The organism is Mycobacteroides salmoniphilum, assembly GCF_004924335.1.
GTDB lineage: Bacteria > Actinomycetota > Actinomycetes > Mycobacteriales > Mycobacteriaceae > Mycobacterium > Mycobacterium salmoniphilum.
The window spans coordinates 1815433-1930775 of sequence record NZ_CP024633.1; the positions used below are offsets into that span (position 1 = coordinate 1815433).

A 115343-nucleotide genomic window follows, 5' to 3' on the forward strand; every position below is an offset into this window, starting at 1 on the left:
TGAAATAGGTGCGGTACACCCGATTCCCGTCACGGATGAACGCGTTGGTGCCATGCCACTCGTGGACATCGACGTCACGGTCGAAGGAGCTGTCCGCAGCGATGGTGTACCAGGGGTGATGCCAGCCCATCCGCGCCTTGATGCGTTCCAGGTCCGCCTGCGATCCGCGCGAGGCGTAGACGAGTGAGGTGTCGCGCGCGTGCAGATGGACCAGATTGCCAATGTGGTCGGCCATCAGTGAGCACCCGGTGCACCCGTGTTCGGGCCAGTCGCCGGTGCCGGGGTCGACGAAGGCGCGATAGACGATGAGTTGGCGACGACCCTGAAACAGGTCGAGGAGGGTCGCCGGACCATCCGGTCCCTCGAACCGGTAGGACGCGTCCACCTCAGTCCAGGGCATGCGCCGACGTTTGGCGGCCAGTACGTCCCCGGCCCGGGTGAACGCCTTTTCCTCAGTGAGCAGCTGCCGGTGAGCGATCTCCCAATCCTGCGCCGACACGATCGGGGGAGTCCTCATGACTATCTCCATCGTTTCCTCCTATTCAGTGGGTGTGGCAGGTCTGTGGTCACGCCCGGTTTTCTCGATGGCCTCGGCGATCTGCTTGATCCGCGCCAACCGTCGATCCCATGCGGCTCCCACCGCGGTGAGCTGCTCAGCGATGCGGGCGACCTGTTCGGCGTTGGCGCGATACTGCTTCTCCCGCCCGTTGGGGGTTACGTGGACCAGACCTGCCTTGTCGAGGACCGTCAGGTGTTTGGTCACGGCCTGGCGGGTGACCGGAAGGCGATCGCTCAGCGTCGTGGCTGTGGCCATGCCGTCGGTGAGGATGAGGTCGAAGACCCGCCGACGGGTCGGATCGCCGACCGCCGCCCACAGATCGTCGTCGACGACAGCCGTCATGGCCGGCCCGCCAGCTCGCGCACACAGGGAGCGAGGCGGGGGAGATGCTGCGCCCAGCCCTGCTCGTGCGCCTCGTACTGCTCGATGACGTCGGCCTCAGTTCGGCCCTGGTCCCGGAAGCCGACCTCAGTCATGCGTACCCGGGTGCCCGTCCCCGCCGGCGTGAGATCAAATGTCACCAGTAGCGAATTTCCAACGTTCGCCACGTGCCCCTCGGGATAACACCAACGGAACGAGAACCGCCGCGGCGGATCGACGTCGACAAGCGTGAGCCCGAAGATGTGGACCTCGCCGGGTTCCTCGCCACTGAAGGTGATCTCGCCCCGCGCGCCCGGAGTCGGGGCGAACTCGGCGTCGTCCGGCCACCACTGCTTCATATGTTCGGGGCGGCTGATGACAGAGAAGACCACCTCCGGTGCCGCGTCGATGTGGAGCTCTCGCTCGATGCATTCGTATGACATGTCTCTCCCAACTCGCAACAATCGGTTGCGTTTTACGGTAGCGCTCGAAAGAGTGATGCGCAACCACAAGTTGCGAATAGTGAGGCCCGGTGGCTCGGTCCAGGGGTTTCGTCGTGTGACGGGCGGTCCGATGGGGCCTGCCGGTAGGCTGAGGCTGCTGTTACACGAAGCCCGCGCGTGGTTGTTTACGCTTGGCCGATGAGGGGTCCCTTGGCACTGTTCTTTGAGATCATTGGCTACGCGCTTCTGCTCTTCTGTTTGCTGCTGTTTGCGCGCATAGTGATCGAGACCATTCAGTCCATTAGCCGCGATTGGCACCCGCGAGGCGCCACTGTGGTGATTCTGGAGCTCATCTTCACCATCACTGACCCTCCTGTGCGGTTATTGCGCCGTCTCATTCCGCCGCTCTCCCTTGGCGCGGTGCGATTCGATCTGTCCATTACTTTGCTGCTTTTGGTCGGATTCTTTGGCATGCGGGTGGCGTTCCTGATGGCTGCTGGCTAAGCCTCCAGCGACGCTGAATTTCGGTATTCAACTCACATCGATCTGGATACGAATGCGCGTCATATCCAAAGCCTCAGAGTATTTTTATGCACGTCAGAGGGATACTTAACGCGCTCTGCTGCGACCGGCGGGTCGGATGTGACAGGATGGACGCCAGTTACAGTGACACTGCATGTTCGCTTTACACTGCAATACGATTCCAGACGTCGAGACTTGATAGGGGCAGGCAATGCCGCTTACACCAGCTGATGTACATAACGTCGCGTTCAGTAAGCCACCCATCGGTAAGCGCGGATACAACGAGGACGAGGTTGACGCCTTCCTCGACCTGGTGGAGAACGAGCTGGCCCGCCTGATCGAGGAGAACTCGGACCTGCGTCAGCGAGTTCAGGAGTTGGACCAAGAGTTGGTTGAGGCCCGCAAGGGTGGCGGCGCGGCTCCTGTCTACGAGGCCCCCAAGCCCGAGAAGAAGCCGGAGCCCGCTAAGCCTGAGCCCACGCCGGCGCCCGTCGTGGCGGCTGCTCCCGTCGCGGCATCGACCGAGGAACATCACGTCCGTGCGGCCAAGATTCTGGGCCTGGCACAGGACACCGCGGACCGCCTGACCGGGAACGCCAAGTCCGAGTCGGAAAAGTTGTTGTCCGATGCTCGCGCAAATGCGGACCAGATCGTCAGCGAGGCTCGCGCCACCGCCGACAAGACGGTCACCGACGCACGGGCCAAGGCCGAGGCGCTACTCTCGGATGCCCAGACCCGTTCCGAGACCCAGCTGCGCCAGGCGCAGGAGAAGGCCGATGCCCTGCAATCCGATGCCGAGCGCAAGCACTCGGAGATCATGGGCACCATCAACCAGCAGCGCACGGTGCTGGAAGGGCGTCTGGAGCAGTTGCGTACATTCGAGCGCGAGTACCGCACCCGGCTCAAGACTTACCTCGAGTCTCAGCTCGAGGAGCTTGGCCAGCGCGGTTCCGCAGCGCCCGTCGATGCGGGTGCTTCGAATGAAAACGCATCCAAGGAAGCCGGTTTCGGCCAGTTCAACCGTGGGAACAACTACTGATTTAGATCGGTCTATGCTCGCGGCACGTATGAGGAGTGATTCGCGATGCTGATCGTCGCATTGGTGCTGGCCGCTGTCGGTCTGGCGTCCCTGGTGGCCGCAGTGGTCACCAGTAATGAAGTTCTTGCCTTCGTGTGTATCGCCGCGGCCGCCATCGGCGTGGTTCTCATGATCGTCGACGCGATTCGAGACCGGCATGCCGGTGCGCTGGGTGCCGATGAGGAGTCCGACGCGGACACCGAGGGCGATGATGAGTCCGAGGCACAGGGTCCCGACGAGTCCGTCGCCGCTTCAGCCGATCATCCCGATGGTGACTCGGTAACCGATGTGGCGGAAGCTGATTCGACCAAGACATCGGTGATCCCGGCGGTACGCGAGGGCTCGGCCCCCGCCGCTGTCAGCCTCAAGGAGGCCGCCACCGCGGCCCATGTCCATCCGTCTGCCGAAGAGACCTACGAGCAGTTCGATGTCGACGACGAAGACGAGGACGAGCCGCACCGGTCTTGACGGGATTCCTCGCCAGATGTCACGTAGCGCATTCATGAGTGTGGCCGCTGTTGCGGCGCTCGCCCTGTCGGCATGCCAGTCCGCCGAACCGGCCGCGGGCAGTCACCCGGCGGCCGTGGCCACCATCGTGCTGGTGACGGCTCAGACGACCGTCCCCCCGCCGTCGACGCCCAGCACGCTCGGTGAGGAGCCTGACGGAGGCGCACTTTCGGCTCCAGTCAGCCCATTCGATACCTCGTCCTTGGCGGTCATCAGGCTGGACCCTCCGCTGCTGCGCGCTGTCCAGGATGCCGCCAATAGCGCGGCGGTCGACGGTGTCACACTTGTGATCACGTCGGGCTGGCGGTCGCGGGCTTTCCAGCAGCAGTTACTCGACGATGCCGTGCAGACGTACGGGAGCCTGGCGGTGGCCCGGCAGTGGGTGGCCACTCCCGACGAGTCGCAGCACGTCCAGGGCAAGGCCGTCGATATCGGCCCCGCGTCGGCCTACGACTGGATGCTGAGGCACAGTACACAATTCGGCCTGTGCCAGGTCTTCGCCAACGAGAAGTGGCATTACGAACTCACCGCGGATGCTGAAGGGCAATGCCCGGCGCTGCGTATCAACGCGGCGGGTTGACCGGGGATAGCCTTGTCCTGACGCAAACAAAGCCAGGAACCGACACCATCGGCTGCGAAACGAATGCGAGCCTTCACTTCGCTCGCTTCAGTCGTGGTGTCCGAGGGGGGACTTGAACCCCCACGCCCGTTAATAGGGCACTAGCACCTCAAGCTAGCGCGTCTGCCATTCCGCCACTCGGACAATCATGCTGCGATCGGGCCATCAGGCCCGTTGGCTGCCGTCATAGGCTAGCGGAAACACTGTACCGAGCCCAAACCGGTTCCCGGCGCGTTGGCCGCAGTTGATACATGCGGATACCCGGCGGGCGGTGCACAGCGTCCGACGATGGTAGGAAAGGTAGTTGTGACTTCTGAGAATCCGGCGCCCGAGGACGAGGTCGTCGAACTGGTCAGCACGCTGATCCGCTTCGATACCTCCAACACCGGAGAGCTGGAAACCACCAAGGGCGAGGCCGAATGCGCCCGCTGGATCCAGCAGCAGCTGGAAGAGGTCGGGTACAGCTGTGAGTACGTCGAGGCAGGCGCGCCCGGACGCGGAAACCTGTTCGCACGCCTGGCCGGGGCCGACAGCGCGCGCGGCGCGCTGCTCGTGCATGGCCACCTGGACGTCGTTCCCGCCGAGGCCGCCGACTGGAGCGTGCACCCCTTCTCGGGGGCAGTGACCGACGGCTACGTGTGGGGCCGCGGCGCGGTCGACATGAAGGACATGGTCGGGATGATGGTCGCGATCGCCCGGTGGTTCAAACAATCCGGGACGGTCCCCCCGCGCGATCTGGTCTGGGCATTTGTCTCGGACGAGGAGAACGGTGGCAAGTGGGGCTCTCAGTGGCTCGTCGACAACCGTCCCGACCTGTTCGAGGGTGTCATCGAGGCCATCGGCGAGGTGGGCGGTTTCTCGCTCACGGTGCCGCGCAAGGAGGGCGGCGAGCGGCGTCTGTATCTGCTGGAGACGGCCGAGAAGGGCATCGCGTGGATGAAGTTGACCGCCAAGGCGCGAGCCGGCCACGGCTCCATGGTGCATGAGGATAACGCCGTCACGGCGGTCGCCGAGGCTGTCGCCAAACTGGGCCGGCACCGGTTTCCGTTGGTGCTGACCGAAGCGGTGACTCAGTTCCTTGCCGCGGTCGCCGAGGAGACCGGCTACGACTTCGACCCGGACTCACCGGATCTGGAAGGTACGGTCGCCAAGTTGGGATCGATCGGCAAGATCGTCGGCGCGACCCTGCGCGATACCGCGAACCCCACCATGCTCAAGGCCGGGTACAAGGCCAATGTCATTCCGGCGACCGCCGAGGCCGTGATCGACTGCCGGGTGCTGCCGGGGCGGCTGGAGGCCTTCGAGCGTGAGGTCGACGAGATCATCGGCCCCGATGTCGAACGCGAATGGGTGCAGTTGCTCCCGGCCTACGAGACAACGTTCGACGGAGACCTTGTCGATGCGATGAACGCCGCGGTGCTGGAGTTCGATCCCGAGGCCCGCACCGTGCCGTACATGCTTTCCGGCGGCACCGATGCAAAGGCGTTCGCCCGGTTGGGCATTCGGTGCTTCGGCTTCGCGCCCTTGAAGCTGCCGCCCGAGCTCGACTTCGCCGCACTGTTCCATGGCGTGGACGAGCGCGTGCCGGTCGACGCATTGACGTTCGGTACCAAGGTTCTTCAGCACTTCCTGCTCAACCACTGATCACACCCCGACTGAAAGGACGCCCACATGGCCTCTCCCTACGACTCCCTGCCGCAGTTGCCGACCTTCACCCTGACATCTGCCAGCGTCACCGATGGACAGCCGCTCGGCATTGAGCAGGTGAGCGGAATCATGGGTGCTGGGGGACAGGACGTCTCGCCCGAGCTGAGCTGGTCCGGATTCCCCGAGGAAACGCAGAGCTTCGCCGTCACGGTGTACGACCCCGACGCGCCTACCGCGTCGGGCTTTTGGCACTGGGCGGTGGCGAACCTGCCCGCCACCACGACGCAGCTGCCCGCCGGCGTGGGCAACGGAAGCGACTTGCCGGGGGATGCGATCACGCTGGCCAATGACGCGAGCCTCAAGCGGTACATCGGGGCTGCACCGCCGGCCGGTCACGGACCGCACCGGTATTACATCGCCGTGCACGCCGTGAGCGTGCCGAAGCTGGAGCTGCCGGAGAGCGCCACCCCGGCATACCTGGGCTTCAACTTGTTTGGGCATGCGATTGCCCGCGCCGTCATTCACGGCACCTACGAGCAGCACTAGCTGCCTCGGGGTCGGCTAGGAGGCGGAGCCAACCGCCTCTTGCAGGCTGCTGAACCCGCCGTCACGTAGGTGTTGGGCGATACCGTCGTGAATCCGCTTGGCGTAGAAGCCGCCCCGGTAGATGAAACCGGTATAGCCCTGCAGCAGTGAGGCCCCGGCGGTGATCCGTGCCCAGGCGTCGTCGGCATCCTCGATGCCGCCGACGCTGATGAGTACCAGGCGGTCTCCCACTCGCCGATGTAGCCGTCGCAGCACCTCGAGTGATCGGGTGGCCACCGGTGGACCGGAGATGCCCCCGGCGCCCAGGTCTTCGACATCGGGCGTCTTCAAGCCGGCGCGGCTGATGGTGGTGTTGGTGGCGACGATCCCGGCGAGGCCCAGTTCGGCTGCCAGATCTGCGATCTCGTCGATATCGGCATCGGAGAGATCCGGGGCGATCTTCACGAGCACCGGTGCGGTGGTCTCCTCGAGAACCGCGGAGAGGATCTTGCGCAGCTCGCCGATGGCTTGAAGGTCGCGTAGCCCAGGGGTGTTGGGGGAGCTCACATTCACCACCAGGAAGTCGGCGGCCAGCCCTACCAAGCGCGCGCTCACCCGGTAGTCGGAGGACGCGAACGCGGCCTCGACGATCTTCGACTTGCCGATGTTGGCGCCAATGGGCACCGTGGACTTTCGCGTCGCCAACCGGGGCGCGAGCGCTGCCGCGCCGTGGTTGTTGAAGCCCATCCGGTTGAGCAGGCCGCGGTCGGCCGAGAGCCGGAACAGTCGGGGCTTCGGGTTGCCGGGCTGCGCGATGGCGGTCACCGTGCCCACCTCGGCATAGCCGAACCCGAGCGGACCCCACACCTTGAGCCCCTCACCGTCCTTGTCGAATCCGGCGGCCAACCCCAGCGGGGCGGGGAAGCGCACCCCGAACACCTCGCTGGCCAGGATGGGATCGGTCGGGGCGCACAGTCGATTCATCAGCCACCGCGTCGGCGCTAAGGCGGCCGCGGCGCGCAGAGAAGCGAAGACCAGGGTGTGTGCACGTTCGGGCGGCACCACAAAAAACAGCCGCAGCAAGATGGCGTACAGCATCAGATCACCGGGACGGTAAACGGCCCGCCAGCCAGGTTGCCGCGGAGTTTCTTGCGGCGCAATAAGACTCGACGGCTTCCGTCGGTATAGACCCGGACCCGGGTCAGCTCCCACCCGCCGAACTCGGCCTGAATCGAGAGTCGGAGCGATGCGGTGATCCTGGTGATTTCCGGAGGAAGTCGCAGTGGGTAGTAGTCGTACTCGTCATCGGGTTCGCTTTCCCAGCCCGACGGAAAGCTGCTGCGTGCGGCGCGGCTCACCCGATACTCCTGATGTCGATCGCCTGTATTCCGTCGCCCGTACCGGATGCCACAAACAACGTGGATCCGTCGCTGACCAGTGAATTAGGTTGCCGCACAGTCGCGAATCGGGACCTTTCCTCGGGGATGCCGGTAGACAAATCGTAGCCAATAACCGTGTTGGACGCCGTCTGCGACACCCAGGTGAGCTTGGTCGAGTACGCCAGCCCGTACGGGGCGGCGGGCACCGGGTATCGCTGCCGCAGGATGAGCGAGTCGGCCAGCCCGAATGCCAGCAGGGCGCCCCCGCGGGTATCGGCTACCAATAGGCGTCCCTTGTCGTCGGCAAGCATCGTGGTCGCCCCCTCGCCGGCTCGAAGGGCATGCGCGGTGCCGTCGCCGGCCTCGGTCAGGGTGGTCACCGAACTCTGCGCACGATCCAGAACGGCGACGGTATTACCCTGGTACGCAAGGGAATCAATGTGGGCGAAACCGTTTGCGCGGGCCGCGACCTGGTTCTGGGCGTCGAGAGTGAAGACGGTGCCGTCGGTGTTTCCCAGTACGACACGGCCGTCTGGGCGGCGGGTGACGGCTGAGAATTCGGTGTTTTCGTGGCCCGAGATATCGACCTTGTTCGCGCGCCCCGAGGCGATGTCGACGGTGAAGTAGCCGCCCGTGGTGGACAGGTACACCGTGCCGTGTCCATCGCCGACGGCCGCGGTCGCCGGCGAGGAGAGCGCGACAGTGTGACGTGGCACGTCGAGGTTGTCCCGCGTGAACAACGTCACTGTTCGGCCGTCATCGGTCAGAACTGACACCGTGTTGGTCGAGGTGTCGAACAACACTGCGCTGGACCGGCCGGTGAACCGGTGCACCGTTCCGGCCGGTGCCGTCGTCACCGGGGGTGACTGTGCGGCGGAAGCCGGCGTGATGACGGCTGGGTCGGCGGGGCTACCGGTATCACTGCCCGTTGAGCAGCCCGAAGCCACCGCGATGACGGCTGCTAGTGCGGCGATAGTGCCTCTTATACCGCGCACATCGCGGCCCGGTAAAGGATTCATCCCGTCCATCATCGCAATCGACCTGGAATTGCTGAGCAGGAGATGACTTTCTCGGCGCGTTCGGTGCTAGCAGTCGGTAGCTGGGGGCTATCGTGAGTGCCATGACGCTTGCCGACAGTCCGGTCTTCACCGTCGAGGTCCTCGTGACGGGCGTGCACGCGAATGGATTTGGTGAGGTGGGCGATGGTCGTAGCTTCGCTTTCCGCATCGAGGATTCGTTGCTGCGTGTCGAGATCTACCGAGCCTTCCTTACCGAGTTAGTTCCCGATGTCAGCGATGTGGTGGCCGTCGGAACCCGGCCGATCACCGACATCGATGTCACCGACGAACGCAGCATTGTTGCCGCGGTGCGTGATCTGGTCACCGACGCGCAGCCGGTGAGCATCAGCCGCCTCGCCCGGCTGCTGGCCGGCTAGGGCAATCTGCCGACGCGTCCAGTACGGTCGCTGTCGTGGATTCGGCAGTGGCGGCAATGTCCTGGTTGCAAGTGATCGTGCTGGCGGTGGTCCAAGGACTTACCGAATTCCTGCCGATCTCGTCATCGGGCCATCTGGCCATCGTGTCGCGGGTGTTCTTCGATGAAGATGCGGGCGCGTCCTTTACCGCGGTCTCCCAGTTGGGCACCGAGGCGGCGGTTTTGCTCTACTTCGCCAAGGACATCTGGCGCATCCTTCGGGCGTGGTTCGGCGGGCTGTTCGTCAAGGCGCACAGAACTTTTGACTACTGGATGGGCTGGTACGTCATTGTTGGCACCATGCCCATCGGGTTGTTGGGCCTGGCCTTCAAAGATCAAATCCGTTCGGGTGCAAGAAATTTGTGGCTCATCTCGGCCTCGCTCATCGTGTTCGCACTGGTCATCGCCGCCGCCGAGTATTACGGGCGTCAGGTGCGCCACACCGAACAGCTCACCATGAAAGACGCCGTGATCGTCGGCAGTGCACAGGCTTTGGCCCTGATTCCCGGTGTATCCCGGTCGGGTGCCACCATCAGCGCCGGCCTGTTCCTCGGACTGGACCGGCCCGCCTCCGCCCGATTCGGATTTCTGCTGGCGATACCGGCGGTGCTGGCCTCGGGGCTGTTCTCCCTGCCCGATGCGTTCCACCCCGTGACTGAGGGCATGAGTGCGACGGGTCCGCAGCTGCTGGTGGCCACCCTGATCGCCTTCGTCATCGGTTACGCGGCAGTCGCCTGGTTGCTCCGCTTCATCAGCAGCCACAGCATGTACTGGTTCGTCGGATACCGCGTGGTCCTGGGACTGACGGTGATGGGCCTGCTGGCCGCCGGGGTAGTGAGTGCGTCATGACGGTCGTCCTCTTGCGCCATGGGCGGTCCACCTCGAATGTCGCGCACACCCTGGCCGGCCGCAGCCCGGGTGTTGAGCTCGACGAGAAGGGACAAGTCCAGGCGCGTGGGGTCGTTGACCGTCTGGGCGCGGTGACGGTCCAGGCGATCGTCACGTCCCCGCTGCTGCGGTGCGAGCAGACCGTGGCGCCGTTGGCGGCGGAGTTGAATCTGACGCCTGTCGTCGAGGACCGGCTCGCCGAGGTGGACTACGGGCAGTGGACTGGCCGCGCGATTGCCGAGTTGCTCACCGAACCCTTGTGGAAGGTCGTCCAGCAGCAGCCCAGTGCCGCACAGTTCCCGGGTGGTGAGGGGCTTGCGCAGGTCCAGGCACGGGCGGTGGCGGCGATCCGTGAGCACGACCGGCGGCTATCGGAGGAACATGGCGGTGACTGCGTCTGGGTGGCATGCACGCACGGAGATGTCATCAAGTCGGTACTGGCCGACGCGCTCGGCACGCACCTGGATGCGTTCCAGCGCATTGTCGCCGATCCGGCCTCGATGAGCGTGGTGCGCTACACCGAGCTGCGACCCTTTGTCATGCACATGAATCACACCGGCCCCGACCTGTCCAGTGCGCTGAGCGCCCGGCCGCCCGAGAAGCCCGCCGGGGCGGCTTCTGATGCCCCTGTGGGCGGCACAACCGATTAGACCCTTCGCGCGAGGGGTTCATCGACCGGTAGTTTTGGAGACACCATGCCCCGATCGATTCACGTATTCCGCAGCCCGGACCGTTTCGTCGCCGGAACGGTCGGGGAGCCGGGCAACCGTACGTTCTATCTGCAGGCCGTCCACGAGAGCCGGATCGTCAGCGTGATGCTGGAGAAGCAGCAGGTGTCTGTGCTGGCCGAGCGCATCGGAACGCTGCTGTCGGAGGTCCATCGCCGGTTCGGAACCGAGATCCCGCCCGAGCCCGAGGTTATCGAGGATCTCAGCCCGCTGGTGATGCCCGTCGACGCCGAGTTCCGGGTTGGAACCATGGGGCTCGGCTGGGACGCCGAGGCCAACTCGGTGGTTGTCGAACTCCTCGCGGTGAGCGAGCAGGAGTTCGATGCATCCGTGGTGCTCGACGACTCCGAGGACGGCCCGGATGCCGTTCGCGTGTTCCTGTCTCTGGAGGCGGCCCGGCAGTTCGCAACACGCTCCACCCGGGTCGTTTCCGCGGGCCGTCCTCCCTGCCCGCTGTGCGAGGAGCCGCTCGATCCGGCTGGCCACATCTGCGTCCGCACCAACGGCTATCGCCGGGGGACGGTGCCCGGAGCGGCAGATGATGACGCCGAGTCCTGACGGCTCGGGCCCCGGCGGCAGTCCCGAGGATCACGCCGCCATCCGTGACGGTGAGCTTACGGTCATCGGTCGTATCCGATCCGCGAGCAATGCCACGTTTCTCTGCGAGGTCGAAAGTGGCCTGCATTGTGTCTACAAACCAGTACGGGGGGAGCGACCGCTCTGGGATTTCCCGGACGGCACCTTGGCGGGGCGTGAGGTGGCAACCTACCTGATCTCGGCGGAACTGGGCTGGAATGTGGTGCCGTATACGGTATTTCGAGACGGTCCGGCGGGTGTTGGCATGGTGCAGCGTTGGATCCACGAGCCGGAGCTCGCCGAGGGCGCCCTCGACCTGGTCGATATCTGTCTGCCGCAGGCCGTGCCGCAGGATTACCTGCCGATCCTGCGCGCTCTCGACGCCGACGGCGCGGAAATCGTGCTGGTTCACGCCGATGACGCCCTGCTGCGCCGGATGGCGGTGTTCGACACCCTGGTGAACAACGCCGACCGCAAGGGTGGCCATATCCTGCGGGGCGCCGACGGCGTCTACGGCGTCGATCACGGGATATGCCTGCATGCCGAGGACAAGCTGCGAACCGTGCTGTGGGGATGGGCGGGCAAGCCCGTGGAGCCAGAATTGCTTGACGATGTGATGCGCCTCGGGGAGGCATTGCGGGGAGATTTGGGCGCCGCACTGTCGGTCCACATCACTACGGAGGAAGTGGCGGCTTTGCGTCAACGCGCTGCGATGACGCTGGATGAGCCGGTGATGCCGATCCCTGATCGCAACAGACCCGTACCGTGGCCCGCCTTTTGATGGGTGATCGTCTAGCCTGGTCGGCACAGCGTGATATTCCGGGTGGGGACGGGCACGAGGGGGTGCTGAGGTGACGGGACCACATGACCCGTATCAGCAGGGACCAGCGGGGCAGTGGGGCGCACCCGAGGGGCCGACTCAGGAGCACTGGCAGGCGCCGCCGCCGACGGCTCCGTACGGTTATGCGCCATCGGACTACCCGGACGATTCGATCGGCCGCCTGTATGACGGAATTCCACAGGGCTATGCGGTCCCCCCGATGTATCCGGGGCTCCCGGGGCAGGACCCCTTCGGGCCGCGGAAACAGTCCAAGCCGTGGATTCTGATCGCTTCGATCACCGCGGCGGTCGTCGTCGTGCTCGCGGTGGTGTTGGTGGTGATCCTCAACCGGGACACAGATCCGCGCCAATCGGTCAGCCCGCCGACCACCACGGTGTCCTACGCGAACCCCGAATTGCCCACAGTCAGTGGCGCACCGACGTATCTGACACCTACTGCGCAGCCGCCTAGTGCGCCGATGCCCCAGATGCCTGTTCCGCCTCCGGCGCCGACGGGTCCGCCCAAGGCCCCGGGGCAGGTGGCCGCAGTCGGTGACTGTATCGCGTTGGCCGCTCCCTCGGACTACAAGGCGGTGGCGTGTACGGACCCCAAGGCTGCGTGGCGCGTGATCGAGGTCGTTCCCGGCGGCAAGTGCCGGCAGACGTACACCGGATTCACGGCCGGTGATTTCTCGTATTGCATTGCCCCGCAACTGCGTGTCGGCTCGTGCTATCAGACGGCAGTGGTGATGGGCAGCACGGTGTTCGTGGCCGCGGATTCCTGCCAGGCGCCGAAGGCCTTCGTCGTGTTGTTCGTGATTCCGGGGACGAAGGAGGCTGCGCAATGCAAGGGCAAGCCCGGGGTGGTTCATTCCTTCGCGTTCCCCGATCCGCCGATGGCTATCTGTACGAGCGAGTTCGCTCCCTGATCGTGAAAACTGGGACCGGTCAACTTACGGAAAAACGCTTCCGACCAGTCGCTATCGCGCAATAGGATCGTCTCCTCATCAGAGGGGACATCATGATCACAAACTTCCGCCGGTTTTGGGCTGCCGGAATTCTCGCCGGGGCGGTCGCTGGGGCAGTCGGCCTTGCCGGACCGGCACATGCCGATGGCGAGGGAGAGTTCTTGCAGCTCATCAACGACAACATTCCCGGGGCAAACCCCTATAACGCGGGCAACGCCGCGATGTACGTGCACGCCGGGAACATGGCCTGTGGGGTGCTGGGCAACGGCGGAACGAAGGACGAGGCCATTGCGGCCGCCACATTGCTCCCGTGGTCTCCGAAGTGGGCGTCGAAGGCGGTGGTCGAGTACGCCCCCCAGACCATGTGTCCTGACGTCAAACACTGACGCCTAGCGCGGCGGCCCCTTTTCGATCCGCCTGCGCAACGCTCCGAGGGGATCGTCGTGCTCGGTGTGCCAGTCCGAGTCCAGGTACCAGGTGTAGCCGGCCTCGTGCAGCGTGGCGATCTTCTCACGTGTGGCAGTGAGGTTGTCGAAGTCGGTCGCTGCTTCGTACACCACGTCGTAACTGCCGGTGTAGCCCAATTCGCTTCGTAGTGAATGAATTTCACGTGCGGCCTCGAGCCATCGCGGCAGCGGCGGGCTGAAGTCGAACTGTCCGTCGGCCGTGGTGATGTTGGGCAGCAGCCCGTCGCAACGTGCGGCGCGGGACAAGGACTTGCGTGAGCCACTCACACCCACACACCAGGTGGTGATGCGCGGCTTCTGTGCCGGTGGGGCAGGCGCCATATGCGTCGTGGGCGTCACCTGGTAATGCGTTCCCTGGTAGCTGAAGGGCTGGCCTTCCCATAGCCCGAACAGGACGTCAAGTCCCTCGTCGAGTAGCCCGGCGCGTGCCTTGCGGCCCTGGTCGCGTTCGAAGGCCAGCCAATTGTCATGCAGTGCACCCATTCCCACCGATAAGATGACCCGGCCACCGGAGAGTCGATCCAGCGTCGCGGTGGTGGATGCCAGATCCCACGGCTTGCGGCGTGATAGCGGCGTGAGCATGGTCCCGAGCTTGATTCGGGTGGTGCGCATGGCCGCCGCCGTCAACGCCACCCATGCGTCGACACCCCACACGGGCTCCCAACCGAAGACGGCGTCCCAGCCCGTCTCCTCGGCCAGCGCGGCCAGCTCCGCGACGTCAGCGGCGTCTCCCGTCGTCAGGACGATTCCGTACTGGATGCCGGCGGTCATGTGCGCGAGTATGCCGACGGGGTGTGACAAATCCTTATCGGGTAATACTGACCGGGTGACTCTTTCCGATGCCGCACTGGCCGCAGAACTTGCCCACGAAGCCGGACAGCTGTTGTTGCAAGTGCGTGCCGAGCTCGGGTTCGACGACGCCAAGGCGCTCGGCGCGGCCGGCGACAAGCGTGCGAACACGCTGCTGCTGGAACGGCTGGCCGTCGAACGTCCCACGGACGCGGTGCTCTCGGAGGAGGCGGTCGACGATAAGGTCCGCCTCGGCGCGCAGCGGGTGTGGATCATCGACCCGCTCGATGGCACCCGCGAGTTCGGGATTCAGGGCCGCGACGACTGGGCGGTGCATGTCGCGCTGTGGCAGGCGGACCCGGAGGGACAACACAGCGGGGGGGCGATCACCGATGCCGCCGTCGCGCTGCCCGGATTGGGCACCGTGTTTCGCACCGACGAGACCCGGGTGACTCCTTCGGCGCGCGCTGAATCGGATCCGATCCGGGTTGTCGTGAGTGCCAGCAGGCCCCCGAAGCTGCTGACCGAAATGGCAGAACGGCACAACATCGAACTGATCCCGATGGGTTCGGCCGGGGCCAAGGCGATGGCGGTGGTGCGTGGCGAGGCCGACGCGTATCTGCACGGCGGCGGCCAGTGGGAGTGGGATTCCGCCGCACCTGCGGGTGTGGTGCTCGCGGCCGGGCTGCATGCCTCGCGCCTCGATGGATCCCCGCTGCGGTACAACCAACCGCACCCGTACCTGCCGGACCTGATCATGTGCCGCTCCGATCTGGCGCGGCTGCTCCTGGATGCGGTGGCCGAGCTCGCCTGAGCACCTCATACAGTGGTGCCATGCAGTCGTGGGCGTCGGCGCCGGTTCCTGAACTCGACGGTCGTGGTCCGCAGCTGCGGCTGTACGACACCGCCGATCGTCAGGTGCGGCCTGTCACGCCGTCGTCCGGTCCGGGATCCAGCGCGACGATGTACGTGTGTGGCATCACTCCCTATGACGCCACCCATCTGGGCCACGCCGCAACGTATCTCACGTTCGACCTGATCTATCGGCAGTGGCTCGACGCGGGTCTGGACGTGCATTACGTGCAGAACGTCACCGATATCGACGACCCGCTCTTCGAACGTGCCGACCGTGACGGCATCGATTGGCGTGAGCTGGGGGACCGGGAAACCGACCTGTTCCGGGGCGATATGACGGCACTGCGGGTGTTACCACCGCGGGAGTACGTGCGCGCCACCGAGTCGATCGCTTGCATCATCGAACTCGTCGAGAAGATGCTCGCCTCAGGCGCCGCGTATGTGGTGGACGATCGCGAGTATCCGGACGTCTACTTCCGTGTCGACGCCACCGAGCAGTTCGGCTATGAGTCGGGGTACGACATCGAGACCATGTCGCGGCTGTTCGCCGAACGCGGAGGTGATCCGGCCCGCCCCGGCAAGGCCAATGAGCTCGACGCCCTGCTGTGGCGTTCCGCGCGACCGGGGGAGCCCAGCTGGGAGGCGTCGTTCGGGCCGGGCCGGCCGGGTTGGCATGTGGAGTGCTCAGCGATCGTGCTGCGCGAGCTTGGTGCCGGTATCGACATCCAGGGCGGCGGCAGCGACCTTATTTTTCCGCATCACGAATACAGTGCCGCGCACGCCGAAGCCGTTACGGCGCAACGCCGTTTCGCACGGCACTATGTGCACGCCGGGATGATCGGGTGGGACGGGCACAAGATGTCCAAGAGCCGCGGGAACCTGGTGAAGGTCTCGGGATTGACGGCCGATGGTGTGGATCCCGCGGCGATCAGGCTCGGGCTATTGGCCGGCCATTATCGCGCCGATCGGTCCTGGAGTGACGCCGTGCTTTCCGAGGCGCAGGGCCGTGTGGCACGCTGGCGACACGCGGTGGCACTGCCTACCGCACCGAGTGCCCGCGACGTGGTGTCCCGGGTGCGGCGCTATCTCGCCGATGATCTTGATACACCGAAAGCTCTTGCAGCCCTAGATAACTGGGTTACCGATGCGTTGGCATACGGCGGCCACGACACCGAGGCCGGAACCCATGTGCGTCATGCGGTGGATGCCCTGCTGGGAGTGCGGCTGTAGCGTCGGACCATGGGTTCAACGCCGAACAGCATCGCTGGTAAGACCGTCATGATCACCGGCGGTGCCGGTGGAATCGGAGTGGAAGTCGCCCGCAGGCTGTGTGCCAAGGGTGCCAACCTCGTGCTCACCGATCTGGACGAGACCAAGCTTGCCGCGGTTGCCGACGAGCTGGGTCGCGATCGGGTGCTGGTCGTGGTCGCCGATGTCTGCGACCTGGCGGCCATGGAGAAGGCCGTCGCACAGGCCGCGCAGCGGTTCGGCGGGATTGACGTGGTGCTCGCGAACGCCGGCCTGCTGGCCTTCGGCTCGGTGCTGCAGATCGACCCTGCCACCTTCAAAAAGTTGATCGATGTCAACGTGCTCGGGGTGTTTCATACGGTGCGCGCGGCCCTGCCCTCGGTGATCGAACGACAGGGGTACGTGCTCATCGTGTCCTCCCTGGCCGCGTATGCCGCCGCACCGGGGGTCACGGCGTACAACGCCTCCAAGGCGGCCGTTGAGCACTTCGCCAACGCGCTGCGCCTGGAGGTCGCACACCGGGGCGTCGATGTCGGTTCGGCGCATATGTCGTGGATCGACACCTCGATGGTGAACGACCAGAAGGCCAACCTGTCGGCGTTCTCGGAGATGTTGACCCGCCTGCCACCGCCGTTGGGCACTGTCACCTCGGTAGAGGCCTGCGGCAAGGCCTTTGTGAAGGGCATCGAGCGCCGCCGTCGGCGGATCAACTGCCCCGGCTGGGTGGGTGTGACGCACTGGCTTAAGCCCGTGCTGTCGACGCCGGTCGGCGAGATCCCGGTCCGGGGCATGATTCCCGAGATCCTGCCGCGTATCGATGCCGAGGTGGCCGCCTTGCAACGCGCTGCCCATGACGAGGTGGAGCCGGCCTAACGGCGCCATATACCCACTACGGGTATGGGGTGTATGTGTATCGTGGGGTGATGGCCCTCGGCGGTGAACGCGCAGCGCGACGCGGGGGCCTCACCGTGGCATCGGTGCTGCTGCGGGCCCTGCTGATCATCGCGGTCGTACTGATGCCGTTGTTGACGTGTCCCGCGGCGTGCGATGCGGCGCCCGGAATTATTGGCACGTCGGCCAGGTCGGTGGGTGCCGACAAGGTGCCACACGTGCTCGCCAATCTGGTGGGCGCTGACGATCATCACGAGTGCCACGTGTTGCCCGTGTTCAGCGCCGCCTCTGCCGCTGCCGTCACGCTCTCCGGGTGGGCTGTGGCCGTCGTGGCGGTGACGGTCACGGTGCTGGCGGTGTGTGCGATGTGGCGCCCGAGCACGCACGGTCCGCCCCGGGTGCGGCCCTACTGGTTGTTGAGCAACGGTCATAAGCGTCTCGTGCATTTTTGCGTGATGCGGCGCTGACGGGTTTCGGCTGCCCTGTCGGCCGCGGCGGTGCCTCAATGTCTCACACGTGGACGGCGATGCGCGTCGGGTGGCCCAATCACTCATGGCTTCAACATCTTTTAGACAAGGACACGATCACCGTGGCTATCTCGTTTTTGGCTGGGCTGTGTGCTGTCACCGGTCGCATTGGCGGATCGGCGTTGGTGGCGGGGATCGCTGCCGTCGTATGGGCAGCCCCCGCCTACGCCGGTCCGACGCAACCAGGTCCGCAGGCGCCAGGTAATGCCGAGTCCGTGATCACCGCACTCAAGCTCCGCGGGGATCAGGTCGTCATCAACCGCAACGGCCCCAAGAAGCCGCTGTCGGAGTGCACCGCCACTTCGGTGCGAGTCGGTCGGCACATCTATCGGTATGCGCCGCAGCGCAAAGGTCCTCCTACGCGCTCGCTGGACTCCCACGTCATGTACGTCACCGTTCAGTGTTAGGCGGGTGCCAATTCCTTGACTGATACCCCTGGGGGGTATTTAATCGGGAGTATGAGTTCGCACATGGATCACCCCGACCATCCGTCGTCTCACCCGCCTGCCGGACCGTGCGAATCGGATGATCACGGCCATGGTCACCATCACGACCATGCGGGTGATGGCAGCGGCCACGGAGGCCACGGAGGCCATGGTGACCATGTCGGGCAGTTCCGCAGGTTGTTTTGGATCATGCTGGGGCTCTCCGTACCGGTGGTGGCGTTCAACGACATGTTCGCGATGGTCATCGGCTACCAATTGCCGACCACCGGCTGGGTTCCGTGGATCTCGCCGGTTCTCGGCACCGTCATCTACTTCTGGGGCGGCAAACCCTTCCTGGCCGGTGCGGTCGCTGAGGTGCGGAGTCGCAAGCCGGGAATGATGCTGTTGATCGGGCTGGCGATTACGGTGGCCTTCGTCGCCTCCTGGGGTGCGAGCCTCGGCCTGATTGACCACCAGCTCAATTTCTGGTGGGAGCTGGCGCTTCTGGTGGTGATCATGCTGCTTGGGCACTGGATCGAGATGCGGTCGCTGGCGCAGACCACATCGGCCCTCGACTCCTTGGCAGCGCTGCTGCCCGATAGTGCCGAACGTGTCGAGGGAGACGCGGTGGTGTCTGTCGCACCCGCCGATCTTCGGGTGGGTGACGTCGTTGTGGTGCGCCCGGGCGGCTCGGTGCCCGCGGACGGTCGAATCACCGAGGGCAGCGCCCATCTGGACGAGTCGATGGTGACGGGGGAGTCACGCGCGGTCCGACGTCAGGCCGGCGATCAGGTGGTCGCCGGCACCGTGGCCACCGATTCCGGCCTGCGCGTGGAAGTCACGGCGGTCGGCGACGACACCACACTCGCTGGTATCCAGCGTCTGGTCGCCGATGCTCAGGCGTCCAGCTCGCGGGCGCAGCGGATCGCCGATACCGCCGCGGGCTGGTTGTTCTGGTTCGCGCTCGGCGCCGCGGCGTTGACGGCTGTGGCCTGGACGATTCTGGGGGAGCCCGACACCGCGGTGGTTCGCGTCATCACGGTGCTGGTGATTGCCTGTCCGCATGCGTTGGGTCTGGCCATTCCACTGGTCGTTTCCATCGCCACCGAGCGCGCGGCCCGGGGCGGGGTCTTAGTGAAAGACCGCTTGGCCCTTGAGCAGATGCGCACCGTCGACGTCGTGCTGTTCGACAAGACTGGAACGCTGACCAAGGGTGCGCCCACGGTGACGGGTGTCGAACCCGTCGACGGACGCGATGCCGATGCCGTGCTGGCGCTGGCCGCCGCGGCCGAGGCCGACAGTGAGCACCCGCTGGCACGCGCCATTGTGGAAGCCGCTCGCGGCCGGGGACTGCGTGTCACTGCCGCCAGTGGCTTTTCTTCCGAGCCCGCGCTGGGGGTCACCGCGGAGGTCGCGGGTGTCCAGGTCGCGGTCGGTGGGCCTGCGTTGCTGAAAAGGCATGGTGCACAAGAGCTACCGATCGCCGAAGGATGGCGTACCGAGGGCGCGATCATCCTGCATGTGTTGATGGATGGGCAGGTCGCGGGCGCACTGCGGTTGGCCGATGACATCCGGCCGGAGTCCCGGGATACCGTCGAGGCGCTGCACAGACTGGGGGTATCGGTGGTCATGATCACCGGTGACGCGCATGCTGTGGCCAACACGGTGGCGGCCGAGCTCGGTGTGGATCGGGTGTTCGCTGAGGTGCGGCCCGAGGATAAGGCTTCTGCGGTGGCGCAGTTGCAATCCGAAGGACACACCGTGGCGATGGTCGGTGACGGTGTCAACGACGCTCCCGCGCTGGCGCAAGCGGATGTGGGGATTGCGATCGGAGCGGGAACCGATGTCGCGATCGCTTCCGCCGGTGTCATTCTGGGGAGCTCGGATCCACGGTCGGTGCTCTCGGTCATCGAGTTGTCGCGAGCCAGCTATCGCAAGATGAAGCAAAACCTGTGGTGGGCAGCCGGATACAACCTGATCTCGGTTCCGTTGGCGGCCGGGGTACTCGCCCCGATCGGATTCGTGCTCCCGATGAGCGTAGGGGCCATCTTGATGTCGGCATCCACCGTGGTGGTCGCGCTCAACGCACAGTTGCTGCGCCGCTTGGATCTTCGCCCGGAACAATCCGTGCGGCGAATCCTCGCGCGTTAGTTGCGTTCCGCAACGATGATCCGCTGATCCAGCATGTGCAACGGGTGACCGGCTTCGGGCAGCACCATCAGCGGCCGGAACCCAGCCTGCGATAGTTCATCGTTCCACTCGCCTTCGGTCAGGAAAATGCGCTCGCCCGCGCGGATATCGGATTGCCCTGGATGCGTCTGGCCGGGTGCTGCAGACATGAGGAACTTCAGGGACGTCAGCACCTGGTAGTTCGCGTTGCACGTCTCGATGAACACGATGGCGCCATCGGGATTGATGACGTCGTGAAGCTGGCGCAGGCTGTGCCCGATGTGCGTGGCGTTGTGGATGACATTCGCCCCCAACACGATGTCGTACCGTTCAGCGCCCGACAGGTCGGTGTTGAGGTTCATCAACCCGTAACGCAGCTGCGGGTTATTGGCGAACCGTTCCTGCGCCGCCGCGAGGAAGAACGTCGACACGTCGGTGAAGTGGTAGTCCACGGGAAGCCCGGATAGACCGGCGATTACCTCATCAGTTGTGCCGCCGATACCCGCGCCAAGCTCGAGGATCCGCACCGGTGAGCGGTCGCGCTGTAGGCGGGCCACCATGTTCGAGACGGTCTCGCGGGCAGCGAGATTGAGATAGCGGCTAATGAGATTCTCGCGATAGCCGGCTTCAGCGGTCAGCATATCCCCGTCGGGGAACAGCAGTTCTTGTACGCGCGCGCGGTCTTGTCCGAGTTCCAGGAGGCGGTTGTTGCATTTCTCCATGAACTCGACCAGCTCGCTTCGGTAACCGAGATCCTGGCACACATCCAGCAGTCGCGCCCGAGTTGGTGCGGGAAGAGGACGGTCGAGTCGGTATCCATGATCGGGGTGGTGACTCAGGTGTCCATGCGAGGTGAGCACTTCAAGCCATCGGTTGAGAAGCCACCGATGGCGTGGGGTGAAGCTCAGCCGGTCGGCGATATCGGCCGCCGAATGAGCAGCACCGTCCTGCAGCGCCGGCCTCAACACGGCCATCATCGCGTGCATCCCGAACAGGTCTAGATCATCACGGGCAGAGTGCATAACATCCAGATTCAGGACGCTTGGCATTGCCTTCTCGGCGGTGGCCCGGGCGCGCTGGGTGATGTCATCGAGGGTAATCGGCTCCGCCGGACGCGCGCTGGCCCGCTGTCCTGCGGGTGGGGAAGCTTTCTGCTCAAGTGTCGCGATGATGTCGTTAATCGACGCCCCGCCGAGTAGATCGGAAACCTCCAGTTCGTAGTCGAACTCAGCCTTGACGCGGCGACGGAACTCCAATGCCTGCAATGAATCAACGCCCAGGGCAACCATCGCTGCGGTGGTGTCGATGGTGTCGGCCTGGTCGGCGCCGATGACCTCGGCAAGTAGCGAAATCAGGTCGCGAGGTGGTCGGCCGCCGCTGGAAGCATGGTGAGTGGGTGCTTCTGGTGTGGCCTCTGTGATGTTCTGCGCCAGCTCGGACAGCGCAGATCCGTGTCCAAACGCATTGAGTGTCGCGTATCCGCGCGCCCAGTCGAAGTCGGCGACGATGGCGTTCTGCCGTAGTCCATTCATTCCTAAACGGATGGCTTCGGCGGAATTCATTGGGCGGTAGCCCAACCCGCCTAGGCGTTCAAGATCTGAGGAATCCCGGCCCTCGAATACGTCCCACTGGCCCCACTGCACCGAAACACAGTCGACACCTGCCGCGCGGTACCTGGTGGCAAGGCTATCGATCATCCGGTTGGCCGCGGCGTACAGTAGCATGCCGCGCCCGCCAAGCGTCGCCGCCAATGACGAGAACAACACCACGCGGCAACTGCTTTCGCGGGCGAAGGAACTCAGTAGGTTCGGTAGCCCGAGGACTTTGCCTCGGAATGCCTCGACGACGGTCTCGGCCTTGATGGCGCGCAGATCCAATTCAACGGTGCTCGAAAAATCTGCGGCCGCATGTGCGATGAGGTCAACCGGGTGGGCGAGTTCGTCGGCGAGGCGAGCCATTGCGGCAGCGTCGCCGACATCGCAGGTGGCGACGGTGACAACACACGTCGACGCCTTTCTGATCAGTGCGAGACGCTCTGTGATGGAAGGGGTTTCGCCCGACCTACTCAACAAGGTGATGTGCTGGGCGCCGGCTTGAGAGTAGTGCTCGCACAGTTCCAGTCCGAGTGCCCCGGTGCCTCCGGTGATGAGAACATGCGCTGGGTTCCCGGCGGCGTCGAACTCTAAAGGATCGGCCAGACGCAGACGTTTGACATGAAGTACCCCGTCCCGTAGGGCAAGTTCGGATTCCCCTCCAGTCATCAGCGCCATGAAGACGGCACGGGCGGTACCGCCTTGCGCGTCGTCGTGGCCAAGATCCAGATGCCGGAACGTCACGCTCGGATGATCCATGGCGAGGGTGCGGTACCCGGCGCTGATCGCCGCATGCACCGGGTTCGGCGGGAGATCGCTGGAGGTGACGGACTCGCCTCCCACCGTAACGATCCAGCAATCGCTCACCAATTTCGAGAGCGGTGGCAGCCAGCTACCACCTGCGAAGAACTTTGATACCGCTGTGACAGAATCTATTTCATCCGTCTCCGGCATAGCGGGAACGACTATCACCAAGGACTGCGTATCCTCGGCGACCTCGCCAGCGACAACCAGATGCAGCGGCACTCCCTGGTCCTCCGCTTCGACCTGCAATGCAGATACGAGTTGTGCGCAGTCACCGGTGGGGTCGACCACACTGAAGGGCCGAGCAGGCCGAAGTGAGCGCTGCGTCAGCCGAACCCACTCTTCCAGGACTACCTGCGCGCCAGGTTCGCGGCGCGGCTCCGCGTGTACCGGTATGGATTGTGTAGACGACGCCACCTGTTCTGCACGGTTATTTCTAGTTTCGTTGTAGGGCAACCACAACCGGATGTCATTGGTAGGGGCGTTCGGGAAATCCCGGAGAGGGAGCGCGAACTTAACCGGTGGTTCTGCGCGCAGGTTTTCCCATCCGTATCCGGGGGTGTTCACCGCAATGGCGGCGAGGTTCATGGTGAACTCGTCAAGGTTGGTGGCGGCGCGGGTTGAGGTTCCGACTACCGACGTGACCCGGTCGCCGGCTGCCGCAGCGCAGTTCTCTTGAACCGCAAGCTGCAATGTGGGGTGTTCGGCCAGTTCGACGAAGGTGTCGACGCCCTGGGCAAGGGCAGCCGTGATGGCCCGGTCAAACCTGACCGGATTTCGCAGATTTAAGAACCAGTACTGGTCCTGCGGCAAGTCGGGTGTGATCGCCTCGCCGAGGGTGGCGCCGAAACAGTCGATGGGGGAGTCCTGGAATCTGGCATCGCCGAGGCTGTCTCGTAGCTCTTGACGGACCTTGTCGCCGATGGTATTCATCAGGCTGGTATGAGCCGGGTATCGAACCGGAATCACCCGGCTGAAAATACCTTTGGCCGTGAGGTGTTCGACTATTTCGTGGATGGTTTCCCGGTCTCCGGAAATCCCGGCCATGGAGGCGGAGTTGAGCACTGAGACCTCGGCCCAGCCTGATCGGCGGGCAATGATGTCTTCACAGGCGTCACGGTCGATCGCCGCGACCGCCATCGCGTAATCGCTGGATCCGAAGGTGTCGACGATCCCGGCACGGATACCAACGACCGCGACGGCATCGGTCAGGGGCACAGTGCCTGACACGTATGCGGCCGCTATTTCACCCTGGCTGTGACCGATCGTGACATCCGGTGTGACACCGGACGAACGCCACATTGCCGCGAGTGCGGCCATCTGGGTGAACAGCGCGGGCTGAACGGTGCTTGCGCCGGCATCTGCCGGCACACTGTCGTCGAGGAGATAGCTCAGGGGTGACTGCCCGAACCGCGTCTCGAAAAGCGCGGCACACCGGTCGGCTTCGGTCCGGTACGCCTCGACTGCGTCATAGAAGACGCGGCCCATACCGGGACGCTGACCGCCTTGTCCGGGGAACACAAAACCAACGCGTTGAGCATCGGCGCTCAGTGCGCCATGTACGACCGCGGGGTGGTTGCGGTCATCGGCGACCGCACGTAGCGCTGACAGCAGACCTTCGTGATCGCTGACGGCCAGGATGGTTCGGTGGCGTCTGGGCACCCGGGTGCGAAAGAGCATGTCCGCGAACCGCGCTGGTGGCACTGTTGGGTGCTCTAGTGCGTATGCCAAGAGTCCGGCGGCTTCGGCCCGGACCAGTTCGGCGCTTTCGCTTGTCAGCAGGATCGGGATCGCGCCATTGGGAAATCGGTGACTAGAAATCGTCGCCGTCCTCTCTCTCGTTGGCCTCTGCAGGCATCGCGATGATGGCGTGTGCGTTGGCTCCACCGGCCCCGAATGATGAGACCGCGCCGTAGCGGATGCCATTCGTGGGCTCCCAGGGGTGCAGTTTGGTGGCAAGGCGCAGGCCGGTAAGGCTCCAGTCGACCTTGGTGGAAGGGTTGTCCGCGAAGAGTGTTGGGGGGATATGTCCGTATTGCCCGGACAGCAGGAGCTTGATCAGACCGACCATCCCTGCGGCGGCTTGGGCATGCCCAATGTTCGACTTGGAAGAACCCAGCAGTGCGTGAGATCCCCCGGCGCCATATGTGCTTTGAAGTGCCATGAGCTCCAACGGATCTCCGGCGCGGGTGGCGGTGCCGTGCCCTTCGACCATGCCGATCAGGGCTGGGTCGACTCCAGCGGCGGCGATAGTGGCGGCAACGAGTTTGGCTTGGGCGCGGCCACGTGGCACCAGGATGGGCTTGCCTTTCCCGTTGTGATTCGTGCGGATGGCCAGGATTCGGCCATAAATGTGGTGTCCCAGTGCACGAGCGCGCGACTCCTTCTCTACCACAACGACTCCGACGGCTTCACCCCATAGGGTTCCACTGGCGTCATCCGCGTAGGAACGGCAGTGTCCGTCGGATGACAGCGCGTGCAGCTTGGCGAATTCGTAGAACCCGCCTGGTGACCCCATGACACACACCCCGCCGGCCAAGGCCCATTCGCACTCATCGGCGCGCACCGCCGACGCGGCGAGGTGCAATGCCGACAACGACGATGCGCACGCTGAATCGACACACATGGAGGGGCCGGTCAACCCGAGTAGGTGCGATACGCGCCCCGCCACACCAAGTTGTCCGAGCCCGACGATGCGATGGCCGCTGTGCGCGTTCACCTCACCAGCCCTGGGGCCATATTCGTTGGGGGATACCCCGATGAAAACCGCGGCTTCCTCGCCGTCGATCAAACCAGGGTTGATGCCGGCGTTCTCGAGGGCTTTCCACGCGACGCGCATTCCGACGCGTTGCTGTGGGTCCATGGCGATGGCCTCGCGCTGGGTGATGCCGAAGAATCCGGGATCGAATGATGCCGCGTCCGTGAGAAATCCGCCGGCATCGCATATGTCTCCCCACCCGTCGAGCTGCGATACCGATAGCAAATCCTCGAGAGGCCAGCCGCGGTCACGGGGGAACGGGCCGACGAGCTCTCGACCGTCGGCCAACGCGGTCCAGAAAGCGGCGGGCGTGGTGATGCCTTGCGGCGCCTCGATCGCGATTCCGGATATGACGATGGGATCAGTTTCCGCAGATTCTGTGCGATGACGCGGTGTCGTCACGGCGTCGCTCATTCGTGGACTCGCGGCTCTCGACTGGCACCGGCCGTCACGAGCTCGGTGACGGCGGCCAGGTGTGAGTTGATGAAGAAGTGTCCACCCTCGAAGAGGGTCACTTGCAGATCCTCGGCGTGTTTGTCCCAGTCGTACAGGTCGCGCATGTTGACGATCGGATCGTTGTCGCCGCCGATCACATGGACTCGTGCGGCCACCTTCACGCCCGGGTCACACGAGTAGGTCTCAGAAGCTCTGTGATCGCTCTTGACGACTGGCAGCGTGAGCTTCAGCATGTCTCGGTTCGTGAAGATATCGCTGCTGGTTCCCTCGAGTGCGGCGAGGTGTTGGAGGAGTTCCTCGTCGTCCTCAGGAAAGCCAGGCTTGTTGCTGGCTCGGCTAGGAGCGACAGCCGCTGAGACCGTGAGCTGGCGTACATCGACACCGGCCGCTTCGGCGAGCCTGACGAACTCGAACGAGACAATCGCGCCCATGCTGTGCCCAAACGTATAGATCGGGATGTTGCGATTCCTGGGAGAGGTCTGGAACTCGTCGAATGCGCCCGCAGCAATGTCCTGGAGAGTGGTGAGCGCAGGTTCGCTGGCCCTGTCCTGCCGGCCCGGGTACTGGAAGACGATGACGTCGAAGTTCGAGCTGAGAGCTTTCGATAGGGCGCGGTAGGCGGATGCGCCGGCGCCGGCGTGGGGAAAGACCAGCAAGGGCGGCGAATCGGGCCTCTCTGGCTTGTGAAACTGCCTGATCCATCCAAGGCTCTGACTCACGTGCGGCAACCCTTCGAACTTTGTTGGTAGTTAGATAAGCCTAACGTAACCTCGAGTCCCGTTGTGCGCTCGTACCGGCGGTTGCGGCGACGGCCCGGCGCACACGCTCGGCTGCGATAGGGAGGTCCGTCCGTCCTGCAGGCAGGTATTAAGGTAAGGCTAGGCATAGTCCCTCCAAAATTACTGTCGAGGTGTTTCTTTTTCATGTTGTTGTTCCTATGGGGTGGCCGTTGTGGCCGGTGATCAGGTGTCGGCGATGGATCGGCGTAGGGAGTTGTTGCGCCAGCGCCTCACGCAAAGCGGTGTAACAGAACAGGCCGCACCGTCGGTACCGCGGATTCTGGCGGGCACGCGGCGCCCATTGAGCGCGGGGCAGCGGCGCATGTGGTTCGTGCAGACCAAGGATCCTGCGGACGCAGCACTGAATATCGGTGTCGCGCATCAGCTGCGCGGGCTCCTGGACGAGACGCGGCTTCGTGAGGCATTTGACGGCGTTCTCGCTCGCCACGACATCCTGCGGACCACTTATCGTGTCGGCTCAGATGGTGAGCCATATCAGGAGTTTTCCGATCAGGTCGAGCTCCCCTGGAAAACGGTGGATCTCAGATCCGTCGCGGAGGACGTCCGCGACGCGGAGATTGAGAGGCTGGCTCGCGGCGAGTTCGGGCTTGCGTTCGATCTCGCGATTGACGTGCCGCTCCGGGTGACGCTGATCCGTACGGAAGAGGCGGCATGGGTAGTGCTGCTTGTGGTGCACCACATCTGTTGGGACGACAACTCCTGGGAGGTCTTCTTCGCCGACCTCAACGGTCAGTACAACAGTGGCCAAGCGCCTGGTGTGCCACCGCAATTCATGGTTGTCGGACTGGATGGCGAACCATCCTCCGACACCGGTCTCGATTTCTGGTGCGATGCCCTGACTCCGTTGCCCGAACCGCTGGAGCTTCCCGGAACAGGGGTCCGTTCCCCTTCGCGCGCAGCGGAGCAGCGGCAGCGGCCGCTGTCCCACGGTGTGGCCGCTCGCGTTGAGGAGTTCGCGCGCACACAGTCGGCCACGCCATTCATGGTGTTCTTGGCCGCGTTTGGAGTGTTGATCCGCCGATACACCTCGGCGTCGGACTTCCTGGTCGCCATCCCGGTTACGGAACGCAAAGCCGCCGCGGAAAACGCTATCGGGTACTTCGGCAACACGCTCCTGCTGCGGGCCCCGATCGATCCCGCTGACACCTTTGCCTCGTACGTCGCGACAGTGCGCGAGGTCTGCCTGAACGCCTTCGGCCACCAGGATGTCGGAATCGACCGCGTCGTACGTGAGGTCAACCCGTACCGGGCCGTCGGCCGCGACGGGTTGGATGAGCTGGTCAGGCTCGGTTTCAGCTTGCGCAGAGACTCCAGCGGCTACGGCCTAACGGGCATCGAGGCCACCCAGCTCGAGCTGGGAGCGGTCTCCGCACAGCTGCCGCTGTCCCTGGCCATTGTCGCGGACACCGCGGGCACGGCGGTTGAGTTCGAGTACCAGACCGACATGCTGCCGCAATGGCTGGTCGACCAATTGCTTGGGCATTTCGAGGGATTACTCGATATTGCGCTGGCCGATCCGCATAGGCGGGTGGCGATGCTAGATCCTATCGGCGCACCGGAGCGCCGCGCGATCATGAGGCAGTCGCGCGGTGTGCTGAGCGCCGAACCAGCCGCGACGATCGTTGCGGTGCTCGAGACCGCCGGCGACCATGCACCCGATGCCATTGCGCTGATCTCTGACGACGTCAAACTGTCGTATCGCGAACTGCATCAACGCGCAAACCGACTAGCGCGGTGGTTGATTGGGCAGGGAATTGGCACCGAGGACATCGTCGCGCTCAGGATGACCACCTCGGTCGAATTCATTGTCGCGATGCTCGCAGTGCTGAAATCTGGAGCGGGATACTTTCCGATTGACCCCGGCCTGCCCGAGGAGCGGATCGAGTTCCTGTTAGCCGACGCCCGGCCGCAGATGGTGCTGGGTCCGGCGGAGTGTGGCGCAGCCGAACTCGAATGTGCAGGGTTTACTGGTACGAATCTCACCGACTCCGAACGTCTGCGGCCGCTATTGCCGGGGAACCTGGCCTACGTGATCTATACCTCGGGATCTACCGGGCGGCCCAAAGGTGTGGCGGTTGCCCATGCGGCGATCGCCGAACACGTCGTGTCCTTCACCGCTGAGTGGGACATGACACCGCAGGACCGGATGCTGCAATCAACCTCGGTGAGCTTCGATGCTTCGCTGGCAGACATCCTGTGCCCGCTGTCCCTAGGCGCGGGGCTGGTTATTCCTCGTCCAAATCCGTTCTCGGACATAGGCTATCTCGCAGACCTCGTGCAACGTCACGGCGTAACGGTGGTTCACATGGTCCCTTCTCTGCTGGGTTCGGTGCTGCTGACTGCCGAAGCCGATCAGTTGCGTGGTCTTCGGCATGTTCCCGTCGGCGGGGAAGCGCTGCCCGGCGAGGTGGCCGACAAATTCGCAACGATGTTCGACGGCACGCTCCGAAATCATTACGGTCCCACCGAGGCGGTGGTGTGTTCTACTCACATGTCAGTCGTTGGTCCACAAGGAAATTCGGTGGTGCCGATCGGCCGACCCAACCGCAATGTGTCTGCCTACGTGCTTGACGAGACACTGTCACTGGCGCCAACGGGCGTGGTCGGTGAGTTGTATCTGGGCGGCGCACAGCTGGCGCGCGGGTATCTCAGTCGTCCGGCGCTATCCGCCCAGCGGTTTGTCGCCGATCCCTTTAGTGTCGGAGGGCGCCTCTACCGCACGGGAGATCTCGTTCGCCGAAATGCCTCCGGCGAACTGGAATTCATCGGGCGAGCGGACGAGCAGGTCAAGGTACGGGGCTATCGGATTGAACTCGGTGAGATAGAAGCTGCGATTAGCGCCGACCCTCGGGTCTGCCACTGTGTCGTCATCGTCGCCGAAGATGCTCAGGTAGGCCCTATGTTGGCGGCCTATGTGGTTCCCGCAACGGTGGACGGCGCTGCTGCCGAGGTCGACCTGGACGGGTTGCGCAGTCGTGTGAAGGAGGAGTTGCCGGCCTACATGGTGCCGAGCACGTTCACGGTGATTCCAGGCATCCCGCTGACTTCCAGCGGCAAGCTCGACAAGAGGTCGCTGCCAAAACCTGATCCATTGGTGGACAGGTTGTTACGTGAGCCATCGACGCCGACAGAGCGCCGCATGTGCGCCATCTTCGCTCAGCTCTTCGGTCGTGATCGGGTCGGCGTTGACGACTCCTTCTTTGAACTCGGCGGGCATTCCTTGCTCGCTGCGCGATTGACCGCGAAAATACGGGCTCAGTTCGGGATCGATCTCACGGTGCGTGTCATCTTCGATTCGCCGACGCCAGCGGCACTGGCTGAGTGCCTCGTAGCACACTTTTGGTCCGAGTTCGAGATCAAACTTGATGAGTTGGAACTCGATGATTCCTTGGAAGAGGTGGATATCGCGCCACGTGACGGCCGGCCGGAGTTGGTGAGATTCGATCGGCCGAACAGGATTCCGCTGTCCTACTCGCAGTCGGCCATGTGGTTCGAATACCAGATGGAAGGCGCGGGCAACTTCGTCAACATGCCGTTTGTTCTCCAGATTGACGGTCCGCTCGACACCGTGGCGCTCGCGGCAGCCATCAACGACGTAGTAGCAAGGCAGGAGGCGTTGCGCGTTCGCTTTGGGGTGGATGAGGGTATGCCGTATCAGTGGGTGGAACCCTCGGTGGAGCTGTCCCTGCCGACAGTCAGCATTCAGCCCGGTGAACTCGATGACACCCTGAACCGGTTGCGGTACCACGCTTTTGATCTACAGAATGAGCCGCCCATCCTGCCGACGTTGTTGACGCTGGGTGCTCAGCGGCATGTGCTGTGTCTCTTGCTGGATCACATCATCGCCGATCACACCTCACTGGGGGTGATTCTCACCGACCTCATCGAGGCATACCGGGCGCGGTTGGGCGGCGGTGCTCCCGGTTGGGAACCGATACTTGTGGGATATCTGGATTACGTCCTGTGGCACCGCCAGGCGTTCGCGGCGGGGAGCGAATTCGGTGAGACTGAGATGGCGCACTGGCGTGAGCACCTCGCGGGTGTGCCCGATCAGATCTCGGTTGCCCACGATCGCGCGCGTCCGCAGATTCTCGGGAAGCAAAGCGAAATGCATGAATTCGTTATGTCCGCAGAACGGCGCGCGGCGTTGGTGAAGCTCGCCGAGAGGTCGGCGGTCACAGAGTTCATGGTCTATCAGGCGGCGCTGGCCGTCGTGCTACACCGGCTTGGCGGAGGCAACGACATCGTGATGGGTAGCCCCATCGCGTGCCGGACTCATCCCGCCGCATCAAATCTTGTTGGTCTGTTCGCCAACATGGTGGCTCTGCGCAACGACTTCTCTGACGACCCAACACTGCGGACGGTGCTATCACGCAGCCGTGAAACCATTGTGAATGCGCAAGCGCACCAAGAACTCCCATTCGAGCGGCTGGTCGAGGCGATCAATCCACGCCGGTCGAGGTCATGGAATGCGGTGTTCCAAACCATGATCAGCTTCCGGGGTGCGGACTGGTCACTACTCGACTCCGATCTCACGGGGAGCGGCGAAACTTCTGTGCACTCGGTGCAGATGGGTGGGCGAGTCTCGTACGTAGATCTGAACGTGGGGCTGATCGTCAATCCCGACGGCGGGATGGATGTGTCACTGGTGGCCAACGCCGACCTCTATGACGCCGCCACGACGCGTCAGATTGCGCACGCGTTTGAGGCGATATGTGACTCCTTGGCCACCAACCAGGATCAGGCTGTGTCGGCCATTTCCATACTCCCAGATGATGTTATGGAGCGTCTATTGGCGCCGCCGGCGCCGCCGGCCGAGTCATCCGGCCAACAGATCCCGGCTGGCTCGCCGGAAACTATGCGCGCGCTGATCGAGATCTTGGAGGAGCTCCTCGAGATCACAGATGTCCAGGCCGACGACAACTTTTTCGCGCTGGGTGGCGACAGCGTCATCTCGATCCAGTGGTCCGCGCGCGCCGTGGAGCGTGGGTTGGCTCTGACCCCTCAGATGGTGTTTGAGCACATGACGATCAGTGAGCTTGCTGGTGCTGTCGATTGGGTGACGGCTAATCCACCGGACGAAGTTGAGGCCCGGCCAGAAGAGGCAGAGGTGGACAGTGCGCCGATGAGCGCATCGGGTCTTGACGCCGACGCATTGGCCTCCCTGGCCGCATCGTGGCAGGCACAGTCGTGACGGGCGTGGGCCAGGTGGCGCCGAAGATTGAGGATGTGCTGGCGTTAAGCCCTTTGCAGGAAGGCTTTTTCGCCCTCGCTCAATTGGCCGACGAGAGTGTGGACCTGTACTCCATGCAGTTCGTGGTCGACATCGAAGGCGCCTTGGATGTCGACTTGCTGCACCGCAGTGCGCAGGCGATGCTTACCCGGTATCCGAATCTACGCGCATCGTTTTGGGATCAAGGGGTGCCGAAACCAGTTCAGATCGTGCCGGTCCATGCTGAACTTCCCTGGGAAGAGCTCAGCGCCCGGCCGGCGGACTTGGACGCCATCGCACGCCAGGAACGGCTTCGTCCGTTTGATCTCAGCAAGGGGCCTGCGGTCCGCAGCGTGGTGGTGTCGGTGCTCGGCGAGTCGCGTCACCGTTTGATCGTGACGGCCCATCACATTCTGATGGACGGTTGGTCATTCGGCGTCTACTTCTCCGAACTGTTAGCCGCCTATCAGGCCGGTGGCTCCATCGACGGATTGCCGGCCGTCCGCTCCTACCGTGATTACATCGCGTGGCTCGCGACACAGGACACCACGGCGGCCGCCGCACAATGGGCCACGTACCTGGACAAGGCCTCCGGGCCGCTGATGCTCGCCAACGGCGGCGTGTCGGCACACGATGGTGTGCCAGAGAAGCACCGGTTCGAGCTATCGCCGCAGGAGACGTCGGCCTTGCGAAAGTGGGCTGGCAGTAACGGATTTACGCTGAACACTGCTGTCATGTTCGCGTGGTCGCTGGTGCTGGGGCGGTTAAGCGACCGTCGCGACGTGGTGTTCGGCACCATTGTCTCTGGAAGGCCCGCGCATCTGGCGGGAGTGGAGAAGATGGTCGGTCTGTTCATCAACGCCGTCCCGGTGGTTCACGTCGTAGACCCTGCAGTCTCCGTTGTGGAGCAATGTGGCCGATTGCAACGGGAGACGTCGGCCATGCGCGATGTCGGGTACTTGAGCTTGTCGGCTTTGCAGCGCGCCCAAGGTGGGGCGGCGCTATTCGACACCATGTTCGTGTTTGAGAATGCTCCGCTTGACGACGCGGTTAATGAGGTCGTGACTGCCGACGGTGTGCGATTCCGGCCGGTGGAGGGGGAGAGTCTGGCGCACTACCCGTTGACGGTGGTGTCGCATATGTACGGTGAGTCACTCTTAGTGGTGATTGAAGCTATTGCCGAAGCGCTGCCGTACTTTTCGGCTGAGGATATCGGGGAGCGCCTAGTCTCCGTGCTGCGTCAGCTACCGAACATCGGAACCCGGACCGCCGGCAGCATTGACGTCCTTACTCCACGGGAACGAGCCCATGTTGGCGCTGTGTACCGCGATTTCACTGAATTGCCACAGTCGGTCTGGGAGCTATTCGAGCATCAAGTCAGTCGGGAGCCCTCGGCGACCGCTCTGACCGCAGAGGCCGGGCAAGGGCTCACCTACGCACAGTTGCACGAGCGGGCCTGCCGTCTGGCCGCTGAGCTGGCCGAGCACGGTGTGGGTCCGGAAGTGTCAGTGGCACTGCTCCTTCCGCGTTCGGTTGATTCAATCATCGCCGTCCTCGCGGTGCTGGCAGCAGGTGGCGCTTACGTCCCGGTAGATATTTCATTGCCCGCTGCCCGTATCGAATCGATTATCCAACAGTCGAACCCGGCGGTTGTCATCACCAATTTGGGATGTCAGGAAAAAGTGCAGTTCGCCTGTCGGGCGGTTGTGCTCGATGATCCTGTCGCCGTGGAGCGAGTTTCCATGCGGCGCGCGATCGCCCCCAATGTCCGTCGACATCGGGATCAAATTGCCTACATGATCTTCACGTCAGGTTCCACCGGCGTGCCGAAGGGGGTTATCGGGACTCATCGTGCGCTGCTGAGCTACTTCGCCGACCACCGCGACCGGGTGTACGGCCCGGCGACCGCTCGTCTGGGCCGCCGCCTGCGAATCGCGCACGCGTGGTCACTGAGTTTCGATGCTTCCTGGCAGCCGATGATGGGCCTGTTCGATGGCCACGCGGTGCACCTTTTCGGAGCGGAGGAGATGCGGGATGCGCGCCGCTTGGTGCAAGGCATGCTCGATCACGACGTCGACATGATCGACACCACGCCGTCCATGCTGGCACAGCTGTCTTCGGCAGGACTTCTCGACCGTTCAATCCCGGTGCTCGCGCTCGGCGGTGAGGCAATTGATACGGCGCTGTGGAACCGGTTGAGAGCACTGGCTGGCACTGATGTCTATAACTGCTACGGGCCCACCGAAACAACAGTTGAAGCAGTGGTGGCAGAAGTGAAGAATTTCTTATCGCCGACTATCGGGACACCGAACAAGGGTATGGCCGGCTATGTCCTTGATTCGGCGCTACGTCCGCTGCCAGACGGCGCGGTCGGTGAGCTGTATCTGGCGGGACCACAGCTTGCGCGGGGCTACGCGGGTAAGCCTGCATTGACCGCCGGCGCCTTCGTGGCTGACCCCTTGCAGCCTGGACATCGGATGTACCGAACGGGCGATCTGGTGCGGCGGCTGCCGCACGGTGGATTCGCCTATCTGGGCCGTGCCGATAGTCAGGTGAAGATCCGTGGGTATCGCGTGGAGGTTGGCGAGATCGAATCGGCGCTGCGCTGCCTGCCGGGTGTGGAGACCGCCGCGGTGAGTGTGGTGCGTCGCGCGGGAGGCGCCAGCCTCGTTGGTTTTGTTGTGCACCAACACGATACGTTTGAGCCCGAGCGTGCGATGCTCGCGCTCGCGGATCGCCTGCCCTCCTACATGCTTCCTGCTCGCCTCGTCGTGTTGTCTCAACTGCCCGTTACGGTGAACGGCAAACTGGATGCCGATGTTATTGACCGGCTGGCCGCTGATGCACTGGCAGGCGCCGCGGGGGACGGTGAATCGGCTCCGCCGACAACCGTCACTGAGCACACGCTGAGCGAGTGCTTCGCCGAGCTATTTGACGGCACGCCACCGGGTATCGACGCCGACTTCTTCTCGCTCGGCGTGGACAGCATCGTGGCGATTTCACTGGTCAACAAGGCTCGCAAGCGTGAGGTGCCGATTACCCCACGCATGGTGCTCGCTGCCCCCACGATCCGCCAGCTGGCCGCTCTTGTTGATTCCCGCGGGCGCCTGGAATCGATTGCGGGGAAGGCCGATTATGGGCCTGTACCACCGCTGCCAATTGTTTCATGGCTACATGAGAGCGGGGAGTACCGCCGGTTTGCCCTATCGGTGTTGGTGCGTCTTCCGGACGGCATCGACCGAGAGTCAATAGCACAGGTTTTGCAGCCGATACTGGACGGGCACGACATGCTGCGGTCGCTATTGGTTGACACCCCGGAGGGCCCACGTATCGTGACGCGCGAGCCCGGGGTAGTGCGCGCCGACAGCGTTATCACGCGTGTGGAGCTGCCTGCGGACGAGCAGGCCGTGACTCTCGCGGTGACGGCGGCTGCACGCGCTGCGCTCGACGACTTGGACCCCTACTCGGGCTCCATGTTCCGGGCGGTGTGGCTTGTCACTCCGGGCATGGATGATGCGCTACTGCTATGCGCTCACCACCTTGCCGTTGATGTCGTTTCCTGGCATATCCTGCTTGCCAATCTTGCCGACGCGTGGCGTACTGCCCAAGCGGGCGGAGTTCCAAAGGCTCCGGTGGAATTCACGTCGTACCGCCATTGGAGCCAGTTGATGGCCGAGCGCGCGGCTGGCGATGAGGTTCAGGAGCAATATGGTTACTGGGCAGCGCAAGTCGCGGGTACGGACCCTGCTTTGGGCTCGCGGCATCCGGATCGCGACTGCGACACCTGGGCGACCTTGCGAAACATGATGGTGACCACGCCCGTGGATATCACCGCGCGCCTGCTTGCCGCGATGGGGAAGAACGACGGTGTGTACGGATTCCTGATTGCCGCGCTGGCCGTGACCGTGGCGAGCTGGAGAATTGAGCGTGGCCAGGACGCCGGTGCGGGCACGTTGATCGCTGTCGAAAGACACGGCCGAATGGACGATGAGTTGGAAGCTGACACCACGGGCACGGTTGGTTGGTTCACCTCAATGTTCCCCGCTCGCGTTGGCGCCGGGAGCCTGGGGGTCGGCGTCGGCGAGGCGGAACGCGACTATGACGCGGCGCGGGCCGTGCTGGCTAGCGTTGCGCAGCACCTCGCGGAGATTCCCAACCAGGGAATGGATTACGGCCTGTTGCGCTATGCAGATGGGCGTGGTGTTCTCAGTGACGCGCCTGACCCTCAGATTCAGTTCAACTATTTGGGGCGTATGGACAGGAGCGGCATCACCGACGAAGCGTGGTCCCTGGTGACTGACGTGCGGCATCTCGCGTTGCCCGCCGATTCCGAACCGAACCTCGCATTGCGATTTGCGACCAATATCTCTGTTGCGGTGATGTCGACGCCGGAGGGTCCGCAGTTACTTGCAAATTGGCAGTGGAGCTCGGCACTTTTCACGCAGAACGACGCTGATCGGCTAGCGGAGCTATGGCAACGCAGCGTCGCTGCGCTCGCGGTCGCGGCTGAGCTATAGCAAGGACGACAACATGGATATCAGCAGGGATGAGATCAGGTCGACGATTGCCGAGCTCGTCGGGCTTATGCCCGCGGAGATCTCGGATGCAGATGACCTCATTATGTTGGGGCTCGACTCGATCCGGATGATGACGCTGGCAGGCGGCTGGCGTAAGCGCGGTAGTGGTATCACCTTCGCGCAGCTAGCTGCATCCCCCTCGGTCGCATCGTGGCATGAGTTGCTCGATGGTGGAGAAACAGGGCCCACCGTCGAGGCCGTCCAGCCTGGACTGGCCGTGTCTGACGTGGAAGAAGCCCCTTTCCCATTGGCCACGATGCAGCACGCGTACTGGATCGGCCGTTCGGAGGATCAGGAGCTCGGTGGCGTCGCGGCGCACCTGTACGTCGAGTTCGATGGTGGAGCAATCGATGCCGAGCGGCTACGGCTGGCGGTCGACCGGCTTGTGGCGGCACACCCCATGCTGCGCACCAGGTTTCTGCCCGACGGCACCCAACAGACCTTGTCCATCCCGGGGCGCGATGTGTTCAGTGTGGTGGACCTGCGTGGACATGCGGGTGCGGAGGTTGAGGCGGCACTGACCGAGCTCCGTGAGCGCAAGACGCATCAGCGCCTGGCGATCGAGGACGGTCAGGTGCTCGACGTCACGCTGACCTTGCGCGACGAGACGAGTAGCCGGCTGCATCTGGACGTGGACATGCTGGCCGGGGATGCGATGAGCTACCGGGTGCTGGTGTCCGATCTGGCTGATCTGTATCACGGTGCCGCACAACCGGAATTGGGATACACCTACCGGCGGTATCGCACCGAGGAGCGCGGCGATGAGCCGGCGCGTGAACGTGATCGTCAATGGTGGAGCGAGCGGTTGGAGGACCTGCCGGGTGCGCCGGAGCTGCCCACCGTGCCGGTGAGTGAACGAACCGAACCACATCGCACCGTCCGATACGACTACTGGCTTGAACCGCGGGCCAAGCAGCAGCTGCTGGCTGCCGCACATCAGCGCGGAATCACCCCCGCGATGGCGATGGCCGCGGTCTTCGCCGAAACCATCGGCGGGTGGTCCGCGCAAAGTCGCTTCCTGCTGAATGTCCCTTTGTTCCATCGTGAATCGGTGCACCCTGATATCGACCGGGTGATCGGTGATTTCACCTCCTCGATCATGCTCGACGTCGATCTGACCGACCAGATGTCGGTGGCCGACCGGGCCCGCGCCCTGCAACGCAGCATGTACGAGAGCGGGGCGCATTCGGCGTATCCGGGGCTCAATGTGCTCCGTGACCTAGGCAGGCACCGCGGTGAGCCGGTATTGGCGCCGGTTGTGTACACCAGCGCGCTGAATCTGGGGGAGCTGTTCGCTACGTCGGTGATCGAGACCTTTGGCGAACCGGTCTGGATCATTTCCCAAGGGCCGCAGGTGCTGTTGGATGCGCAGGTCACTGAGGTACGAGGCGGCCTGCTGCTCAACTGGGACGTGCGTGAATCGGCTTTCCCGGACGGCATGGTCGACACCATGTTCGCGCGCTACACCGATGCGGTGGCCGCGCTCTGCGCCGGTGACGACGGCTGGAATGCCGATGCCGCCGTGCGGCTTCCGGCCTCGCAGGCCGAGGTCAGACGAACCGTCAATGCGACCGGCGGCCCGGTCACCGGCCGGCGCCTGCATGAAGGCTTCTTCGATTTCGCGAAGACGCACCCCGGCGCATCCGCGGTGGTGTGGGGCTTCGGTGACGAGGACGGGGTATGGACTTACGGCGACCTGGCCGCACAGGCCTTGGCCGTGGCCGGTGCGCTGCGCGCAGGTGGCGTTCAGCCCGGCGATGCGGTCGCGGTGCAGCTGCCCAAGGGGCGCGATCAGATTCTGGCCGTGCTCGGTGTGCTCGCGGCGGGCGCCGTGTACGTACCCATCGGGTTCGATCAGCCGGCACAGCGCCGTGCCGCGATTCTTGAAACCGGCGGAATTACACTGGCTTTGACGGCACCGACCGCAGCTGGTTCCGATATGCCCATCGACCAGCTGCCAGTCGACGCGGCCCGCCAGTACCAGGAACCTCTTGAGGCCCCGGTGCTGCCCGACGCTTCACAGATCGCCTACGTTCTTTTCACATCCGGGTCTACCGGTACGCCGAAGGGCGTTGACGTCTCACACGCGGCCGCGATGAACACCATCGACGCGTTGAACGATGAGTTCGGGGTCGTCTCCTCCGACCGTGCGCTCGGGTTGTCGGCGCTCGAGTTCGACCTGTCGGTGTACGACATCTTTGGCATGTTCTCGGTGGGTGCCGCGGTCGTTGCCGTCGATGCCGCCCAGCGTGCCGAGGCGACCACCTGGGTGGAGTTACTACGGCGCCATCGAGTTTCGATAATCAATTGCGTGCCCGGCCTGCTGGACATGATCTTGGAGATCGGCGGCAGCGAGCTAGGCGATTCGTTGCGTGCGGTCATCCTCGGTGGTGACTGGGTGAGTGCGGACCTGGCGCGCAGGCTCGCGGCTCAGGTCCGAGGCTGCCGCTTCACCGGCCTCGGTGGGGCGACCGAGGCTGCTATCCACAGCACGATTTGCGAGGTGGTGGGCGACCCGCCCGAGCGCTGGGCGACGGTTCCTTTCGGCGTGCCACTGCGCAATGTGCGGTGCCGGGTCGTCTCGCAGGCCGGTCGCGACTGCCTCGACTGGGTGCCGGGTGAGCTATGGATTGGTGGCGACAGTGTCGCGGCCGGATACCGCAACGACCCCGAGCGCACCGCGCAGCGATTCGTCGAGTACGACGGGTTGCGCTGGTATCGAACGGGCGATATGGCGCGATACTGGCCCGACGGAACCGTTGAATTCCTGGGCCGCGCCGACCATCAGGTGAAAATCCGGGGCTACCGGGTGGAACTGGGCGAGGTCGAAAGCGCGCTGCGTCTCGTGCCGGGTGTGCGTCACGCGGTCGCCGCCATTGTCGGCGGTGATGCACCGAATCTTGTTGCCGCGGTCGTGAGTACCCCAGATGGTTCTGTTGATTACGCGGCACTGCTCGGTGACCTGCTCCCGGGCTACATGATCCCAACCCGGATTGAACTTCTTGAGCACATGCCGTTGACGTCTAACGGGAAAATGGATCGACGTGCGGTGACGGCGCTACTGGAGCAGGCGAGCACCATGAGCGCCGGCTCGGGGCCGCGACACGATCTCGATGCGGCCCTGGTCGACCTGGCGGCAGGAGTCCTGGGTGTGGAATCCATTGGTGTGCACGATGATTTCTTCGCCCAGGGTGGAGACTCGGTGCTGGCGACGGCGGTCATCGCGCGCGTGCGCGATTGGCTGTCGGTCGATCACGCTCTCGTCGGGGACTTCTTCGCCACTCGCACCATAGCCGGGCTCGCCGATCGGTTGTTGAAACGAGAGGCCGAAAACGGAACTCCAGACCGGCTGGCCGTGGTCGCGGGGCACTACCTGGAAATCGCGGCGATGACCGATGAGGAGATCCTGGCCGGCACCACCTGACCGGTCAGGAAGACGCGGGCGTACCCAGCACCATGCTGCCCACGCTGCACTCCTGTAGCTCCGGGACGGCCGCGGCCGCGGTGAAGGCTGCGGTATCGCCGAATCCCTGGGCGCATGCGCCCAGCCCCATGGCAGTGGCGGCCAGGTAGATGGTCTGCATGAGTACGCCGACGTGCTTGAGGATGGCCGAGTAGGCGACCTGCTCGTAGGTCCACATCACCCGCCCGGCGCGTGCGCCCATCACCAGCAGCACCTGTGGTTCGGCGCCCCCCTCCAGCGTCGCGGAGGTCGATTTCAGCAGCTGCTTGACCGCGGTGGAGTCGGCGTCGGCCACCGGCCGTAGAACATGCTCAAAGGAGTCGTAGTGGTACATGCCCGGTGCGAGTCCGGCGACGTTGCGCGCCACCGGATACAGCTCCAGCTCGTACACGCTGCCACCCGAGGGATACGGACGGGACAGGAGTTCTTCGCCTTCGCTTTCCGAGCGGACGCCACGGGTACGAGCCGTGCGATACAGGAGCTCGGAAAGCTGTTCGATGGTGATGGGGTTGGCGTCATCGAAGGCGCGCACCGAGACCCGGTCCTCGATCACCGTGGTGAGGGTCGGATCCCCGGCGCGTAGGGCCGCCAGATCCGGGGCCGGTAGCGCGACCGGGCTTCCCGGATAGTCGGGTTTTCGTGCAGCCGGCTGCGGGAACTTGCCCTTCGCCCATTTCGTGGGACCGAAGTGGTCCCAGGTGATGGTGCGTTCCCCCAGGGTGCTGCGTCGGTGGAACCACAGGTCCGATGCGCTCCAGCTGACGGAGGGGAACTCGTGGTTTTCCTCGTCGCTGTTGGAGACGACGAATCCGCCCCAGCGCAGATCGGCCTGGAATCGCGCGATGAGATCCTCACCCAGGTCGGCGCCGGCGCGTCCGGGGCCGCCGAGCAGGGGGAGCAGACGGAGATCGTGGATGCGGATATCGCACCAGCTCAGCGGATTTTCCAGCACGTATCCACGTGAATCGCGATGCAGTACGGAGAATTTGGACAGATGGACGCCCGATGATGCGGCATCCGTGGGTTGAGGGGCGGGGACACCGAAGCACTCGACGGCATAGAGGTCGTGTTTGTCGTCTCGGACCTTCAGCGACAGCCATCCGCCTTCGAGTAGCCGCGCGATGAGTGCCTCGATGGCGTCGCTATCGGCATCGGTTATCAGTTCCGCGAACGTCGAGGGGCCGCTGTTGAGAGTCTTCAGTACGCGCCGCTGCTGCTGTGAGAGCCCGGTGAGTTTCTCGTTGCGCGGTGGGTTCAGGAGTATCGCGCCCGCGGCTGTGACGAGGCACGTTGCGCCGTCGCGTAGGGCGAACCGGGTTCCGGCGGGGTAGGTGAGAGCGGACAACGGAAGCCTTCCGGAACGTATGCCGACGCCGAATGCGTGTGCGTTTCATCCACGATCATAAGGAACCCCGGTAAGGTATCCCTAACTTGGGCTCTCTTTGCTGGGTGGTGGATTGCTGCCAGCCGTGTGGATGCACGAGCTACCTGCTCCGCAGTTCACTGTGCGACCTGACTGACGAGCATGCGCGGCCACCCGGCCGATGGTGCTGGATGAGGCCGAAAGTGCTCAGTACGCTGAGCATCCGGCGAATGTCCGAACGATGAGGAGTGCTCGATGAATTTCGGCGATTTCCAGCTCCAGTTCTATGCGGCGGGTGCGCTCGGCAAGGTGTCGACACTTCCCTTCACCTTTGCCGAACTGGAGAGTCGCGCGGAGCAGACGCTGGGCGAGGGAATCTTCGGCTACGTGCGTGGTGGCGCCGGTGATGAGCACACCCAGGATGCGAATGCCGCCGCACTGCGCCGCTACGGGCTCGTGCCCCGGATGTTGCGAGACCGTACGACTCGGGACATGTCTACGTCATTTCTGGGGCGCGAGCTCGCCAGTCCGGTGTTCATCTGCCCAGTTGGAGTGCTGGGTGCGGTCCGTGACCGTGGTGATCTGCTCACCGCCGCCGCCGCCCGTGAACTCGATGTGCCCGCCATGTACTCGACGCTCTCTTCGGCCACTCTCGAGGAGGTCGCCGCGGAGCGCGGCGATTCCTACGGGATTTTCCAGCTGTACCCGTCATCAGATGCCGAGCTGACCGACAGCTTTATCCGGCGTGCCGAGGCGGCGGGGTACGACGCGCTCGCGGTGACCCTGGACACCGGCACATTGGGATGGCGCCCCCGTGATCTCGCACACGGTTACCTGCCGATGCTGCACGGACACTGCCTGGCGAACTACACCTCAGATCCCCGCTTCCTGGAAATCGCGGGGGTGCGTTCCGCCGGGGAACTGGCCCCGATGCACGCCGGTCTGGTGTGGGCGTCGCTGTTCAGCCATCCGGGTCTCACCTGGGCGGACATCGACCGCTATCGCGAGCTGACCAAACTCCCGATCATTCTCAAGGGCATCTGCGACGTCGATGACGTTCGGCAGGCGGTGGATCGTGGCATCGATGCCATTGCCTATTCCAATCACGGTGGACGGCAAGCGAATGGCGGAATTCCCGCCATCGATGGTCTGGCCGCGGCAGTCCAGGCGGCCGGCTCGGTTCCAGTGACTTTCGACTCCGGGGTCCGTGACGGTATCGACGTTTTGCGCGCTGTCGCCCTGGGCGCCAGCCTGGTGGGGATCGCCCGGCCGTACGTGTACGGGCTGGCGCTGGACGGAACCAACGGCGTCAAACACGTCATCCAGTCACTGCTGGCCGAAGCCGACCTGACCATGGCCGTGAACTGCTATCTTTCGCTCGACGAGTTGGCGGTGCAGCGGCTTTCCTGATGCACGGCAACGGGATTTACCCCCCGAATCGGGGTCCGCGCCGTCGTAGGTAGCGCTCGAATTCGGCGGCCAAGGCGTCGCCGTCGATCTTGCTGAGAATCTCGGTGGTGTCCACCTCGGCGTCGCCGCGCTCCTCAAGCGACTGCACGTACTCGGCGATCTCCTCGTCCTCGGTGGTCATCTCGGAGACCGCCTGCTCCCACTCCTCGGCCTGCTCCGGCAGATCTCCGAGCGGTACCTCGACGTCGAGCACATCCTCGACGCGCTGCAGCAGGGCGACCGTCGCCTTCGGATTGGGGGGTTGGGATACGTAGTGCGGTACCGCGGCCCAGAACGCGACGGCGGGTATCCCGGCGTTCACGCAGGCGTCCTGGAATACCCCGGCGATACCGGTAGGACCCTCGTATCGGGTCTCCTCCAGTCCGAAGAACTTGGCTGCGTCGGGGGAGTAGGCGGTGCCGCTCACGGGCACCGGCCGGGTGTGTGGAGTATCGGCCAGCAGGGCGCCCAGGATCACCACGGTCGACACGTTGAGGCGGTCCGCGATGGCCAGCAAGCGGTTGCAGAAGGTGCGCCAGCGCATATTCGGCTCGGCGCCGTGCATCAGCACCACATCGCGCTGCGAGCCGGGAGGTGAGCAATAGGAGATGTGCATCCCGGGCCACTCCAGCTCGCGGGTGACGCCCTCGACCAGCCGCACGATGGGACGATTGACCTGGTAGTCGTAGTAGTCCTCATCGTCGATGGTCATCAACGGAGTGGCCTGCCAGGTGGTGTCCAGGTGCTCCAACGCCGCGCTGGCCGCATCGCCGGCGTCATTCCAGCCCTCGAAAGCGGCAACCACCACCGGGTCGCGCAGCACGGGTAGGCCGTTCTGGGCGGTATCCGACAGGGTCACGGTGCCAGCGTAAGCCCTGCGTGACGGGGACGAGTTGCGGCTGGCGGAGAATGGATTAGATAGCCGGATCACATTGTTGATATGACCGCCCCTGAGAGAAACCTGCACGACATATTGGGCGTTCGCACGACTGTTGAGCGACGACGTAGACTCCATCTGGTCGAGAGGCGTTGCAACGGTTCCGGATCACAGCCCGTGACCGCCACGCTCGGCAGAGTTAAGGACGCCTTCCGCTACGGAAGGAGTGCCCTGTGAACGCCGCGAAGTCGGACGTCTCTGCGCCGGACACCTTTGTGCCGAACGTCCGCCCCGACTGCACCGATGAACTAACCGCAGCGCTGCTCCGGCGGATCATGGTTATCGACGGCGCGATGGGCACCGCCATTCAGCGCGACCGCCCGGACGAAGAGGGTTATCGCGGTGAGCGGTTCATGGAATGGCCGACCGCGCTGCAGGGCAACAACGACCTGCTCAACCTGACGCAGCCGCACATCATCGAGGGAATCCACCGGGAGTACCTGGAGGCGGGCGCCGACATCCTTGAGACGAACACGTTCAACGCGAACGCGGTCTCGCTCTCGGACTACGACATGGCCGACCTCAGCTACGAGCTGAACTACGCCGGAGCTGCCCTGGCGCGCGCTGCCTGCGATGAGTTCAGCACCTCGGACAAGCCCCGATACGTCGCCGGGGCTCTCGGACCGACGACGCGGACCGCGTCGATCTCGCCGGACGTCAACGACCCCGGCGCCCGCAACGTCTCCTACGACCAGCTTGTCGCTGCCTACCTCGAAGCCCTCAACGGATTGGTCGACGGTGGCTCTGACCTGATCATCATCGAGACGATCTTCGATTCGCTGAATGCCAAGGCGGCGGTGTTCGCCGTCGAGACGTTGTTCGAGGAACGCGCACGCCGCTGGCCGGTGATCATCTCGGGCACCATCACCGATGCCTCCGGCCGGACGCTGTCCGGTCAGGTCACCGAGGCGTTCTGGAACGCGATCAGGCACGCGAAGCCGATCGCGGTCGGCCTCAACTGCGCGCTGGGTGCGCCGGAGATGCGGCCCTATATCGCCGAGGTGGCGCGCATCGCGGACACCTTCGTGTCCTGCTACCCGAACGCCGGCCTGCCCAACGCCTTCGGCGAGTACGACGAGTCCCCGGAAGCCCAGGCCGGCTACATCGCCGAATTCGCCGAGGCCGGCCTCGTCAACTTGGTCGGTGGCTGCTGCGGCACGGCGCCGCCGCACATCGCCGAGATCGCCAAGGTCGTCGAGGGCGTGAGACCGCGCGAGCTGCCGGAGATCGAGTTGGCCACCCGGCTCTCGGGCCTGGAACCGCTCAACATCACCGACGACTCGCTGTTCGTGAACATCGGTGAGCGCACCAACATCACCGGCTCCGCCCGGTTCCGCAACCTGATCAAGGCCGAGGACTACGACACCGCGCTGTCGGTCGCGCTGCAGCAGGTCGAGGTCGGTGCGCAGGTCATCGACATCAACATGGACGAAGGCATGATCGACGGCGTCGCCGCGATGGACCGGTTCACCAAGCTGATCGCGGCCGAGCCGGATATCAGCCGCGTCCCGGTGATGATCGACTCCTCGAAATGGGAGGTCATCGAGGCCGGCCTGAAGAACGTGCAGGGCAAGCCAATCGTCAACTCCATCTCCATGAAGGAGGGCGAGGAGAAGTTCATCCGCGAGGCACGGCTGTGCCGCAAGTATGGCGCCGCCGTCGTGGTGATGGCCTTCGACGAGCAGGGGCAGGCCGACAACCTGGAGCGCCGCAAGGAGATCTGCGGGCGTGCCTACCGGATCCTGACCGAAGAGGTCGGCTTTCCGGCCGAGGACATCATCTTCGACCCGAACTGCTTCGCGCTGGCCACCGGCATCGAGGAGCACGCGACGTACGGGATCGACTTCATCGAGGCGTGCGCCTGGATCAAGGAGAACCTGCCCGGGGTGCACATCTCCGGCGGTATCTCGAACGTGTCGTTCTCGTTCCGCGGTAACAACCCCGTCCGCGAGGCGATCCACGCGGTGTTCCTGTTCCACGCCATCAAGGCCGGCCTGGACATGGGCATCGTCAACGCCGGCGCGTTGGTGCCTTACGACTCGATCGACTCCGACCTGCGCGACCGGATCGAGGACGTCGTCCTGAACCGTCGCCCGGACGCGGCCGAACGGCTCCTGGAGATCGCCGAACGGTTCAACAGCACGGACAAGGCCGAGGACCCGGTGGCGGCCGAGTGGCGCAGCCTTCCTGTGCGCGAACGGATTACGCACGCCCTGGTCAAGGGCATCGACGCCGATGTCGACGCCGATACCGAGGAACTGCGGGCCGAGATCGCCGCGGCAGGTGGTCGCCCGATCGAGGTGATCGAGGGCCCGCTGATGGACGGTATGAACGTCGTCGGCGACCTCTTCGGCGCGGGCAAGATGTTCCTGCCCCAGGTGGTGAAGTCGGCCCGGGTGATGAAGAAGGCCGTGGCCTATCTGCTGCCCTATATCGAGGCGGAAAAGGAGCAGTCCGGTGCCGCGGCGAGTAAGGACACCAACGGCACCATCATCATGGCGACGGTGAAGGGCGACGTCCACGACATCGGCAAGAACATCGTCGGGGTTGTCCTGCAGTGCAACAACTACGAGGTGATCGACCTCGGTGTGATGGTGCCCGCCCAGAAGATCCTGGACGCGGCCAAGGAGCACAACGCCGACATCATCGGGCTGTCCGGCCTGATCACGCCGTCCCTGGACGAGATGGTCAACTTCGCCGTCGAGATGGAGCGTCAGGAGCTGAAGATCCCGCTGCTGATCGGCGGCGCGACCACGTCGCGGGCGCACACCGCCGTCAAGGTGTCGCCGCGTCGCAGCGGTCCGGTGGTCTGGGTCAAGGACGCCTCCCGCTCGGTGCCGGTCGCCGCGGCGCTGCTCGACGACAAGCAGCGGCCCGCCCTGCTGGAGGCCACCGAGAAGGACTACGCGGCCCTGCGGGAACGGCACGCCCAGAAGAGTGAGCGGCCGATGCTGACGCTGGAGAAGGCCCGTGCGAACCGGACGCCGATCGAGTGGGCCGGCTACACCCCGCCGGTGCCCGCTCAGGGCCTTGGCGTGCGCGAGTTCCTCGACTACGACCTCGCTGAGCTGCGCGAGTACATCGACTGGCAGCCGTTCTTCAACGCCTGGGAGATGAAGGGCCGCTTCCCCGACATCCTGAACAACCCGGTCTCGGGCGAGACGGCCCGCAAGCTGTACGACGACGCCCAGGAGATGCTCGACACCCTGATCAAGGAGAAGTGGCTGACCGCCAACGGGGTGATCGGCTTCTTCCCGGCGAATGCGGTGGGTGACGATATCGAGGTCTACACCGATGAGACCCGCACCGAGGTGAGGGCGAAGCTGTTCAACCTGCGCCAGCAGGGCGAGCATCGGGACGGTATCCCCAACCGGTCGCTGGGCGACTTCATCGCCCCCAAAGAAACTGGGGCCAACGACTTTATCGGCGCCTTCGCCGTCACCACCGGGCTGGGCAGCGCAGAGAAGATCGTCGCGTTCAAGGCGGCCAACGACGACTACAACGCGATCCTGCTCGAATCGCTCGCAGACCGGCTGGCGGAGGCGTTCGCCGAACGGATGCACCAACGGGTTCGCAAGGAGTTCTGGGGATTCCAGCCCGACGAACAGCTGGACAACGAAGCGCTCATCGGTGAGAAGTACAGGGGAATCCGTCCTGCCCCCGGCTACCCGGCCTGCCCGGAGCACACCGAGAAGTCGACGCTCTGGGAGTTGATGGACGTCAAGGAGCGGACCGGCATCGAACTGACCGAGTCGATGGCGATGTGGCCCGGCGCTGCCGTCAGCGGCTGGTACTTCTCGCACCCGCAGTCGCAGTACTTCGTGGTCGGGCGGATCGCCCAGGACCAGACCGCCGATTACGCCAAGCGCAAGGGCTGGACGCTGCAGGAAGCGGAGCGCTGGCTCGGCCCGAATCTCGGCTATAACCCGGAGGACTGAGCACCAGCGTCAGGGGCAGCAGGCGACCTCTGGCAGAATTGGTCGCATGCGTGCGGTGCTGTGGGACATGGACGGCACGCTCATCGACTCGGAGAAGCTCTGGGATATCTCGATGGCCGAAACGTGCCGCAGGCTGGGCGGCGAGATGACTCCCGAGCTGCGCGCCGCACTGCTCGGCGGATCCGCCGAGGCCACCATGCAGATGATGTTCGCAGCGTTCGGGCTGGAGCCGGACCCCGAGCTGATGGCCCGTGAGAACGACTGGCTACACGAGTACACCGGCGAGCTCTTTGAAACCGATCTGACCTGGTGCGATGGCGCGCAGGACATGCTCACGCAGCTTGCCGCCGAGCAGGTACCCATGGCGCTGGTGACCAACACCATCCGATCGCTCACCAACCAGGCGCTCAAGACCATTGGCGCACAATGGTTTTCCGGAACCGTATGCGGTGACGAGGTGGTGCGCACCAAACCGGCCCCGGACCCGTACCTGCGGGCCGCGGCGCTGCTGGGCGTAGACCCGGCCGATTGCCTGGCCATCGAGGACTCGGTGACCGGTGCCGCCGCGGCCGAGGCGGCGGGTTGTGCGGTGCTGGTGGTGCCCAACCACGTCGAGGTGCCCGGCACTGATCGGCGCAGGCTTGCCACCACGTTGTCGGGGCTGTCTCCGGAGGACTTGCGACGTGCCCACGCTGACGTCCTGACGGCGACTACCTGCAAACCCATATGACTCGCCAGGGCCGGTCGTGACAGAATCGCCACCCGTGAAGACCTTCGAGGAGCTGTTCGCCGAGCTCAGTGACCGTGCCCGAACCCGGCCCGAGGGAAGTGGGACCGTCGCCGCACTCGACGCGGGTGTACACACCCTGGGCAAGAAGCTGCTCGAAGAGGCGGGCGAGGTGTGGCTGGCTGCCGAGCACGAGAGCGACGAGTCACTCGCCGAGGAGGTCAGCCAGCTGCTCTACTGGGCGCAAGTACTCCTGATTGCCCGCGGTCTCACCCTCGATGACGTCTACCGGAAGCTCTGACATGACCAGTGTGAACGGAGCCTTGCGCGTCGCTGTCCCCAATAAGGGGGCGCTCAGTGAGGCCGCGTCCGAGATTCTTTCCGAGGCCGGCTACCGGCGGCGCGGAGACGCCAAGGACCTCACGGTGCTCGATCCGCAGAACGACGTCGAGTTCTTCTTCTTGAGGCCCAAGGACATAGCGATCTACGTCGGCTCTGGCGAGCTGGATCTTGGTATTACCGGCCGCGACCTGATGATGGACTCCGATGCACCGGTGACCGAGCGACTCGCGCTGGGATTCGGTGGATCGACGTTCCGCTACGCCGCGCCCGCCGGGCGAGACTGGACGATTTACGACATCGCGGGAAAGCGGATCGCCACTGCCTACCCCAACCTGGTCCGAAAGGATCTGACCACCAAGGGAATCGAGGCCGATGTCATTCGGTTGGACGGTGCTGTCGAGATATCCATCCAGCTTGGCGTCGCCGATGTGATCGCCGATATCGTCGGTACCGGCCGCACCCTGCGCCAGCACGGACTGGTGGCCTTCGGTGAGTCGCTGTGCGATTCAGAGGCCGTGCTGATCGAGCGGGAGAACGCCGATCCGGCAACGGAAACGGCTCGCGCACAGCTGACGGCGCGCATCCAGGGTGTGGTGTTCGGTCAGCTGTATTTGATGCTTGACTATGACTGCCCGCGTGCGGTTCTGGACGAGGCACTCAAGGTGACGCCCGGTCTGGAATCTCCGACGTTGGCTCCGCTGGCCGACGAGAAGTGGGTGGCGGTGCGTGCCCTGGCCCCACGCAAGGGCGTCAATACCACCATGGATGCGCTGGCCGCGATCGGCGCGAAGGCCATCCTGGCCTCCGAAGTCAGGTTCTTCCGGGCCTAGTTTCCCGGGGTTTCCCGGATTCCTTCGCGAGTAGCCGCAGCTCGGCCTAGCATGGCCGTATGGCGCTGCACGTCCTCGTCTATAGCGATGACATCACGGTCCGGCGCAAGGTAATTGAGGGAATTGGCACACGGCCGGATTCCGCACTGCCGCCGCTGGAGTTTGTCGAGGTGGCCACCGGGCCCATGGTCATCGAACGCCTCGCCGCGGGCGGTATCGCCCTGGCGATCCTCGACGGTGAAGCGACGCCCTTCGGCGGGATGGGCGTGGCCAAGCAGGTCAAGGACGAGGTCGACGCGCCGCCTCCGATTGTGGTCCTGACCGGACGTCCGCAGGACAGCTGGCTGGCGAACTGGTCTCGCGCAGAAGGCGTGGTACCGCGGCCGATCGACCCGATGCGACTGACCGCGACGGTGATCGAGCTGCTAGGTTCGGCCGCCGCGACACACCGCTGACATCAGCCGTCCCAGGCCCTTCGGCTCACGTACTTAATTGCGCAAAACACCGTCAAACGGTGGCATGGATCAGGCGCCAACCGATAGTGTGTTTGTTAGGTCACATCTGTACTGGTCGGCAGCCCTCGACCACAGACAGCAATGACGCGGCAGCGTTGCCGATCCAGCACAGGGACCCGATCGATCGATTCGGGAGGCTGTTCTGCCATGGATGCATATGTACCGATCTTGGTGCTCGGCGCCATTGCGGTGGCCTTTGCCGTTTTCTCCATTGGGATTTCGTCATTCGTCGGTCCGCGCCGGTACAACCGCGCGAAGCTTGAGGCGTATGAATGCGGTATCGAGCCCACCCAGCACTCCATGGGCCGTGATCATCACGGTGCCGCCGTCGGCGGACACCGGGTGCCCGTGAAGTACTACCTCACCGCGATGTTGTTCATCATCTTCGATATCGAGATCGTCTTCTTGTATCCGTGGGCCGTCCACTTCGAGGCCCTCGGAGTGTTCGGACTGCTCGCAATGGCCCTGTTCATCGTCAACGTGTCGGTGGCGTACGCCTACGAATGGAGGCGCGGTGGCCTGAGCTGGGATTAGCCCCTGTGCGATCGGCGGGGCGGCGCGGAAGTCCTTGCAACATCACGAATAAGCACACCTGTCGGGAGAGCCATGGGTCTTGAGGAACAACTGCCTAGCGGATTTCTGCTGAGCACCGTCGAGGCGCTGGCGGGGTACGTGCGCAAAGGTTCGTTGTGGCCCGCCACCTTTGGACTGGCCTGCTGCGCCATCGAGATGATGTCGACTGCGGGCCCCCGATTCGACATCGCCCGCTTTGGCATGGAACGGTTCTCGGCGACACCCCGGCAGGCCGACCTCATGATCGTGGCGGGCAGGGTCAGTCAGAAGATGGCCCCGGTGTTGCGGCAGATCTATGACCAGATGGCTGAACCGAAATGGGTGCTCGCCATGGGGGTCTGTGCTTCTTCGGGCGGGATGTTCAATAACTATGCCATTGTCCAGGGTGTCGATCATGTTGTCCCCGTGGATATCTACCTTCCCGGTTGTCCGCCGCGCCCGGAAATGCTGCTGCACGCGATCTTGAAGCTGCACGAGAAGATCGGCCATATGCCGCTCGGGGCCAACCGTGAGGAAGTCATCCGCGAGACCGAGGCGGCGGCTCTCGCCGCCACGCCGACCTTCGAGATGAAGGGCCTGCTGCGGTGACGGGCGACGAGCAGAACCCCGGCGAGGTCATCGGGGTACGGCACGGGCTCTTCGGGGTCCACGGCAGTGGTGACACGTCGGGCTATGGCGGCCTGGTTCAGCCAATCTCCTTGCCGGTCAGCTCGGCCCGTCCCTATGGCGGGTACTTCGATCAGGTCGTGGACCGGCTGGAATCGGTGCTCTCGGAGCAGGAACACGTCACCTACGGGGACGCTATCGAGGGTGTCATCGTCTTTCGCGATCAGCTCACGATCCACGTCAGGGCCGAGCATCTGGTGCAGGTTGCCCAGTCCCTGCGGGATGACCCGGAACTGCGTTTCGAGCTCTGCCTCGGCGTCAGCGGTGTGCACTACCCCGAGGACACCGCGCGGGAACTACATGCCGTCTACCCACTCATGTCGATCACCTGGAATCGCCGTGTCCTACTCGAAGTAGCTGTGCCGGATGATAATCCGCATGTTCCGTCGCTGAATGCCGTGTACCCGACCACCGACTGGCATGAACGGGAAACGTACGACTTCTTCGGCATCGTCTTCGACGACCACCCCGCGTTGACGCGAATCGAAATGCCGGATGACTGGGAGGGGCATCCTCAGCGTAAGGACTATCCGCTCGGTGGTGTGCCTGTCGAATACCACGGGGCGACCATTGCGCCGCCCGATCAGCGGAGGTCCTACAACTAATGACAGCACAGCCCGAGACTCATCTCATGGCCGGTGGGCAGGACTGGGACGAGATCGTCACTGCCGCTGCGCAAGCCGGCGACGAGCGAATCGTCGTGAACATGGGCCCCCAGCATCCGTCGACCCACGGCGTGCTGCGGCTGATCCTGGAGATCGAGGGGGAGACGGTTACCGACGTGCGCTGCGGAATCGGCTACCTGCACACCGGTATCGAAAAGAATCTGGAGTACCGCACCTGGACACAGGGCGTCACCTTTGTGACCCGGATGGACTATCTGTCACCATTCTTCAACGAGACTGCCTACTGTCTGGGTGTCGAGAAGCTGCTCGACATCACCGACGAAATCCCGGAGCGTGCCACCGTGATTCGGGTGTTGATGATGGAACTCAATCGCATCTCCTCCCATCTGGTCGCACTCGCAACCGGTGGCATGGAGCTCGGTGCGATGACCGCGATGTTCCTCGGATTTCGCGAGCGCGAGATGATCCTGAAGGTGTTCGAAGCGGTCACCGGACTGCGCATGAACCACGCCTATGTCAGGCCCGGTGGGCTGGCGCAGGACCTGCCCGATGGCGCCGAGCAAGAGGTGCAGGATCTGCTGAATATCCTGCCCGGCAGGTTGCGCGACATGGAAAACCTGTTGAACGAGAACTACATCTGGAAGGCGCGGACCCAGGGCGTCGGATACCTGGATCTCACCGGTTGCATGGCATTGGGCATCACGGGTCCGGTGCTGCGGGCCACGGGGCTTGCGCATGATCTGCGACGTGCACAACCGTACTGCGGGTACGAGAACTATGACTTTGACGTCATCACCGATGGGGACTGCGACTCCTATGGCCGATATCTGATCCGGGTCAAGGAGATGCGCGAGTCCATCAAGATCGCTCAGCAGTGTCTGGATCGGTTGCGGCCAGGACCGATCATGGTGGACGACAAGAAGATCGCGTGGCCCGCCGACCTCTCGTCGGGCCCAGATGGATTAGGCAACTCACCCAAGCACATCGCCAAGATCATGGGCACCTCCATGGAGGGGCTGATCCACCACTTCAAGCTGGTGACCGAGGGGATCAGGGTGCCGGCCGGACAGGTGTACGTCGCCGTCGAGTCGCCACGCGGCGAGCTCGGGGTACATATGGTCAGTGATGGCGGAACCCGGCCCTACCGCGTGCATTTCCGCGATCCGTCGTTCACCAATCTGCAGGCTGTCTCGGCGATGTGTGAGGGCGGGATGGTGGCCGACCTGATCGCCGCGGTCGCGAGTATCGATCCGGTGATGGGTGGGGTGGACAGGTGAGCGAAGTATTCGTCGAACTCGGGAGCCGCCCGCCCGAGGATGAGGGCAGCTTCGCGGGGCGCACAACGTACCCGACGGAAGTGGTTTCACGGCTTGCCATCGACGCCAAGGAGATCCTTGACCGGTATCCGAGCCGTCGGTCGGCGTTGTTGCCGCTGCTGCACCTGGTGCAGTCCGAGGACGGTTATGTGACCATGGCCGGCATCGAATTCTGTGCCGGACACGTGGAACTGACATCCGCCGAGGTCACCGCGGTAGCGAGCTTTTACTCGATGTACCGGCGTGAGCCGACCGGCGACTATCTCGTCGGCGTATGCACCAACACGCTGTGCGCGGTGCTCGGTGGTGACGCGATCTTGACGCGGTTGGTCGATGAGCTCGGCGTCCCACCCGGCGGTACCACCGAGGACGGGAAGGTCACGCTCGAGCATGTCGAGTGCAACGCCGCCTGTGACTACGCGCCGGTGTTGATGGTCAATTGGGAGTTCTTCGACAACCAAACCCCGGATGGCGCGGTAGATCTGGTGGAAGACCTCCGTCGCGGCCGTGTTCCCGAGCCACGGCGCGGTGCGACACCGTGCACGTTCCGGCAGACCGCCCGGATCTTGGCCGGGTTCGCCGACGAGCGGCCCGACGCAGTCGCCGCGGCGCAGCCGGGTGACCCGACACTGGCGGGACTGCGACTGGCCAAGGAAGTACACGACGTACAAGGGGAGGCGCGGTGACGTCCACGATCTTGGCCCCGGTCCTGTCCGAGCACTGGGACGAGGCCGACTCCTGGACCCTCGGCGGGTATCTGCGCCATGAGGGCTATCAGGGCCTGCGCACCGCGCTGGGCATGGCACCGGATGCCGTCATCGCCCTGGTCAAGGACGCGGGTCTGCGTGGGCGGGGCGGCGCCGGATTCCCGACAGGCACCAAGTGGTCTTTCATTCCGCAGGGTGACGGCAAGCCGCACTACCTGGTGGTGAACGCGGACGAGTCAGAACCCGGTACCTGCAAAGACATTCCGTTGATGCTGGCGACACCGCACACCCTCATCGAGGGAATTGTCATTGCCGCCTATGCGATCCGTGCCGCACATGCCTTCATCTACGTGCGCGGTGAGGTCATCTCGGTGATCAGAAGGTTGCAGACCGCGGTGGCACAGGCCTATGAGGCGGGATACCTGGGCCGCAATATTCTTGATAGCGGTTTCGATCTGGAGCTGGTGGTGCACTCCGGTGCGGGCGCCTACATCTGCGGGGAAGAGACCGCGCTCTTGGACTCGCTGGAGGGACGCCGCGGCCAGCCGCGGCTGCGTCCCCCATTTCCCGCGGTTGCGGGTCTGTACGCCAGCCCGACGGTCGTCAACAACGTGGAGTCCATCGCGAGTGTCCCGGTCATCCTGAGACGTGGGGCCCAATGGTTCCGGACAATGGGATCGGAGAAATCACCGGGGTTCACGCTGTACTCGTTGTCCGGGCATGTGCGTACTCCGGGACAGTATGAGGCTCCACTCGGAGTGACGCTGCGCGAGCTCCTGGAGCTGGCTGGGGGAGTGCGCGACGGACACGGGCTCAAGTTCTGGACTCCCGGTGGTTCATCGACACCGTTGTTCACCGCCGAGCATCTGGATGTCCCGCTCGATTACGAGGGCGTGAGCGCAGCCGGTTCGATGCTGGGCACCAAGGCATTACAGATATTCGATGACACCACGTGCGTGGTGCGTGCGGTGCTGCGGTGGACCGAGTTCTACGCGCACGAGTCCTGTGGCAAGTGCACGCCTTGCCGTGAGGGCACCTATTGGCTGGTGCGCATCCTCCAGCGACTGGAATCCGGCGGGGGTTCCGCCGAAGACCTGGACAAACTTCTCGACGTCTCGGACATCGTGTTGGGTAAGTCCTTCTGCGCTCTCGGCGACGGCGCGGCGAGTCCGATCATGTCCTCGCTCAAGTACTTCCGCGGAGAGTATGAGGCACACCTGGAGAATGGATGCCCCTTCGACTCGGGGGCCAGCACCGTCTTCGGGGAGGGGGACCGATGACCGCCGTGGAAAGGGGGACCGGGGTTGAGCTGGTCACCGTCAACATCGACGGAACCAGCATCTCGGTGCCCAAGGGCACATTGGTCATTCGCGCGGCGGAGCTGATCGGTGTCCAGATTCCCCGGTTCTGCGATCACCCGCTCCTCGAGCCGGTGGGTGCGTGTCGCCAGTGCCTGGTCGAGGTGGAGGGGCAGCGTAAACCGTTGGCCGCCTGCACCACGACCGTCACCGACGAGATGGTGGTTCATACGCAGGTCACCTCCGCAGCAGCGCAGAAGGCGCAGAGCGGCGTGATGGAACTGCTGCTGATCAATCACCCACTCGACTGTCCGGTCTGCGATAAGGGCGGAGAGTGTCCGCTGCAGAACCAGGCCATGTCGACCGGTCGCGCCGAGACCCGGTTCGCCGAGGCCAAACGCACGTTTCCCAAGCCGATTCCCCTATCGACCGAGGTGCTACTCGATAGGGAGCGCTGTGTCCTGTGTGCACGTTGCACCCGGTTCTCCCAACAGGTGGCCGGCGACCCGTTTATCGAGTTACTCGAACGCGGTGCGCAACAACAGGTTGGCATCGCGAGCGACCAACCCTTCGATTCCTACTTCTCCGGCAATACCGTGCAGATCTGTCCCGTGGGTGCTCTCACCGGTGCGGCATATCGATTCCGGGCCCGCCCGTTCGATCTGGTGTCCACCCCCAGTGTGTGTGAGCACTGCGCGAGCGGATGTGCGCAGCGCACCGACCATCGGCGGGGAAAGGTGCTGCGGCGTCTGGCCGGTGACGATCCCGAAGTCAATGAGGAATGGAACTGCGATAAGGGGCGCTGGGCGTTCACGTACGCCACCGCGGGCGACCGCATCACCAATCCGATGATTCGTGACGAGTCCGGAAATCTGGTGGCGGTGTCCTGGCCACAGGCATTGGAAACCGCGGCAAAGGGTTTGGCGGACGCGGGTGCCAATGCCGGGGTCCTCACCGGTGGACGGCTCACCGTCGAAGATGCCTACGCCTACGTCAAGTTCGCCCGGATGGTGATAGGCACCAACAACATCGACTTCCGCGCTCGCGCGCATAGCGCCGAGGAGGCCGCGTTCCTCGGCGCGGGCGTCGCCGGGCACGGGATGACGCAGACGTATGCGGCTGTGGAGTCCGCGCCGGTGGTGCTGCTGGCGGGGTTCGAGCCGGAAGAGGAATCTCCCATCGTCTTCCTGCGGTTGCGCAAGGGAGTCCGCAAGCGGGGACTCAGGGTGCTCACCATCGCGCCCTTCGTCAGCCGCGGATCCACCAAGCTCTCTGCCGGTGTGATTGCCACCGTTCCCGGTAGTGAACCGGAAACCATCGTGGGCCTGGCTGATTCGGAACTCTTACGCCAGCCCGGGGCCGTGATCATGGCGGGGGAGCGGTTGGCGTGGATACCCGGAGCGCTGTCGGCCACAGCCCAGCTTGCCGCGAAGACTGGCGCGACACTGGTGTGGGTTCCGCGAAGAGCGGGGGAGCGTGGAGCCTTGGAAGCGGGGGCGCTGCCCAGGCTCCTGCCGGGTGGTCACCCAGTGTCGGACAGTGCGGCACGACGCTATGTCGCCGACAAGTGGGGAGTGATCGCACTGCCCGACATGCCCGGACTCGATGCCGCCGGCATGTTGGATCCCGGGAGCGGGCTCGACGCGTTCCTCGTCGGTGGCGTCGAACTGGCGGATCTTCCGTATCCCGCGGCTGCCGTCGGTGCGCTCAAGACAGGATTCGTGGTGAGCCTGGAGATGCGCCACGGCGCTGTCACCGAGCTCGCCGATGTGGTACTTCCGGTGGCGGCGGTCGCGGAGAAGTCGGGCAGCTTCGTGAATTGGGAAGGCAGGCTGAGACCTTTCCAGACCACTCTGGACGCCAGTGATGCCCTCGACGATCTCAGAGTGCTTGCCGCGCTGTCTCGGCGGATGGATCGCCCGATCGGCCTGAACCACGCACACGAGGCGCTCGCCGAGCTCGCGGACATCGGGCCGTGGGAGGGCGCGCGGGAAACCCCGGGGCCGGTCCGGGCGACCGCCAGGCCACGGCCCGAGGCGGGAGAGGCGGTTTTGGCGTCCTGGCGGTTGCTGCTGGACGCCGGTCGGCTGCAGGACGGCGAACAGTTCCTTGCCGGTACCGCGCACACCACGGAGGTGCGGTTATCGGAGGCCACCGCACGCGAGATCGGTGCCGCTGACGGCGAATCGGTGACCGTGCGCAGTATGTCGGAGTCGATCCAGGGTGCCATTACCCTGCCGCTGCGGATCACCGAGATGCCGGACAGGGTTGTGTGGGTGCCGATGCGCTCGGCCGGGTCGGAGGTTCATCAGCAGCTCGGTCCCGCGCTCGGGCAAGTGGTCCGAATCGAGGTGGCAGCATGACGGGCAAGACGGACTTGTCACAGTTCGGAATCGACCCGCTCTGGCTCGTGATCCTGAAATGTGTTGCGGTATTTGTCTTCCTGGTGCTGACCGTGCTCGTGGCGATTCTTGTCGAGCGCAAGGTGCTTGCCTGGATGCAGCGCCGCATCGGTCCCAACAGGGTGGGCCCGTTCGGACTGCTGCAGAGCCTGGCCGACGGCGTGAAACTGGCCCTCAAGGAGGGCCTGACCCCGGCCGGCGTCGACAAGCCGATCTATCTCCTGGCGCCCATCATCTCTGTGGTGCCGGCGATCGTCGCGTACGCGGTCATTCCGTTCGGTCCCGTGGTCTCGTTCTTCGGGCATCGCACACCACTTCAGCTCACCGATCTACCGGTGGCGATTCTTTTCGTGCTAGCGGTCACTTCCGTGGGCGTCTACGGGATTGTGTTGGGTGGCTGGGCATCCGGATCTACCTACCCGCTGCTCGGTGGATTGCGGTCCTCCGCGCAGGTGATTTCCTACGAGATCGCGATGGGCCTGACGTTCGCGGCGGTGTTCCTGCTGGCCGGAACGATGTCGACGTCGGGGATCGTCGCGGCGCAGGCCGGCCGTTGGTATGTCTTCCTCCTGCTGCCGTCATTCTTGGTGTACGTCACCGCCATGGTCGGCGAGACCAACCGAGCACCTTTCGACCTGCCCGAAGCGGAGGGTGAGCTGGTCGGCGGCTTCCATACCGAATACTCCTCGCTGCGCTTCGCGATGTTCATGCTCGCCGAATACATCAACATGGCAACGGTTTCCGGGTTGGCGGCAACCATGTTCCTTGGTGGCTGGCACGCGCCGTGGCCGTTGAGCCTGATGGACGGTGCGAACACCTCATGGTGGCCAGTGCTGTGGTTCGTGGCCAAGGTCTGGGGCTTCATGTTCCTGTTCATGTGGCTGCGCGCCACATTGCCGCGGCTGCGCTATGACCAGTTCATGCGGTTGGGCTGGGAGGTCCTGATCCCGGTGGCGCTGGTGTGGATCGTCGTCGTCGCAGTGGTGCAGGCCATGGCGCTCTATGGATACGGAAATCCGTCGATCATCCTCGGGGTCACCGGCGTCGCGTTCTCGGTGGGCAGTATCGCCCTGGTGGGTGTCGTGTCGCGGCGCCCCGAATCGCTAAAACCCATGCTGTCCAGCAGCTTCGATCCGATGGCCGGCGGATTCCCGGTGCCGCCGCTGCCCGGGCAGCACGTCGGCGCGGGCCCGGGCCCGACCACAAAGGAGGACGCACATGCCTGATCTTCTGCGACATTCGGTCGATGCCATGGCGGGGTTCTGGGTGACCTTCTCGTCGATGTTCAAAAAGCGGCTCACCGAGCAATACCCTGAGAAGAAGGAGCCCACCGCACCGCGGTATCACGGACGGCATCAACTCAACCGGTACACCGATGGGCTCGAGAAATGTATCGGTTGCGAGCTGTGCGCCTGGGCATGTCCGGCCGATGCCATATTTGTCGAGGGCGCCGACAATTCCGAGGACGAACGCTTCTCGCCGGGTGAGCGATACGGTCGGGTGTACCAGATCAACTATCTGCGGTGCATCGGTTGCGGGCTGTGTATCGAGGCATGCCCGACCCGCGCGCTGACCATGACCAACGACTACGAGATGGCCGATGACAACCGGTCCGACCTCATCTATGGCAAGGACAAACTGCTGGCACCGTTGCAGCCCGGAATGGCGCCGCCCCCACACGCGATGTACCCGGGCACCACCGACACGGACTACTACCTGGGCAACCTGCCTCAGGCGGGGGAGGACGTCAGGTGAGCTTCGATGTGGTGGCCGGACATGTGACAGTGCTTGCGGTCGAGGGGATCTCGCGCACGCCGACGTGGGAAGGGGTGACATTCTGGGTGCTTGGCACCATCGCCGTGCTGGGCGCGCTGGGCGTGATCGCCGCACCCAAGGCGGTGTACTCGGCGATCTTTCTCGCCATGACCATGGTCATTCTCGCGGTGTTCTTCGTGGCCCAGGGCGCGCTGTTTCTTGGTGTCGCCCAGGTCGTGGTGTACACCGGCGCGGTCATGATGCTGTTCTTGTTCGTCCTCATGTTCGTGGGCGTAGATTCCTCCGACTCCCTGGTGGAGACCCTGCCGGGGCAGCGGGTGGGTGCCATCGCGGCCGGGCTGGGGTTCGGGATGCTGGCCGTCGCGGGCATCGGAAATGCCTCCACCACAGCGTTCGTCGGGCTTGATCAAGCCAACAGTCGCGGCAACGTGGAGGGTCTGGCCGAACGCATCTTTATCGACTACCTGTGGACGTTCGAACTCACCGGCGCACTATTGATCACCGCGACAATCGGCGCGATGGTGCTGGCGCACCGCGAGAAGCTGGGGCAGACGGGCGGACAGCGCGAGTTGGCGATTCGGCGCTTCCAGCATGGCGACCGTGCCACGCCATTGCCCAATCCGGGTGTGTACGCACGGCACAACGCTGTCGATGTGCCCGCGCTGCTTCCCGACGGGTCATACTCCGAGTTATCGGTCAGCGGTGTGCTCACCCCGCGAGACATGGAGGCACGGTGAATCCCGGCAATTACCTCTATCTGGCTGCGCTCATCTTCACCATCGGGGCCGCAGGCGTGATGTTGCGCCGCAACGCGATCGTGGTCTTCATGAGTGTCGAGCTGATGCTCAACGCGGCCAACCTGGCGTTCGTCACCTTCGCCCGGATGCACGGGAATCTCGACGGCCAGGTCATCGCATTCTTCACCATGGTGGTCGCGGCCACAGAAGTGGTTGTGGGACTGGGGATCATCATGACCATCTTCCGCACCCGCAGGTCGGCCTCGGTCGACGACGCCGATCTATTGAGATTCTAGGGATAGTTCAGGAAGGAGTGCCCGTGACATGGCTCATGCCGGTGCTGCCCCTGGCTGGTGCGGCCGTTCTTCTGCTCGTCGGCCGCCGGGGTGACGGCTGGGGGCATCTCTTGGGTTGCGCGACGGCACTCGCCTCCTTCCTCGTGGCCGTCGTCTCATTCATCGGCATGCTCGGCCGAACCGGTTCCGAACGCGTGGTGCACGAGACGCTTTTCGCCTGGGTTCCGGTCGGGACACTGCACGTCGATTTCGGGTTGACCCTCGATCAGCTGTCCGTGTGCTTCGCACTGCTGATCACCGGGGTGGGTTCGCTGATCCACATCTACTCGATCGGGTACATGGCGCATGACCCTGACAGGCGACGGTTTTTCGGCTACCTGAACCTGTTTCTGGCGGCCATGCTGCTGCTGGTGCTCGCCGACAACTTCCTGGGTTTGTACGTGGGCTGGGAGGGGGTCGGCCTGGCGTCCTACCTGCTGATCGGGTTCTGGTACCAGAAGCCTTCGGCCGCGGCCGCGGCCAAGAAGGCCTTCATCGTCAACCGCGTCGGCGACATGGGGTTGGCCCTGGCCATGATGCTGATGTTCGCGACGTTCGGCTCGGTCGGCTTCGCCGAGGTGCTCGGCTCGGCGGGTGCGGCCGGCGAGAGTCGCAACACCGCAATCGGATTGGCACTGTTGCTGGCGGCGTGCGGAAAGTCGGCGCAGGTGCCGCTGCAGTCCTGGCTTGGCGACGCGATGGAAGGCCCCACCCCGGTGTCGGCCCTTATCCACGCCGCCACCATGGTGACCGCCGGTGTCTATCTGATCACCCGGTCCGGACCGATCTTCGAACGCGCCCCCTACGCACAGGTCGCGGTGGTGAGCGTCGGTGCCGTCACCCTGCTCTTCGGAGCGGTCATCGGCTGCGCCAAGGACGACATCAAGAAGGCCCTTGCCGCCAGCACGATGTCGCAGATCGGCTACATGGTGTTGGCGGCGGGGCTCGGGCCCGCCGGATACGCGGTGGCGATCATGCATCTGCTCACGCACGGGTTCTTCAAGGCCGGGCTCTTCCTCGGCGCCGGTTCGGTCATGCACGGTATGAACGAAGAAACCGATATGCGTCGTTACGGCGGGTTGCGCTCCGTCATGCCGATCACCTTCATCACCTTCGGGCTGGGATACCTTGCCATCATCGGGGTCCCGCCGTTCGCGGGGTTCTACTCGAAGGACAAGATCATCGAGGTTGCCTTCGGACACGGCGGTACCGGTGGGTTTTTGCTCGGGACGGCGGCGCTGCTGGGTGCCGGGATCACGGCGTTCTATATGACTCGGGTCATGCTCCTCACCTTCTTCGGCGCCCGCCGATGGGGACAGGACGCGCATCCGCATGAGTCGCCGTCGGTAATGACCTGGCCGATGATGGTGCTCGCCGTCGGATCGATGGGGGCGGGATTCCTGCTGAGTTTTGGTGGGGCTCTGCAGAACTGGCTGGAGCCGGTCGTGGGTGCGCATCACGGCGAGGTACCCGTTCCTGCCTGGGTGATCAGCGCTGTCACCGTCGCGGTGGTGCTCTGCGGCGTCGGTGTCGCTTACCGGATGTACCGCGCCGACGTGCCTGAAACGGCGCCGCAAGGGTCGGCGCTCACCGTCGCCGCGCGCCGGGATCTTTATGGCGATGCCGTCAACGAGGCGGTGTTCATGCGTCCAGGGCAACGGCTCACCCGGCACCTGGTGCACGCCGACGACCGCTGGGTCGACGGCCTCGTCAACGGTGTGGCCTCCGCACTGGGCGCGGTCTCGGGCTGGGTGCGGCATATGCAGACCGGCCATGTCCGCTCCTACGCGTTATCCATGTGTGCCGGAGCGGCTCTGGTGATCGCGGCGTTGATGGTAGTGAGGTGGTGAGCGCGATGGGTGCGGTGACAGCTCTGTGGCTTATTCCCTTGGTGGGCGCCGGTGCCGTGCTGATCATGCCGAACCATCGGCGGACCCTGGCCAAATACGTGGCGCTGGGCGCCTCGGTGCTGGTCCTGATCGTCGCGATGGCGCTGGCGGTTGCGTTTGATCCCGCAGGTCCGCAGTACCAGTTCGTCGAATCGGTTACCTGGATACCGGCATTCGGGATGAAGTACGCGGTGGGTCTCGACGGAATCGCACTCGCGCTGGTGCTGCTGACAACGGGACTTCTACCGATCCTGTTGCTGGCCGCTTGGAATGACGGCGCAGACGCCCCGGGATACGAGAATCGGCCGGTGGCGCAACGCTATATCGCGCTGATCCTGGTCGTGGAATCGATGGTGTTGCTGTCCTTCTCCGCGCTGGACGTGTTGCTGTTCTACATCTTCTTCGAGGCGATGCTCATCCCGATGTACTTCCTGATCGGCGGATTCGGGAGCACCCACTCCGACACCGGGCAGCGGTCACGCGCGGCGGTGAAGTTCCTGATGTACAACCTGTGTGGCGGCCTGGTCATGTTAGCGGCCGTTATCGGGCTCTACGTGGTTACGGCGCAGGGTCAGACCGGGAGCCAAGGCGGCACCTTCGATCTACGCGATATCACCGAAATGGTCGCTACCGGTGCACTCGGGATCGACCCGGGTGTGGCCAAGGCACTGTTTCTCGGCTTCATGTTTGCGTTCGCGGTGAAGGCCCCGCTCTGGCCGCTCCATACCTGGTTGCCCGATGCCGCGGTGCACGCCACCCCGGCCAGCGCGGTGCTCATGATGGCGATCGTCGACAAGGTGGGAACCTTCGCGATGCTGCGGTACTGCATCCAGTTGTTCCCCGATGCCAGTAGATATTTCACGCCGCTGATCATCACCCTGGCGGTCATCGGCATCGTCTACGGAGCCATCCTCGCGATCGGTCAGACCGACGTGATGCGACTGATCGCCTACACCTCGATATCGCATTTTGGATTCATCATCCTGGGCATCTTCGCGATGACCAGTCAGGGACAATCGGGTTCGACGCTGTACATGGTGAACCACGGCATTTCCACCGCGGCATTGATGTTGGTGGCGGGGTTCCTGGTGTCCCGTAAGGGCTCTCGACTCATCGCGGCCTACGGCGGAGTGCAGAAGGTGGCACCGGTTCTCGCAGGGTCGTTCTTGGTGGCCGGTCTGGCCACACTGTCGCTGCCCGGGCTGGCGCCGTTCATCAGCGAGTTTCTGGTGCTGGTGGGAACATTCACGCGGTACCCGGCGGCCGCAGCGTGCGCGGTCATCGCGTTGGTGCTGGCCGCAATCTACGTGTTGTGGATGTACCAGCGCATGATGACCGGCCCGCTTGCACCCGGAAACGAGAGCATCGGCGATCTGAAACGCCGTGAGCTCGCCGTGGTGGTGCCCTTGGTCACGCTGCTTCTGGTGTTGGGCATCTACCCCAAGCCACTGTTGGACATCGTGAATCCCGCGGTCGAGCAGACACTGCGCACCGTCAACGAGAAGGACCCGCCGCCTGTCGTGGCGGATGTGGCCCTCTGGCATGGCGAAGGTGAGCGACGATGACCGATATCGGGATCCTCCCCGCCCCGTCGATCGCCTACGGCGCGCTCTCTCCCATGCTCATCATGTTCGGGGTCGCGGTGGTGTCGGTACTTGTGGAGGCATTCGTTTCGCGGCGGTACCGGCTCACCACTCAACTGGCGCTGGCCACTGGAGGAATCCTCGGCGCCTTTGTGGCGGTGGTGGCGCTGGGCGGTTCGCGCCACATCGTCATGAACGGTGCGGTGGCGGTAGACGGCCCCGCGCTCTACCTGCAGGGGCTCATCCTGGTGGCATCCGGTCTGGCGTTGGCGGTGATGGCACAACGCAGAACGGTTGCGGCGGTGCCCAGTTCGGTGGGCGCCGGCGGCGGCCTGGATGCCTTCGCCGCGCAGGCATCCAGCGTTCCGGGCGGTGAGCCGGAGCGAGTGCTGAACCGCACCGGTATGACCCAAACGGAGATCTTCCCACTGACATTGTTCGCGATCGCCGGCATGATGCTCTTTCCCGCCTGCAACGATCTGCTGACGATGTTTGTTGCGCTGGAGGTGTTTTCTCTTCCGCTGTACGTGATGTGTGCGCTGGCCCGACGCCGGCGTCTGCTGTCCCAGGAATCGGCGCTCAAGTACTTCCTGCTCGGCGCGTTCTCTTCTGCGTTCTTCCTGTTCGGCTCGGCGTTCGTATACGGATACGCCGGAACCGTCGAACTCGGCGCCGTCGCGCGGGCTGTCCAGGCCGATGCGGGGGAGCGGTCGTTCCTGCTGCTCGGAGTCGCCATGCTGTCGGTGGGTCTGCTGTTCAAGGTCGGGGCGGTTCCCTTCCACTTCTGGGTCCCCGATGTGTATCAAGGGGCACCGACCCCGGTCACCGCATTCATGGCGGCCACTACCAAGATCGCGGCCTTCGGCGCGTTGCTCCGGGTTCTGTATGTCGCGCTGCCTGGGATCACGGCGGACTGGCGACCAGTGCTGTGGGCGGTGGCGATCGCCACCATGCTGATCGGATCCCTCGGTGCCGTGACGCAGACCGACGTCAAACGCATGCTGGCCTATTCGGCCGTCGCGCACACCGGATTTCTCTTGACCGGGGTCGCCGCCGCCAATGAGCGTGGTGTGTCGTCGACGTTGTTCTATTTGGCGGCATACGGTTTCAGCACTGTCGGAGCGTTCGCCATTGCGGGGCTGGTGCGCTCCGGCAACGTAGAGGGCGGCCCGAACGAGGATGAAGAGATCACCGATCTGAATCGATGGGCGGGAATTGGTCGCCGGTCTCCCGTGCTCGGCATTGTCTTCGCATTGTTCCTGCTGGCCTTCGCGGGGATCCCGCTGACGAGTGGATTCGTCAGCAAGTTCGCGGTCTTCGAGGCCGCCGCATCCGGCGGGGCCATGCCGTTGGTGGTGGTGGGTGTGGTGTGCAGCGCCATCGCCGCGTACTTCTACGTGCGGGTGATTGTGCTGATGTTCTTCGCCGATCCGGTGCCGGACTCGGGGGTGCTCCGGATCCCGGGGCCCGCCGTGGCGATATCGATTGGAGTGAGCGCGCTCGTCACCGTTCTCCTGGGCGTGGTGCCCCAGCCGCTGCTCGAACTGGTCGGGAATCTCGTCAACTTCGCCAGGTGAGTCCAGTCACCGATCACCGGTCGTGACTCGCGGTATCCGGTGCCGACACGCCCCGGATCCGCACAGATTGCGGCGTGTCGATGCAGAGCGTGGCCTGGATGTCACCCCTTGTGGCGTGTCCATTTACCGGTGAGTAACCTACGGTACCGTAGGGTGACGGTATCGCAGCTGCGGAAGGACACCAATGGCGATCACGGACATCTCGGCGTTCGCGCATCTCACCAGCGAGGACGTCGAAAATCTGGCCGTCGAGCTCGATGGGCTCCGGCGTGAGATCGAGGAGTCGCGCGGTACGCGTGACGCCCGCTATATCCGGCGCACCATTGGCGCGCAACGTGCGCTCGAATTGACTGGCCGCGCCCTTCTGGCCGCGAGCAAGAAGCGCTCCACATGGTGGGCCGGCACGGTGACGCTGGCCGTTGCCAAGATCATCGAGAACATGGAGATCGGCCACAACGTCATGCACGGCCAATGGGACTGGATGAACGATCCCGAGATTCACTCCTCGACGTGGGAATGGGATATGGCCGGTGCCTCCAAACACTGGCGCTTCACGCACAACGTCGAGCATCACAAATACACCAACATCCTCGATCTGGACGACGACGTGGGCTACGGGATTCTCCGTGTCACGCGCGACGAGCCATGGAAGGTGCGCAACCTCCTGAATCTGCCGCTCAACTTCATCCTCGCGGCGGGATTCGAGTGGGGAATTGCCTTGCAGCACCTGGAATTCCGGAAGATTTGGACAAAGGAAACCCGTGAGGCGACCAAGCTGCGGGTGCGTGAGCTGGTCACGTCTGCGGGCTCACAGGTCTTCAAGGATTACGTCGCATTCCCGGCAATCACCGCGTTGTCGCCGAGGGCGACCTACCGGTCGACGCTGACCGCCACGGCAACCGCCAACCTGATTCGCAACTTCTGGTCCAACGCCGTCATCTTCTGCGGGCATTTTCCGGACGGCGCGGAGAAGTTCTCCGTGACCGATATGGAGAACGAGACGCGCGGTCAGTGGTACTTGCGTCAGCTGCTAGGCAGCGCGAACTTCGACGCGGGGCCGACGATGCGGCTGATGAGTGGCAACCTGTGCCATCAGATCGAGCATCACCTCTACCCGGACCTGCCGAGCAACCGGCTGCACGAGATCTCGGTGCGCGTGCGGGATATCTGCGAGCGCTACGACCTGCCGTACACCACCGGATCGATGCTGTTTCAGTACGCGAAGACCTGGCGTACCATCGCCAAGCTGTCGCTACCGGACCGGTTCCTGCATGCCACCGCGGACAACGCGCCGGAGACTCGTAGTGAGCGCATGTTCGTGGTCCTGGAACCACCTGCCGCCGCGTCGAATACGGTTCCGCGGCGCGGTCTCAAGACGGCCATCGCCATGGTTCGTGAGCGCCGCCGTAGCAAGGTGCCCGTCTAGATTTTGTACGGGCTGGACATGCGCGGTCGGGTTCGCTCTTCGCCTGGTGATCCGCGCGTCGTTGAGTGATCTTGATGATTTCGCCGCGAAGGCGAGCAGAACGCGATATGTAGTGATATGTGACCACGTATCTAGAAGCCCCGACGGTGACCGACGCAAACCGGGGGGATGGCCTGATCTCGAGTCCTATCGAGAAGCCCAGGCGAACATTTACCGGCTTTCTGGGGATGACCCTGGACATCTTTGGTGCCATGCTGCGTCGCCCACCCGCCGTGGGCGAGTTCTTCCGGCAGGTGTGGTCGATAGCCAGAGTGTCGGTGCTGCCGATGTGCATGGTCGGGATACCGCTGGCCGTACTGATCGTGCTCGTCCTCGAGGCCTTGGTGTTCGGCCCGACGGGATTCCCGACGCACGCGGTGTTGGTCGCGGCGGCCACGGGTGCCACAGTGGTCTTCGCTGAGGCCGATTCTTCCCGGATCCAGCAGGAGATCGACGCGATGCGGGGCAGGGGCATGGACGTCACGCACGGGTTCGTTGTTCCCCGTGTCCTGGCTACCGCCGTCGCAGCGGTGCCGCTGGCGTTCATAGCTGTTGGGGCAGCAGGTGTTTACTTCTTCTCGGCCTTCGGAAAGCACACTCCGCTGAGTCTGTTCCTCGGGAACTTGGCGCAGCTGATGAATCCCACCAATGTGCTGATTGTGGCTATCGAGGCGGCGGCCCTCGGGTTTATTGGGGGCCTCATCGCCTGCTACAAAGGTGTTTCCGCGCCCACTGACCGGTCGTGACCAACGCTAGGAGGTCACCGCGTCGTCAGCAGGGTCGCCAGACGGAACGCCGGCGCGACGACGCTGGCGGCGCGTAGTCCGATCTTCTGAAGGCTGCGGCTCCTCATGAGGGGACCCAATCCGGCCAGCTTGGCTCCGGTGTGGGGTTCGATAGTCTCGCCGATCATGCGGCCAATGCCTCGCCATGGAATGGTCACGCGCCACTGATCGTCGAAGTAGTCCCAGTAGGGCAGCGACCGGTTCGTCCCGTCCTGCGGGTAGAAGGCCAAGTCGGGGAAGACGTGAACTGGCGTCCGATACCTACTGCCGCTGATGCGTGCTGCGCGCTAGCGCACTCCGTATCCTGGTGCGGTGGCGACAGTTTTGACGGTGAACGTGGGGGCACTGCGCTCGAACCCCACGGGCGGGCCGATTCCCACCGGGATCGACAAGCGTCCCACCGATTCGGCGGTCGCGGTGCGTGCGCCCGGCGAGGTGGGCGACGGCGCTGGCAGCGGTCTGGGCGGTGACGCCATCGGGGATGACAGTGTGCACGGCGGCGACGACCAAGCCGTGTACGCGTACGCCCGGGAAGATCTTGACTGGTGGCAGGGAGAGTTGGGGCGGGAGCTGGCCAACGGCCAATTCGGGGAGAACCTCACCACCCGGGATATCGACGTGACCGGCGCCAAAATCGGTGAGCAATGGCATGTCGGCACCGATGGTCTGGTGCTGGAGGTCTCGTCACCGCGAATACCGTGCCGGACATTCGCGGCGTGGCTCGACGAGCAGGGGTGGGTCAAAACCTTTACTGTGCAGGCGGTTCCCGGTGCCTATTTGCGGGTGGTTTCGCCCGGAGCGGTACGCCAGGGTGACCGGATCACCATCGGCAACAGTCCAGACCACGATGTCACCGTCGGGCTGGCATTCCGGGCGCTGACCCGTGAACCGGCGTTGCTTCCCCAGCTGCTCGACGTTCCCGAACTGCCCGAGCACATCAAGGAAACGGTCCGGCGCAGGAGCGGCTCGCCGTAATCTAACGCCGCTGGACCAATACGGTCTGTGCGCTGGAGCCGATGTAACCCCGGCGGTCAAAGATCTCCGCGGTCGTCACGCCGACGCCATCGGGTCCAACCGACATGCGGGCGCGCACTCCGAAATCATCACCGTGGGGAATCCGGTGCACGTGCATCACGGTGTCGGTGTTCATGTAGACGAATCGGAGCGGGTTGAGCACCGCGCCGATTCCGTTCGCGGAGTCGATGACCGACGCCAGCCGCTGCCACGGAGTGGTGGGTTCGGTGTCGACAATATGCACGTGTGGCCGCATCCAGGCGACCTGCGGCTCCCCATCGGGTACCGAAAACCACTGAAAATCAACTGATTTCGAGTAGTTCGAGCCCTCGAAACCGAAGGCCGGCGGGGTGGGGCCCTGTGGATAGTCGGGCAGGGGTGGATATCGGTCACTGGCCTTGTCGGCGGTCACCGATGTCGCCAACAACCACGCGCTGGCCCGTGCGACCGCACGGTATCCACCGTTGGCACGCGCCTCCATCTCGGCGACCGCGAGTGCGATCCGGCGGCCCGGCCGTTCGATCCACGCGCGCACGCGCACCGGCTCCAGCGGAACCGGGCCGAGGATGTCCAGCGCGACCCGGCCGATCCGCAGGCTCTCCCGTGGCTCGGGTAGCTCCTCAATGGCCTTGAGTAGCAACGCCATCGGGGGAGAGCCGTGCTGCAGATTCGGCCCCCACCCGCTGGCGGTCAGCGCGGTGGACTCGAACACCTGGAACTCGTCGTCGGCGTCCAGGCGCCGGTAGTAGCAGCCAGTCAGGTCCAACGTCATGCGGCATCTCCCGGGATCGCGGTCGCGGAGGCTTCTGCGTCTTCGATATCCGTTTCGGCGACACCGTAATCGGAAGGCCAGCCCGGGTACGGCGGCGGCGTGCCGCCGAATGCGGGGCACAGCGACTGATGGGCGCACCAGTTGCATAACCGGGACGGATTGGGCCGGAAGTCGCCCGTGGCGCCGAGGTTTTGAATCGTCCGCCAGATCGCCATCAACGTTTTCTCAAACTTGAGCAGCTCCGCCTCGTCCGGTGCGTAGTCGAGGACCTCACCATCGGACAGATACAGCAGTCGCAGCCGCCGCGGCACCACACCGCGGGTGCGATACAGCGCGACGGCGTAAAACTTCATTTGAAACAACGCCTTGGCTTCGAACAGGGCGCGCGGTGCACGTCCGGTCTTGTAATCCACCAGACGCATCGCACCTCCGGGTGCGACATCGATGCGGTCGATGAAACCGCGCAGCATCGTGCCGTCGGACAGCTCGACCTCGACGCGCTCCTCGCAACTATCGGGATCGAATCCGGTGGGATCTTCGAGTCGGTAGTAGCCCGACAGTAGGTCTCTGGCTTCGTCGAGAAACCCTGGAAGGCGCTCGTCCTCGACCACCGCGGCGAGCTCGGGGTTCGATTCCACGAGGCGTTCCCACGCGGGCTCCACCAATCCGGCGGCGGTGGCGTACTCGCGTTCGGCGGCGGGCCGGGCGTAGAGATCTTCCAGAGCAGCGTGCACGAGACTGCCCCGCGCCTGCGCGGTTGAGGGCGGCTCGGGGAGCCGGTCGATCGCGCGGAACCGGTACAGCAGGGGGCACTGTTTGAAGTCGCTGGCACGGGAAGGAGACAGCGCGGGCCGGCGCGCCGGCCGGTTCTGCGTGGTCTCCTTCATGGTTGGCAGCCTAGGCATCGTGTCCGACAGGTGCTGACGCCACGCCGCGCACAAAACCGGTCGACGTCATTCAACACATGTCACAAGTCGTCCCCAAAATATCCGTACTCAAAGTAACGTCAATTTCTCATTGGTCATGGGTAGTGGCACCCCGCCCGAGAGGAATACGCAGTGACGACGGCAAAGCATCGAAGCCCGCTGGAGAGTCCGCAGGTACAGGACACGGCCCTGGCCGGAGCGGGTCAGGCCGAGCGGTGGACCGCAGCGGCGGATGGGCCCAGTCGGTACTCCCGGGTGTCGTTTACCCCCAATGTCTCGATACCGCTGTCCGACGGCGCTGTGCTCAAGGCCCAGGTGTTCCGGCCGGCCAATGCGGACGGGACTCCGGTGAGCGACCCGGTGCCGGTGCTTTTCAACCTCACCCCCTACAACAAATCCGTGACTCATCTGGCGGCCTGGCTGCTGCGGGGACTGCGCCGGTTCGGCGTGACCGTGCCTGCCGCGCCGCCGAAGAACCCGCGTCTCGTCGAGCTCGCCGAGCTGGCGCGCGCCATTCCGGGCGGTGGCCTGACGACGTTCGGGGTGAACGACTCGCTGATCCGCAGCGGGTACGCCCAGGTGGTGGTGGACGTTCGCGGTACCGGCGCCTCCACCGGTGATTGGGGCATGCTCAACGATGTCGAACAGCGCGACACCGCCGAGGTGGTGGCCTGGGCGCTGGCGCAGCCCTGGTGCGACGGGTCGGTCGGGATGTACGGCATCTCCTACTGTTCGATCAACGCCCTGCAGGCTGCCGGTAACCGGGTACCGGGCCTCGGCGCGGTGTTCGCGGTCGAGCCGGTCAGCGACATCTCCCGCGACCTCATGAAAACCGGTGGGGCACAGACATTCTTCCTGCCCATCTGGATGCTTGCCGTCGCGTTGGGAAAGTGGTTGCCGTCGCCGTCGGATGTGACCCGTGGTGGCATCGGGCTGGGCTGGTTGGTAGGGCGGTTGCGTGCACCGCTGAATCGCGTGGTGCGGTACATCTTCGAGGGATTGCGCGGCAAGGGCGCGCTGATCGACAACGACGAATACTTCCAGCAGGTCAGTCCCCGGTTCGAGGATATCGAGATCCCGACGTTCGTCTACGGGGCGTGGGACGACATCTTTGGTCCGGCCGCACTGCGTATCCATCGCCGAACAACGTTGTCGGTGGGCAGCTTTCAGGTTGTCATCAACGAGGGGTACCACGGCTCTCCGGGTTCGCAGCTCGGTCGTCAGGGCGGACCGCCTCGGCTGGATGTCTTGCAGCGCGCATGGTTTGACAAGTGGCTCAAGGGTATTGACAACGGAATGGAGGCCTACGGCCCGCTCACCTTGCAGCAGCAAAATGGCGGCTGGCACACCCTGGACGCCTATCCACGACCCGAGGCAAGGCCGCAACGCTTCTACCTGGATGCCGAACCCTCGGGTGTGGGGGCCGGTTCGACGTTCGACGGGTCGTTGGCGGGTGCCGTACCGCTCAATAGGACCGAGCACTTGCTGCGCCGCCGGATGGGGCTGCTGAAATCGCCCACCACCTCCCGGTTGACGGCCGGTATCACCGCCGCGTTGGGCACGTCCGGACTCAAGGACTCGCGCTACTTCGAACGCGGTGCACTCACGTTCACCAGCGGCGTTGCCGCGGAGCCGTGGGTGATCTCGGGGCCGCTCAACCTTCATCTGTGTACCAAAGCGATGGGAGCGGAGGCATTCTGGGTCGTCTCGGTGACCGATGTGGCGCCGGATGGCTTTTCGCGGATGCTGGCCGAAGGAGCGCTGCTGGCATCGCGTCGCGGCGTGGACGAGGACAAGAGTCTGCGGACCGTAGATGGTGACTATCTCTCGCCCTGGCACCCCACCGGCACGGGGTGCAAGCTCCCGGTGCAGCCCGGAGTACCGATCACGCTCGACATCGATCTCACGGAAGTAGATGCGGTGATCGCGGCCGGGCACCGGCTGCGGGTCGTCGTCTCGGCCGCCAGCCTGCCGAGGTACATACCGTCCATTCCGGAGCTGTGGGCGAGCCGCCACGGTCAGGCCCTGATTCTGGACCCCGAGCAGCCGAGTTACCTGGTGGCACCCGTGGTTGTGGGTGTCGGCACCGGGGCTGCCTAGTCCTCGTCAGTTCACCAATTTTTCAGCCACTTTTTCTGTAACTTACGGTACCGTAGGTTGGAGATGTTGGTAGGCCGAAGGGACAGGTGAACGAGATGGTGACCGGACTGCAAACGCGATTGCTCACCGAGTTGGAGCCCGTTGTCGAGGAGAATCTCGAACGGCACCTGGCTGTCGCGCGGCCATGGGCCCCACATGATTACGTGCCGTGGAGCCGGGGCCGGGATTTTGCCTTCCTCGGTGGCGAGGATTGGCGGCCGGAGGACAGTCCGCTCGATCCGGTGGCCCAGTCGGCGTTGATCGTCAACCTGCTGACAGAGGACAACCTGCCGTCTTATCACCGTGAGATCGCCACGAGATTTGGGCGAGACGGCGCGTGGGGAACCTGGGTAGGCCAGTGGACGGCGGAGGAAGGGCGGCACAGCATCGCGCTTCGCGACTATCTGGTGGTCACCCGTGGTGTCGACCCGACCAATCTTGAAGCAATGCGCATGGCGCACACCGTCGCCGGTTATGACTCAGGGGATAAGACGCCCCTGGAGGCGTTGGCTTACGTGTCGTTCCAGGAGCTGGCCACACGGATATCGCACCGCAACACGGGGAAGGCCTCGGGCTGCCCGATCGCCGATCAGCTGTTGGCGCGGGTGGCGCTGGATGAAAACCTGCACATGGTCTTCTACCGCAATCTCATGTCGGCGGCACTCGATATCGAGCCCGATGCCGCGATACAGGCGATCTGCAAGGAGATCGTCGGCTTCTCGATGCCGGGTATGGGGATGGCGGGTTTCGCGCAGAACGCGATAGCCATCGCGAAGGCGGGCATCTACGACTTGCGCATCCATCACGACGAGGTGCTGCAGCCCATCCTGCGGTTCTGGCGGGTGTTCGAACGTTCCGATATCGGGCCCGAGGGTGAGCAGGCTCGCGAGACTCTCGTGAAATTCCTTGCGGCAGTGGATGAACGTGCAAAGTACTACGAGGAGAAGGCGGCCACGCGCGCGGCAAGAGGTGCCTGAACGCAACTACCGGAGGTCACCCGCGGTTGGCGGATGACCTCCGGTAGTCGGCATATCGATCGTGGATTCAGACCTACCTCGAGGTGCTACTGCTGCCTGCGCGCTGCGCGGACCGCTGCCCATGTCCACCGCGCCGAGGCGCCCGCGCGGGGCGTCCCTCGGTGCCGCCACGGGGCCGCTGCGACCGCTGGCCGCGCTGTCCGCTCGGTGCGGGGGAGCCGCTGGCCTTCTGGGCGGGAGCAGGTTTCACATACGGTGCTACCTCGCCCACCAATTTCTTGACCTCGTCGGAATGAGCCGTCACCTGCTGCGGGGTGGCCGTGATGGCGGCCTTGCGCAGCAGCTGCGTGACGTCGCGTCGCTGTTCGGGAAGCACCACCGTCACCACGTCACCGGCACCGCCGGCGCGGGCCGTGCGGCCCGACCGGTGCAGGTAGGCCTTGTGCTCGGCGGGCGGGTCGACGTGCACGACCAAGGTCACGTCATCGACATGGACTCCGCGTGCGGCGACATCGGTAGCCACCAGCACCCGTGCCTGGCCACCGGAGAACGCGGCGAGGTTACGGTCGCGTGCACCCTGAGAAAGGTTGCCGTGCAAGTCAACCGAGGGAATACCCGACTGGTTGAGCTGATGTGCGAGCCGCTTCGCCTGATGCTTGGTGCGCATGAACAGGATGCGCCGCCCGGTGCCGGAGGCCAGCGTGTTGACGAGATCGCGCTTGGCGTCGGGGCCGCTGACGGTGAACACGTGGTGCGTCATCGCGGCGACGGGGGAGTCGACGGAATCGACCGAGTGCTCGGCGGGGTTGTGCAGGAACCGCTTGACGAGCTTGTCGACGTCGTTGTCCAGGGTGGCCGAGAACAGCAGGCGCTGACCGGAACTCGGTGTCGCGGCCAGCAGCCGGGTCACCGCGGGCAGGAATCCGAGGTCGGCCATGTGGTCGGCCTCGTCCAGCACGCAGATCTCCACCGCGTCCAGACTCAGATGGCGTTGCTTCAGAAGGTCTTCCAGGCGTCCCGGGCAGGCGACCACGATGTCGACGCCGGCCGAGAGGGCTTGCACCTGCCGGTGCTGGGAGACTCCACCGAAAATGGTGGTGACCTTGAGGCGGCAGATCGCGGCCAAAGGTTCGATGACTGCGCTGATTTGGGTCGCCAGCTCCCGAGTGGGTGCCAGCACAAGTGCCCGTGGCTTACGCGGCACCCGGTTGCCGCTGGCAATACGGGAGACGACAGGAAGGGAGAACGCGAGAGTCTTTCCGCTGCCGGTCTTGCCGCGGGCCAGTACGTCACGGCCACTGAGAGTGTCGGGAAGAGTCGCGGCCTGGATGGGGAACGGCGCGCTGATTCCAGCGGCCTGCAACACGTCAATAAGTGGTGCGGGCACGCCAAGGGAATCAAATGTGGGTTGAGACATGGGTAGTTGAACGCCTTTCGAGGCATTGTGGTGGCGAGATTGCCAGTGGGCAATGTCGATCGCCGAGAGAAGAGCCTGAAAGTCTGCCTAAATTCACACTGGCTGACGAAAGAAACGTTCTTCGACGCGAGCGCAAATTCAGCGCTCAGTGATAGACACTACTGCCTGTTGGCATCAATAGCTAAACCTGTGCGGCGAAACACACTGGTGGCGGACACTCCCGCCTGCACTGATGTCTGCCCGATTCGGAGTCGGCAACGCATACCTGGCAAGGTGAGCCGCATGTCTCGAACCGGACCGTTCGTCGTCGGCGATCGCGTGCAATTGACCGACCCCAAGGGGCGGCACTACACGATGGTGCTCGAGCCCGGTAAGGAGTTCCACACCCATCGTGGTGCCATCGTGCACGACGCGGTGATCGGAATCCCCGAGGGCAGCGTCGTGAAATCGACCAACGGTGACCAGTTCCTGGTGCTGCGCCCTTTGCTCATCGACTACGTGCTGTCGATGCCGCGGGGTGCGCAGGTGATCTACCCGAAGGACGCCGCACAAATCGTGCACGACGGCGATATCTTCCCCGGCGCGCGGGTGCTGGAAGCCGGCGCAGGGTCGGGCGCGCTCACGTGCTCGCTGCTGCGAGCGGTGGGGCCCGAGGGAACGGTGATCTCTTACGAGATTCGTGAGGATCACGCCGAACACGCTGTGCGTAACGTCACAACATTCTTCGGAGAGCGACCGAACAACTGGGAGCTGGTGCTCGGCGACCTGTGCGAGCGGCCGGCGGATGCGGGCAGCGTCGACCGGGTGGTTCTCGACATGCTGGCGCCCTGGGAGACTTTGCCCGCAGTCGCAGAATCGCTGGTGCCCGGCGGCGTGCTCGTCGTCTACGTCGCTACCGTCACCCAGCTGTCGCGTGTCGTCGAGGCGTTGCGAGAACAGCAATGCTGGACCGAGCCACGGTCCTGGGAGACGATGCAGCGCGGCTGGAACGTCGTCGGTCTGGCGGTGCGTCCGGAGCACAGCATGCGCGGGCATACCGCGTTCTTGGTCAGTGCACGTCGCCTGGCGCCGGACACCATCACCCCGACGCCACTGCGGCGTAAGCGGTTACCGACTACCGCTGTGTAGCTACGGGGTAGGGGTCGGGGCGGGAGCCGGGGCACCGGCGGGAGGCGCCTCATGTGGTGCGGCGGTACCCGCGAGCGATGTCCCGGTCTTGAGCAGTAGGTCGGAGGTCCGCTTCGACAACTTCCAACCCTGGCCCTCGGGTGAGAACGACATCGGCACCGCGAACCCGCCCATCTTGGGGCTCGGGCTGTTGATGGTGACGACGGCCTCGACATCGCCCGCGGTCTCCGTCGACCACTTGGGGTCCTTCACGGTGAACGACAAGGGCGAGAACCCGGCGTCGCCGATCGCCTTGGTGAACTTGTCCAGCTGTTCGGGGGTGGCGCCCTGAACGGCGGTGACCTTCTCGGCGCCCGGCAGGGTCGGATCGGCGAGACGGTTGAGAACATCGGTCAGCACCGCCGGATCCGGCAGCGGATGGTCTGGGACGGCCGCGGCGGCGGCCGGGGACGCGGGCTGCGTCACCGAGGAGCTGACCGGGGCGGCCTTATCGCTTGAGCTGCTGCAGGCGGTTAGGGCGAGAACGGCGGCACCCGCCGCGACGACTGCGAGTTGAAGGTGACGGGCCATGATCCAGGTGACTCCATTCGGCATATCGGCTACGTCTACCTTCCAGACTTACCGGATGCCGCCTGGATTAGCGAAATGGCTGACGCCTTGCTGATCTTCCAGCCGTCCTGATTCACGAAGTTGATCTTCGTCGTGTAGGCCTGGGTCTTGGGACCGGTAATGGTGACCGCAGCCGAGGCCAGACCCGGTCCGGTGGATTTGACGTCGGACACCGTGAAAGCGAGCGGTAGGAAACCATCGCGGTTGGCGTTCTTGAACGCGCGATCAGCGTAGATCCCCTCGCCGGCGCCGATGCCGCCCTCGACCAGACCGCCCTTGGCGAGGGCCGACACGCCCGGATCGGCGAGCGAATACAGCAAACCGCTCAACTCATCGGATGTGGGTGTGGCATCGGCCGGGTCGGAAGGAACGTCCATCGGGATATCCCACGACACGGGGGCGACGCCGACGGGTATCGCGATCGTTGCTGTCGAGCTAGGAGAGCTGGCTGTCGGCTCGCCCATTGGCACTGCCAAGCCAACCGCGGCCGCCGCGAGTAAACCCAGCATGGCGACCCCCGACATACCGGTTTGTGAGCTCACGGTTGTCCTTTCGATCGACCTGAATGTGACGAACGCTAACAGCGTAGACGTCACAGACAACGGGTAGACCCCGCATGACCGGCCAATCGCCGGTAGCGTTGAAGTATCCACCGCACCAATTCTCGGTGTGGGAAAGGAGGACATCATGAGTGAGTCAGAGCGTTCAGAGGCGTTCGGCACACCGGATGCCGCCGAGCTGGAGCGGCTACGCCGCGAGATTGCGGCGCTTCGCCAAGAGTTGGAAGACAGTGCGACTTCGCGAGGAGCGAGCGCCGGCGATGCCGGTCGTCTGCGCGACCTGAACCAGCTTGAGGCCCGCATTGACTCCCTGAACGCGCGGAACGCCAAGCTGATGGACACCCTCAAGGAGGCCCGTCAGCAGCTTCTGGCGCTGCGTGAGGAAGTTGACCGGCTGGGCCAGCCGCCGAGCGGTTACGGCGTGTTGCTGGCGGTGCAGGCCGACGACACAGTCGACGTCTTCACCTCGGGCCGCAAGATGCGGGTGACCTGCTCGCCCAACATCGAGACCGCTGAGCTGCGCCGGGGACAGACCGTGCGTCTCAATGAGGCGCTCACTGTGGTCGAGGCCGGCAACTTCGAATCTGTCGGTGAGATCAGCACCCTGCGAGAGCTGCTGGACGATGGTCACCGCGCGCTTGTGGTGGGACATGCCGACGAGGAACGCATCGTCTGGCTGGCCGATCCGCTGATCGCTCCCGACCTCTCCGACGTGTCCGAGGATGCCGACGGAGCGGATCTCAAGCCCCGGAAACTACGGCCCGGCGATTCGTTGCTGGTTGACACCAAGGCCGGGTATGCCTTCGAGCGGATACCCAAGGCCGAGGTCGAGGACCTGGTGCTGGAGGAGGTGCCGGACGTCAGCTATGGCGACATCGGTGGCCTGACCCGGCAGATCGAGCAGATCCGCGACGCGGTGGAGCTGCCGTTCCTGCACAAGGACCTCTACCGGGAGTACGCGCTGCGCCCGCCCAAGGGTGTGCTGCTGTACGGGCCCCCCGGATGCGGAAAGACGCTCATCGCCAAGGCCGTTGCCAACTCGCTGGCCAAGAAGATGGCAGAGCTGCGTGGCGACGACTCCCGCGAGGCCAAGTCCTACTTCCTGAACATCAAGGGCCCGGAGCTACTCAACAAGTTCGTCGGTGAGACCGAGCGGCATATCCGCTTGATCTTCCAGCGGGCCCGCGAAAAAGCTTCGGACGGTACGCCGGTCATCGTCTTCTTCGATGAGATGGACTCGATCTTCCGCACCCGCGGTACCGGTGTCAGCTCCGACGTCGAGACGACCGTGGTGCCGCAGCTGCTGTCCGAGATCGACGGCGTCGAAGGCCTGGAGAACGTCATCGTCATCGGCGCCTCCAACCGTGAAGACATGATCGATCCGGCGATCCTGCGGCCCGGCCGCCTGGACGTGAAGATCAAGATCGAACGGCCCGATGCCGAGTCGGCGCAGGACATCTTCTCCAAGTACCTCACCGAGAAGCTGCCGGTCAACGAGGACGATCTCGCCGAGTTCGGTGGCGATCGCGGACTGACCATCAAGGCGATGATCGAGAAGGTCGTGGACCGGATGTACGCCGAGATCGACGACAACCGGTTCCTGGAAGTCACCTATGCCAACGGTGACAAGGAAGTCATGTACTTCAAGGACTTCAACTCCGGCGCCATGATCCAGAACGTCGTGGATCGTGCGAAGAAGAACGCCATCAAGGCGGTGCTGGAGAGCGGTCAGAAGGGTCTGCGGATTCAGCATCTGCTCGACTCGATCGTTGACGAGTTCGCCGAGAACGAGGATCTGCCCAACACCACGAATCCGGATGACTGGGCGCGGATCTCGGGCAAGAAGGGCGAACGGATCGTCTACATCCGCACGCTGGTCACCGGCAAGAGCTCGAGTGCCAGCCGTGCGATCGACACCGAATCGAGCCTGGGTCAGTACCTGTAGGCGCCGCTGCCCAGTGCTGACAGTTCAGACTCGCTGAGCTGTCAGCACCGCGTTCCAATCACCGCGCGCGAGCCGACGCTTGTCCGTCGGGTCGTAGCGGTCCAGGAGCCCGGGCACCCGCTGATGGGTGATCGCCTGAAAGCCGTGGCGCGCAAGGAGTTCGTCGACGTGGGCAGAGGTCATGCCGGTGCGATAAGGTTCGCCCTTCCGGCTGACATAGCGTGACACGCGCCGCACGTCTCGTCGTGGACTGTCATGGCCAACGATGTCCGGATCACCGTAATCCATGACGAGCCGGCTTCCCGGTGCACAGAGGTCTTTGAGCTGCGCCAGTGTCGATTCCAGTGCGGGCAGCGTCAGGTAGTAGGTGACGCCGAGCCAGACCACCAGCGCCGGTGCCGTCGAATCGAATCCCGCGGTGTGCAGGCTGGTGGTCAGATCATCCCGTTCGAAATCGCACGGCGCCCATCGCGGCGGCACACCGTGGTGCTCCACCAGACGTCTCTTGTCTCGTTGTGTCGAGGGCGCGTCGACCTCGAACACTGTGACGGGCAGCGACCCGAGGTGTTGGCTGCTGGTATCAAATCCCGCACCAAGAACAACGACTTGGGCGATGCCGGATGCCGCCGCTGCGCGCAGCTCATCATCGGACACCCGACGGCGCACCATGATGTGGGCGTGCAGACCACCGCACCACCGATCCAGCAGTCGCAGGCCCCACCGCGCCGCCGTCGGCGAGGTGAGGCCGAGCCGGAACAGCGGATGCGTCACGAACCAGCCGGACTGTGGGTCATCGAGCAGAGCACCGGATTGCATGGACTCAGCGGCGCGCTGCCAGGCATTGAATTGCGCGGTCAGGCTTGCGGTTTGGTCGAGTCGACGTGGGGGCATATCGCGAGGATAGAAAGCCCGGCGGGCTCGCGATGATGCGTTGGCACTATCTGGCAGTGCCCGGCAGGCGGCGGCGGTACTGGTCAGCGCGGTCTTCCTAGCATGGCGAGTACCAGCCCGACTTCAGCCTCAACGGAGGACACATGAAACCCCGAGAAATGCTTTCCGCCGAGCGTGCCAGCCTGGCCGAGTTCCTGCACACGCTGACCGAGGAGGAGTGGATGGCGCCGTCACTGTGTGCGGGGTGGCGGGTCCGCGACGTCGTGGCACACGCCAGTGTCGATGCGGTATCGCTGGGCGCGTATCTGGGAACCGCGCTGCGTAACCCATCGATCGACAAACTCAATGACGCGCTGGTGGAACGCACCGGTCATCTGTCGAATCACGAACTGTTGCGACATTTCGAGTCGGCGGTGCACCCCGGAGCCTTCGGCAAGATGGCGCCCGCGGCTCTTCATACCGACGCCATGGTGCACCAGCAGGACATCAGGAGACCATTAGGCAAACCGCGTGCCATCCCCACGGACCGGCTGATCTTCGCCTTGGGGCATCCGGACTTCGGTGCTCACCCGAAGCGATACACCAGGGGACTGCGGTTCGTGGCCACCGATGTGGACTGGACCACCGGCTCCGGGCCCGAGGTACGCGGCACTGGCGAGGCGCTGGTGCTGGCGATGGCAGGGCGCCCGGTGGTGATCGGTGAGCTCGAGGGCGAGGGCGTGGCCATTCTGGCCGAGCGGATGCGCTAGGCGCGGGTGGCCGCGAGATATGCGTCGCGGCCGGCCAGGCTTATCGCTACATCGGCGATGAGCGGCTCGAAGAAGCGGCTGCGGTACTGGGGGTCGACGCTGCTGTTGACCGTGAAGTACAACCCCGAGAGCACTGCGACCAACAACGCCATATGGATCAGCGTCTGCGGCACTCCGATCCGGATCCCGAACCACGTGCCCGCACACGGCGGCGCGGCCCCGGATGCGCAGGCGGCCTCGTTGGACCACAGGGCCATCACGTCGTGTGGCACCGCCACGATGCCCAGCAGCATGAAGAAGGCGAACACTCCCGCGGTGAAGAACGCAACCTGGATGGCCTGTGAAACCACCATCACCAGCAGCACATTGAGGCGTTCCGGCCATCTCAGGGCCAGCCGCGGTGCCTCGTCGTCGGAGAAGTCCGCCAGTGGGGTGCCCACCAGCAGTGCCGCGGTCGCCGGCTGTCCGGCACGGTTCTCGCGCAGGCTGGACAGCTCGTCGCGCACCGTCACGGCCATGAAGGCCAATGCCGTGAGCGCTAGGAAACCGATTGTCTGCCACAGCCTCTCCCGGGTGATGCGTGCCGACAGCTGCCAGAGCTCGCCGGTGAAGAACACCACCACGGTCAGCATGAGCAGGGGTAGCGCACGGGACATGAGTGTGGCCAGTGCGCCGAACTGCGCTGAGGAGTAACGCAGTGCCCACAGGCCAATGGATCCTGCACCCAGATAGGTCAGCCAGATCAGCACCAGCGCGGCGAGCAAGAACGCGGGCATCATCGCGGCGGCCGACGTCCACGAGCCGGTGTCGGCGAGGGGCAAGACGATCACGAAGATCGTGATGACGAGCCAGGACAACGTGCGGCGCACCGCGTCGGCGCGGACGGTACCGAGGCGCTGCAGTGCCGTCAGCACCAGCGGCTGCGCCGCCATGAGCAGGGCGAGCACGATCAGCAGGATCATCAGCATGATCGAGCGGGTGTCGTTGTCGGTGGAGAGCAATTCGTACAGCGAAACGCCCGCGCCGGCCACTCCGATCATGGGTGCGGCGCGGTCGAGGAGCTCACGTGAGCGCACCCTCCGGTCCAGCACCACGGGTAGCCCCCGGGACAGGAACCATTCGTGAACGTCCTCCAGATTGCGCACCCGATCATGATGGCAAGGCTGTGCGATGAGGCAAAACGGGCGTACGTTGAACTCATCGGGCGGTCGATTCGTATAACCGTCGGAGGTGTTTCATGGCGGATGGGCAGGCTGGGCCGAAAGGCCTCGGCGTCAATGGCTCATCGGGTCTTATGCGGGCCTTTTATGACGAGTACGCAGGCCCGCTGCATCGCTATGTCATGTATCTGACCCACGATTCGGCGCTGTCGGAGGACATCGTGCAAGAGGTGCTGTTGCGCGCCTGGCGGCATCCGACACTGGTCAACCAGACCGAGGGATCGGCGCGCGCCTGGCTCTTCACGGTTGCCCACAATCTGGTCCGCGATAACGCTCGTAGCTCCCGTTTTCGTAGTGAGATAGCCACCGCCGAGACACCCGAGTTCGCGTCCCCCGACCAGGTGGACGCGACGTTGGACGCGTGGCTGGTCGCGGAGGCGCTCCGCACACTGTCCACGGATCACCGAGCCGTCATCCTGCGTGCGTACTACCGCGGGAGTTCAGTCGCCGACATATCCGCTGAGCTGGGGGTGCCCGAAGGTACCGTCAAATCACGCCTGCACTATGGCGTGCGCGCGCTTCGGTTGTCGCTGCAGGAAATGGGGGTCACGCGATGACTATCGAACATGTCTACGCCGACTGGGATGCCGCCTACATGCTGGGCGCGCTCTCGTCGACCGAACGGCGTGAGTACGAACAGCACCTGGTCGACTGCGCCAGCTGCCAGCGCGCACTGTCTGAGGTCACCGCCATGCCCGGCCTGTTGTCCAAGGTCGATCGCGGCTACGCCGAGAAGATGGAACTCGAAGACCCCCCGGCGCTCGCGAAGCCGGCCACCAGCTGCCCGGTGCAGGCTCTGTGGCCCAAGCTGCAGGCACGGTGGCGACGGCAGAGCGCCATGCGCCGACTCGCCTACGTAGGTGCCGTCGCGGTCGCTGCCAGCGTGGCGCTGACGGTCTCGTTGGTGCCGCCACCGTGGTATCACCGGCCCGCACCGATGAATGTCGCGGCGGGTTCGTTGCCATCGGGGGAGCACTGGCAGCCGATGCGTCAGGTGACGCCGTCGCCGTTGAGCGCGCAAGTGGCCATTGTTCGCGACGGTGCCGGGACCCGTATCGAAATGTGGTGCAGCTATCCGGCCTACGGAGATGATGCCGACGGCTCGGCGGCGCCGTATGCGCTGCGGATCGGTACCCGCGAAGGCGGGAACATCATCGCCAGTTCGTGGACGGCCAAGCCGGGCTCCGCGATGATGACATCGACGACCGTTCCGATGGCTCAGGATCAGATCGAGAGCATCCAGGTGATCGACAATCACGGCGACGCGGCACCGCTGGTGTTCCTCGAACTGCGCCGCTGACGTCCTCATACATCAGGCTCGTGGTGCTTCGACGTGCCCATATCTGCGTTACCTGAAACTCGATTCATATTGTGCCATCACATGATTGAGATAACTCGATCACTTTTTCTCATGGATTGTTGAACCGGTCACGTGTGACAGTCGTGTACTAGTCATGACCACGCCGATATGTGCCGGGAACGGGAACATACGAGTGGTTGACTGGCTCGCGCTGGAGCTGCGTCACCACGATGTCGATTACGTCTTCGGAGTCGACGGCGCCAACATCGAGGATCTCTACGATGCCGTGCACTACACGCCCGGCATCGAGGCCGTCGTGGCCAAGCACGAGTTCTCGGCGGGCACGATGGCTGACGGCTACGCGCGCGCCACGTCGCGGATGAGCGTGGTGGCCGCGACATCCGGCGGTGGCGCTGTCAATCTCGTTCCCGCGCTTGCCGAATCATATGCAAGCGGGGTTCCGGTTCTTGCGATCGTGGGCCAGCCGCCCCGCCCGCTGGAAGGTAATGGCGCGTTTCAGGACGGGAGTGGGCGTGCCGGAAGCATGGACCTGCAGGCGGTGTTCCGTCCCATCTCCGGCTACTGCACCCGCGTGGAGCACCCGGACGAAATCGCCGAGGCGCTTGCCCATGCCCTGGCCGCGGTTCGGGACGGCCTGCCCGCGGTGCTCTTGATACCTAAAGATGTTCAGCAGGCGCGCCTAAGGTCCCTACCGCAGATGCGGGAGCCGCATGTTCGGCCCGGGGCGGTGCCGGCTCAGCTCGCCGATTTCGCCGAGCATCTGGCCGATACGCCCGGCCGGATCTTGGTGGTAGCCGGGCCGGAGGTGGCGCGGCACAATGCTCGTGACGAGCTATCGGATCTCATCGATCGTCTCGACGCCTTTGTCGCGGTGTCGCCGGACGCCAAAGATGCTGTAGACGGCGAGGATCCGCGACTGCTTGGTGTCATTGGGGTGATGGGACACCCAGCCGTGGAAAGGGTAATGCACCACGGTGTGACGTGTGTGTGCGTCGGCACCACCATGCCCGTGATGACCCGTGGCGGCGTCGACTTCGCAACAACACCGGTGCTCTCGATCGGTTCGGCGACGCCGCACATCGCATCGCGTCACCTGCAAACCGAGGATCTGGTGTCGACATTGACCCAGCTCGCCGCGGCCCTGCCGGCACGCGCGGCCTGCCCCGACAGTGAAACGATCTACGCACCAGCTCATCTCGAACCACCCGCACATGACGGCGAAGGTGTCAGGTACCAGGATGGCATGCACGTCCTGGACCGGGTGATTCCCGCGGAGGCGGACATCTTCGTCGATGCCGGCAATACCGGGGCCGCCGCGGTGCACCACCTGAGCGCCCGGCACCGGGGCCGCTACGTCGTGGCTCTCGGGATGGGTGGCATGGGGTATGCCTTCGGTGCCGGCATCGGCTGCGCTTTCGCGCGGGGCGGCCGCACCGTGGTCGTCGCGGGCGACGGCGCATTCTTCATGCACGGCATGGAGATTCATACGGCAATCGAACATCGGCTGCCGGTGACTTTCGTCATCGTCAATAACAACGCGCACGCCATGTGTGTCACCCGCGAACAGCTGTATTACGGAGGGCAATACAGCTTTAACCGGTTCTCGCCCTCGCACATCGGGGCCGGGCTGGCGGCGATGTTCCCCGGCCTGATGTGCCGTTCGGCCGACACGGTGGCCGACTTCGAGGCCGCCATGAATGCGGCGATGGCCCATAGCGGTCCTTCCGTGGTGGAGGTCATCTGCTCTACCGACGAGATCCCCCCGTTTGCCCCGTTCCTGTCATCTGAGATCGCTAAGGAGAAAACACATGACCGACACGATTACCGAAACATCCAAGCCAGGTCTGAAAGCCTTGCCCGCGCTTAGCGATATCGCCACCGACGCCGGCTCCGAGGACGCACTACCCGGGGTGCACCGCATCGAGACCTCGCCACGTGAGAAGGCGACACCGATCATCATGGACATGATGCGGTCGGTGTATCCGCACGATCAGGTGTTCGGCCCGTTTTGCACCGTCCAGGAGTATGTGGACTGCCCACCCGACGAATTGCATCGATACCTCTCCGATACCCGTTCCCTGGAGGAGTGGACCTACAGCCTGCGCGGCTTCGAGGAGACCGATGAGCCCGGGCTATGGGTCGCACATGACCGCCTGGGTTCGGACACGCTGATCTATACCCGCACGGAATCACACGCCGAATCCGGAACCGTTGATTATCACTGTGCCTGGGATCAGGGCGATCACCTGTGGATGGTCTACCTCATGCGGGTGGTCGATGCGCAGGTCGTGCTCAACAAGCCGGGCTCCGTCGTGCTGTGGACCAACTGCCACCATCCGTTCTATGACGAGAATCCCTATCCGGAAACCGCTCCTCCGCAACGTAAGCCTTGGGTGGGGGACTTCTGGGACATGTTCGGCGCAGGCCACCTGTTGGAACTGCTGAATCTTAAAGCCATCGCCGAATACCGCCACAGCCATGGACTTCCGATCGTTCCGGAGTGGATGAAATGACCGTCAGCATCTTCGATATCTCCAGCTATCTTCCCGAGAATCGGGTCGGCGCAGACTATTTCGCGCAGTATGCCAAGGATGATGACCTGGCCGAGAACGTCATGTTCCGCAGCCCGGCTTACCGGCATCACGTTGCCGCCGACGAGTCCGCGGTGGACATGGCCGAGCGCGCGGTCGCCGGGCTCAAGGAGCGGCACGGCGAGAGTGTGCTGGACGAGGTGGACATTCTCCTGACGCATACCCAGTTGCCCGACCTGCCCTTCGTGGGCTGCGGTGGGGAGGTGGCGAACCGGCTGCAGATCCGCCCGGAGTGGATTCTGGACGTGCACAACGGCGGCTGCGTCTCGTTCGTTCTGATGCTCAAGCTTGTACAGCAGATGATGGCCTCGTCGAGCGCTCGCTCGGCGCTCATCGTGAACATGCAGAATGCGGCCGGCCAGATCTTTGTGCAAGAGCAGGTGCGCTCCGCCGCACAGGCCTCGATACCGGGAGACGGCGCCACCGCGGCGCTGATCACCCGCGACGGGGGTTCCCCCGTCTTGGGTATCGAGACGCGGAACTTCGGGGAGTTCGCCGGAGATATGACGTACGCGGTGACGCCCCATCGCAAGTACTGGGAGGCCGGCCCGGGGCAGGGGCGGGTGGCATTCACCGAGCACAAGATCAGCAAGGTGCTGGCGCGTGGCAACCGGATGGTGCCCGAGGTGGCGCTGGCCGTCTGTGATCGAATCGGGGTTCCGTCAACGGATCTGGACGCACTGGTGACCAACCAGCCCAACCGGATCTTCCTGCGGAACTGGCGCGATGCCCTGCAGCTGCCCCGGGAGAAGCATCCCGACACCTTTGATGAGTGCGGCAACCTGTTCGGGGTGGGTATTCCCCACACGCTCGATCAGGCGATCTCCGATGGGCAGGTCAAGGCCGGCGACACCGTGATGCTGGCGGGATTCGCCCATGCGGGCGACTACGCGGCCGCGGCGGCCGTGCGGTGGGGCGGGAGGGGTCTGTGACGATCAGTCCGCTCCGATTGGCGCTGAACGAAAACCCCTATCGTCCACTGCCATCGGTGCGCGATGCGCTCAGGCATGACATCGGGGAGGTGAATCGGTACCCCGAGTTTCTGCCCGTGGTGCTCCCGAGATTGATCGCCGAACGTGTCGGCATGACGCCTGAGGAAGTGGTGGTGGGGGTTGGGGCCACCGGGGTTGCGCTGCAGGTGTTGCAGGCGTTGTGCCAGCCGGGCGATTCCCTGGTCTTTGCGCATCCGACATTCGACGGCTACCCGATCCTGGCCGATATTGCCGGACTGATCCAGGTGCCGATCCCGCTGGCGGACAACGGGATGACTGATCTGGATGAGCTGCTGGGAGCGGCGTATGACGCCGATGCCGCCGCGGTGGTGCTGTGCCGACCACATAACCCGACCGGAACACTGATACCTGCCGATCAGGTGTATGAGTTTATCCGTCAGGCTCCGCCGACCAGTGTCGTCATTCTCGATGAGGCCTATATCGAATTCGTGGATCCCGATGCACATCTGGACATCCCGCGCCTCCTCGCGATGCACCCGAATCTGGTTGTGTTGCGCACATTCTCCAAGGCGTACGGGTTGGCGGGCCTGCGCATCGGCTATGGGCTGGCCACTCCCGCGGTCTGTGGTGTCATTCGCAGATACCAGCTTCCGTTCGGCATGAACCGCGCGGCCGCGGTGGCGGTTGCGGCGTCGTACGCCGCCGAAGATGAATTGCGGCTACGGGTCGATTCCATTGTTTACGAACGTGATCAGCTCCGGGAACGGCTCGCACAGATGGGCGCACACATCCCGGACTCTCATGCCAACTTCGTGTATCTGCCCGGGCGTGGCGACAGTGAGCCCTGGATGTCCATCCTGGGAACCGATGACGTTGTCGCGAAGGAATACCCCGATGGCGGTGTCCGGCTCACCGTCGGTGATCCGCGCGAGATGGCCATCGTCGCGCGGCGGCTGCTGGAGATCGACGAGATCGGCGAAGGCGCAGCGCCCCAGATGAGTAGACCTGCGTCATAGACTGGTTGGCCGCGGCGATCCGTCCCCCCGATTGCCGGCCCCGAAACGGCAAGGACCGCCGCGGCCAACCCCAACTTCTCAGAACGCGTAGCGGTGGTACTGCGCCATATATCGCAGCGTCGGCGACAGTGACATCGCCTTCGCCAGAAGCCGATAGGCGGTCTTGGTCTTCTGGAAGGCCTCCGAATCGAACGGCGACTCCCATTCGAGCAGTTGCAGCGTGGGTATCGCGCGAATGAGGTCCTCGGGGCGGTCGATGCCCCAATACAGCGTCGCTCCGGACCGGCGCACCACCGCATTCGACCACTGTGTCTTGATGCCGAACCTGTTGAACGCATCGAATTGCAGTTCCCCATAGGGAAAGTGATCAACGATCCGGCGAAACAGTGCGATGCCGTCCGCCTCCGTCAGATACATCGTCAGTCCTTCGCCGATCGCCAGCACCGGGCGGTCACCCCGGATGTGCGCGAGCCACGCCGGATCGGTCACCGATGCGGCGACGACATGGTAGTTGTCGTGTGTGGGATAGAGCTGGCTGCGCAGTGTGGCGACGTCGGGATAGTCGACGTCGTACCACTCGATCCCCGGGCCGGGGTTCAGCCGGAAGAAGCGGCCATCGAGACCACAACCCAGATGCAGCACGACGGCCTCAGCATGCCGGGACAGAAAGGCGCGCGCCCAGCCGTCGAAATGCGCGGAACGAGTCGTGACGGCGGGGGACCTGCCCGCGGTGATGGTCGTCTTGGACCAGTCGTAGTCGATGCGGTCGGCGATATCGCGAGCCAGCCGGTCGCCGAGGATCGGCTCGGGCAGATCGGCATCCAGCGCCTTGGCATAGAACGTCGCCAGCATGGTCTGCGGCGCTCCGCTGAGATCAACATGAATCTTCTCGGGGTGGCTCATGGGGCCGACGCTAATGCCGATTTGGTGGCGCGCAGAGGAGTCTGAACAGTCCCCGGCGTGGTGTTCAGTCCCACCTCTCTAGGCTGAACGTCATGCAACGGATCATCGGTACTGAGGTTGAATACGGCATTTCGTCACCCACGGACCCCGCCGCCAACCCGATCCTCACTTCCACGCAGGCGGTGCTGGCGTACGCCGCGGCGTCGGGGATCCAGCGAGCCAAGCGCACGCGCTGGGATTACGAGGTGGAGTCACCGCTGCGTGATGCCCGCGGCTTCGACCTAGGGCGCACCTCCGGTCCGGCTCCCATCGTCGACGCCGACGAGGTCGGGGCGGCCAACATGATCCTCACCAACGGCGCTCGCCTGTACGTCGATCATGCGCACCCGGAGTACTCGGCGCCCGAATGCACCAATCCGCTGGACGCCGTCATCTGGGACAAGGCCGGCGAGCGCGTGATGGAGGCGGCCGCACGGCATGTCGCCAGCGTGCCCGGCGCCGCCCGGCTGCAGCTCTACAAGAACAACATTGATGGCAAGGGCGCCTCCTACGGCACCCACGAGAACTACCTGATGGACCGCCAGACGCCGTTCTCGGCGATCATCACCGGCCTCACCCCGTTCTTCGTGTCGCGCCAGGTTGTCACGGGTTCTGGTCGTGTGGGCATTGGGCCCTCCGGCGACGACTCGGGCTTCCAGTTGTCGCAGCGTGCCGACTACATCGAGGTCGAGGTCGGCCTGGAAACCACCCTCAAGCGGGGCATCATCAACACGCGCGACGAGCCACATGCCGACGCCGACAAATATCGGCGGCTGCACGTCATCATCGGGGACGCCAACCTGGCCGAGACCTCGACATTCCTCAAGGTGGGTACCACTTCCCTGGTGCTCGACCTGATCGAATCCGGGGCTGACCTGTCGGATCTGGCCCTGGCCCGGCCGGTGTACGCGGTGCATGTGATCAGTCGGGATCCGTCGCTGCGAGCCACTGTGGCGCTGGCGGACGGCCGAGAGCTGACAGCGCTTGCGCTGCAGCGTATTTACCTGGAACGCGTGGCCGAGCTCGTCGCGTCCCGCGACCCGGATCCGCAGGCCGACCATGTGCTGCAGGTGTGGGCCAAGGTGCTCGATCTGTTGGAACGCGATCCGATGGAATGCGCCGACTTGCTGGACTGGCCCGCCAAGCTGCGGCTGTTGGAGGGTTTCCGGCAGCGCGAGAACCTGAGCTGGTCGGCGCCGCGCCTGCACCTGGTCGACCTGCAGTACTCAGATGTGCGGCTCGACAAGGGGCTCTACAACCGGTTGGTGGCCCGCGGATCCATGCAGCGGATGGTCACCGAGCAGCAGGTGCTCGACGCGGTGACCCGGCCTCCGTTGGACACCCGCGCCTACTTCCGTGGTGAGTGCCTGCGCCGCTTCGGTGCCGATATCGCCGCCGCCAGCTGGGACTCGGTGATCTTTGACCTGGGCGGGGATTCGCTTGTCAGGATTCCAACCCTGGAGCCGCTGCGCGGCAGCAAGAGCCACGTGGGCTCGCTGCTGGACTCGGTCGATTCGGCTGCTGAACTGGTCGATCAGCTCACCACGTAACGCGATCGGCGACCCGCGCCAGCGAAACGTCACGCCCTGGGCGCTGCCCGGTAGGCTGAACAGAATCGACCTAGCAGTCAGGAGGCAGCGATGGCGCAGGAGCAGACCAAGCGCGGTGGTGGCGGTGACGAGGACGATGTCACCGACCTGGGAGGACCGGCCGGGCAGGAGCGTCGCGAAAAGCTGGCGGAGGAGACCGACGATCTGCTCGACGAGATCGATGACGTGCTGGAAGAGAACGCCGAGGACTTCGTGCGGGCGTACGTCCAAAAGGGTGGCCAGTGATCTGGCGCGATGACTCGATCGCGCCCCAGCAGTTCACCCGACATTCGCACCTTTCGTCGTTCTCCGAGTACCTGAGGATTCAGGCCCCGGAGTTGCTTCCGGCAGTCGGAAAGGCGTCAAGCGAAGTGATCGCGAACCTGCCGCATGGCACCACCATCGTGGCGCTCACGTACCGCGGCGGAGTCCTGATCGCCGGTGACCGGCGCGCTACTCAGGGCAACTACATCGCCAATCGCGATATCGACAAGGTGCAGATCACCGACAACTATTCCGCGACCGGTATCGCCGGAACCGCCGCCATCGCGGTCGAATTCGCGCGCTTGTACGCCGTTGAGCTTGAGCATTACGAAAAGCTCGAAGGCGTGCCGCTGACCTTCAACGGTAAGGCAAATCGGCTCTCGGCCCTGGTGCGCGGCAATCTGGCCGCGGCCATGCAGGGTCTGGTGGCGGTGCCCTTGTTGGTGGGCTACGACATCGACGACCCCAACGGTGAAACTGCCGGGCGCATCGTGTCTTTCGACGTGGCGGGTGGCTGGCACGTGGAGAGCGACGGCTACCAGGCGGTGGGTTCGGGCTCGATGTTTGCCAAGTCCTCGATCAAGAAGCTGTACAAGCCCGGCGGCGACGCGCTCGGTGCCCTGGCGGTGGCCGTGGAGTCGCTCTACGACGCGGCCGAAGACGATTCGGCAACGGGCGGACCGGATCTGGTGCGCCGGGTATTCCCGACGGCCGTCCGGATCGATTCCGGGGGAGCGGTCCGAGTACCGGAGGCGGACATCGAACGCATCGCGCGCGAGGTCATCGAAAAGCGGACAGAAGTGGCGCGTGCCGAATCAGAATTGCGTGAATCGGGAGGTAAGTCATGACCTTTCCGTACTATGCGTCGGTCGAGCAGCTCATGCGCGACCGTTCGGAGTTGGCGCGCAAGGGAATCGGCCGCGGTCGTTCGGTGGTGGCGCTCACCTACGCCGACGGCGTGTTGTTCGTCGCCGAGAACCCGTCCAACTCGTTGCAGAAGGTCAGCGAGGTGTATGACCGGGTGGGTTTCGCCGCTGTCGGAAAGTTCAATGAGTTCGACCGATTGCGCCGCGGTGGTATTCAGTGGGCCGATATGCGCGGCTATGCCTACGACCGTCGTGACGTGAGTGGACGTCAGCTGGCCAACATCTATGCCGAGGCTCTCGGCACCATCTTCAACGAGCAGGCCAAGCCGTACGAGGTGGAGCTGTGCGTCGGCGAGGTGGCCCACCACGGCCGGGACACCGAGCCCGTGCTGTACCGGATCACCTACGACGGGTCGATCGCCGATGAGCCGCACTGGGTGGTCATGGGCGGGAACACCGAGCCGGTGATCAACTCGCTCAAGGAAAGCTATGCCGAGGGGGCCACGCTCAAGGATGCGGTGGGTTTCGCGGTGAAGGCGCTGCAGGCCGGGGCGGGTGCGGCCAATGGCTCCGCGGAGGGCCGGGTGCTCGGTGGCCTGGAGGTCGCGGTACTGGAGCAGAGCCGTCCACGGCGGGCGTTTCGGCGAATCAAGGGCGCGGCCTTGGAAGCGCTTCTGCCCGAGGACTTCTCACCAGGGCAGACCGAGGGTGGGGGAGATCCCGCACCCGAGTCCGGTGATTCCAAGGACACTAAGGGTTCCAAGGGCTCCAAAGACCCCAAGGACAGTTAACTCGCGCGTTGTCGGCGCCGAGAGTGGCCAGCCCGCGCCGCGGAAGTTATCCACAGCCTGAAATCGATGGAACCGTGCGTGTATGTCGGCGGTCCTACCTGGTATCAAAACGCGTATTGCACCAGGTAGGAGTAGCAATGTCCGTCAACGATCAGGACACGTACATCGATCTCGCGACGCTGCGGCTCGCCGACGGCGCCTGTGAGGCGCTGGCCACCCGCTGCGAGCGGCTACGGAGCTCATTCGCGGGCGTGATCGCGCGTCTGGATGCCCTCGTGCCGGTCAGCCATGCCATCTTCGGGGACTGCGAAGAAGGCCGAGGGTGGGGCCGGGTCGTCCATGACACGGTCCAGGCGCCGACGGGATCCCTGGCGGCCGTCCTCGAGCAGCACCGAACGGCGCTCACCGAGTTCGCCGAGACCTTCCGGCGTATCGGTGATGCCTACCTGGAAGCCGACAGCAGCTCCGCCGACAGTTCCCGGAAGTCCGCGCGATGAGCGGCACCGTACGGCCCGATGAATGGCACGGCGACAAGTGGAGCCACGAATCGATCATGGACATGCAGGCGCGGATGGCGCCCGCGGGTATCACGCGCATCGCCGAAGAGTGGAAAAGCATTCTGGGTGAGCTTGATTCGCTGTTCGCGATCTTTCTGGAAGATGTGACCGCGATGATCGACGAGAGTTGGAGCGGTCCCGGGGCGCAGGCGGCACTGGACACCATGCGGGCATACGTCGAAAACTCGGGTGTTGCGCTCAGGCGCGCGTTCACTCTGTCCGCTGGCCTGGAGGTCCTGGCAGGCGCGACGAGCGAACTGCAGCAGAAGATCACGTCGCCGTCTGCGCACGCAGCGGTCGGACGGATGGGTGTGGACCTTGGGTGGGAAACGCCGGTCGCCCAGAACCTTGGCCGGTGGGAGCAGGCATTGACTCAGGTGCGCACCATGTACAGCGGCCCGGCGGTACAGGCCGGTAATGCGGATGCCGAGCTGATCGGCCCTCAGGAACGACTCCGGTTCGGGTCCGGCACCGACGCGGATGCGGTGCCCGACCGGCGGGCGGATGAGCAGGCCGAGCGAGCCGGGGAATTCCTGGCGCGGTGGGGCGCGGAGTTGAACCCGCAGTCGGCGGTGCTCCCGGCCCACAGCGGTATGCCGCTGCAGCTGCCTCTCACGGTGGCGGGAACACCGGGTAATCCATTCCGGGGCACAGATTTCGGGTTCGGTTCGTCCGCCGGATCGGAGGCGGACGAACGTGGCGAGGACGACGTCTACGCGGGCCAGAACTGGATGCGCGATCCGCTCTGGCGCGAGAACCCAACCCGCAGTGTTGGGTTCGAATCGGCGACGCCGACGGGCCGGCAGCCACTTTCTCCCGACCGGATGCCGACGTTCGGTTCGGGACCCACCGCGGCGAATGCCGGCGGTGTCGGCGCGGGAGCGACGACACGGGCGTGGGGCGCCATGATGCCGATGATGGGTGCCTATCCGGCGCACGCAAACCAGCGGCGCGGTGACGACAACGAGCACTACAGCCCGAGATATCTCGTCAACAGCGACAACACTCGAGAGCTGCTCGGGGAGTTACCCAAGGGCTCGGCCCCCGTCATCGGGTTATGGGAGGGCGGTACCGCCGACGACGATTTCGGGCCCCCGCCGCGGCATGGGTTTCGTTCGCGCTGAGTCGGACCCTTGAGGGTTTGGGTTTGCGCCGGTATCAATACCGGGTGCCTTCGACGCCCTCTGCTGATAGCTGCTGTTGCCTGACGCCGTCCCGTAGCGCCTAGTCACAGAAAGCCGTCTGCATCGTGTCCGTATTCGTTGACATCGTTCCCCCCGAAGAATCGCCCGCCGAATCGAAGAAAGTCGCTGCGCGCCCGTCGCAATGGCGCCGCCGGCTGACTAATGCCGCCCTGCCTCTGCTGTCGGTGGTCGCCTTCGTCGGCATCTGGCAGCTGGCAGCGGCAAGCGGTATCTGGAACCAGACCTTTGTGCCGTATCCGAGCACCGTCTGGGACGCATTCATCGAGGTCTCCACCAACCACGACGGCGTCCATGGGTACGGCGGCTATCTACTGGCCGAGCACCTGTACATGACGCTGCGCCGCTTGCTTTTCGGTGTGCTCATCGGTGTCACCGGCGGCGTGCTGCTGGGCCTGGTCATGGGATCGGTCGGCTGGGTGCGCAGTGTCCTGGAACCCTGGCTGACCTTCCTGCGCACGCTGCCTCCGCTGGCCTACTTCTTCCTGTTGGTCATCTGGCTGGGTATCGACGAGGCCCCCAAGATCACGCTGCTGGCGTTGGCGGCGCTGCCCCCCGCCGCAGTCGCTACCACGGCAGCCGTGGTCGCGGCACCAGTAGGGCTAGTGGAGGCCGCCCGCGCCCTGGGCGCCACCCGCTGGCAGGTGGTCCGCGACGTGGTCATCCCCTCGGCGCTGCCCGAGACATTCACCGGGGTGCGCCTGGCGGTGGGTATGGCCTATTCCTCGGTGGTCGCCGCCGAACTGTTCAACGGCATACCCGGCATCGGCGGTCTGGTGAAAGACGCCAGTAACTACAACAACACCCCGGTGGTGCTCGTCGGAATCTTCTCGATCGGGATCTCGGGGCTGGTGATCGACGCGGCATTGCGCGCCGTCGAGCGCCGTGCGGTGCCGTGGAGGGGAAAGGTATGAGACCGGGCCGAATCGCGGCGGCGCTGCTGGTGGCGATAGGGGTGCTGTCCGGATGTGCCATCGACCACTCCGGCCTGCAGGATGGCAAACCGACCATCCGGATCGGCTATCAGAACTTCCCCAGCGGCGACCTGGTGGTCAAGCAAAATCGTTGGCTGGAAACGGCTTTGCCCGAATACAACATCAAATGGACTCGATTCGACTCGGGCGCCGATGTCAACACCGCATTCATCGCCAGGGAACTGGACTTCGGGTCCCTGGGTTCGAGTCCTTTCGCGCGAGGGTTATCGGCCCCGTTGAACATCCCGTACCGCCTGGCGTTCGTTCTCGATGTCGCGGGGGATAACGAGGCCCTGGTGGCCAGCAATCGCAGCGGTGTCACGACGATCGCCGGTCTCAAGGGCAAGCGGGTGGGCACCCCCTTCGCCTCCACCGCGCATTACAGCCTGCTGGCCGCATTGGCTCAGAACGGACTGTCGGCCAAGGATGTTCAGCTGGTGGACCTGCAGCCGCAGGCCGCGCTGGCCGCCTTCGATCGCGGCGACGTGGATGCCGTCTACACCTGGTTGCCCACAGTCGACCAGGTGCGCAAGAACGGCAGAGACCTCATCACCAGCCGACAGCTGGCCCAGGGGAGCAAGCCCACCCTGGACCTTGCTGCGGTGGCCAACGCCTTCTCCGACGCACACCCGGAGATTGTCGATGTGTGGCGCCAGCAACAGGCGCGGGCGCTCAGACTCATCCACGACGATCCAAGCACCGCCGCCAAGGCGATCGCCGCGGAGAACGGGCTCACCCCGCAGGAGGTGGCCGGCCAGCTCAAGCAGGGCATCTACCTCACTCCCGGCGAGATCGCCTCACCGAAATGGCTTGGTGAGGAAGGGAAGCCGGGCCATATCGCCGTGGACCTGCAGAGCGCGTCGCTGTTTCTGGCCGAACAAAAACAGATTCCTACCGCCGCGCCGCTTTCGACGTTCGAGAATGCCGTCTACACGAAGGGTCTGCCCGGTGTCATTAGTCGATGATGTGGAAGCCGCCACGGAGGAACGGAGCACCGGATCCATCCGGATCAGCGGTGTCACGCACCGGTACGGCAGCGGCGCGGCCCGGACGACAGCGCTGGGCCCGGTGGACCTGACTGTCGATCCGGGGACTTTTCTCGTGCTGGTCGGGGCTTCCGGCTGCGGTAAGAGCACCCTGCTGCGGCTCCTGGCCGGATTCGAGTCGCCCAGCGAAGGGGCCGTACAAGTGGCAGGCGACGCACCCACGCCCGGCATCACCTCCGGGGTCGTGTTCCAGCAGCCGCGTCTGTTTCCCTGGCGCACGGTTGGGGGAAATGTCGAGCTGGCCCTGAAATACGCGAAGGTGCCTCGGGAACGGTGGGGGCAACGTCGTGACCAGCTGCTGGCCCGTGTCGGGCTGGAAGGCACTGCCGGGCGGCGCATCTGGGAGATCAGCGGCGGCCAGCAGCAACGGGTGGCCATCGCCCGCGCCCTCGCCGCGGAGACTCCGCTGTTTCTGCTCGACGAGCCATTCGCGGCGCTGGACGCACTCACCCGCGAACGCCTCCAAGAGGATGTTCGTCAGGTCAGCGCCGAGTCGGGCCGTACCACCGTGTTCGTCACGCACAGCGCCGACGAGGCCGCCTTCCTCGGATCGCGCATCGTGGTGCTGACCCGCCGTCCAGGGCAAGTGGCACTGGACATCCCGGTGAACCTGCCCAGAACCGGCATCGACCCGGACGATCTACGCCGTTCCCCCGAATACGCCGAACTGCGCACCGAAGTGGGCAAGGCCGTGAAAGCCGCGGCCGCCTAGCCGTTGTGCGGGTGCTCGCGCAAGAGCGCCGCGGCTTCGGTCTGGTACGCGTGCTCTGCCCATTGCGCAGGTGTTGACCCAAAGCGGGTATCGGCAATCGCGCGATCGGCCCCGGCCTCCAGAAGTTGGCGAATCAGCACCAGATCACCGGCCCAGGCCGCCTGGTGCAGCGGTGTCGCACCTTCTTCGTCGCGGGCATTGACGTCGATGGGGAAGGAGGGCGTCACGACAGTGACGCCCGCGGTATCGATTCCGTGCCGCGCGAGCAGCTCCAGACGATCGGCGAACCCATGCTCGGCGGCCCAGGTGACCTGCCGCCGCCACATCTGCTCGCGGGTCTCCATGGCTTCGCCCAGGCGACGCTCCCATGGGCTCGGGCCGGCATCGGCCAACCCGTGCGAGAACAGCAGCTCCAGATGCGAATCGTCGGGACGGAACATCCTGTTGTAGAGGGTCTGCTGGTCCACCGGGTGTGCACCCCGCCGCAGCAGCACGGTGGCCAGTGCCTCGGCGAAGGGGTGGCGGGGCTGGCGTCGGGGCCCCTGCTCACCCTCACCGAACACCCCCGTCAACACGGTGAACGGGGTGGACAGTCCGCGCCACAGATATCCCGAGTTCGGGTCGGCGCCGCCATCGAGAAGAAGGTGCGCGGCCGCGAGCGTGTCGTCCATGGTGCGGCCCAGTGGTGCCCGTGCATAGCAGAGGTACGTCAGCGGGGACCAGTCGTACGGACCGCCGCTCGTGGTCGCCAGTGCCGGTTGCGCCGCCAGGTGATGTGCGAGCGCGACCGGGTCGGCGGCGGAGGCGGCGGCCCACACATGCCGATCCACCAGCGCGGGATCGGCGGCCACCAGATCGGCCGCTGCCTGCCAGCGCGGAGGTTCGTCGTCCTCGTCATACCGTAACGAGGCGAGGGCGCAGAACCGGTCGGCGATGTCGAGGCCCGGTTCATGGACTGCGCTCGGATCGGTGCTGAGTCCGGCGGCAAGCTCGACATAGCGCACGAGCGCGGGCCAGCCGGTGAATCCGGAGCGGCGGGCCACCGTCAACTGGGCATCGTGCAGCGCGAATTGCTCACCCGCCAAGGCGATATCGGGGCGTGGATGGTGCTGACGCACCGCGTCGACTGCCACGGGGTCTGCGGTGCGCACCGCGCGCTGCAGTTGGCGCGCGTCATCGCGGACGCGATCGAGTGACGGATTGGTGGGAAGGGTGCTGGCCATGACGGCCTCCTCTCGTGAACCCGATGTCCGCGAGACCAGGTGTGAGAAGAGGTCGGCTAAACCACGTCAAGGAGGGCAGGGAGGCTGAGCCTCTTCGGGCGGACACCGGGCGCTCCTGCACGCCCGGCACCCACATTACCGCGCTAGAGCGTGGGGCGTCGGTGTGCCCACGGCTCGGTCGCTTCGAGCTGAGCGGCCAGCCGGATGAGCAGAGATTCACCGCCCAGTGGCGCGACGAACTGCACGCCGAGTGGCAGGCCCTTCGGGGTCTGATACAGCGGCAAGGAAATCGCCGGGCGCCCAGTGAGATTCGCCAACTGGGTGTAGGGGACCCAGCCGAGGTTGTCGTTGATCATGCTGTCGACGATGTTCGCGTACTTGAGCACGCGGGCAGTCTTGGTGCGCAGCAGTAGATCGGATACGGCCGCCAGCGGCGCCGGGAGATTGAACTCGCCGATCCGTGGCGGAGCCTTGGCGAGTGTGGGCGTGAGCAGGAGGTCGTAGTCGCCGAAGAAGGTTGCCAGTTCCCGCACGTAGTTGTGTCGGCGCTCCACGGCCGCAACGTAATCGGGGCCGCTGGTGGCGCGGCCCAGAGCGGCGATGAGGAGGGTGTCGCGTTCGAACCCCTCGTCGCCCGCTCCGGTCAGCTTCTTGGTGTCGTCCACCTCGTAGGCGGCGTGCACAAACCAGGTCAGCAGGAAATCGCGGGCGAGCTGCCCGTCGTCGTAGGGGGCGCTCACCTCTTCCACCTCATGGCCCAAGTGAGTCAGGATGCGCACCGCGGCCTCGACGGCGGCCACCGCGGCGGGATCGGGATTCGGGGTGATGACGGTAGGGATGCGCACCCCGATCCGGAGCTTGCCGGGATCCCGGCCCACCTGCGAGGCATACGAATCCTCGGGCATCGCTGGGAGATACGGCGATGTGGGCTCGGGGCCGGCGATGATGTCGAGCATGGCGGCGGTATCGCGGACGGTGCGCGACACCGTACCGCTGACCGCCGCTCCGTGCATGGGCTCACCGGCCCCCGGACCCATCGGAGTGATACCGCGACCGGGCTTGAGGCCCACCAGACCACAGCATCCCGCGGGGATGCGGATCGACCCACCCCCGTCACTGGCACCGGCCACCGGCACGATTCCCGCGGCCACGGCAGCGGCAGAACCGCCCGAGGACCCGCCCGGGGTGCGGTTCAGATCCCACGGATTACGGCTTGGCCCAAAGAGTTCCGGCTCGGTGATGCCCTTCGACCCGAATTCGGGGGTGTTGGTCTTGCCGAAGATGACGAGACCGGCATCGAGCCAGCGCTGCACGATGGTGGAGTGTTCCGGGGCGGGCCGTGTGGACAACGCCCGGCACCCTCCCGATGTCGGGTGGCCCTTGTAGTCCTGGCCGAGGTCCTTGATGAGAAAGGGCACTCCGGCGAGCGGTCCGGTCAGCTCACCGGCGACCTGCTGGTCGGCCTCGGGGATGGTCCGGACGATGGCGTTGATGTCATCGTTGACCGCTACCGCCCGGGCACGGGCGGCGGCGAGCAGCTCGGCAGGACTGACCTGCTTGGTGGCAACCAGCTCGGCCAGGCCGGTGGCGTCGTGTTGGGAGTATTCGGAGAAATCCACCCGGCCAGCCTATGCGGCTTCAGGCGATCAGGCGTTGGCCTTCTTCAGCACATCGTTGTAGATAGCGACGATCTTCTCGGTCTGCAGCGACTGACGTGGCTCGTCCTGATGCGCGGCGACAACTTCGGTCATCTGTCGCAGCTTGTCACGGTCATCGGCCAGTGCCCGGATGGCCGCCGCGATCGCCTCGACGGACTCGTTCTCCGTCACCAGACCACCGCCGTCGGGCACCGATTCGCCGAGGATATCGTCGCAGAAAATGACGGGGGTCGACATCGAAATAGCTTCCAGCAGAACCAGTCCCTGAGTGTCGAAACCGTAGGACGTGAACAACAGGGCGCTGCTGGCTCCCATCGCCGCCAGGCAGCTGTCCTGGCTGACCCGGCCGCGCAACCGGATCCGATTGGAGGCTCCGTGCGAATCGACGTACTTCTTGATGGCGTGCTCGAGGTGACCGTCACCGTAGATGTCCATGACACAGTTCTTGACCTGGGTGGCCGCCTTCACGGCCTCCAGCACCCGCTTCTCCGGGGAGAGGCGTCCGCACCAGATCAGCCGCAGCGGCTCATCGTCGGTCGGCTTGTCGTCCGCCGCTTCACGGGCGATGTCCACCAGCTCGTCGTCGACACCGTTCGAGACCACCGAGATGGGCCGACGCAAGCCGCGGTCCGTGAGGGCCTGGGCGAAGTGCGTCGTCGGCGTGATCTCGTGGTCCACGGCCTGTGCCTGAGCCATCATCAGCTGCCACGCTCGCCGCGACGCGGCGGACTCCTGGACTGTGGTCAGGTGGAAATCCCTGGGCAGGTGGCGCTCCTGCATTTGACTGAAGATCCACGCCAACAGCAGGGGGTTGGGGCTGGCCTTCTCGAAGTACACGTCGTACCGGGTGTGCTTGGTCTGCACCACCGGGATGCCGTTGCGGCGGGCAGCCTCCACACCGGCGATGCAGACACCGAGGTCGCCCTGGCTGTGGATGATGTCGATGGGTCCGCGGGCGCGCAGCTCCCGGTCAATCAGCTCCTTGTTCGCCGCTCCCGGCCATACGAAGGTGAAGTCGTCGTGCTTGCCGAGCTTGCGCATCACCTCTGCCACGAACGGCACGGGCTTGACCTCGACGACGTTCGGATCGGGGTCGGCGGTGTGGGCCAGTGGTGCGGTGAACACCGTCACCTTGTGCCCCAGCCGCTCCAGGCCATGACGCTGCCGCGCCACCGAGATCTGCGCCCCGCCCAGGCTCTCGGGATGAAGATCGGTGAACAGCGCAATATGCATCGTCGAAACCTTGTCGTTGTGTGCCAGTACGGCGTGCGGAAACCGGGCCCAACCCGAACCGAACCGTATCGGATCGCCGGTCGTGCTGCTGAGATACCCAGACAGAAGGTACTGAGAAAGGCCAGCCTCCCCGCCGCCGATGGCCTCACCCAGTAGTCTCGATGCTGTGCAACGTCGAATTATGGGGATCGAGACCGAGTTCGGCGTCACGTGCACATTTCACGGCCACCGTCGACTGAGCCCGGATGAGGTCGCCCGCTATCTGTTCCGTCGCGTGGTGTCCTGGGGACGCAGTTCCAACGTGTTCCTGCGCAATGGCGCACGGCTCTACCTCGATGTGGGCAGCCACCCGGAGTACGCCACCGCCGAATGCGACAGCCTGGTGCAGCTGGTCACCCATGACCGTGCCGGGGAACGTGTCCTGGAGGACCTGCTGATCGATGCCGAGCAGCGCCTGTCCGACGAGGGCATCGGCGGCGACATCTACTTGTTCAAGAACAACACCGACTCGGCCGGCAACTCCTATGGCTGCCACGAGAACTACCTCATCGTGCGGGCGGGGGAGTTCTCCCGGATTTCCGATGTGCTGCTGCCCTTCCTGGTGACACGCCAGCTGATCTGTGGCGCGGGCAAGATACTGCAAACCCCCAAGGCGGCGACCTTCTGCTTGTCGCAACGCGCCGAACACATTTGGGAAGGCGTGTCCTCGGCGACCACCCGCAGCCGTCCCATCATCAACACCCGCGATGAGCCGCACGCGGACGCCGAGAAGTACCGGCGGCTGCACGTCATCGTCGGCGACTCCAACATGTCCGAGTCGACCACCATGCTCAAGGTCGGCACCGCGGCGCTGGTGCTGGAGATGATCGAAAGTGGCGTCGCTTTCCGGGACTTCTCGCTGGATAACCCGATCCGCGCCATCCGTGAGGTCAGCCATGACCTCACGGGCCGCCGCCCCGTGCGGCTCGCCGGTGGGCGTCAGGCCAGTGCGCTGGACATCCAGCGTGAGTACCACGCTCGCGCCGTCGAGCACCTGAACACGCGCGAGCCGAACGCGCAGGTCGAGCAGGTCGTGGAACTCTGGGGACGCACGCTGGATGCCGTTGAGGCCCAGGACTTCTCGAAGGTCGACACCGAGATCGACTGGGTGATCAAGCGCAAGCTGTTCCAGCGCTATCAGGACCGCTACAACATGGAGCTGTCCGACCCGAAGATCGCCCAGCTGGACCTGGCCTATCACGACATCAAGCGCGGCAGGGGCGTGTTCGACCTGCTGCAGCGCAAGGGGTTGGCCGCCCGTGTCACCACCGACGAGGAGATCAAGGCCGCCGTCGACCAGCCTCCGCAGACCACCCGCGCCAAGCTGCGCGGTGATTTCATCACCGCCGCTCAGGAGGCCGGCCGCGATTTCACGGTGGACTGGGTGCACCTCAAGCTCAACGACCAGGCACAGCGCACGGTGTTGTGTAAGGACCCGTTCCGGTCCGTCGACGAGCGGGTGGAACGGCTCATCGCCAGCATGTAGCGGGATCCCGCTGCGATCGTGATGCTTCCGTCGAACGTCGAACAAACTTTCGCAACACCCCCTAAAGTGCTGGCAGGAAACACGCCATAGTCCTCTAAGCTTGCCGCCGTGGCGATCTCCAAAGTCGAGCGGTTAATGAACCTGGTGATCTGCCTGCTGTCCACCCGCACCTATGTCACCGCCGAACGCATCCGTACGTCGGTGGCCGGTTACTCGGACTCGCCGAGCGACGAGGCCTTCAGCCGGATGTTCGAGCGCGATAAGAACGAGCTGCGCGATCTGGGCATACCGCTGGAGACAGGGAAGGTGTCGTCCTTCGACGCCACCGAGGGGTACCGCATCCGCCGTGACGCCTACGAGCTGCCCGATATCACCCTCACCGCCGACGAGTCCGCAGCCGTCGCTGTCGCCACCCAGCTGTGGCAGTCGCCCGAGCTGGTCACCGCCGCGCAGGGCGCGCTGATGAAGCTGCGCGCGGCGGGGGTGGATGTCGACCCGGCCGCAGAGAATGTTTCGGTGGCGGCGCCTGCCGCCATGCCCGGCGGTCGTGGATCGGAATCGGTACTGCGAATTCTGCTGTCCGCCATCGACTCCGGTCACGCCGTGCACTTCGGGCACCGGCCGTCACGTGCCGAGCCGTATGTCACGCGCACCGTCGAGCCCTGGGGCGTGATCACCGATCGCGGCCGCTGGTACCTCGTCGGACATGACCGGGACCGGAACGCCACCCGCACTTTCCGGCTCTCCCGTATCGGGGAGGACGTCACGATGCTCGACAAACCGGGGACTGTCCGTCGTCCCGAGGGGGTGGACCTGCGCGCCATCGTGGCCCGGGCCGTCGGCGACGGCCCGGTGCGGATCACCGCACGGGTGTGGATCGCCGAAGGACGCGCCCAGGAGCTGCGCCGGATGGGTGCCGTCGTCGAACCACAGCGGCGAGGAGAGCGCGACGGGGATGTGGTCGAGATCGAGGTGGCCTCACCCGACCGGCTGGTTCGCTCGATCGCCTCCCACGGCGCCGATGCGGTCGCGTTGGAGCCGGCACAGGTGCGCGACGAGGTCATCGCTCGTCTTCAGGAGCACGCAGGAGTCACGGCATGACCGAGCTGTCGAATCGTCTGACCCGGCTTCTCAACATGGTTCCTTACTTCCAGGCCAATCCGGGTATCAGTGCCGCCGATGCCGCCGCCGACCTGGGGGTCACGACCAAACAGCTGATGGCCGACCTGAACCAGCTGTGGATGTGTGGCCTGCCCGGTTACGGCCCCGGCGATCTGATCGATCTCTCCTTCTCCGAGGAGAGCATCGAGGTCACGTTCTCGGCCGGTATCGACCGTCCGCTGCGCCTCACCTCGCCCGAGGCGACGGCACTCCTGGTCGCCCTGCGCGCCTTGCTGGACATGCCCGGCACCGTCGACCCGGAGGCCGCGCGCAGCGCTATCGCCAAGATCGAGGACGCCGCGGGGGCCGGCGATGAGTCGCTCGGGCGAAGAGAGTTGAACACCCAATCGGACGGTTCGCCGGCGACTGCCGTCGAGTCCGAGGCGGTCTCTGCGGTGCGCTCGGCCGTGCGTCACCGCAAGGCGTTGCGCATCGAGTACTACTCGGCATCGCGAGACGCGTTGTCGGAACGGATAGTCGATCCCATTCGGATCGCGGTGGTGGGGGACCACAGCTACCTGGAGGCCTGGTGTCGCGCATCGGAGGGGGTGCGGTTGTTCCGGTTCGACAGGATCGAACAGGCCGAGGTTCTCGATCAGCGCGCAGCGCCCCCCGAGCCCGCGGTCCAGACGGCCACCGACACCGGTTTGTTTGAGGCGGACCCCTCGCTTCCCGCGGCGACGGTGCTGGTCGGTCCGAGTGCGTCCTGGGTCTTCGATTACTTCCCGATGCGGCCCACCGGTGTCCAGCATGCCGATGGTTCGGTGGAGGCCGCCATGACCTATGCCTCCGAGGACTGGATGGCGCGGCTGGTCCTCGGGTTCGGATCGGCGATCCGAGTGCTGGCACCGGAGTCGTTGGCGCTGCGGGTACGCACTGATGCGGCGGTGGCGCTGGCGGCGTATCAGGCCAGCTGACCGAGATCGGCCCTGGGGTAGCATTCAGGGCAGACACGACGCCAGAGGAGGTGACCACATTGGGCGGTCTACAACCCATGCACTGGGTGATCGTAATTGTGGTGTTCGCGCTGCTCTTCGGAGCCAAGAAGTTGCCGGACCTCGCGCGTTCGCTGGGTAAGTCGCTGCGGATCTTCAAGTCGGAAGTCAAAGAACTGCAAAACGAGGGAAATGCTGCGAAGGCGTCCGACACCCCGCAGGCCGTGGAGCCGCAGCAAGTGCCTCCGACTGCCGCGGTGGAAGCGCCCCCGATCGAATCGACTCCCGGTCACAAGCCCACTGCCTAGCCGCGTTCCGCCGCGATAGGCCGGCCGGATAGGTCATGCGTTCATGAATAAGGTCCTGGGGGCTCTTGGGCTGCGGCGAAAATCCAGACAACCCAAAAATGCCGATGGCACCATGTCGCTCATCGAGCATCTGCAGGAGCTGCGCACCCGCTTGCTGATCTCGGTGGCGGCGGTCCTGCTCACTACCATCATCGGTTTCATCTGGTACGAGCACACGATGTTCGGCCTCGAGAGCCTCGGTGAATGGTTGCGTGAGCCGTACTGCTCGCTGCCGGCCAGCGCCCGCGCCAATCTCAGCGCGGACGGCGCCTGCCGACTGTTGGCCACCGCGCCCTTCGAGCAGTTCATGCTCCGCCTCAAGGTGGGCCTGACGGCCGGCGTGGTGCTGGCCTGCCCGGTGTGGCTGTATCAAATCTGGCGTTTCATCACCCCGGGCCTGTACCGCAACGAACGCAAGTTCGGTGTCATCTTCGTGACCGCAGCGGCCGTGCTGTTCGTCACCGGCGCGTTCCTGGCCTACCTGGTGCTGGCCAAGGCCCTGCACTTCCTCTTGACGGTGGGCAGCGACGTTCAGGTCACCGGGCTCAAGGGTGACGAGTACTTCAGCTTCCTGATCAACCTGCTGCTGGTGTTCGGCGTCAGCTTCGAATTCCCGCTGCTGCTCATCATGCTGAATTTCGTCGGGATGCTGCCCTACGCCAAGCTCAGGAATTGGCGCCGCGGCATCATCTTCGGCCTGTTCGTCTTCGCGGCCTTCGCGACGCCGGGAGCCGATCCGTTCTCGATGACGGCGCTGGGGCTCGCGCTCACCCTGCTGCTGGAGTTCTCCATCCAGGTGGCCCGCGTGCACGATAAACGCAAGGCCAGGCGGGAGGCCGCGCAGGAGCTCAGTGACGACGAGGCCTCCGCATTGGACGCGCCCGAGGCCATTGCCGCGCCCGAACCGATCGGTCCCCCCGAGCGGTTTGACAACATGGGCAAGTGACCAGCATCGGAACCGAACTTAGTGCGTTCTCCCAAGGGCTGAGTTTCGCTCTCGATCCGTTCCAGGTCCGCTCGTGTACCGCGCTGGAGAACGGCCACGGCGTGCTGGTCTGCGCGCCCACCGGCGCGGGCAAGACCATCGTCGGAGAGTTCGCGGTACACCTGGCCCTGGCCGCCGGGCGCAAATGCTTCTACACCACCCCGATCAAGGCGCTGAGCAACCAGAAGTACAACGACCTGGTATCGGTGTACGGGCCGGAGAGGGTCGGCCTGCTCACCGGAGACTCGTCGATCAACTCCGATGCCCCGGTGGTGGTGATGACCACCGAGGTGCTGCGAAACATGCTTTACGCGGATTCGCCAGCGCTGCATGGTCTTTCGCATGTCGTGATGGATGAGGTGCACTTCCTGGCCGACCGATTCCGTGGTGCGGTCTGGGAAGAGGTGATCCTGCATCTGCCCGAGGATGTTGCCTTGGCCAGTCTGTCGGCCACGGTGAGCAACGCCGAGGAATTCGGCGGCTGGATCAAGACGGTCCGCGGAGATACCACCGTGGTGGTCGACGAGACCCGGCCGGTTCCCTTGTGGCAGCACGTCATAGTCGGGCGGCGGCTGTTCGACCTGTTCGATTACGACGGTAAGAAAACCGACGTCGATCCGGAGCTCACCCGCCACATAGCTCAGCGTCGCCAGGCCGATCGCTTCGCCGACTTCGACCGCCCGCACCGACGGCCACACCAGGGAGGGTCGAACCAGCGTTCGGGGAGGCCGCCCACCCTCTACCGGCCGCCGTCGCGACCCGAAGTCATCACCCGGCTCGATGAGGATGGGCTGCTTCCGGCGATTACGTTCATCTTCTCGCGCGCCGGATGCGATGGTGCTGTGGCCCAATGCCTTCGGTCCAGGTTGCGCCTGACCACCGAGGAGCAACGGCGGGAGATCGTCGCCGTCATCGACCGCCGCACCGAAGGGCTGCCCGAGGGCGACCTGGACGTGCTCGGGTATTGGCAGTGGCGGGAGGGGCTGTTGCGCGGTATCGCCGCTCACCATGCGGGCATGCTGCCGGTGTTCCGGCACACCGTGGAGGAGCTGTTCACCAAGGGGCTGGTGAAGGCGGTATTCGCTACCGAGACACTGGCATTGGGTATCAATATGCCCGCACGCACGGTGGTGCTGGAGCGGTTGGTCAAGTTCAACGGGGAGCAGCACGCGGCGTTGACTCCCGGGGAGTACACCCAGTTGACCGGGCGCGCGGGCCGGCGCGGCATCGACGTCGAGGGACACGCCGTCGTGTTGTGGACACCCGAGGTGGAGCCCAGCGAGATCGCGGGACTGGCGTCTACCCGCACCTTCCCGCTACGCAGCTCCTTCGCGCCGTCGTACAACATGACGATCAATCTGGTGCACCGCATGGGCCCGGGTCCGGCACGCGAACTACTGGAGCGATCCTTCGCGCAGTTCCAGGCAGACCGCTCCGTGGTGGGATTGGTGCGTGGCATCGAACGTGGTCAGAAAATGCTCGACGAGATCGCCAATGAGCTTGACGGACACGACGGTTCGGTTCTGGAGTACGTCCGGATGCGCGGCAACCTCGCCGAGCGTGAGCGCGCCGCCGCACGTGAGTCACGGCTTGAACGTCGCGGTGCGGCCAACGACGCCCTGGCCGCGCTCAAGCGGGGCGACGTCATCGCGATCCCACATGGCCGTCGCAACGGTGTGGCCGTGGTGCTGGAGCCGGCCAACGACAACGACGACCCCCGTCCTTTGGTGTTGACCGAACACCGTTGGGCCGGGCGGATTTCGTCGGCGGATTACACGGCAGGCGCTGAACCGCTCGGATCCATCGCACTGCCCAAGCGGGTCGAGCATCGTCAGCCCAAGGTGCGACGCGATGTGGCGTCGGCGCTGCGGTCAGCGCTTGACGAGGGCCGGGTACGCAGGCCGCAACCCGTGAAGGGCCGCAAGAACGGTGCGGGCGCCGACGGCGCAGATCTGGGAGTCGAGGTCGAACGGTTACGTCATGAAATCCGGCAGCATCCGGTGCATCGTGTCCCCAACCGCGAGGAGCTGGCACGGACAGCCGAGCGCTATCTGCGCATCGAACGCGACAACGCGCAACTGCAGAAGAAGGTGTCGGCCGCGACCAATTCGCTCGCGCGCACTTTTGACCGGATCCTCGCGCTGCTCACCGAACGTGGATACGTCGAGGACAGCGCCGAGCTCGGTGTGAAGGTCACCGAGGACGGCATGCTGCTGGCACGCATCTATAGCGAAAGTGATCTGCTGGTGGCCGAGTGTCTGCGGCGCGGGCTGTGGGCAGGACTCAAACCCGCGGAGCTGGCGGCCGTGGCATCGGCCGTGCTGTACGAGTCGCGGGGTGATGCGGTGTCGGAGACGGGTGAGGCGCCGACGGCCGCGCTGCGGGCGGCACTCGCCGAGACCCACCGGGCCCTGGCCCGGTTGCGCCGCGACGAACAGCAGTACCAGCTCTCGCCCACCCGCGAGGTCGACGAGGGCTTCGTCGCAGCGGTGTACCGATGGGCGACTACCGGTGATCTGGCGGCATCGCTGGAGGCGGCCGGCAATACGGGCACCGCGTTGCCGGCGGGTGATTTCGTGCGGTGGTGCCGGCAAGTGGTTGATCTGCTCGACCAAATCAACAAGGCCGCGCCGGACACCACGGTGCGCTCGGTGGCACGGGCCGCGGTCGCCGACGTGCGGCGTGGCGTCGTCGCCGTTGATGGCACATAAGGTCGAGCAAACGCTAAGGTGGAGCGTCAGCACGCTCTTACACACCGGTAAGTAACAATGTCGCGACACGGGAGGAACGATGAGCGGTCCACAGGGAACCGAACCTGGCGGACAGTGGGCGCCGCAACCTGGGCAAGGCCAAGAGCCGTGGCAGACACCGCAATCCTCAGATCCGGCAGGGCAGGGCGAGCAGGGTTGGCAGCAGCCGGCCTACGGTCAGGGACAGCAGTATCCGCAGTACCAGCAGCCGGGTTTCCCGGGTGGTGGATTTGGGGATCCGAGCCAGTTCGGCCAGCAGCCCGGTCAGCAGGGATTCGGCGAGCCGAGTCAGTTCGGCCAGCCCGGCGCCTACGGCCAGCCAGGACAGTACGGGCAGCAGGGTGGATACCCGGGCCAATACGGGCAGCAGCAGGGACAACCTTTCCCGCAGTTCGGTGCTGGTAAGCCGCAGCGTTCCACCAAGACCATCGCCATCATCGGCGGCATCGTCGCGGCCGCGGTGATCCTGATCGTGGTGCTGGTTACCGCCTTCCTGGCTCCCGGCTGGGCCATGACCACGACCCTGGACGTCAGCAAGGCGCAAGAGGGCGTGACCAAGGTTCTTACCGACGAGACCAACGGATATGGCGCCAAGAACGTCAAGGACGTCAAGTGCAATGACGGCAAGAACCCCGAGGTGAAGAAGGGCGCCACCTTCAACTGCGATGTCAGCATCGACGGCACCAAGCGGCAGGTCACTGTCACGTTCCAGAACGACAAGGGCACCTACGAGGTAGGCCGCCCCAAGTAGATCGATTCTCGAGAAAACGCCGAGTGCGCAGATCCGCGCACTCGGCGTTTTTGTGTTTAGGGGAGCCCGTCGAGCGCCTTCTGCAGGCGTGTGATCGCCGACCCGATCCCCAATGCGGCGCCCAGTTCGGCGACTCGCTGAGGATCTCGCGCTGTCAGCGGTAGCGCATCGCTGCCGCGATCGATCGTGACCGGCGCATCCACGGCCACGCGCACCACCGGTTCTGCGGCTGCGATGTAGTCGGTAGCGGCCAACAGCTTGGCGCGAACCGCCTTGGCCAGCCCGGATTCTGGATCGTCGACCGCGGCAAGGATGCCGGTCAGTGACCCGTACTCGGCAAGAAGTTTGGTTGCCGTCTTCTCACCCACGCCGGCGACACCGGGCAGGCCGTCGGACGGGTCGCCGCGCAGCAGGGCCAGCTCCGCATACGCCGCGCCGGCACGCTCCACGGGCACTCCGTACTGCTCGGACACCTCGGCCGGTCCGAACAAGGTGGCCTTGGCGAACCCGCGGCCCATGTAGAAGACGCGAATCGGGACCGGGGCATCGGTGACTACCTGCAGCAAGTCGCGGTCACCGCTGACCACGATCACGGGGTCCCGGCGTTCGGTCGCGGCGAGCGTGCCCAGCACATCGTCTGCCTCAAATCCCGGGGCACCGGCCGACGCGATGCCGAACGCGTCCAGCATGGCGGCGATCATGTCGACCTGGGGTGTCAGCTCGTCGGGTACCTCTTCGACGTCAACGTCTGTGGCAATCGCCTCGACGACTCTGTGTGCCTTGTACGACGGAATCGCCGCCACCCGCCAGGCCGGACGCCAGTCCAGATCCAGGCACACCACCAGCCGATGAGGCCGGTGCACGGTGATGAGCTGCGACACGGTGTCGAGGAACCCACGGACGGCATTGACGGGTCTGCCGTCGGGTGAGGTGATGGAATCCGGAACCCCGAAGTATGAGCGGAACCACAGGCTGGCGCCATCGAGCAGCAGGACGGGTCGCGCGAGGTCATCTTGCACGGCACTCAACCTATGCCAGATAACCTGGACCGTATGGCACCCCAGCGTTTCGAGTCCGATGTGTACGCCGACCGCCTGCGACGTGCTGCCCGCGAGGCGGCGGCGGCCGGGGTGGCGGGACTGGTGATCACACCCGGATACGACCTGCGGTACCTGACCGGTTCGCGTGCGCAGACATTCGAGCGGCTCACCGCGTTGGTGGTGCCGGCCTCGGGCGCGCCCACCGTGGTCGCACCGCGGATGGAGCTTGCGGCGCTGCAGGATTCGGCGATCGGCGACCTTGACATCCCCATCAGCGACTGGGTGGACGGCGAGAACCCCTACGAGCTGGTGCGTGCGGCATTGGGTTCCGCGGGCGGTGTTGTATCAGGCACGGTGGCGGTCACCGAGTCGATGCCCGCGATGCATCTACTTCCGCTGACCGAATTGATCGGGAGCGTGCCGGTACTGGCCACCGGGGTGTTGCGCCGACTGCGCATGGTCAAGGATGCCTCCGAGATCGATGCGCTGCGCAAGGCCGGGGCCGCAATCGACCGGGTGCACGCCCTGGTGCCCGAGCTGCTGGTGCCGGGGCGCACGGAGGCTCAGGTGGCCGCCGATATCGCTGAAGCGATTGTGGCCGAGGGCCATTCGGAGGTTGCCTTCATCATCGTGGGTTCCGGCCCGCACGGGGCCGACCCGCACCACGAGTGCTCCGATCGAGAGCTGCGGGCTGGGGACATCGTGGTGGTGGACATCGGTGGCAGCTACGAGCCGGGCTACAACTCCGACAGCACACGTACCTACAGCATTGGTGACCCTGATCCCGATGTGGCTCAACGTATTTCGATCCTTGAGCGCGCGCAGCAGGCTGCGGTTCAGGCGGCTCGTCCCGGGGTGAGTGCCCAGTCCGTGGATTCCGCCGCGCGGCGCGTTCTCGTCGAGGCCGGGATGGGGGAGGCGTTCGTGCATCGCACCGGGCACGGCATCGGGCTGTCGGTACACGAGGAGCCGTACATCGTGGAGGGCAACGACCTGATCCTGGAGCCGGGAATGGCCTTCAGCATCGAGCCGGGTGTGTACTTTCCGGGACAGTGGGGCGCACGCATCGAGGACATCGTCATCGTCACCGAAAACGGTTGTGAGTCGGTGAATTCACAGCCGCACGGCCTGACAGTGGTGCCGTTCGGCCGCTAATCAGCTGCGGTGTCGCCGCGGTTCAGCAGATCCGAGGATCCCAGCACCCGCTCGATCTTGACCTCGATGACCACTCGCTTCGGGTTGACGCGTGGGGTGCGGTAGCGCTGCGCGTAACGCAGCTCGGCGTCGCGCACGGCTTCCTTGTCGGTGACGACGGTGGCCGCACCCTCCAGGGAGAGCCAGCGGGCTCCGTCGACCTGACTCAGCACTGCGAGGCCACCGCGCTCGGCGTTGACCGACTTCTGCGACCCGCCGGTGGTGATGACCCGCGCGATGTGGGTCGCGGGGTCGAAGGTGAAGCCGACGGCCACCACATGCGGGCTGTTGTCCTGCCGCAACGTGGTCAGCATCGCGAGATGGCGCTCGGAGAGGAACGCCAGCGCATCATCGGTAAGTCGAGTCGTAGGGGTGTTCGGCATCAACTCTCACGCTAGCGCAGGACATAATCGCTGACGTGACCGACACGGTGCGACACTCCGGCCAGCTTGGGGATGATCCGCTTGCGGGAAGACCGTCGACGGTGGTGATTTTCGGCGGCCGCAGCGAAATCGGGCTGGAGGTGGCGACTCGCCTCGCACCGGGAAATACCGTGGTTCTGGCAGCGCGCCGGGCCGATGACCTGCACGACGAGGAACGACGCGTCCGTGATGCCGGTGCCGTTGCCGTGGACTGCGTCGAGTTTGACGCAGACCGGCTCGACACCCACGAATCGGTGTTGGCCGCCATCATCGAGCGACGTGGAGCCATTGACGTGGCGGTACTCGCGTTCGGGCTGCTCGGCGATCAGGCACAGGCAGAAACAGATCCCGCTCATGCGGCGGCCATCGTGCACATCGACTACGTGGCACAGGTTGCCTTGTTGACTCAGTTGGCGGTTCGCATGCGCGGCGCCGGCCGCGGCGCGCTGGTGGTGTTCTCGTCGATCGCCGGATGGCGGGTGCGGCGCGCCAATTACGTGTACGGGTCCGCCAAGGCGGGGCTGGACGGTTTCGCGAACGGGCTGGCCGACGCCCTGCACGATTCCGGCGTGCACCTGTTGATCGCGCGCCCCGGCTTCGTGATCGGCCGGATGGCGGCGGGCATGTCACCGGCGCCGTTGGCGAGCACACCACCCCAGGTGGCAGCGGCGACCGTGCGGGCTCTGCGGCGCGGGAAGCGCACCGTGTGGATTCCGCGAGCACTGGGAACGGTGGCATTCGTCATGCGGTGGGTACCGTCGTCTGTATGGCGCAGGATGCCGCGATGAGTCCCCCGGGGCAAGAGCGTCGAGCACAGCTGATCACCGTGGTGGGAATAGGCGCGGACGGGGTTGACGGGCTGTCGATGCGTTCTCGCCATGAATTGCAGCGTGCATCAGTCATTTTCGGCTCACTGCGCCAGCTGGAACTGCTGGCCGCAGAATCCCTGGCCGCCGAATGTCGAATGTGGCCCTCGCCGCTGCTGCCCGCGCTGTCCACCATGTTCGACGGTCTCGGCGACGTTCACGTGCTGGCCAGTGGTGACCCCATGTTGCACGGCGTCGGCACCACGTTGACCCGGCTGTTCGGCGCCGAGCGGGTGCGGGTGTTTCCGCATGTATCCAGTGTGTCGTTGGCCTGCGCCCGAATGGGTTGGGCGGTGAACGATGTCGAGGTCATCAGCCTGGTGAACGCACCGGCCGACTCGGCTCGCAGGTACGGCGGGCGGGCCGTGGTGCTGAGTCGCAATGCCAACACCCCGGGGGACCTGGCACGAGCCCTGACCGGCTCGGAGCTTGGCGCTTCACAATTGACGGTCTGGGAACAGCTGGGCGGTACGGCCGAGCGTTCGTTCGCCGGGGCTGCTTGTGGTTGGGACCATTCGCCCGGCGACGCGCTGAATGTCATTGCCGTCGAATATATTCCGGCAGCGGAGGGTACAGTCCTGCCGCTGGTCGCGGGACTGCCCGAGAGCGTGTTCGAACACGATGGGCAGATCACCAAGCGTGAGATCCGGGCGGTCACGTTGGCGTCGCTGGCGCCGCGGCCGGGCCAGCGGCTGTGGGACGTGGGCGCGGCGTCGGGCAGCATCGCCATCGAATGGTCACGGAGTGGAGCCGGCTGTAGCGCCTCGGCCTTCGAGATCGAGCCATCGCGACGGGCCGCCATCACCGCCAACGCGGCGAAGTTCGGCGTCGATATCGAGGTTTTCGGTTCGGCACCACAGGATTTTGAGCAGGCCACGGCCCCGGACACGATTTTCGTCGGTGGTGGCGTTACCGGCCCCGGATTGCTTGAACACTGCTGGGAGCGACTGCCGAGTGGAGGCCGTATTGTCGTCAATGCGGTGACTGCGGAATCCGAAGCGCTTTTGTTGCAATGGTATTCCGAACACGGGGGCGAGCTGCGCCGGTATCGCGTCGAGGATGCCGCCCCACTCGGGGGCTTTACCAGCTGGAGGTCCCGGCTGCCTGTCACTCAATGGAGCGCGGAAAAGTCATGACGGTCTACTTCATCGGGGCGGGACCGGGCGCGGCCGACCTCATCACGGTGCGCGGGCAGCGGATCCTGCAGCGGTGCCCGGTCTGCCTGTACGCGGGATCGATCATGTCGCGTGACCTTTTGGAGGTCTGCCCGCCGGACGCCCGGATCATCGATACCGGGCCACTGACCTTGGATGCGATCATCGAGGAGATATCGCGCGCCGATGCACAGGGACTCGATGTCGCTCGGCTGCACTCGGGCGACCCCTCGCTGTACAGCGCGGTCGCCGAGCAGTGTCGTCGGCTGGATGCCCTCGGCATCGGCCATGAGATCGTGCCGGGTGTTCCGGCCTTCGCCGCCGCCGCGGCGGCATTGGGCACCGAACTCACCGTTCCCGGCGTCGCGCAAACCGTGACGATCACCCGGGTTTCGACGTTGTCCACCGCGATGCCCGCCGGCGAAGATCTGCGCACCCTGGCCGCCCCGGGGGCAACACTGGCCTTGCACCTCGCGGCGGCCCAAATCGATACCGTCGTGGCAGAGCTCGTTGCCGGGGGATACCCGCCGCAGACGCCGGCCGCTGTGGTGGCGTATGCCAGCTGGCCATCAGAGGTCATCCTTCGCGGCGCCCTTGCGGATATCGCCGGGCAGATGAGGGAGGCGGGCGTCACCAAGACGGCGGTCATCTTCGTCGGGAAGGTGCTTGCGGCAGAGGGTTTTACCGACAGTTATCTGTACTCGGCGGGACGTCGTAGAGGGGCTGCGCACTAATGCAGATCTTGATCCTCGGAGGTTCGGCGGAGGCACGCCAGCTGGCCGAGCGGCTCGCACCCCGGTATGACGTCATCACCTCGCTCGCGGGTCGGGTGCGCAACCCGGCGGTACCGGCGGGGCGGCTGCGCATCGGAGGTTTCGGTGGTGAGGTAGGCCTACGGACATGGTTGTTGGACAACAATATTGATGCGGTGATCGATGCCACCCATCCATTCGCCGCAACGATCACCG

102 protein-coding genes, 1 tRNA gene and 1 pseudogene (2 of these 104 only partly in view) are annotated in these 115343 nt (G+C 64.7%); 77 read left to right on the top strand and 27 right to left on the bottom strand.

The window, feature by feature from the left end; translation table 11 throughout:
* The 3 genes in view from DSM43276_RS09065 to DSM43276_RS09075 are tightly spaced (at most 21 nt apart) and all read right to left on the bottom strand, a layout consistent with a single transcriptional unit that may run on beyond the window.
* On the bottom strand, window positions 1-517 hold the 5' portion of the coding sequence (locus DSM43276_RS09065) for a DUF899 domain-containing protein (protein WP_078329176.1). 230 nt of this gene lie to the left of the window's left edge; only the first 517 of its 747 coding nucleotides appear in the window; the start codon lies at window positions 515-517; its stop codon lies beyond the left edge, outside the window.
* 21 nt (window positions 518-538) lie between these two features.
* Window positions 539-901, bottom strand: coding sequence for an ArsR/SmtB family transcription factor (locus tag DSM43276_RS09070; protein ID WP_078329175.1), 363 nt, complete (start codon window positions 899-901; stop codon window positions 539-541).
* Entirely contained in the window at window positions 898-1362 is a 465-nt protein-coding gene (locus tag DSM43276_RS09075; protein ID WP_078329174.1) for an SRPBCC family protein, read from the bottom strand. Before DSM43276_RS09075 ends, DSM43276_RS09070 begins: the two co-directional genes overlap by 4 nt.
* Window positions 1363-1572: 210 nt before the next feature.
* On the opposite strand from DSM43276_RS09075, the gene DSM43276_RS09080 reads away from it, so the two are divergent.
* The 4 genes from DSM43276_RS09080 to DSM43276_RS09095 all read left to right on the top strand — a co-directional run bounded on the left by DSM43276_RS09080 (window position 1573) and on the right by DSM43276_RS09095 (window position 4049).
* Window positions 1573-1866, top strand: a complete 294-nt coding sequence (locus tag DSM43276_RS09080) for a YggT family protein (RefSeq protein ID WP_070911436.1) — start codon at window positions 1573-1575, stop codon at window positions 1864-1866.
* Window positions 1867-2095: 229 nt separating this feature from the next.
* Entirely contained in the window at window positions 2096-2923 is an 828-nt protein-coding gene (gene wag31, locus DSM43276_RS09085) for a DivIVA-like cell division protein Wag31 (protein ID WP_078329173.1), read from the top strand.
* A 45-nt stretch (window positions 2924-2968) separates the two neighbouring features.
* Window positions 2969-3430, top strand: a complete 462-nt coding sequence (locus DSM43276_RS09090; RefSeq protein WP_078329172.1) for a hypothetical protein — start codon at window positions 2969-2971, stop codon at window positions 3428-3430.
* 16 nt (window positions 3431-3446) lie between these two features.
* A complete protein-coding gene (locus DSM43276_RS09095) occupies window positions 3447-4049 on the top strand; it encodes a M15 family metallopeptidase (protein ID WP_078329171.1) in 603 nt (200 codons plus the stop codon).
* Window positions 4050-4143: 94 nt separating this feature from the next.
* Here DSM43276_RS09095 and DSM43276_RS09100 read toward each other — a convergent pair.
* Window positions 4144-4232: transfer RNA gene (locus DSM43276_RS09100), tRNA-Leu, on the bottom strand.
* Window positions 4233-4376: 144 nt separating this feature from the next.
* Here DSM43276_RS09100 and DSM43276_RS09105 point away from each other — a divergent pair.
* Both DSM43276_RS09105 and DSM43276_RS09110 read left to right on the top strand, forming a co-directional pair.
* Window positions 4377-5732, top strand: a complete 1356-nt coding sequence (locus tag DSM43276_RS09105) for a M20/M25/M40 family metallo-hydrolase (protein WP_078329170.1) — start codon at window positions 4377-4379, stop codon at window positions 5730-5732.
* 27 nt (window positions 5733-5759) lie between these two features.
* Window positions 5760-6281, top strand: a complete 522-nt coding sequence (locus DSM43276_RS09110; RefSeq protein WP_078311788.1) for a YbhB/YbcL family Raf kinase inhibitor-like protein — start codon at window positions 5760-5762, stop codon at window positions 6279-6281.
* Window positions 6282-6296: 15 nt separating this feature from the next.
* Here the strand turns inward: DSM43276_RS09110 and DSM43276_RS09115 are convergent, their stop codons facing one another.
* Genes DSM43276_RS09115 through DSM43276_RS09125 form a run of 3 tightly spaced genes read right to left on the bottom strand, consistent with a single transcriptional unit; the run spans window position 6297 to window position 8670 of the window.
* The gene (locus tag DSM43276_RS09115) at window positions 6297-7358 is read right to left on the bottom strand and encodes a quinone-dependent dihydroorotate dehydrogenase (RefSeq protein WP_078329169.1); all 1062 of its coding nucleotides are present in this window, start codon (window positions 7356-7358) and stop codon (window positions 6297-6299) included.
* Entirely contained in the window at window positions 7358-7618 is a 261-nt protein-coding gene (locus tag DSM43276_RS09120; protein WP_078329168.1) for a DUF5703 family protein, read from the bottom strand. The genes DSM43276_RS09115 and DSM43276_RS09120 overlap by 1 nt, the downstream gene beginning before the upstream one ends.
* Entirely contained in the window at window positions 7615-8670 is a 1056-nt protein-coding gene (locus DSM43276_RS09125) for a YncE family protein (protein WP_078329167.1), read from the bottom strand. The genes DSM43276_RS09120 and DSM43276_RS09125 overlap by 4 nt, the downstream gene beginning before the upstream one ends.
* Before the next feature lie 89 nt (window positions 8671-8759).
* Between DSM43276_RS09125 and DSM43276_RS09130 the strand changes: the two genes are divergently transcribed.
* From DSM43276_RS09130 to DSM43276_RS09160, 7 genes are all read left to right on the top strand, one after another.
* Window positions 8760-9074: a hypothetical protein gene (locus tag DSM43276_RS09130; protein WP_078329166.1), complete on the top strand. Its 315-nt coding sequence runs from the start codon at window positions 8760-8762 to the stop codon at window positions 9072-9074.
* A gap of 56 nt (window positions 9075-9130) precedes the next feature.
* The gene (locus DSM43276_RS09135; protein WP_078329165.1) at window positions 9131-9961 is read left to right on the top strand and encodes an undecaprenyl-diphosphate phosphatase; all 831 of its coding nucleotides are present in this window, start codon (window positions 9131-9133) and stop codon (window positions 9959-9961) included.
* On the top strand, window positions 9958-10650 hold the full coding sequence (locus DSM43276_RS09140; protein ID WP_078329164.1) for a histidine phosphatase family protein: 693 nt from the start codon (window positions 9958-9960) through the stop codon (window positions 10648-10650). Before DSM43276_RS09135 ends, DSM43276_RS09140 begins: the two co-directional genes overlap by 4 nt.
* 45 nt (window positions 10651-10695) lie before the next feature.
* The gene (locus DSM43276_RS09145; protein ID WP_078329163.1) at window positions 10696-11286 is read left to right on the top strand and encodes a DUF3090 domain-containing protein; all 591 of its coding nucleotides are present in this window, start codon (window positions 10696-10698) and stop codon (window positions 11284-11286) included.
* Complete coding sequence (locus DSM43276_RS09150) at window positions 11270-12085, top strand: SCO1664 family protein (RefSeq protein WP_078329162.1); 816 nt, start codon at window positions 11270-11272, stop codon at window positions 12083-12085. Before DSM43276_RS09145 ends, DSM43276_RS09150 begins: the two co-directional genes overlap by 17 nt.
* Window positions 12086-12155: 70 nt before the next feature.
* Window positions 12156-13052, top strand: a complete 897-nt coding sequence (locus DSM43276_RS09155) for an LppU/SCO3897 family protein (protein WP_078329161.1) — start codon at window positions 12156-12158, stop codon at window positions 13050-13052.
* Window positions 13053-13144: 92 nt separating this feature from the next.
* A complete protein-coding gene (locus DSM43276_RS09160) occupies window positions 13145-13477 on the top strand; it encodes a DUF732 domain-containing protein (protein WP_078329160.1) in 333 nt (110 codons plus the stop codon).
* A gap of 3 nt (window positions 13478-13480) precedes the next feature.
* On the opposite strand, the gene DSM43276_RS09165 is transcribed toward DSM43276_RS09160, so the two are convergent.
* Window positions 13481-14329 (bottom strand): LLM class flavin-dependent oxidoreductase, encoded by an 849-nt coding sequence (locus tag DSM43276_RS09165; protein WP_078329159.1) that lies wholly within the window; start codon window positions 14327-14329, stop codon window positions 13481-13483.
* Between the two features lie 55 nt (window positions 14330-14384).
* Here DSM43276_RS09165 and DSM43276_RS09170 point away from each other — a divergent pair, with 55 nt between their 5' ends.
* The 6 genes from DSM43276_RS09170 (at window position 14385) to DSM43276_RS09195 (ending at window position 20444) form a co-directional block, all read left to right on the top strand.
* Window positions 14385-15161, top strand: coding sequence for a 3'(2'),5'-bisphosphate nucleotidase CysQ (locus DSM43276_RS09170; RefSeq protein ID WP_078329158.1), 777 nt, complete (start codon window positions 14385-14387; stop codon window positions 15159-15161).
* 20 nt (window positions 15162-15181) lie between these two features.
* Complete coding sequence (gene mshC, locus DSM43276_RS09175; protein WP_078329157.1) at window positions 15182-16432, top strand: cysteine--1-D-myo-inosityl 2-amino-2-deoxy-alpha-D-glucopyranoside ligase; 1251 nt, start codon at window positions 15182-15184, stop codon at window positions 16430-16432.
* A 9-nt stretch (window positions 16433-16441) separates the two neighbouring features.
* Entirely contained in the window at window positions 16442-17323 is an 882-nt protein-coding gene (locus DSM43276_RS09180) for an SDR family oxidoreductase (RefSeq protein ID WP_078329156.1), read from the top strand.
* A 50-nt stretch (window positions 17324-17373) separates the two neighbouring features.
* Complete coding sequence (locus tag DSM43276_RS09185) at window positions 17374-17808, top strand: hypothetical protein (RefSeq protein WP_136629020.1); 435 nt, start codon at window positions 17374-17376, stop codon at window positions 17806-17808.
* Between the two features lie 59 nt (window positions 17809-17867).
* On the top strand, window positions 17868-18275 hold the full coding sequence (locus DSM43276_RS09190; protein WP_412458652.1) for a hypothetical protein: 408 nt from the start codon (window positions 17868-17870) through the stop codon (window positions 18273-18275).
* A gap of 228 nt (window positions 18276-18503) precedes the next feature.
* A complete protein-coding gene (locus DSM43276_RS09195; protein WP_109556029.1) occupies window positions 18504-20444 on the top strand; it encodes a heavy metal translocating P-type ATPase in 1941 nt (646 codons plus the stop codon).
* Here DSM43276_RS09195 and nbtC read toward each other — a convergent pair.
* Genes nbtC through DSM43276_RS09210 form a run of 3 tightly spaced genes read right to left on the bottom strand, consistent with a single transcriptional unit; the run spans window position 20441 to window position 26791 of the window.
* A complete protein-coding gene (gene nbtC, locus DSM43276_RS09200) occupies window positions 20441-24616 on the bottom strand; it encodes a nocobactin polyketide synthase NbtC (RefSeq protein WP_327084854.1) in 4176 nt (1391 codons plus the stop codon). The two genes, DSM43276_RS09195 and nbtC, sit on opposite strands and share 4 nt — an antisense overlap.
* A gap of 55 nt (window positions 24617-24671) precedes the next feature.
* A complete protein-coding gene (locus DSM43276_RS09205) occupies window positions 24672-26030 on the bottom strand; it encodes a beta-ketoacyl [acyl carrier protein] synthase domain-containing protein (RefSeq protein WP_078329152.1) in 1359 nt (452 codons plus the stop codon).
* Window positions 26027-26791: a thioesterase II family protein gene (locus tag DSM43276_RS09210; protein WP_078329151.1), complete on the bottom strand. Its 765-nt coding sequence runs from the start codon at window positions 26789-26791 to the stop codon at window positions 26027-26029. Before DSM43276_RS09210 ends, DSM43276_RS09205 begins: the two co-directional genes overlap by 4 nt.
* A gap of 232 nt (window positions 26792-27023) precedes the next feature.
* Between DSM43276_RS09210 and DSM43276_RS09215 the strand changes: the two genes are divergently transcribed.
* From DSM43276_RS09215 to DSM43276_RS09225, 3 genes are read left to right on the top strand one after another with little or no spacing between them, the layout of a single operon-like run.
* Entirely contained in the window at window positions 27024-32066 is a 5043-nt protein-coding gene (locus DSM43276_RS09215; protein WP_078329194.1) for a non-ribosomal peptide synthetase, read from the top strand.
* Window positions 32063-36601 (top strand): non-ribosomal peptide synthetase, encoded by a 4539-nt coding sequence (locus DSM43276_RS09220; protein WP_078329150.1) that lies wholly within the window; start codon window positions 32063-32065, stop codon window positions 36599-36601. Before DSM43276_RS09215 ends, DSM43276_RS09220 begins: the two co-directional genes overlap by 4 nt.
* A 13-nt stretch (window positions 36602-36614) precedes the next feature.
* Window positions 36615-40085 (top strand): non-ribosomal peptide synthetase, encoded by a 3471-nt coding sequence (locus tag DSM43276_RS09225; protein ID WP_078329149.1) that lies wholly within the window; start codon window positions 36615-36617, stop codon window positions 40083-40085.
* 4 nt (window positions 40086-40089) lie between these two features.
* Here the strand turns inward: DSM43276_RS09225 and DSM43276_RS09230 are convergent, their stop codons facing one another.
* A complete protein-coding gene (locus DSM43276_RS09230) occupies window positions 40090-41469 on the bottom strand; it encodes a SagB family peptide dehydrogenase (protein ID WP_078329148.1) in 1380 nt (459 codons plus the stop codon).
* A 273-nt stretch (window positions 41470-41742) separates the two neighbouring features.
* On the opposite strand from DSM43276_RS09230, the gene DSM43276_RS09235 reads away from it, so the two are divergent.
* Entirely contained in the window at window positions 41743-42897 is a 1155-nt protein-coding gene (locus DSM43276_RS09235) for an alpha-hydroxy-acid oxidizing protein (protein ID WP_078329147.1), read from the top strand.
* Window positions 42898-42913: 16 nt separating this feature from the next.
* On the opposite strand, the gene DSM43276_RS09240 is transcribed toward DSM43276_RS09235, so the two are convergent.
* Window positions 42914-43867: a PAC2 family protein gene (locus tag DSM43276_RS09240; protein WP_372991153.1), complete on the bottom strand. Its 954-nt coding sequence runs from the start codon at window positions 43865-43867 to the stop codon at window positions 42914-42916.
* Window positions 43868-44148: 281 nt separating this feature from the next.
* On the opposite strand from DSM43276_RS09240, the gene metH reads away from it, so the two are divergent.
* From metH to DSM43276_RS09345, 21 genes are all read left to right on the top strand, one after another.
* Window positions 44149-47811, top strand: a complete 3663-nt coding sequence (gene metH / locus DSM43276_RS09245; protein WP_234803000.1) for a methionine synthase — start codon at window positions 44149-44151, stop codon at window positions 47809-47811.
* Window positions 47812-47857: 46 nt separating this feature from the next.
* A complete protein-coding gene (locus DSM43276_RS09250; protein WP_078329145.1) occupies window positions 47858-48541 on the top strand; it encodes an HAD family hydrolase in 684 nt (227 codons plus the stop codon).
* 16 nt (window positions 48542-48557) lie between these two features.
* A complete protein-coding gene (locus DSM43276_RS09255; RefSeq protein ID WP_176126497.1) occupies window positions 48558-48839 on the top strand; it encodes a phosphoribosyl-ATP diphosphatase in 282 nt (93 codons plus the stop codon).
* A gap of 1 nt (window position 48840) precedes the next feature.
* Complete coding sequence (hisG, locus tag DSM43276_RS09260; RefSeq protein WP_078329144.1) at window positions 48841-49710, top strand: ATP phosphoribosyltransferase; 870 nt, start codon at window positions 48841-48843, stop codon at window positions 49708-49710.
* Window positions 49711-49769: 59 nt separating this feature from the next.
* Window positions 49770-50165 carry a hypothetical protein gene (locus DSM43276_RS09265; RefSeq protein WP_078329143.1) on the top strand — a complete coding sequence of 132 codons (396 nt, stop codon included), beginning with the start codon at window positions 49770-49772 and terminating at the stop codon, window positions 50163-50165.
* 207 nt (window positions 50166-50372) lie between these two features.
* Window positions 50373-50759 (top strand): NADH-quinone oxidoreductase subunit A, encoded by a 387-nt coding sequence (locus tag DSM43276_RS09270; RefSeq protein ID WP_078329142.1) that lies wholly within the window; start codon window positions 50373-50375, stop codon window positions 50757-50759.
* Window positions 50760-50831: 72 nt separating this feature from the next.
* The gene (locus tag DSM43276_RS09275; RefSeq protein ID WP_078326371.1) at window positions 50832-51386 is read left to right on the top strand and encodes a NuoB/complex I 20 kDa subunit family protein; all 555 of its coding nucleotides are present in this window, start codon (window positions 50832-50834) and stop codon (window positions 51384-51386) included.
* Window positions 51383-52069 (top strand): NADH-quinone oxidoreductase subunit C, encoded by a 687-nt coding sequence (locus DSM43276_RS09280; RefSeq protein WP_078329141.1) that lies wholly within the window; start codon window positions 51383-51385, stop codon window positions 52067-52069. The genes DSM43276_RS09275 and DSM43276_RS09280 overlap by 4 nt, the downstream gene beginning before the upstream one ends.
* Window positions 52070-52095: 26 nt before the next feature.
* Entirely contained in the window at window positions 52096-53367 is a 1272-nt protein-coding gene (gene nuoD / locus DSM43276_RS09285) for an NADH dehydrogenase (quinone) subunit D (RefSeq protein ID WP_412458651.1), read from the top strand.
* Window positions 53364-54092, top strand: coding sequence for an NADH-quinone oxidoreductase subunit NuoE (gene nuoE / locus DSM43276_RS09290; RefSeq protein ID WP_078329139.1), 729 nt, complete (start codon window positions 53364-53366; stop codon window positions 54090-54092). The genes nuoD and nuoE overlap by 4 nt, the downstream gene beginning before the upstream one ends.
* Window positions 54089-55393 carry an NADH-quinone oxidoreductase subunit NuoF gene (nuoF, locus tag DSM43276_RS09295; RefSeq protein WP_078329138.1) on the top strand — a complete coding sequence of 435 codons (1305 nt, stop codon included), beginning with the start codon at window positions 54089-54091 and terminating at the stop codon, window positions 55391-55393. The genes nuoE and nuoF overlap by 4 nt, the downstream gene beginning before the upstream one ends.
* Entirely contained in the window at window positions 55390-57774 is a 2385-nt protein-coding gene (locus DSM43276_RS09300) for an NADH-quinone oxidoreductase subunit G (protein WP_078329137.1), read from the top strand. Before nuoF ends, DSM43276_RS09300 begins: the two co-directional genes overlap by 4 nt.
* Window positions 57771-59039 (top strand): NADH-quinone oxidoreductase subunit NuoH, encoded by a 1269-nt coding sequence (gene nuoH / locus DSM43276_RS09305; RefSeq protein WP_078329136.1) that lies wholly within the window; start codon window positions 57771-57773, stop codon window positions 59037-59039. The genes DSM43276_RS09300 and nuoH overlap by 4 nt, the downstream gene beginning before the upstream one ends.
* Window positions 59032-59568, top strand: a complete 537-nt coding sequence (gene nuoI / locus DSM43276_RS09310) for an NADH-quinone oxidoreductase subunit NuoI (RefSeq protein ID WP_078329135.1) — start codon at window positions 59032-59034, stop codon at window positions 59566-59568. The genes nuoH and nuoI overlap by 8 nt, the downstream gene beginning before the upstream one ends.
* Before the next feature lie 29 nt (window positions 59569-59597).
* Entirely contained in the window at window positions 59598-60326 is a 729-nt protein-coding gene (locus DSM43276_RS09315; RefSeq protein WP_078329193.1) for an NADH-quinone oxidoreductase subunit J, read from the top strand.
* The gene (gene nuoK, locus DSM43276_RS09320; RefSeq protein WP_078326363.1) at window positions 60323-60622 is read left to right on the top strand and encodes an NADH-quinone oxidoreductase subunit NuoK; all 300 of its coding nucleotides are present in this window, start codon (window positions 60323-60325) and stop codon (window positions 60620-60622) included. The genes DSM43276_RS09315 and nuoK overlap by 4 nt, the downstream gene beginning before the upstream one ends.
* 23 nt (window positions 60623-60645) lie before the next feature.
* Window positions 60646-62511, top strand: coding sequence for an NADH-quinone oxidoreductase subunit L (gene nuoL, locus DSM43276_RS09325; RefSeq protein ID WP_109556034.1), 1866 nt, complete (start codon window positions 60646-60648; stop codon window positions 62509-62511).
* A gap of 5 nt (window positions 62512-62516) precedes the next feature.
* The gene (locus tag DSM43276_RS09330) at window positions 62517-64115 is read left to right on the top strand and encodes an NADH-quinone oxidoreductase subunit M (RefSeq protein ID WP_078329192.1); all 1599 of its coding nucleotides are present in this window, start codon (window positions 62517-62519) and stop codon (window positions 64113-64115) included.
* Complete coding sequence (gene nuoN / locus DSM43276_RS09335) at window positions 64112-65710, top strand: NADH-quinone oxidoreductase subunit NuoN (protein WP_078329134.1); 1599 nt, start codon at window positions 64112-64114, stop codon at window positions 65708-65710. The genes DSM43276_RS09330 and nuoN overlap by 4 nt, the downstream gene beginning before the upstream one ends.
* Before the next feature lie 184 nt (window positions 65711-65894).
* The gene (locus tag DSM43276_RS09340; protein ID WP_078329133.1) at window positions 65895-67136 is read left to right on the top strand and encodes a fatty acid desaturase family protein; all 1242 of its coding nucleotides are present in this window, start codon (window positions 65895-65897) and stop codon (window positions 67134-67136) included.
* Between the two features lie 119 nt (window positions 67137-67255).
* Entirely contained in the window at window positions 67256-67921 is a 666-nt protein-coding gene (locus DSM43276_RS09345; RefSeq protein WP_078329132.1) for an ABC transporter permease, read from the top strand.
* A 14-nt stretch (window positions 67922-67935) separates the two neighbouring features.
* On the opposite strand, the pseudogene DSM43276_RS09350 reads toward DSM43276_RS09345, so the two are convergent.
* A pseudogene (locus DSM43276_RS09350) lies at window positions 67936-68202 on the bottom strand (nuclear transport factor 2 family protein); the annotation flags it as partial.
* 70 nt (window positions 68203-68272) lie between these two features.
* On the opposite strand from DSM43276_RS09350, the gene DSM43276_RS09355 reads away from it, so the two are divergent.
* Window positions 68273-68935 (top strand): MOSC domain-containing protein, encoded by a 663-nt coding sequence (locus DSM43276_RS09355; RefSeq protein WP_109556027.1) that lies wholly within the window; start codon window positions 68273-68275, stop codon window positions 68933-68935.
* 1 nt (window position 68936) lies between these two features.
* Here the strand turns inward: DSM43276_RS09355 and DSM43276_RS09360 are convergent, their stop codons facing one another.
* Both DSM43276_RS09360 and DSM43276_RS09365 read right to left on the bottom strand, forming a co-directional pair.
* Window positions 68937-69746, bottom strand: coding sequence for a thioesterase family protein (locus DSM43276_RS09360; RefSeq protein ID WP_078329131.1), 810 nt, complete (start codon window positions 69744-69746; stop codon window positions 68937-68939).
* A complete protein-coding gene (locus tag DSM43276_RS09365) occupies window positions 69743-70633 on the bottom strand; it encodes a RecB family exonuclease (protein ID WP_078329130.1) in 891 nt (296 codons plus the stop codon). Before DSM43276_RS09365 ends, DSM43276_RS09360 begins: the two co-directional genes overlap by 4 nt.
* Window positions 70634-70804: 171 nt before the next feature.
* Here DSM43276_RS09365 and DSM43276_RS09370 point away from each other — a divergent pair, with 171 nt between their 5' ends.
* A complete protein-coding gene (locus DSM43276_RS09370; protein WP_078329129.1) occupies window positions 70805-72772 on the top strand; it encodes a CocE/NonD family hydrolase in 1968 nt (655 codons plus the stop codon).
* Window positions 72773-72867: 95 nt separating this feature from the next.
* Window positions 72868-73788, top strand: coding sequence for an acyl-ACP desaturase (locus DSM43276_RS09375; RefSeq protein ID WP_078326561.1), 921 nt, complete (start codon window positions 72868-72870; stop codon window positions 73786-73788).
* A 73-nt stretch (window positions 73789-73861) separates the two neighbouring features.
* On the opposite strand, the gene DSM43276_RS09380 is transcribed toward DSM43276_RS09375, so the two are convergent.
* The gene (locus DSM43276_RS09380) at window positions 73862-75175 is read right to left on the bottom strand and encodes a DEAD/DEAH box helicase (RefSeq protein WP_078329128.1); all 1314 of its coding nucleotides are present in this window, start codon (window positions 75173-75175) and stop codon (window positions 73862-73864) included.
* Between the two features lie 312 nt (window positions 75176-75487).
* Here DSM43276_RS09380 and DSM43276_RS09385 point away from each other — a divergent pair, with 312 nt between their 5' ends.
* Window positions 75488-76333, top strand: a complete 846-nt coding sequence (locus tag DSM43276_RS09385) for a tRNA (adenine-N1)-methyltransferase (RefSeq protein ID WP_078329127.1) — start codon at window positions 75488-75490, stop codon at window positions 76331-76333.
* Here the strand turns inward: DSM43276_RS09385 and lppK are convergent, their stop codons facing one another.
* Together lppK and DSM43276_RS09395 are read right to left on the bottom strand one after the other, a co-directional pair.
* On the bottom strand, window positions 76334-76927 hold the full coding sequence (lppK, locus tag DSM43276_RS09390) for a lipoprotein LppK (RefSeq protein WP_078329126.1): 594 nt from the start codon (window positions 76925-76927) through the stop codon (window positions 76334-76336).
* 11 nt (window positions 76928-76938) lie between these two features.
* Window positions 76939-77484, bottom strand: coding sequence for an MTB12 family secreted protein (locus tag DSM43276_RS09395; RefSeq protein WP_234802999.1), 546 nt, complete (start codon window positions 77482-77484; stop codon window positions 76939-76941).
* Window positions 77485-77629: 145 nt separating this feature from the next.
* Between DSM43276_RS09395 and arc the strand changes: the two genes are divergently transcribed.
* Window positions 77630-79447, top strand: a complete 1818-nt coding sequence (gene arc, locus DSM43276_RS09400) for a proteasome ATPase (protein WP_078326558.1) — start codon at window positions 77630-77632, stop codon at window positions 79445-79447.
* Window positions 79448-79471: 24 nt separating this feature from the next.
* On the opposite strand, the gene DSM43276_RS09405 is transcribed toward arc, so the two are convergent.
* Window positions 79472-80338 (bottom strand): class I SAM-dependent methyltransferase, encoded by an 867-nt coding sequence (locus DSM43276_RS09405; RefSeq protein ID WP_078329125.1) that lies wholly within the window; start codon window positions 80336-80338, stop codon window positions 79472-79474.
* 143 nt (window positions 80339-80481) lie between these two features.
* Between DSM43276_RS09405 and DSM43276_RS09410 the strand changes: the two genes are divergently transcribed.
* Window positions 80482-81087 carry a maleylpyruvate isomerase family mycothiol-dependent enzyme gene (locus tag DSM43276_RS09410; protein ID WP_234802998.1) on the top strand — a complete coding sequence of 202 codons (606 nt, stop codon included), beginning with the start codon at window positions 80482-80484 and terminating at the stop codon, window positions 81085-81087.
* Here the strand turns inward: DSM43276_RS09410 and DSM43276_RS09415 are convergent.
* The gene (locus DSM43276_RS09415; RefSeq protein ID WP_078329123.1) at window positions 81084-82232 is read right to left on the bottom strand and encodes a hypothetical protein; all 1149 of its coding nucleotides are present in this window, start codon (window positions 82230-82232) and stop codon (window positions 81084-81086) included. The two genes, DSM43276_RS09410 and DSM43276_RS09415, sit on opposite strands and share 4 nt — an antisense overlap.
* Before the next feature lie 149 nt (window positions 82233-82381).
* Here DSM43276_RS09415 and DSM43276_RS09420 point away from each other — a divergent pair, with 149 nt between their 5' ends.
* From DSM43276_RS09420 to DSM43276_RS09445, 6 genes are all read left to right on the top strand, one after another.
* Window positions 82382-82864: a sigma-70 family RNA polymerase sigma factor gene (locus tag DSM43276_RS09420; protein ID WP_078292053.1), complete on the top strand. Its 483-nt coding sequence runs from the start codon at window positions 82382-82384 to the stop codon at window positions 82862-82864.
* Window positions 82861-83607, top strand: coding sequence for an anti-sigma factor family protein (locus tag DSM43276_RS09425; protein WP_078329122.1), 747 nt, complete (start codon window positions 82861-82863; stop codon window positions 83605-83607). The genes DSM43276_RS09420 and DSM43276_RS09425 overlap by 4 nt, the downstream gene beginning before the upstream one ends.
* 154 nt (window positions 83608-83761) lie before the next feature.
* Window positions 83762-85495, top strand: coding sequence for a thiamine pyrophosphate-binding protein (locus DSM43276_RS09430; protein WP_078329121.1), 1734 nt, complete (start codon window positions 83762-83764; stop codon window positions 85493-85495).
* On the top strand, window positions 85482-86141 hold the full coding sequence (locus tag DSM43276_RS09435; RefSeq protein ID WP_169053100.1) for an SRPBCC family protein: 660 nt from the start codon (window positions 85482-85484) through the stop codon (window positions 86139-86141). The genes DSM43276_RS09430 and DSM43276_RS09435 overlap by 14 nt, the downstream gene beginning before the upstream one ends.
* Entirely contained in the window at window positions 86138-87151 is a 1014-nt protein-coding gene (locus DSM43276_RS09440; RefSeq protein ID WP_078329119.1) for a 3-oxoacyl-ACP synthase III family protein, read from the top strand. The genes DSM43276_RS09435 and DSM43276_RS09440 overlap by 4 nt, the downstream gene beginning before the upstream one ends.
* On the top strand, window positions 87130-88188 hold the full coding sequence (locus DSM43276_RS09445) for an aminotransferase class I/II-fold pyridoxal phosphate-dependent enzyme (RefSeq protein WP_078329118.1): 1059 nt from the start codon (window positions 87130-87132) through the stop codon (window positions 88186-88188). Before DSM43276_RS09440 ends, DSM43276_RS09445 begins: the two co-directional genes overlap by 22 nt.
* A 78-nt stretch (window positions 88189-88266) precedes the next feature.
* Here the strand turns inward: DSM43276_RS09445 and DSM43276_RS09450 are convergent, their stop codons facing one another.
* Window positions 88267-89091, bottom strand: a complete 825-nt coding sequence (locus DSM43276_RS09450; RefSeq protein WP_078329117.1) for a class I SAM-dependent methyltransferase — start codon at window positions 89089-89091, stop codon at window positions 88267-88269.
* Between the two features lie 92 nt (window positions 89092-89183).
* Between DSM43276_RS09450 and dop the strand changes: the two genes are divergently transcribed.
* From dop to DSM43276_RS09495, 9 genes are all read left to right on the top strand, one after another.
* The gene (gene dop, locus DSM43276_RS09455; RefSeq protein ID WP_078329116.1) at window positions 89184-90680 is read left to right on the top strand and encodes a depupylase/deamidase Dop; all 1497 of its coding nucleotides are present in this window, start codon (window positions 89184-89186) and stop codon (window positions 90678-90680) included.
* 90 nt (window positions 90681-90770) lie between these two features.
* Window positions 90771-90965: a ubiquitin-like protein Pup gene (locus DSM43276_RS09460; protein ID WP_078302065.1), complete on the top strand. Its 195-nt coding sequence runs from the start codon at window positions 90771-90773 to the stop codon at window positions 90963-90965.
* Window positions 90962-91831, top strand: a complete 870-nt coding sequence (gene prcB, locus DSM43276_RS09465; RefSeq protein WP_078329115.1) for a proteasome subunit beta — start codon at window positions 90962-90964, stop codon at window positions 91829-91831. The genes DSM43276_RS09460 and prcB overlap by 4 nt, the downstream gene beginning before the upstream one ends.
* Window positions 91828-92640, top strand: coding sequence for a proteasome subunit alpha (prcA, locus tag DSM43276_RS09470; protein ID WP_078329114.1), 813 nt, complete (start codon window positions 91828-91830; stop codon window positions 92638-92640). The genes prcB and prcA overlap by 4 nt, the downstream gene beginning before the upstream one ends.
* 137 nt (window positions 92641-92777) lie before the next feature.
* On the top strand, window positions 92778-93137 hold the full coding sequence (locus tag DSM43276_RS09475) for a hypothetical protein (protein ID WP_078329113.1): 360 nt from the start codon (window positions 92778-92780) through the stop codon (window positions 93135-93137).
* Window positions 93134-94321 carry a hypothetical protein gene (locus tag DSM43276_RS09480; protein WP_078329112.1) on the top strand — a complete coding sequence of 396 codons (1188 nt, stop codon included), beginning with the start codon at window positions 93134-93136 and terminating at the stop codon, window positions 94319-94321. Before DSM43276_RS09475 ends, DSM43276_RS09480 begins: the two co-directional genes overlap by 4 nt.
* 125 nt (window positions 94322-94446) lie before the next feature.
* Window positions 94447-95313 carry an ABC transporter permease gene (locus tag DSM43276_RS09485; protein ID WP_078329111.1) on the top strand — a complete coding sequence of 289 codons (867 nt, stop codon included), beginning with the start codon at window positions 94447-94449 and terminating at the stop codon, window positions 95311-95313.
* Complete coding sequence (locus tag DSM43276_RS09490) at window positions 95310-96338, top strand: taurine ABC transporter substrate-binding protein (protein WP_078329110.1); 1029 nt, start codon at window positions 95310-95312, stop codon at window positions 96336-96338. Before DSM43276_RS09485 ends, DSM43276_RS09490 begins: the two co-directional genes overlap by 4 nt.
* Window positions 96322-97131 carry an ABC transporter ATP-binding protein gene (locus DSM43276_RS09495; protein WP_078329109.1) on the top strand — a complete coding sequence of 270 codons (810 nt, stop codon included), beginning with the start codon at window positions 96322-96324 and terminating at the stop codon, window positions 97129-97131. The genes DSM43276_RS09490 and DSM43276_RS09495 overlap by 17 nt, the downstream gene beginning before the upstream one ends.
* Here DSM43276_RS09495 and DSM43276_RS09500 read toward each other — a convergent pair.
* The 3 genes from DSM43276_RS09500 to DSM43276_RS09510 form a co-directional block, all read right to left on the bottom strand.
* Window positions 97128-98354, bottom strand: coding sequence for an ankyrin repeat domain-containing protein (locus DSM43276_RS09500; RefSeq protein ID WP_078329108.1), 1227 nt, complete (start codon window positions 98352-98354; stop codon window positions 97128-97130). The two genes, DSM43276_RS09495 and DSM43276_RS09500, sit on opposite strands and share 4 nt — an antisense overlap.
* Before the next feature lie 143 nt (window positions 98355-98497).
* Window positions 98498-99973, bottom strand: a complete 1476-nt coding sequence (locus DSM43276_RS09505; RefSeq protein WP_078329107.1) for an amidase — start codon at window positions 99971-99973, stop codon at window positions 98498-98500.
* Between the two features lie 27 nt (window positions 99974-100000).
* Window positions 100001-101245 (bottom strand): glycosyltransferase, encoded by a 1245-nt coding sequence (locus tag DSM43276_RS09510; protein WP_078329106.1) that lies wholly within the window; start codon window positions 101243-101245, stop codon window positions 100001-100003.
* Window positions 101246-101411: 166 nt separating this feature from the next.
* Between DSM43276_RS09510 and pafA the strand changes: the two genes are divergently transcribed.
* From pafA to DSM43276_RS09545, 7 genes are all read left to right on the top strand, one after another.
* Window positions 101412-102770, top strand: coding sequence for a Pup--protein ligase (gene pafA / locus DSM43276_RS09515; protein WP_109556025.1), 1359 nt, complete (start codon window positions 101412-101414; stop codon window positions 102768-102770).
* Window positions 102771-102878: 108 nt separating this feature from the next.
* On the top strand, window positions 102879-103871 hold the full coding sequence (locus DSM43276_RS09520) for a helix-turn-helix transcriptional regulator (RefSeq protein ID WP_078329105.1): 993 nt from the start codon (window positions 102879-102881) through the stop codon (window positions 103869-103871).
* On the top strand, window positions 103868-104848 hold the full coding sequence (locus DSM43276_RS09525; RefSeq protein WP_078329104.1) for a helix-turn-helix transcriptional regulator: 981 nt from the start codon (window positions 103868-103870) through the stop codon (window positions 104846-104848). The genes DSM43276_RS09520 and DSM43276_RS09525 overlap by 4 nt, the downstream gene beginning before the upstream one ends.
* Window positions 104849-104907: 59 nt before the next feature.
* A complete protein-coding gene (tatA, locus tag DSM43276_RS09530; RefSeq protein WP_078329187.1) occupies window positions 104908-105174 on the top strand; it encodes a Sec-independent protein translocase subunit TatA in 267 nt (88 codons plus the stop codon).
* Window positions 105175-105286: 112 nt separating this feature from the next.
* Window positions 105287-106159, top strand: coding sequence for a twin-arginine translocase subunit TatC (gene tatC / locus DSM43276_RS09535; protein WP_078329103.1), 873 nt, complete (start codon window positions 105287-105289; stop codon window positions 106157-106159).
* Entirely contained in the window at window positions 106156-108909 is a 2754-nt protein-coding gene (locus DSM43276_RS09540; protein ID WP_078329102.1) for a DEAD/DEAH box helicase, read from the top strand. Before tatC ends, DSM43276_RS09540 begins: the two co-directional genes overlap by 4 nt.
* A gap of 79 nt (window positions 108910-108988) precedes the next feature.
* Window positions 108989-109699: a DUF4333 domain-containing protein gene (locus tag DSM43276_RS09545; protein ID WP_078329101.1), complete on the top strand. Its 711-nt coding sequence runs from the start codon at window positions 108989-108991 to the stop codon at window positions 109697-109699.
* Window positions 109700-109755: 56 nt separating this feature from the next.
* Here DSM43276_RS09545 and DSM43276_RS09550 read toward each other — a convergent pair whose 3' ends face one another.
* Entirely contained in the window at window positions 109756-110691 is a 936-nt protein-coding gene (locus tag DSM43276_RS09550) for a 5'-3' exonuclease (RefSeq protein WP_078329186.1), read from the bottom strand.
* A gap of 60 nt (window positions 110692-110751) precedes the next feature.
* On the opposite strand from DSM43276_RS09550, the gene DSM43276_RS09555 reads away from it, so the two are divergent.
* Window positions 110752-111894 (top strand): M24 family metallopeptidase, encoded by a 1143-nt coding sequence (locus DSM43276_RS09555; RefSeq protein WP_078329100.1) that lies wholly within the window; start codon window positions 110752-110754, stop codon window positions 111892-111894.
* Here the strand turns inward: DSM43276_RS09555 and DSM43276_RS09560 are convergent.
* The gene (locus tag DSM43276_RS09560; RefSeq protein ID WP_078326324.1) at window positions 111891-112316 is read right to left on the bottom strand and encodes a F420-dependent biliverdin reductase; all 426 of its coding nucleotides are present in this window, start codon (window positions 112314-112316) and stop codon (window positions 111891-111893) included. The genes DSM43276_RS09555 and DSM43276_RS09560 overlap by 4 nt on opposite strands.
* A gap of 101 nt (window positions 112317-112417) precedes the next feature.
* On the opposite strand from DSM43276_RS09560, the gene DSM43276_RS09565 reads away from it, so the two are divergent.
* The 4 genes in view from DSM43276_RS09565 to DSM43276_RS09580 are tightly spaced (at most 8 nt apart) and all read left to right on the top strand, a layout consistent with a single transcriptional unit that may run on beyond the window.
* Window positions 112418-113143, top strand: a complete 726-nt coding sequence (locus DSM43276_RS09565; protein WP_078329184.1) for a decaprenylphospho-beta-D-erythro-pentofuranosid-2-ulose 2-reductase — start codon at window positions 112418-112420, stop codon at window positions 113141-113143.
* Entirely contained in the window at window positions 113122-114357 is a 1236-nt protein-coding gene (gene cbiE, locus DSM43276_RS09570) for a precorrin-6y C5,15-methyltransferase (decarboxylating) subunit CbiE (RefSeq protein ID WP_109556021.1), read from the top strand. The genes DSM43276_RS09565 and cbiE overlap by 22 nt, the downstream gene beginning before the upstream one ends.
* A complete protein-coding gene (cobM, locus tag DSM43276_RS09575) occupies window positions 114354-115109 on the top strand; it encodes a precorrin-4 C(11)-methyltransferase (RefSeq protein WP_136629022.1) in 756 nt (251 codons plus the stop codon). The genes cbiE and cobM overlap by 4 nt, the downstream gene beginning before the upstream one ends.
* A gap of 8 nt (window positions 115110-115117) precedes the next feature.
* Window positions 115118-115343 carry the start of a cobalt-precorrin-6A reductase gene (locus tag DSM43276_RS09580; RefSeq protein ID WP_136629158.1) on the top strand. Its footprint extends 503 nt past the window's final position, so 226 of the gene's 729 nt are visible here — the first part of the coding sequence; it begins with the start codon at window positions 115118-115120; the stop codon falls past the right edge of the window.

Excerpts from the sequence above, each read along its gene's own strand:
- DSM43276_RS09360 (WP_078329131.1), bottom strand. The coding sequence starts at position 69,746 with ATGACGTTGGACCTGACTGGCTGCTACTACCGGCGCCTGGACGCCGAC.
- DSM43276_RS09105 (WP_078329170.1), top strand. The coding sequence starts at position 4,377 with ATGGTAGGAAAGGTAGTTGTGACTTCTGAGAATCCGGCGCCCGAGGAC.
- DSM43276_RS09365 (WP_078329130.1), bottom strand. The coding sequence starts at position 70,633 with ATGAAGGAGACCACGCAGAACCGGCCGGCGCGCCGGCCCGCGCTGTCT.
- DSM43276_RS09225 (WP_078329149.1), top strand. The coding sequence starts at position 36,615 with ATGGATATCAGCAGGGATGAGATCAGGTCGACGATTGCCGAGCTCGTC.
- DSM43276_RS09140 (WP_078329164.1), top strand. The coding sequence starts at position 9,958 with ATGACGGTCGTCCTCTTGCGCCATGGGCGGTCCACCTCGAATGTCGCG.
- DSM43276_RS09095 (WP_078329171.1), top strand. The coding sequence starts at position 3,447 with ATGTCACGTAGCGCATTCATGAGTGTGGCCGCTGTTGCGGCGCTCGCC.
- DSM43276_RS09115 (WP_078329169.1), bottom strand. The coding sequence starts at position 7,358 with ATGCTGTACGCCATCTTGCTGCGGCTGTTTTTTGTGGTGCCGCCCGAA.
- nuoH (WP_078329136.1), top strand. The coding sequence starts at position 57,771 with ATGACGGGCAAGACGGACTTGTCACAGTTCGGAATCGACCCGCTCTGG.
- DSM43276_RS09110 (WP_078311788.1), top strand. The coding sequence starts at position 5,760 with ATGGCCTCTCCCTACGACTCCCTGCCGCAGTTGCCGACCTTCACCCTG.
- DSM43276_RS09205 (WP_078329152.1), bottom strand. The coding sequence starts at position 26,030 with ATGAGCGACGCCGTGACGACACCGCGTCATCGCACAGAATCTGCGGAA.
- cobM (WP_136629022.1), top strand. The coding sequence starts at position 114,354 with ATGACGGTCTACTTCATCGGGGCGGGACCGGGCGCGGCCGACCTCATC.
- DSM43276_RS09130 (WP_078329166.1), top strand. The coding sequence starts at position 8,760 with ATGACGCTTGCCGACAGTCCGGTCTTCACCGTCGAGGTCCTCGTGACG.
- DSM43276_RS09490 (WP_078329110.1), top strand. The coding sequence starts at position 95,310 with ATGAGACCGGGCCGAATCGCGGCGGCGCTGCTGGTGGCGATAGGGGTG.
- DSM43276_RS09405 (WP_078329125.1), bottom strand. The coding sequence starts at position 80,338 with ATGCCCCCACGTCGACTCGACCAAACCGCAAGCCTGACCGCGCAATTC.
- DSM43276_RS09500 (WP_078329108.1), bottom strand. The coding sequence starts at position 98,354 with ATGGCCAGCACCCTTCCCACCAATCCGTCACTCGATCGCGTCCGCGAT.
- DSM43276_RS09330 (WP_078329192.1), top strand. The coding sequence starts at position 62,517 with ATGGGTGCGGTGACAGCTCTGTGGCTTATTCCCTTGGTGGGCGCCGGT.
- DSM43276_RS09410 (WP_234802998.1), top strand. The coding sequence starts at position 80,482 with ATGAAACCCCGAGAAATGCTTTCCGCCGAGCGTGCCAGCCTGGCCGAG.
- DSM43276_RS09265 (WP_078329143.1), top strand. The coding sequence starts at position 49,770 with ATGGCGCTGCACGTCCTCGTCTATAGCGATGACATCACGGTCCGGCGC.
- DSM43276_RS09165 (WP_078329159.1), bottom strand. The coding sequence starts at position 14,329 with ATGACCGCCGGCATCCAGTACGGAATCGTCCTGACGACGGGAGACGCC.
- DSM43276_RS09340 (WP_078329133.1), top strand. The coding sequence starts at position 65,895 with ATGGCGATCACGGACATCTCGGCGTTCGCGCATCTCACCAGCGAGGAC.
- DSM43276_RS09475 (WP_078329113.1), top strand. The coding sequence starts at position 92,778 with ATGTCCGTCAACGATCAGGACACGTACATCGATCTCGCGACGCTGCGG.
- arc (WP_078326558.1), top strand. The coding sequence starts at position 77,630 with ATGAGTGAGTCAGAGCGTTCAGAGGCGTTCGGCACACCGGATGCCGCC.
- DSM43276_RS09180 (WP_078329156.1), top strand. The coding sequence starts at position 16,442 with ATGGGTTCAACGCCGAACAGCATCGCTGGTAAGACCGTCATGATCACC.
- DSM43276_RS09555 (WP_078329100.1), top strand. The coding sequence starts at position 110,752 with ATGGCACCCCAGCGTTTCGAGTCCGATGTGTACGCCGACCGCCTGCGA.
- metH (WP_234803000.1), top strand. The coding sequence starts at position 44,149 with ATGGTTATCGACGGCGCGATGGGCACCGCCATTCAGCGCGACCGCCCG.
- DSM43276_RS09275 (WP_078326371.1), top strand. The coding sequence starts at position 50,832 with ATGGGTCTTGAGGAACAACTGCCTAGCGGATTTCTGCTGAGCACCGTC.
- prcA (WP_078329114.1), top strand. The coding sequence starts at position 91,828 with ATGACCTTTCCGTACTATGCGTCGGTCGAGCAGCTCATGCGCGACCGT.
- DSM43276_RS09300 (WP_078329137.1), top strand. The coding sequence starts at position 55,390 with ATGACCGCCGTGGAAAGGGGGACCGGGGTTGAGCTGGTCACCGTCAAC.
- DSM43276_RS09150 (WP_078329162.1), top strand. The coding sequence starts at position 11,270 with ATGACGCCGAGTCCTGACGGCTCGGGCCCCGGCGGCAGTCCCGAGGAT.
- DSM43276_RS09385 (WP_078329127.1), top strand. The coding sequence starts at position 75,488 with ATGTCTCGAACCGGACCGTTCGTCGTCGGCGATCGCGTGCAATTGACC.
- DSM43276_RS09525 (WP_078329104.1), top strand. The coding sequence starts at position 103,868 with ATGACCGAGCTGTCGAATCGTCTGACCCGGCTTCTCAACATGGTTCCT.
- nuoD (WP_412458651.1), top strand. The coding sequence starts at position 52,096 with ATGGCCGGTGGGCAGGACTGGGACGAGATCGTCACTGCCGCTGCGCAA.
- wag31 (WP_078329173.1), top strand. The coding sequence starts at position 2,096 with ATGCCGCTTACACCAGCTGATGTACATAACGTCGCGTTCAGTAAGCCA.
- DSM43276_RS09440 (WP_078329119.1), top strand. The coding sequence starts at position 86,138 with ATGACCGTCAGCATCTTCGATATCTCCAGCTATCTTCCCGAGAATCGG.
- DSM43276_RS09510 (WP_078329106.1), bottom strand. The coding sequence starts at position 101,245 with ATGCATATTGCGCTGTTCACCGATCTTCATCCCGAGAGCCTGGGCGGG.
- lppK (WP_078329126.1), bottom strand. The coding sequence starts at position 76,927 with ATGCCGAATGGAGTCACCTGGATCATGGCCCGTCACCTTCAACTCGCA.
- tatC (WP_078329103.1), top strand. The coding sequence starts at position 105,287 with ATGTCGCTCATCGAGCATCTGCAGGAGCTGCGCACCCGCTTGCTGATC.
- DSM43276_RS09070 (WP_078329175.1), bottom strand. The coding sequence starts at position 901 with ATGACGGCTGTCGTCGACGACGATCTGTGGGCGGCGGTCGGCGATCCG.
- DSM43276_RS09135 (WP_078329165.1), top strand. The coding sequence starts at position 9,131 with ATGTCCTGGTTGCAAGTGATCGTGCTGGCGGTGGTCCAAGGACTTACC.
- DSM43276_RS09160 (WP_078329160.1), top strand. The coding sequence starts at position 13,145 with ATGATCACAAACTTCCGCCGGTTTTGGGCTGCCGGAATTCTCGCCGGG.
- DSM43276_RS09145 (WP_078329163.1), top strand. The coding sequence starts at position 10,696 with ATGCCCCGATCGATTCACGTATTCCGCAGCCCGGACCGTTTCGTCGCC.
- DSM43276_RS09425 (WP_078329122.1), top strand. The coding sequence starts at position 82,861 with ATGACTATCGAACATGTCTACGCCGACTGGGATGCCGCCTACATGCTG.
- DSM43276_RS09090 (WP_078329172.1), top strand. The coding sequence starts at position 2,969 with ATGCTGATCGTCGCATTGGTGCTGGCCGCTGTCGGTCTGGCGTCCCTG.
- DSM43276_RS09420 (WP_078292053.1), top strand. The coding sequence starts at position 82,382 with ATGCGGGCCTTTTATGACGAGTACGCAGGCCCGCTGCATCGCTATGTC.
- dop (WP_078329116.1), top strand. The coding sequence starts at position 89,184 with ATGCAACGGATCATCGGTACTGAGGTTGAATACGGCATTTCGTCACCC.
- DSM43276_RS09190 (WP_412458652.1), top strand. The coding sequence starts at position 17,868 with ATGCGCGTCGGGTGGCCCAATCACTCATGGCTTCAACATCTTTTAGAC.
- cbiE (WP_109556021.1), top strand. The coding sequence starts at position 113,122 with ATGGCGCAGGATGCCGCGATGAGTCCCCCGGGGCAAGAGCGTCGAGCA.
- DSM43276_RS09560 (WP_078326324.1), bottom strand. The coding sequence starts at position 112,316 with ATGCCGAACACCCCTACGACTCGACTTACCGATGATGCGCTGGCGTTC.
- DSM43276_RS09450 (WP_078329117.1), bottom strand. The coding sequence starts at position 89,091 with ATGAGCCACCCCGAGAAGATTCATGTTGATCTCAGCGGAGCGCCGCAG.
- DSM43276_RS09125 (WP_078329167.1), bottom strand. The coding sequence starts at position 8,670 with ATGATGGACGGGATGAATCCTTTACCGGGCCGCGATGTGCGCGGTATA.
- DSM43276_RS09195 (WP_109556029.1), top strand. The coding sequence starts at position 18,504 with ATGCTGGGGCTCTCCGTACCGGTGGTGGCGTTCAACGACATGTTCGCG.
- hisG (WP_078329144.1), top strand. The coding sequence starts at position 48,841 with ATGACCAGTGTGAACGGAGCCTTGCGCGTCGCTGTCCCCAATAAGGGG.
- nuoI (WP_078329135.1), top strand. The coding sequence starts at position 59,032 with ATGCCTGATCTTCTGCGACATTCGGTCGATGCCATGGCGGGGTTCTGG.
- nuoN (WP_078329134.1), top strand. The coding sequence starts at position 64,112 with ATGACCGATATCGGGATCCTCCCCGCCCCGTCGATCGCCTACGGCGCG.
- DSM43276_RS09075 (WP_078329174.1), bottom strand. The coding sequence starts at position 1,362 with ATGTCATACGAATGCATCGAGCGAGAGCTCCACATCGACGCGGCACCG.
- DSM43276_RS09430 (WP_078329121.1), top strand. The coding sequence starts at position 83,762 with ATGACCACGCCGATATGTGCCGGGAACGGGAACATACGAGTGGTTGAC.
- DSM43276_RS09270 (WP_078329142.1), top strand. The coding sequence starts at position 50,373 with ATGGATGCATATGTACCGATCTTGGTGCTCGGCGCCATTGCGGTGGCC.
- DSM43276_RS09375 (WP_078326561.1), top strand. The coding sequence starts at position 72,868 with ATGGTGACCGGACTGCAAACGCGATTGCTCACCGAGTTGGAGCCCGTT.
- mshC (WP_078329157.1), top strand. The coding sequence starts at position 15,182 with ATGCAGTCGTGGGCGTCGGCGCCGGTTCCTGAACTCGACGGTCGTGGT.
- DSM43276_RS09185 (WP_136629020.1), top strand. The coding sequence starts at position 17,374 with ATGGCCCTCGGCGGTGAACGCGCAGCGCGACGCGGGGGCCTCACCGTG.
- DSM43276_RS09250 (WP_078329145.1), top strand. The coding sequence starts at position 47,858 with ATGCGTGCGGTGCTGTGGGACATGGACGGCACGCTCATCGACTCGGAG.
- DSM43276_RS09460 (WP_078302065.1), top strand. The coding sequence starts at position 90,771 with ATGGCGCAGGAGCAGACCAAGCGCGGTGGTGGCGGTGACGAGGACGAT.
- DSM43276_RS09235 (WP_078329147.1), top strand. The coding sequence starts at position 41,743 with ATGAATTTCGGCGATTTCCAGCTCCAGTTCTATGCGGCGGGTGCGCTC.
- DSM43276_RS09480 (WP_078329112.1), top strand. The coding sequence starts at position 93,134 with ATGAGCGGCACCGTACGGCCCGATGAATGGCACGGCGACAAGTGGAGC.
- DSM43276_RS09545 (WP_078329101.1), top strand. The coding sequence starts at position 108,989 with ATGAGCGGTCCACAGGGAACCGAACCTGGCGGACAGTGGGCGCCGCAA.